Consider the following 112713-nt stretch of genomic DNA (forward strand, 5'->3'; position numbering starts at 1 on the left):
GAGGCTCTTTAATAGCGCCATCAGAATTTTTATAAGCATATATTGCCTTAATCGATATGTAATATTTTGTAGCCCTTTGTAAATATTTTAAGCAGGCGCCTCGGCTGTTCATTGCTTATCAAGTGCTAGTTCTTTTTCGTATTCGAACGGTGCTCCACGATTGGCCTGCGAACCGATCATGGCAAGCCGGCATGTGGCTTGGTATCGGCGAATTTCCCGAGCCGTTATGTTGAGTGCTGAACTCATCAGAGCCGTTGGGGCCGAACAGATGGATACAAAAACAGAAGTAGGACATGGCCCAGATTTTTCCCCGTTCGGCTGACATGTGGCTGCGTCTGGCCTTGCTCATCCTGTTCGGCGGGCTGGCTGGGCTATTCGTGGCACTCGTGGTGCTCGACCGTTCGGATTACAACAGCGGCAAGGGTTGGTTGGTACGCCAACCGGTGCCTTTCAGCCATGAGCATCACGCTGGCGCGCTGAAGATCGACTGCCGGTATTGCCATGACAGCGTCGAGACCAGCGCCGTGGCGGGGCTGCCGCCAACCGATACCTGCATGAGTTGTCATTCACAGATTTGGACGGGCGCCGAGATGCTTGCGTCGGTGCGTCAAAGCCTGGTCGAGCACCGGCCCTTGCGCTGGAACCGCGTAGCCGAGCTGCCCGATTACGTCTATTTCCAGCACAACGTCCACGTCAACGCCGGGGTCGGTTGTGAGACTTGTCACGGCCAAGTCGACACCATGCCGCTTATGTATCGAGCAGAGAGTTTCACCATGAGCTGGTGCCTGGACTGTCATCAAGATCCCGCGCCGCGCCTGCGGCCACGCGATGCGGTGACCACCATGGGGTGGAAAACCGAGCACGACCGTCGTGCTGTGGGCGAGGAAATGATCAAGGAGCACCACATCGATACCGAAAACCTGACCCACTGCTATGTCTGTCACAGGTAACCCATGGATCGCACGCCGCTCGACTACGCCGCCATCCGCCAACGTCTTGAAGGCCAGCACGGGCCGCGTTATTGGCGCAGCCTTGAACAGCTGGCTGACGAACCGGCGTTCGCCGCATTCGTCGATGCCGAATTTCCCAGCGTCGCGCCGGAGATGGACCGTCGCCGCTTCCTCCACCTGATGGGTGCTTCCATGGCGTTGGCCGGGCTAGCGGGATGTGGGCAGGAGCCAGAGCAGGGCGTGCCCTACGTCATGCAACCGGAGAAAGTAACGCCCGGAGAGGCGCGCTGGTACGCGAGCGCCGTTCCGTTTGCCGGTTACGCGCAACCGGTGCTTGGACGGACCCACGTTGGTCGGCCGACCAAGCTCGAGGGAAACCCCGACCATCCGCTCAGCCGGGGCGCCGCAACCGCCTTCACCCAGGCGGCTATTCTGCAACTGTACGATCCAGACCGCTCCCAGGCACCTCGCTACGAAGGGCACATCAGTACCTGGAATGCGTTTCAGGGTGCGGCGGTGGAGCAGGCAGCCCGTGCCGACGCAGCGCAAGGCGGTGGCTTGCATGTGCTGATGGGCGCCAATAGCTCGCCGACTCTGCAGCGTCAGTTCGCCGCGATGATCGAGCGTTGGCCGCAGGCGAGGCTGTACCGCTTCGAACCTTGGGAAGGCGAAGCCTACGCCGCCAGCGAACGAGCGCTGGGACGTCCGTTGGAAACCCACTATCGATTCGAAGATGCCGAGTGGGTGGTGAGCTTCGAGCATGACTGGCTCGGCCCCGGCCCACGTGAACTACCACAGGCGATTGCCTGGAGCGAGCGCAAGCGGCGGGCGGCACGCGGTGAGGGCGAGGCACGCTTGATCGTGGTGGAATCCTTGTCCACCGTAACCGGCGCCAAGGCGGTCAATCGGCGGCGGGTCGAACCGTCCCAACTACGCGCTTACGTGCAGGCATTGGTGGCGGCGTTTGGCGGTGGCGCTGCGACGAGCCTGCCAGCCGATGCGCAACATTGGATCGATGAGCTGGCCAGGCAACTGCAGGCGCGTCGCGGTCGTTGCCTGATCACCGCTGGCGAATTTGCGCCATTGGACGTCCAGGCCGCGGTGCATTGGCTCAATCAACGGCTCGGCAACTTCGGCAAGACCGTTCTCTATACCGAACCGGTGACCTGGCTCGAAGCCGGAGGGCAGCGCGTCTCCGGTCTGGCGGAGTTGGTGGCGGCGATGCTGGCTGGTGAGGTCGAAACCCTGCTGATGCTTGATTGCAATCCAGCGCACACGGCGCCGGGGGGGTTGACCTTCACCGACGCCTTGGAGCGGGTTCCGCAGCGTATTCATGCCGGGCTCTATTACGACGAAACGGCGGCTCTCAGTCATTGGCATCTGCCCTTGACCCACGCACTGGATGGCTGGTGCGACAGCCGCGCCGCTGATGGCGGCGTCTGCCTGACACAACCGCTGGTGCGCCCGTTCTATAGCAGCCGCACCCAGGCCGAGGTGCTGGCGCTGATGATGGGCGACCTGTCGCCAGACGCCCTGACGCTGATGCGGCAAACCTGGCAGATGCTGAATGACGATGCCTGGCGTCGGGCGCTGGAACTCGGGTTCATCCGCGACAGTGCCTTCGCATCGGTCGAGGCCAGCGCGAGCGCGCCGCGGTGGGACGCTTCAGCTACTTCCGAGGCGGTCGGCCTGAGTGTGCTGTTCCGGCCCGACCCGAGCGTCTGGGACGGGCGCTTCGCCAATCTCGGCTGGCTCCAGGAACTGCCCAAGCCGATCAGCAAGCTCACTTGGGATAACGTCATCGGCGTTTCGCCGGCGCTGGCCGAGCGGGAAGGCATCGCCAGCGGCGACCGCTTGCGCGTCACGCTCGGGCGCGACGTGGCCGAGGGACCTGCCTGGATCATGCCGGGCCAGGCCGATGATACGCTGAGTCTTTTCGGCGGCTACGGGCGTGCTCGTGCGGGACGAGTCGGCGATGGGCTTGGTTACGATGTTTCGCCGCTGCGCACGGCGGACCAACCCTGGAAGCGTGAGGGTGCGCAGCTGACCCGGCTGGCGCGCCATACCAAGCTGGCGTCGACCCAGCCGCATCACGTTCTGCACGGCAAGGAGCTGATTCGCAGTCACCCGCGCGAGGTGGCGTTCGACGAAGCCGCACCCAAGCCGGAGCAGGTCACGCTTTATCCACCACCGAAGCAGGGCGATACCGCTTGGGGCATGGTCATCGATCTGGACCAGTGCATCGGCTGCAACGCCTGCGTGGTGGCCTGTCAGGCCGAAAACAACATACCGGTGGTGGGCAAGGAACAGGTCGAGATGGGACGCAGCATGCACTGGTTGCGCGTCGATCATTATTACGGCGGCGACCCCCGCGAACCGACCTCGGCGTTCCAGCCGGTGCCCTGCATGCATTGCGACCAGGCGCCCTGCGAAGTGGGTTGCCCAGTGAACGCGACGGTGCACGGCCCGGATGGGCTGAACGAGCAGATCTACAACCGCTGCATCGGCACGCGCACCTGCTCCTCGTACTGCCCGTACAAGGTGCGTCGTTTCAATTGGTTCGACCTCACCCAGGACGATCCGCCCTCTATCCAGCATCAGCGCAACCCCAATGTCACGGTGCGTTCGCGCGGGGTCATGGAGAAATGCACCTATTGCGTGCAGCGCATCAGCGAAGCACGGATTACCGCCCGTATCGAAGACCGCGAGATCGCCGATGGTGAGGTGAAAACAGCTTGTCAGCAGACCTGTCCGACCCAGGCGATCGTCTTCGGCAACCTTCAGGACCCGAACGCAGAGGTCAACCGCGAACGCCACACCAGACGACACTACGCGTTGCTCGAAGAACTCAATACCCGGCCCAAGACCACCTATCTGGGCCTGGTCGAGGAGCCGGCAGCCCTGCCGGGCGATGCCGAGCCCCTGGAGTTGCGCTCGGCCAAGGGGGAACGTGATGCCTGAGGCGCCGCATTTCCTGCCGCAAGGGATGCCGCTTGGCGCGGTGTCGGAGCGGGTGCTCGACCTGCCGACCGACTTCAACCGCTACCGGCGGGCCTGGTGGCTGCTGTTCACTCTCAGCTGCCTGCTGCTGGGTGTGTTCGTTGTCGCCGCGGCGGTGGCGTTGTGGAGAGGCGTTGGTGTCTGGGGCAACAACATCCCGGTGAACTGGGGCTTCGCCATTCTCAATTACATGTGGTGGCTCGGCATCGGCCACGCCGGCACGTTCATCTCGGCTTTGCTGCTGTTGCTCAACCGCCCGTGGCGCAACTCGCTCAACCGCCTCGCCGAGTTGATGACGCTGATGGCCGTGGTCTGCGCCGGGGTCTATCCGATCCTGCACCTGGGACGGCCCTGGCTGTTCTACTGGACCGCGCCATACCCCAACACCATGGAGCTCTGGCCACAGTTCAAGAGCCCGACGGCCTGGGACTTTTTCGCGGTGCTGGGTTACCTCGGCGTGTCGCTGCTGTTCTTGTATGTCGGCTCCATCCCTGATTTCGCCTCGGCGCGTGATCGCGCCACCAAGCGGCACTATCAGTATTTCTACGGGCTGCTCGCGCTCGGCTGGCGGGGCGCGGCTTCGCACTGGAGCCACTGGCGCCGCACCTACCGATTCATCGCATTGCTGGCGGTACCGCTGGTGTTTTCGGTGTCCAGTGGCTACTCGTTCCTGCTCGATTTGGCGCCTGAAACGGGCTGGCACTCGACCGTCTTTCCGCCGTATTTCGTCGCCGGTGCGGTGTTCTCCGGTTTCGCCATGGTTATCGTCATCGCGCTCGGATTGCGGCGGTTCTTCGGTTGGCACGAGCTGATCACTGACAGCCACCTGGAAAAGCTCGGGCTGCTGTTGCTGGCGACCAGCTGGATGACCAGCTACGGCTATTTCGCCGAACCCTTCATCGCGTTTTATTCGGGCAAGGAGCACGAAATCCTGGTGACCATGAACCGCATCGCCGGGCCCACGGCCTGGAGTTTCTGGACGGCAATCTTCTTCAATCTGGTGGTGACACAGGCGCTCTGGTGGCCGGCGGTGCGGCGCAACGGTCGGGCCATGTTGATCATCGCCCTGGGCGTGCTGGTGGGCATGTGGTGCGAGCGCTACATGCTGATCATCCAGCCGCCGACGCGTGATTACCTGGTCTCTAGCTGGCAGGCCTACAGCCCGTCGTTCTGGGATTGGGCGCTGTTCATCGGCACCTTCGGCCTGTTCATGGTGCCGTTCTCGCTGTTCATGCGCTTCCTGCCGATGATCTCGACCTTCGAGCTCAAGGAGGTGCTGCATCGCTACCGGGGAGGCGCCAATGAGTAAGCGCCATTACGGCCTGCTGGCTGATTTCGCTCATCCCGATGCGATGCTCGATACCGCGCGCGCTGCCCGGGCGGCGGGCTATCGGCGAATAGAGGCCTACAGCCCGTTTCCGGTGGAAGGGATAGAAGAATTGCTCGAGCACCGCAGCAATCGCCCTTACGGGTTTGGCGTGGTCGGGGCGCTGGTGGGTATCGTCATCGGCCTGGGCATGCAGATCTACGCCAACCTAAGCTATCCGATGGAGATCGGCGGAAGGCCACTGATCGCGTTGCAAAGCTTCAGCATCGTGACCTTTCTGCTGATGGTCAGCTTCGCGACGATATTCGCCGTGTTCGGCCTGCTCTGGTTGTGCCGGTTGCCCTTGCTCTGGCACCCGCTGCATGAGGCGAGCGCGTTCGGGCGGGCTACCGATGATCGCTTTCTGCTCTGTATCCGCGCTGATGATCCGCTGTACGACCAGACCGGCACAGCAGTCTGGCTGGCCGAACGCGCAATGTCAGTGACAGAGGTGCCGGCATGATTCGCTGGCTGTTGCTCTGTGCGCTGCTGTTGGGCCTTGTCGGTTGTGATGACATGGCTCAGCAGCCGCGTGCCGATGCGCAGGAGCCCAGCAGGTTCTTTCCGGACGGTGAGGTCAACCAGGTGCCGCCTGCCGGCACCGTTGCCCGTGGGGATCTCACTTGGGAAGCCGTATTGGCCGAGCGGCCAGCGCTGACGGTGGAACTCATGCAGCGTGGTCGGGAGCGCTTCGAGATTTACTGCTCGCCTTGCCACGGGGTAGCGGGCGACGGCAATGGCACCGTGGTCAATCGCGGATTTCCCCGGCCGCCGGATGTTGCCGAGCCCAGGCTCATCGCGGCGCCCGACCGGCATTTCATGGACGTCATCGCCCATGGCTACGGCCAGATGTACAGCTATGCCGCACGCGTGCTGCCCGCCGATCGCTGGGCCATCGTCGGCTATATCCGCGCCTTGCAATTCAGCCGTCGCGCCGAGGTTGGCGGCCTGCCTGAAATCGACCGCGACACGCTGGAGCGCCTGCCATGAGCGCTCGTAGAGTGGCATTTGTCGGCGTCGGACTCGGCGTGCTCGGGTTGTTGGCGTGCCTGCTACTGACCAGTCGCGAGGCGGTGGCGGCGAGCCTGGCCAGTCTGCTGGGCCTGGCCGGCATTCCGTTGGGTGGGTTGTGTCTGGGCTTGAGCGTGGCGCTGGTCAGTGGCAATGCGCGGGACCAGTTATGGCCATGGACGCTGTTCAGTGCGCGTGCCTTGCCAATGCTGGCGTTGATCGCGCTCCCGGTGCTGGCGGGAGCCGGTGCGCTCTACGAATGGGTGGGCACCGACGAAGGCGGCTTCCGTGGTTTCTGGCTTGCCTGGACGAGCTTTGCGGTGCGCGCAGTGCTGTATCTGGCGGCGTGGTGGGCCTTGGCGAAATGGGTGCTACCGCTAAGCCTCAATCGGCCCGCAGCGGCCGGTCTGGGCTTGATCGCTCTGGTATTGACCACATCGCTGGCCGCGGTGGACTGGGCGATGTCGCTCGACCCGCATTTCACATCCAGCCTGTTTGGCATGGTCTGGTTCGGTCGGCTGATGCTCACTGGCATCGCCTTCTGCTGCTTGCTGGTGCTCAGTCGTGGCCGCGATCGGTCGGGCCGCGATCGGCCGGGCGTGCTGCGCGGCATGCTGGCCGCCGCGGCATTGGCGTGGCTCTACCTGCATTTCATGCAGTACCTGGTGATCTGGTACGGCAACCTACCTGAGGAAATTCGCTGGTATCAGCACCGCACCGAGGGTGTCTGGTTGTGGCTGACCTGGCTGTTGGGCGCCGGTCAGTCGCTGGTTTTCATCACGTTGCTCTGGCCGTTCTCACAGCGCCGCCCGGCATTGACGGCGCTGGCCGCAACGACACTGGTGCTGGGGTTGGTCGAAGGTGTCTGGTTGAGCTTGCCGGAATTGAAGGCAATGCAACCCGTGGTTCTGGGGTTGGCGCTGGTCTGCGCCTGGATGGCTGGCGTCGGGCTGCTGGCTCTGGCCTTACTGCCGGGAGGAATGATGCCGAGGAGAACGCCATGAGTGTGCCGGTGGATCCGGTTTCGAAAGAAGACGGCTTCGAGCATCACGACGCCAACGTCAAAGTTCTACTGATCATCGGTTTCGGCATTTTCGCCGCCTTGCTGGTGGCGGGCATCGGGGTGGCTGGCTTGCTCTGGTGGTACGACCTGCAGCCGGACAAGCCGGTCACCGCGCTTGAGAGACGCACGGAGAAACCGCCCAAGCCGCGGTTGGAGAACGACCCGCGGGCAGGCGGTAACGAGGTCGTGGTGGCGGGGCGCGAATTGATCGAGCACTACGGCTGGGTCGATCGTGAGGCCGGGCTGGCGCGTATCCCGGTGGATCGCGGCATTGTGCTGTTGGCCCAACGTGGCTGGCCTTCACGTGCAGAGCCCGAACCGGGTGAAAAAATGCCGCCTCGTGAGCAACAAGCCAGGGGGAGGGCGCAGCAGTGATGCATCGATCTCTGTACCCGGACGGGGCGACGACGAACGGGTGGCACCCATCTTACGGATCTTCTGTGTGTATGCGCCTGCCTTGGCGCAAAGCCCCCGAACCATGGCGGCCGACTCAACACCCCCAGGCCACGACTCGCTTTCCACGCTACCTTGCCACCCTGTTTCTGACTGTCCTCGTCCTGCAGTACGGTGGGCCAGTGATGGCCGACGCACCGTTCGATCCCTTCGCCGCGGCTGGCATCGAACAAAAGCCCGGCGCGCAGGTGCCGTTGAAGCTGCGCTTTACCAATGTGAACGGCGACCACGTCACCCTCGACGAGCTATTCGGGGCGCGCCCGGTGATACTCGCGCCGGTCTACTATCGTTGCCCGAACGTCTGCGGCGCGCAGCTTTCGAGCCTGTTCAACCTGTTGTCGGCGTTGTCCTTCGAGCTTGGCAAAGACTACGAGGTGATCGCCTTCAGTATCGACCCGCGCGAAACCCCGCAGGATGCGGAGGCCGAGCGCGCCAAGTTGCGCAAACGTTGGCCGCAGCTGGTGGATTCGCCGCACGTGCACTTTCTCAGCGAGGTCGCCCCGGCGACTCGTCCAGAGCCGAACCCTTCACATCCGGCTGCTGGTGCCGCGCTGGCCGAGGCGCTCGGCTTCACCTACAGCTGGGATCCGGAGATCGGCGAGTTCGCCCATGCTTCGGCGATCGCCACGCTAAGCGCTGAAGGGAAACTGGTGCGCTGGCTGTACGGCCTCGGCTATCAACCGGATGACATGCGCCTGGCGCTGACTGACGCCGGGGAAGGAAAGATAGGCTCGCTGGGCGACCAGCTGCTGCTGCTCTGTTATCACTACAACCCACGCACTGGTGGCTACGACAACCTGGTCATCGGTGCGCTGCAGGTCGGTGGCATCGGCACCACTCTGCTGCTGGGCGGCTTCATCGGAGTCACCCTCTGGCGCGAGCGTCGCAAGTCGAAGGCTGACGCATGAACGAAGCCTTCGTCCGCTTCTGGCCGCAAACGGCCTCAAACTACGCCGGGAATGTCGACTGGCTGGTCTTCGCCTTCACCGGAATGATGATGTTCTTCGTGGTGCCGGTGTTCGTCCTGCTGGTGCTGTTCTCGTTCCGCTATCGCAAGGGCACACAGGTGCCGCGGGATCATCGCCCCCGCGGCAGCATGAAAGTCGAGATGACCTGGATCGCCTTGCCCTTCGTCGGCGCCATGGTCATCTACCTGGTGTCGGCCAAGCTCTACTACGAGGTGCGCACGCCACCGCCGGACGCCATGGAAATCCAGGTGGTCGGCAAGCAGTGGATGTGGAAGTTCCAGCACCCCGGCGGCCAGCGCGAGATCAATACGCTGCACGTGCCGGTCGACCAGCCGATCAAGCTCAACATGATCTCCCAGGACGTCATCCACAGCCTGTATTTTCCGGCCCTGCGGGTGAAGCAGGACCTGCTGCCCGGCCGCTACACCCAGCTCTGGTTCAAAGCAACCAAGACCGGACGCTTCCAGGCCTACTGCGCCGAGTATTGCGGCACCGACCATTCTCGGATGCTGGCGGATCTGGTGATCTTGCCTGCGCAGGAATACGCGGCGTGGCTGGAACAGGCCGGGACGTCGGAAAGCCTGGCCGATCAGGGCGGCGCGCTGTTCCGTCAGTTTGGCTGCAGCGGTTGCCATGGTGCGGCCAATGTCGCTCACGCGCCGAATCTGGTTGGCCTCTACGGCCGTCGGGTGGCGCTGCAGAACGGTGAATCGGTGCTGGCCGACGATGGCTACATTCGCGACAGCATCCTGCTGCCGAACAAGCAGGTCGTGGCCGGCTTCGAGCCCATCATGCCCAGCTTCGACAACGTGCTGGATGAGGAAGCGGTGCTGCGTCTGACCGCTTATATCAAGTCTTTAGGACACGTTGGTGAAGGAGGGCAGGATGCTGCTGACCAACCCTGAAACCAGCCTACCTCGGCACAGGAGTTCCACCCGTTGAGCCAGAAGAACCCCGCCGCGAACCAGCGCCCCAGCTACCTGGCCGACGAGCACGGCCTGCGCACCTGGTTCATGACCACCGACCACAAGCGCATCGGGATCATGTACCTGATCGCCGTCACCGCGTTCTTCTTCCTCGGCGGGCTGGCGGCCAGTGCGATCCGCATCGAGCTGATCACGCCGGAAGGCGACCTGCTGACCGCCGATGGCTACAACCGCGCCTTCACGTTGCATGGCGTGGTGATGGTGTGGTTTTTTCTGATTCCGTCGATCCCGGCGGTGTTTGGCAACTTCCTCGTCCCGATCATGATTGGCGCCAAGGACATGGCCTTTCCCAAGCTGAACCTGTTCAGCTGGTACCTGCTGGTGGGCGGCGGCGCGTTCACCCTCTTCGCGTTATTGGCCGGCGGCGTGGACACCGGCTGGACCTTCTACACGCCGCTCTCGACCATGTTCAGCAACGGCCATGTGGTGGCGGTGATCCTCGGCGTGTTCATCACCGGGTTCTCCTCGATCCTTACCGGGCTGAACATCATCGTTACCATCCACACGCTGCGCGCGCCCGGGATGACCTGGTTCCGCATGCCGCTGTTCTGCTGGTCGCTGTACGCCACCTCGGTGATCCTGGTGCTGGCCACGCCGGTGCTCGCGATCACGCTGATACTGGTCGCCGCCGAGCACCTGTTTCATATCGGCGTGTTCGACCCGACGCTGGGCGGCGATCCGCTGCTGTTCCAGCACCTGTTCTGGTTCTACAGCCACCCGGCCGTGTACATCATGATCCTGCCGGCCATGGGCGTGATGAGCGAACTGGTCACGGCGGCGGCACACAAGCGCATCTTCGGCTACAGCTTCGTGGCCTATTCGAGCCTGGCGATCGCGGTGATCGGCTTCATGGTCTGGGGGCACCACATGTTCGTCGCGGGCCAGTCGATGTACGCCAGCATGGTGTTTTCGCTGCTCAGCTTCCTGGTCGCGATCCCCTCGGCGATCAAGGTCTACAACTGGACCGCGACGCTCTACAAAAGCAACCTGACCATCAATGCGCCGTTCCTGTACGCGGTGACCTTCATCGGTCTGTTCGTGGTGGGCGGGGTGACCGGTCTGTTCCTCGCGTTGCTGGCGGCCGATGTGCACGTTCACGACACCTACTTCGTGGTCGCGCATTTCCACTACATCATGGTCGGCGCGGCGGTGGCAGGGTTCTTCGGCGCGCTGCATTTCTGGTGGCCGAAGATGACCGGGCGGATGTACTCCCAGCTGTGGGGCAAAATCGCCGCGGTAATGATCTTCCTCGGTTTCAACCTGACGTTCTTCCCGCAATTCCTGCTCGGCTACCTGGGTATGCCACGGCGATACCACAGCTACGGTGAGGATTTTCAATTCCTCCACGTGCTGTCCTCGGCGGGCGCGGCGATTCTCGCGGTGGCTTATATCCTGCCGTTCTTCTACCTGCTCTGGTCGCTGCGCTACGGGCCAATCGCCGATGACGACCCCTGGGAAGCGGCCGGGCTGGAGTGGCGAACGTCGTCGCCACCACCGACGCACAATTTCGTCGAAACACCGATCGTTGATTTCGAAGCCTACGAGTATCCGCCCGAGGCGACTCATGGCCGTTCGTAAGCGATACCTCGCCGAACAGTTCAGTACCGCCTCGCAGCAGCGCGAGGCGACCTATCTGGGCATGTGGCTGTTCCTGGCCACGGAAATCATGATGTTCGGCGCGTTGTTTCTGGTGATCAGCTACTACCGCCTACATGACCCGCGGGCCGTCGCCGAGGCGGTGCATCATCTGCACTTTGTGCTGGCCGGTTTCAACAGCGCGCTGCTGCTGACCGCCAGCCTGTGCATGAGCCTGGTGGTCAAGGCCTCGCGCCAGGACTATCACCGGCACGTGCAGCTCTGGTTGGTGCTGGCGGCCTTGCTGGGGCTGGGATTTCTCGGCCTGAAGGGCTTCGAGTACGCCTGGGAGTACCGTGAAGGGCTGCTGCCGGGCTCGCCCAACGAGTCGCCGCTGAAAAACCCGGGCTCGCGGCTTTACATGGTCATCTACCTGTACTCCACGGCGTTGCATGCGCTGCACGTGTCGATCGCCGTGGTGCTGGCGCTGGGCATGGCGGCTCGCATTCATTTCGGCCACATGAAGCTGCCCGAGCGCGCCATCACCCTGGAGATGGTCGGCCTCTACTGGCATCTGGTCGACGTCATCTGGATTCTGCTGTACCCCGCTTTGTACCTGCTCGGGAGGCCCGCATGAGTCTTCGCAACCTGTTGCTGACCTACCTCGGTCTGATTTCGCTGCTTGCCGCCAATGTGCTTCTGGCCCTATGGCTGCCAGCCTGGTCCGACTGGGCATTGCTCGGGGCGGCGGGGCAGGCGGCACTGCTGCTGTTCGGTTTCATGCAGCTGGGTCAGCACTCGGCGCTGGTGCGCTTCTTTGCGCTGGGTGCCGGGTTCTGGCTGCTGCTGATGTTCACCCTGACGCTTATCGACCTGTTGACCCGCAAGGCTGGTTTTTAGCGACGCAGATCTGGCAAGCGAACCGAGCCGGACCCTCTCGCATCTGTCGGTGCACAAGGTCTACGGACGCGGTCAGGTCGTCTACCCATGTTGAGCACGACGAAACGACATATGCATGGTCCGTAGCTCGAGAATCATCCCCAACAGGCACGGTCCCAAAAACAATGAGCTTTATGGCGATAGGGCTTGTGCCGCATGGTTCAAACCGGCCAGGCCGAGCCAGAGCTGATACGGTGCGGGCTGCTGAGTACCGCACGTCACTCCGCGAAACGATCCGGTCAGGTTGACGCTTGGCGCTTCAAGCCACCTGAGACGAGGAGGACCGAAATGGTCGATGCCAACGAGCAGCAGCCCGATTGCTTGGAAGATGTCATCAACGAGGTCATCGACCTCGGCGATGGTCAGGCAAAGGTGTCGGTTGGCGATATACAGCAAACGATCGGTCAGCGAAGTTTCGGGCTGTTTTTATTCGTTCCGGCGATTCTTGAGATTAGCCCGGTAGGCGGCATTCCCGGGTTGCCGACCCTGTTGGCGCTGATCATCGCGATGTTCGCCGTGCAGCTACTGTTCGGGCGTGATCATTTCTGGATTCCGGGTTTCATTGCCCGTCGCTCAGTGAGCGGCGACAAACTTGAAAAAGGTCTGAACAAGATAAGACCGGTGGTGCGCTGGCTGGATAAGATCAGCCGCAATCGATTGACGTGGGCGACGCGCAAAGCGTTTCTGAAAGTCATCGCGATTATCTGCCTACTGCTGACAGCTTCGGTGCCACCGCTGGAGCTATTGCCGTTCGCCAGCACCGCACCGTTTTCGGCGATCTGCCTGTTCGGCCTGGGTATCACCACGCGGGATGGAGCGGCGATCGTGGCGGGATCGGTGGTAGCGGTCGGTGCATTCGTACTGGCGGGCATGGGAATTAGCGGCTAAGCGCACGCGGCGGGTGATGGATGACTGCCGGCCTTGGCCATCGAGTAATCCAGCGAATTGACCGGTGGATCTGCTGTACTGAGCCGCGCCCGGCAATCTAGGGCTTGCCGTCAATCAGAGCGTCTTGGCTGCCAATGGCTGTACGGCCGGGCCATGGATGACCCCGCCGTTGGCCTCGAAAATCGAGCCGTGGCAAGGGCAGTCCCAGGTGCGGTCGGCGTTGTTCCAGGTCACGGTGCAGCCCATGTGCGTGCACGCTGCGGAAACGCTATGCAGCGTACCGGAATCGTCTCGCCATACGGCGATCTTCTCATCGCCACGGGTGATCACACCGCCTTCTCCATGACCTATTGCTTCCAGCTCTTCGACCTGCGACTGACTGTCGGTGCTCTGGTTGAAATCATCCGGAGAGGGCCGCGTTGGATCGTAAAGATGCTTCCATGGCCGGCGTCCAGTGATGATCTGGCGAGCGATGCCCAGCCCGGCGGCGGTGCCGTTGCTTATGCCCCAGCCATTGAAACCGGTGGCAACGAACAAACCGGGCGCTTTCTCGCTATCCGGCTCGCCGACGTACGCCATGCGGTCGGCCGTGTCGTAGTCTTCGTTGCACCAACGCCAGGCGGGTTCGCTGACCGGCAGGTTGCCTCGTGCCCAGCTTTCCAGGTCGACGAAGCGCCGGGCGACGTCGCCGTCCTGGCCAGTCTTGAAGCGCGGACCCAGGACGATCAGCAGGGGGCCTTCGGGGTCGTGACCCATGCGGATCGAATGCGTCGGCTCGTCGACCCCGATGAACATCCCCTCCAAATGTGCGTCCCCTTGTGGACGGAAGGCCATCGCTACATGGCAGCGCGGTTGGGTAGGGCTGACGAGATCGATTGGCGTCTCGACCGGCATATGCGTGGCGAGGATCACCTGTTCGGCATCGATACTTCCACCCTCGAAACCGACCTGCCAACGCCCTTTGTGCTCGAAGCTCCGCGCACGGGTTTGCTGGTGGATGCGTCCACCGCGCGCCTGCACCGCATTGGCCAGCCCCAGGAGATAACGGGTCGGGTTGAACTGCGCCTGATCCGGAAATTCCAGGGCACAGGCGGTATCGAAGGGCAGGGGAGCACGCTCCAGAAGCCTGGCGGCAAAACCCAGGCAGCGTGCTGCTTCGGCTTCCTGCTCGATGGCCGCCCGCCAATCCGAGGAGCAGGCGTAGGCAAAGGCGGACTGGTGCTGGTAGTCGCAGTCGATCTGGAGGGTCTCGACCCAGTGACGAATGCGATTTACGGCTTCGCGATTGGCGTCGGCATAACACTGTGCCAGTTCTTGGCCGAAGGTATCGATCAGGTGTCGGTAGATGAGTGCATGCTGAGTGGTGACCTTTGCGGTGGAGCGCCCAGTGACCTGAAGGCCGACCTCGCGCGCTTCGAGCACCACGACGGATTTGCCGGCTTCGCACAGGGTCATCGCCGCGCTCAGCCCGACAATGCCGGCGCCAACCACCACCACGTCGCACTCGCTGTTGCCGGTCAGGCGTGGGAAATCGCCGTGCGGTGCGCTGGCGGTCCAGCAGCAATTGGGGGTTGCGGATAAGGCTGGCATGGCTGGCTTCTCCTCGGCTGAATCGATTGATTGATCTGTCGACGTTTCTCTGCGCGACGGTGAGCACAGGCTGCTCGGCACCGCGGCCTGCCGGCTTTGTGCGCTCACGCAACGTCAGGTACTAGCCAGTAGAACGACCCGATCCGGGCAGGTTCCTGACCATCGGGCAGGACAGAACACGCGCAACCAAGACCGTTCTCCTCTCGTCGGTTTGCCGACGCAGGATCAAACGGATGCCCGGATTGCCGGTCACCTGCTCGAAACTCCGATTGAGGATGTGACCGATGAAGCTCTACTACTATGACCACTGTCCCTTCAGCGCCCGAGTGCGCATGGTATTGAGCCTGAAAGGGATCGAAGCCGAGCGTGTGGTGTTGCCAGCCGATGACGAACAGACCATCACTCAACTGATCGGTAAGCATCAGATACCGGTGCTGGTGCGTGACGATGGCACGCCCATGGCTGACAGCATGGACATCGTCAAATACCTCGACGCTTTAGATGGCCAGCCGATGATTGGTGAACCGGACACCCCTGCGCTAAGCGAGTGGCTGGAGCCGTTCGTGCCGAACCTGCAATACCTCGGCTATCCCCGCTGGACGCAGATCGGCCTTGAGGAGTTCGCCAGCCCCTCGGCCTATGAGCATTTCCGCAGCAAGAAAACCGAAACCGTCGGCGACTTCGATGAGGCGCTGGCCAACACCGAGGCCAAGGCGCGTGACGCGGATGCACAGCTAAGGCGACTGCCAGACATTGTCGATCTGACGCCGACTCATCAGCACCCATGCTGGGACGACATCACGCTATTTCCCATGCTTCGCAGCCTGAGCGTGGTGAAGGCAGTCGACTGGCCCGAAGAGGTGCGTGCCTACACCGTGACCCAAGCGCAGCGGTGCGGGCTGGACACGTTTTTCGACCGGGCACTCTGAATCGTCTTGAGATTGGATGGGCAGTACGCCACGAACGATGCCGAGTCCCAGTTTCGCCATCCCTCGTTCGACAAGCGTGAAGCCCCCATGCCAGGCTCCGCAGCCATGCTGGCCAGGCGAATCGAAACGGGCCGCCCGGCTGGGCATCGACCCGCCTGGGTCGCCTGTGTCTTGGCTAATTGCCTACGCGCTTCATGCACGCCAGGTGCCGATCGTTGACGCGGTTGGCGAACCAGGCCGTCGTCAGATTGCGAGTGATTTTCGGGCTTTCCAGCCGAATTCCAGGCAGCACCGCGCGCGGCAGCGGTTTGCCTGCACGCTTTTCGGCCAGCGCGAACACGCGTTCATACAGGCTGGTTTTCTCGAAGCCGTGGGTATCGCCGCGCTCCAGCGCGTTGCGAATTGCCGTTTCGCTCATGTCCAGCTTGCTCGCCAGCGAGCGAACCGCGCGTTCGGTCTGTCCGGCTTTGCTGCTGCCGTGAATGATCAGATCGCCATCGAGGGCCAGCTTGATGCCGCTGGCGCGGCTTACCGCGGCCTGAAAAGCAGCGTTACGGCTGGCATACCAACCGGCATTGAAGTCGGCGAAGCGGTACAGCGGCTGGGTGTAACTGGCCGGGTAATCGAGCAGGTGAGCGATGCCGAAGTACATGCCCCCACGTCGGGTGAACACTTCGTCGCGGATCGAACCCTTGCGCTCATAGGGATAGTCCCACCGGTGATCTTCGGCAAAGGCGATGCTGACCTGCATCGGGCCACCGGTCTTGACCGGGTTGAGCGTGCCGAACAACTGCTTGCCCAGCGGCATGATGCTGAGAAAGTCGTCGAAAATCGCACTCAACTGTTGTTCGGTGCGCACCGCATTCAGGCGCTCGCTATAGGTCTTGCCGTTAGGCGAGCGGACGTCCAGCGCCGCATTGACCACAAAGCGCGGAACATGCAACCGGGCGGCACGGCGGTAGATTTCTTCGCGCGCGATCTTTGCCAAGCCTGGCACGGCAGGCGTCGCCTGAAAGGTCGATTCCTGCACGGTGACGGCCAACACCGAGCAGATGTTTTCGTTGCTCGGCGGGATATCCAGCGCATCGAAGGCGGTGTAGATATCCATTGCCCAGCCTTGGCGATCCGGGATGTTGCTGGGGATCAGCCGGACGATTTTCGCCCGTACCTCATCGGGCCGGGGCGCGGGCGTTTCTGGCCGCTGAATGCCACAGCCGGCCAGGCTAAGCAGCAGAGCGCCGCCGATAATGGCTGCGGCGCGGCGGGTAAGCGGTGCTGCCGATAAGGCGTCGCCGACCGGTGAGTGTCGCTGAAAAAGTTGAAAAATCATGCCGTTCCGATCGTCGTGTACTGTGAGGCTTCGACAACGAAACGGACGAAGCTGCTGCGCAGTTTGCGTGAAAGCCTGGTGGCAATCAAAGGCACGGGAGCCGTCACTGAAACTTGCATCGCTCGTGTTGTCCGAACCCAGACGATCCCCCCATGCGCTGTGCTACCGGCGCCGCGTCTCAATCGAGCATTTATCCATGAGTGAACAACATTTCGACATTCGGCGACTTGAACGCTACGACAGCACCACAACCGAGTACCTGCTCGCGATCATTACCGATGAGGATCACGCTTCACAGGTGGAGCAGCAAGACGGGCGGATCGCCTGGCAATCGACCCTGCGCCATGATCGTCTGCATCGGCATATGGACCCGCAAACCGGCCTGGCTCGGTACCGGTTCGAGGATATACCGGAGGCAGAGGGGGGCGAATTCCAGTTGGTCAGCCTGATTGCCGAAGGCGGGCGTGGCGCGGAGTTTTCCGAACTGGTGATGTTCGGCAAACGCCTGGTCACTTTCGACGATCGCACCGGGCTGGTCTGCGAAGTCCGCGATCAAAATCAATTGGTGCCGCGCAACATTCTCATGACCGGCAGCGGTGACGAAGCCTTCAAAGGTTTCAAGAGCGAATGGGCGACACTCTGGAACGATCAACTCGTGATTGGCAGCCACGGCAAGAGGCCGGCTGAAGAGTGGGTCAAGATGCTTGATCGCAACTACGGCGTGCGCAGCGTTAACTGGGCGGATCGCTACCAGCGCATCCGTGACGCGCTCGGCGTCGGCCCCGATGGCTACGTCATCCATGAAGCGGCGGAATGGCATCCGTATCGCCGTGAGTGGCTCTTCTTCCCGCGCAAGATCTCGAACGAACCCTTCGACGAGGCGGTGGACGAGCGAGAGCGCGGCGCCAACACGCTGATCATCGCCAACGAAGACTTCAGCGAGATTCGTACGCTGAAAGTGGGCGAGCGCATCCCCGAGCGCGGCATTTCTTCGTTCAAGATCCTGCCGGGTCACCCGGAGGAGTGCATCGGGCTCAAGAGCGTGGAAATCGGCGACCGTACGGAGAGCTACCTGTTCTGCTTCAACCTCGACGGTGAAGTTCTGCAAAACGATATCTTCATTGGCGATTACAAGTGCGAGGGGCTGGAGATTCTCTGATTCGGTCCGTAGGGCGCGACGCTCTACGTCCCTGCGACGCGAGCGTTGTGCCCCTCGTGCGACCGCAATAGCGAAAGCGCTGTCGACGCCTCACTGCTCGGTCCGCTTGCCGCTGAAGGCAGTGATCGGTTTCTCCGGCTCCTTGTCCAGCCCGCCCGCGAAGCTCTTCAACCCCTCGATGATAGGCATCAGTGCCGCCCACAACTCATCGTCGTGCAGCATCTTGTAAGCGCCTGTGACGCCTGGGGCTTCGTCGTGCTTGCCGTCGGGCTTGTAGTGCCCGACGGCGTGGAAGGCCTCCTGGAAGGCGAACACTACCTTGCAGAACTGCGCCGGCTCGATGCGCGATAGTGCCATGCCCAGGATCGACAGGTTCTGCACGGCGTTGAGCGAACCTTCTTTGCTCAGGCCGTCGACCAGCACCTTGAGCAAGCGGTCGTGCGAGCCTGCCAGATCATTGGCGAAGCGCAGCACGCCACGCTGGTGCAGGGTTTCGAGCAGCGTATCGAGTTCTTCACGCGCGCTTGGGCCGATCGGCGTCGGCGGGACGTCGTAGTTCAGTCGTTGGGCCATCAGAATCTCTCCGGATGCGGGGCTTGGGCGGGCGGGGCGACGTAGTCGTCGCGGTACCACTTCACCTCGACGGGCACGCCCTCGTTCGGCGTGCGTTTGGCATGGCGGAAGCTGTTCGGCGGTAGCGGCGGTTCGCCCTTCTCGGGCAGGACCTCCAGTCTGACCGCGGTTTCCTTGTAGGCCGGCGTGTTCACGTCGGGGTCATGGTGTTCTCCGGTAAGCAGGTTGAGCCCGGGCTTGCCCTGATGGATAGGCATGAACAGCGTCTTGCCGGCGACCCGGTCGGTCACGGTGGCACGAACCTCCACCGAGCCGCGTCGCGACATCACGCGCACCCAGGTGCCGTCCTCGATGCCGCGCTCGGCAGCCAGCTCCGGACTGACCTCGACGAACCAGTTCGGCGCCTGCGACCAGATACGCGGCCCTCGGCCGGTCTGGTTGGTGCTCTGGAACTGTTCGAGCATGCGCCCGTTGTCGAGCATGATGTCGTACTCGTCATCCGCCGCTTCGGCCGGCTCCTTCCATTCCAGCGGGAACAGCACGGCCTTGCCGTCATCGGTGTGGAAGCGCTCGGTGTAGAGCAGCGGAGTGGTGCTGCCGTCGCTTTGCATCGGCCAGAACAGCGACTGCCAGCCTTCCAGCCTTTCGTAGCTGATGCCCTGGAACAGGGTGGCGATGCTGGCCGCCTCGTCCATGATCTGGCTCGGGTGGCTGTAGCCCCAGTCGTGGCCCATGCGTTTGGCCAGATCGGTGAGGATCTGCCAGTCCGGGCGGCTGTTGCCGAGCGGCGGCATTACCTGGTAGAAGCGCTGGATGCGCCGTTCGGTGTTGGTGAAGGTGCCGTCCTTTTCCACCGAGGGGCAGGCCGGCAGCACCACGTCGGCGAACTCGGCGGTGCGGCTGAGGAAGATGTCCTGCACCACCATGAAATCGAGGCTTTCGAAGCCGCTGTGCACGTTCTTGCTGTCGGCGTCGGAGAAGGCGGTTTCCTCTCCGATGATGTACATCGCCTTGACCGAGCCCTCGTCGGCACCCTGAACCATGGTGAAGTTGTCGTTGCCCTTCTCCAGCGACAGCGACTCAGGCGAAACCCCCCAGGCCTTGGCCCACTTGTTGCGGTTCTTTTCCTCGGTGACCTTCTCGTAGCCGGGGTACATGTTCTTCAGGCAGCCGAAATCGCTGGCTCCCTGCACGTTGTTGTGGCCGCGCATCGGGTAGCCGCCGGTGCCGGGCCGGCCGTAGTTGCCGGTAACCAGCAGCAGGTTAGACAGCGCCGTGCTGGTGTCCGAACCGTGGCTGTGCTGGGTGATGCCCATGGCCCAGAGCAGGCACACCGACTTGGCCTGCCCGATCAGCTCCGCAGCCTCGATCAGCTTTTCCTTGGCGATGCCGGTGACTTCGGCGGCGAAATCCATGGTGAAGGGGTCGAGCGATTTCCGGTATTCCTCGACCTGGTTGACCCGGGCGCTGAGGAATTCCTGATCGGCATAGCCGTGTTCGAACATGTAGCGCGACAGGGCCGAGGCCCAGACCAGGTCGGTGCTGGAATTGGGTCGCAAATGAATATCGGCGCGTTCGGCCATCTCGTGCTTGCGCGGATCGAACACCACCCACTGCTGCCCGCGGTGTTTCTTCTGCGCCTTGAGCTTGGAGGCGATCACCGGATGGTTCTCGGACAGGTTGCTGCCGACCATCACGATCAAGTCGGCTTTCTCCATGTCCTCAATGGTGCCGGCATCGCCGCCGTAGCCGACGGTGCGGAACAGGCCTTTGGTGGCCGGGTTCTGGCAGTAGCGCGAGGAATTGTCGACGCTGTTGGTGCCGATGATCGCGCGGGCGATTTTCTGCGTGAGATAGGCCTCCTCGTTGCTGGCCTTGCTCGAGCCGATGAAGCCGATGGCGTCCGGCCCGTGGCTGTCGCGGATCTGCATGAGCCGATGCGCGACCAGATCCAGCGCCTCGTCCCAGCTGGCTTCGCGGAACTGGCCGTTCTCGCGGATCAGCGGGGTGGTCAGGCGTTTCGGGTCGTTGACGAAGTCCCAGGCGAACTTGCCCTTGATGCAGGTGGAGATGCCGTTGGCCGGCGCATCGACCACCGGCTGCACCTTGAGGATGTGCCGGTCGCGGGTCCACATCTCGAAGGAGCAGCCCACGCCGCAGTAAGTGCACACGGTCTTGGTGCGCTTGATCTCCGGCTGGCGCCAGTGCATGTCCATTTTCGAGATGGCGGTGATCGGGCGGGCACCAATGGTTTCCTCGAGCTTCTTGACCATGTCGATCATCGGCCGCTTGATGTCCTGCGGCAGCGACGTGAACGGGCCGGCATCCGGCTGCATGGTCTTCTCCAGCAGCGCATTGCAGGGGCAAACGGTGACGCAGTGGCCGCAGCTGACGCAGCTCGACTCGTCGATCGGCTTACCGCCGTCCCAGAGCACGCGTGGGTGCTCCATGGTGAAGTCGATCGACAGCGTCTCGTTGACCTCGACGTTCTGGCAGGCCTCGACGCAGCGGCCGCAGAGAATGCACTGGTCCGGATCGTAGGTGTAGAAGGGATTGGAGTGGTCTTTCTCGTAGGGCTTGCGTTTGAACTCGTAGCGCTGGATCGGTGGATCGATCTGCGCATAGGTGTTATGCAACGTGCAGTCGCCGGTGTTGTGCTCACAGACCGTGCAATACAGCTCATGCTTGGCCACCAGCCGGTCCATTCCTTCCTCGCGGGCCGCCTTGGCCTCGGCGATCTGGCTGGTGATTTCCAGCCCGTCGCGGGCCTTCAACGTGCAGCCGCGCACCAGTTCTCCGTCGACTTGTACCCAGCAGACATCGCAGGTCTGTGGCGAGCCCAGCGCACGGTGATAACAGACGTGGGGCAGGTCAATGTCGTGCCTGGCGAGGAAATCGATCAGCGGGGTGTCGGCTTCGCCGACAAGAGGGGCGCCGTCATAGTGAATCGTGCATTCGGTCATCAGGCCTCCGGGTTATTTTATGCCGAGGCTTAGGAACAGAGGCTCGGGTAGCGCAGCTGATGCTTGAGCCTGCTCCGGTTTCCTAGCAGTGGATGGCTACTAGAGGTGACTGGTGGTCAATGTGATCGTTCAGGAACCGCGACGAGAGGCGTCTGGCGAATAGAACCAGGCATTTGCTCGACGATGGCGCCCTGCGCTGCGGTCAAGAGCGCCATTTTCGGCTAACCTGAACCTTCTCGTAGCAGCCTGTATCAGCCCCGTCATGCATCAGCCAAACACCACAGATCAGCGCCCGCTTGCTGGCTCCAGCTTCTGGCGGGACCATTCGTTGCCTTTCATCGAGTCGCGCAGCGTGGCGGACGGACGTCGCGTCTGCTATGCGCGGCACAGCCATGAGACTTTTTCCGTCGGCTTGATCGACAGCGGCACCAGTACCTACATCAATGGCGATCAACAGTGCCGCATCGATGCGGGCACGCTGGTGCTGATGAATCCAGGTGACGTGCATGCCTGCAACCCGATTCGCAATCAGCCCTGGGCGTACCGCATGCTGTATGTCGATGCCGACTGGCTGAGTGATCTGCAGGATGAACTGGGCATGGGCGGTGCGGGGTTTCGCTGCTTCGCGCCGATTCTAACGCGTGATTCGGAGCTGCAAGCCGGTTTCAGAAAGTTGCATGCGGCATTGACCGATGACCATGCCGACCATTTGCACAAGCACAGCACCGCGGTGGAGTTCTTCAGCGCCATGCATCAGCGCCTGGGGATGCAGACCACGGCGCCGGCGAGCGATCCGAAGCTTAGGCGTGCGGCCGAATTCATTGCCGACAACTACCAGCGTTCCCTCAAGCTGGAAGAAATCTGCTCGACGGCCGGTGTGTCGATATCGAGCCTGATCCGGTCGTTCAGGAAGCATTACGGAATGACGCCGCACGCCTATCTGACCAACCGTCGGGTTCAGTTCGCGCGTGCGGAGTTGCGCCGTGGCGTGCCGATCGCCGAGGTGGCGCTGGCCGCGGGCTTTGCCGACCAGGCGCATCTGCAGCGCGCCTTCAAACAGCTACTGGCGGCAACGCCTGGGCACTACCGTGGCCAGCGTCGTGCCTAGGCGGATGTATTGGACGACCGGCCTGGTGCTCGCTATCGCTTGACCTTCGACCGGCTAGAACACCAACACGTTAGAACGCCAGTAGGTAGACCGCGCAACCAATCAGCAGGGCCGCCATCACCCGGTTGAACAATCGCAGCCGCGCGGCATCGTTCAGGTAATGCCGCAGAAAGGTGCCGGCATAGGCCCAGCAGGCCAACGAGGCGTAGCAGATCACGAAGTAGATCGCCGCGAAGCGCCATACCGAAGGCAGATCACCGGCGGCCGCGAACAACCCCATTCCGGCCACCGAGGCCAGCCAGGCCTTTGGATTCAACCACTGCATCATGGCGCCGTAGAGCATCGTCGGCCGCAGCGCCGGCTTTTGGGTGTTCAGACGACCGTCGTCGCGCGCCAGCCGGTAGGCCATGTAAATCAGGAATGCGACGCCGGCCAGCCGGATGGATTCCGTCAACCAAGGCCATCGCCCCAGGACTTCGCTCAGCCCGAGACCGATCAGCAACAGCAGCAGGGTAAAGCCAATGGTGGCGCCGCTGACATGCCGCATGGCGGCACGCAGGCCGAACTGGGCGCCACTGCTCAGCGCGACGATATTGACCGGGCCGGGTGAGATGGAAGAGGCCAGCGCAAAGGCGGCCATAGAGAGGAACAGGCTCATCGAAACTCCTAGTTTCACGCAGGGATTACAGCGCGAAGATAGGAGGGGGCGTTGCGTCGGTATTGAATGAAATGCGCGTCGTAACGGTTTACCAGCGCAGCAGTCGCGGCCCCAACAGGGTGCCGATGACGGTGGGTACCAGCATGCCCAGTACGTACCAGACCGCCCAGAAGGCCACGCTCATCTCCGGGCAGTGCAGGCTGTAGGCCAGCGTCGCCATCGAGCCGGCCAACAGGCCGCTTGCCGCTCCGGCCAGGCGCAGCCGGGTCGGGGCCAGGCCTCGCATGGCCCAGAACACCGTGAAGAGCGCCGGTATTGAAAGCACGGCGATATTGACCGGACAGCTTCGCCAGGTACTGCCGAGCACCAGTGTCCAGCGACTCTCGGCCGATACGCTGAGCAGCAGACCCGCCGCCGCCAACCACACGGCACCCACCGGCAGGCCGATCGCCGCCCAACTGCCGCCAGCGCGTACGCCGGGCCGAGCCAGGCGGCTGGTCATCATCAAGGCGCCACCGAGCAGCGAAGCGGGCAGCGCCAGTTTGCCCCAGAACAGCGGCTTGGCGGCCACGTCGGCGAGGTCCGGGCGCACGCCGAAGAGCGTCAGCAATACCAGCAGAGCGAGGAACAGGCCGATCACAACGGCGAGACTGAAGCGCTTGGCGACGATCCGAGGTTCGACGGGCGGCACATTGCTGGCAAGCATTGAAATCAGGTCGTCGGTTTTCATCGGGAACCTCTAATCAGGGCGGCCAGCGCCTTCAAGCCACGGTGCACGCCGACCTTGACGGCCGATACGGACAAACCCGTCAGTGTGGCAGTCTCGTCCACTGACAGTCCCTGCAGCTTCACGTGAAGAATCGGCAAGCGCTGTTTATCCGGCAACTGTTCGAGCAGCCGGGTCAGATCGCGCTGTGCCTGCTCGGCGTGGTGATCCTCTTCGGCAAGCAGCATCGCGTCGTCGTCCAGCGGGTCGTTGAGCGCCTCGCGTCGTGCATAGGCGCGGAAATAATCCATCAGCTTGTAACGCGCAATGGCCTGCACCCAAGCGGTCAGCGGTTGGTCGGCGCGGTAGGTATGGCGCGCGTTGTGCACCGCCAGCAAGGCCTCCTGCAGCAGATCTTCGACGTCCGCCGAGTGCAATCTGCGCCTGAGAAAGCTGCGCAAATGCGCACCGAGCAACGTCAGGAACTGCCGATAACACGCCTCGTCACCCTCCAATCCCCGCAACAGCAGCGCTTGCAGGCGGATCTCGCGCGCCTTCAATGCCTCATGGTGGGTAGTTCGTTCCATCGGGTGCTCTGGTTACAAGAGAAGAGAATTTTTCGCTGCTGCGATTCGCTGGGTTCAATGACCCATCAGCTTGAGGCGTCGATACGGTAGGGCCGGCCGAAAAAAATCTCAAAAATATTTTTCCGCCCTGTAACCGTTACCCCGCACCTTACGAACTATCGATTGAGTGGCCAGCAAACCCGCTGGTCGCATCTGCGAACCGAATGGAGAACCACATGAATACTCTCGCTCTTACCGCTGCTGCCGTTGCTCTCGCATCCCTTGCCGCCGGCGCCACGGCGGCCGAAAAAACCGAAGGCGCCATGGAGAAGTGCTATGGCGTCGCGCTTGCGGGTCAGAACGATTGCAAAGCGGGCGCCGGAACAAGCTGCGCTGGCACGTCGAAAATGGATTACCAGGGCAACGCGTGGAAGAACGTTCCGGCCGGCACCTGCACCTCGATCGAGACCCCCAAGGGCATGGGCTCGTTGACGCCTATCGAATCCTGATCGCCTAGGCTGCCGATGATCATGTCAGCTCACTTGGGGGCCGGTCTCAGTCTCAAGCCCGAGTACTACGAGGCGGCGCATGCCTGCACCGCCTCCGGGCTCTGGTTCGAGGTGCACCCGGAGAACTACATGCTCAGCGGCGGCCCTCGTCTGGACTGGCTGGAAGCAGTTGGGGCGCAGCATCCGCTGTCGCTGCACGGCGTGTCGTTATCGCTGGCAGCGGATTGCCCGCCGGACGAGTCGCATCTGCAACGCCTCAAAACCTTGGCCGAACGCATTCGGCCAGCCCTTGTTTCGGAGCACCTCGCCTGGTCCGTCTGGCGAGGTCAGTACCATCCCGATCTGCTGCCGTTTCCACGCACGAACGCCGCGCTTGCGCGGATCGTCGATAACGTCCAACGCACTCAGGATGTTCTCGGCCGGCAGATCGCCGTTGAGAATCCCACCCATTACATGCGCATTGAGGGGCACGAGTGGGATGAGATTGATTTTCTCGCCGAGCTGGCCAGGTGCAGTGGTTGTGGCCTGCTGCTGGACATCAACAACGTCTATGTCAGCGCGCATAATCTCGATTTCGATGCGTTTGCCTATGTCGATCGCTTCCCGGCTCAAGCCGTGCTGGAGGTACACCTGGCCGGACATAGCCAGGATCCGCAAAGCGACTCCGGTTTACTGATCGATTCCCACGACGCACCGATCACCGGGGCGGTCTGGGCGTTGTATCAACGACTGATCGAACGAATCGGCGCGCGACCCACGCTGATCGAACGTGATGATCAACTACCGGCTTTCACCGACCTGCTGGGCGAGCGCGATTGCGCGCAGCGATTGCTGGATCAGCAGAGGAGGGTAGGATGAGCGTGTCGCTGGGACAGTTCCAGGACGCCTTCGTCGAGGCCCTGCAGGGTGTCGAACCGGTGGATTCCAACGAAGCGCATGGCGTGATCGCGGCGCTCACGGCTCAGCCAGGCTTCGCGGTCTATCGCAATACGGTCATGAAAGGCTGCGTGGATGCGCTGCGGGCCAACTTCCCAACGGTCGAGCGGCTGGTCGGTGCCGAATGGTTCGCCGCCGCGGCCGCCCACTATGTCAGGCGCTCGCCCCCAGTACTGGCGCAACTGATCGAATACGGCGTCGGCTTCGCAGACTTCCTGCAGTCCTTCGAGCCTGCACGGGAACTGCCCTATCTGGCCGGCGTGGCACGCCTCGACCGGCTTTGGATCGAAGCGTTCAGCGCGGCGGAACAGGCACCGCTGACACTGTCCGCATTCGCCGCACAGGCGCCGGAAAAACTCGCCGAACTGCACCTCAGACCAAGCGCCGCAGCACGCTGGCAGTGGTTCGCATTGCCTGTCTTCACCATCTGGCGCTGCAACCGCGAACAGCTGGACGTGCCCCGATCACTGGTCTGGCAGGGTGAAGGCGCGGTGCTGTGCCGTCGGGATGGGCGCGTTGTCTGGCAGCCGTTGGGGGCTGGCGGTTGCGCGTTTCTCGATGCGTGCGCCGCGCGATGCCGACTGGACGAAGCGTCGACCCTGGCACTGCAAGCCCAACCCGATCTGGACTTCAACGACCTGCTGGCACGCCTGTTCGAGGCCGGCGTATTTGCCGCTGACCCCAGCGGCACGACGAACAACCGAGGCGATTGATATGGACACGCCACACAGCACCTCAACCACCGCCCCATCGTATTGGCTTCAACGCTGGAATCGCGTCGCTGCCTGGCTGCAGGCCGTTGTCAGCGACTCCGCATTGTCACTGGTCGCCCGTCTGGCGATTGCCGCCGTGTTCTTCTATTCCGGCCGGACCAAAGTCAGCGGCATATTGACGATCAAACCGGGCACCTACGACCTGTTCGAGACCGAATACGCGTTGCCGCTGCTTTCGCCCCATTTGGCCGCGCACCTGGCGACCTACGCCGAGCACCTGTTTCCGCTGCTGCTGGTGCTGGGCCTGCTGGCGCGGCTATCGGCGCTGGCGCTGTTGGGCATGACGTTGGTGATTCAGGTGTTCGTCTATCCTGACGCCTGGCCCACCCATCTCACGTGGATCGGCCTGATGCTGGTGGTGATCGGTCGCGGGGCGGGCTGGTGGTCGCTGGATCGGTTGCTGGGGATTCGCTGAGCGATTCGCCAAGTGACACGGATGCGCCGCTAAACTCGACGGGTTTGTCGCAGTCCAACGGCTGTCTGCGCATTCGGAGGCATCCTGCCGACCGCGCCCCAACTCAGGAGACCCGATGGCCACTATCGAGCTGCTGATCAGCGATTGCGATGGCGTGATCGTCGACAGCGAAATCATCAGCCACCGCGTGTTGTTCGAGGCCTTGAGCCTGCATGTACCCGCTGACCGGTTGGGCGAGGCCCTGGAAGGGACCTTCGGCCTGACGGTACCGAGCATCATCGATCTCATCGAGAAGCGCTTCGACCTGCAAATGCCCGCCACCTTCGACGCCGACCTGCGTCGGCAAAGCGAGAAGGTGGTGGCCGAGGAGGTCCAGGCGATTCCGGGCGTCCGCGAAGCCTTGCTTGCCATCGATCTGCCGCTGGCGGTGGCATCCAACAGCCGTCTGCACAACGTCGAGGCGTCGCTGCGTCGCGCCGGGCTGACCGAGCGCGTCGCGGGGAACATCTTCTGTGCCGATATGGTGCCATCGCCCAAACCGGCTCCGGACGTCTATCTACTGGCTGCCGAGCGCATGGGGGTGGCGCCGGGGCACTGTCTGGTGGTCGAAGACAGCCCGACCGGTGTGCTGGCGGCGCGCACCGCCGGGATGCAGGTGATTGGTTTCACTGGCGCCAGCCACATTCCGGCCGGCCACGACCAGGCGTTGCGTGAGCTGGGGGTGTCGGCGGTCATCAGCGATATGCGGGAGCTGCCGGCAATGGTTGCTCGTTTCCTGGAGCATTGAGGGCCCGATTGCGGCTAAGGACAACAAACTTCCAATCTTGCGCAACGGCCTGGGTCTGATCTTGTCTGTACTGAAACCTACGGATTGGAGTGGCAGATGGTCGAGCGCTGGAAGTGGTTTCTCATCCGTATCAGCAAACGACCCTGGTTCAGGGCCAGCCTGTTCTCCGTCCTGGGTGTAGCGACTGCGCTGGTGGCCCTGGCGGTGGCGCCCTATATCCCCGACGACGTCCCCACCAAGATTGGCTCAGACGCGGTCGATAACATTCTCAACGTACTGGCTTCGAGCATGCTCGCGGTGACCACCTTCTCGTTGAGCATCATGGTCGCGGCCTACGGTTCGGCGACCAGCAACGTGACGCCGCGCGCCATCTCGCTGTTGGTGGAAGACCCCACTACGCAAAACACCCTGTCGACGTTCATCGGTTCGTTCATTTTCAGCCTGGTCGGCATCATCGCGCTGAGCACGGGACTTTATGGTGCGCAAGGGCGTGTGGTGTTGTTCGCGGCGACGATCATCGTGGTCGTTCTGGTTATTTATGCGCTGCTGCGCTGGATCGATCAGCTTTCAGGGCTGGGCCGAGTCGCGGAAACCACGGCCAGGGTCGAACGCGCTGCGACACGTGCACTGTGCCAGCGCATGGAACAGCCCTATCTCGGCGGACGCCCGCTTGAGGTGGACCCCAGGGGGCTACCAGGTGCGCGTCCCTTGTACGCCGAGAAGGTCGGCTTCGTGCAACACATCGACATGCCTGCGCTTGGCGAACTGACCCGGTCGGCGCACAGCTCGGTCTATATCTGCGTGCTGCCCGGCGTGTTCGTGGAGCCCACCCAGCCGATCGCCTGGTCCATCGGTATCGATGAGAAATGTGACGGCGCGCTGCGCACCGCCTTCGTCATCGGCGCGCAACGGACCTTCGAGCGCGACCCGCGTTTCGGCATGACCGTAATGGCGGAAATCGCTTCTCGCGCCTTGTCGCCAGGGATCAACGATCAGGGCACCGCCATTGACGTCATCGGCCGCGGCGTTCGCGTGCTGTCGCACCTGCGCCGGCGTGCAGCGCCCGAGAACCCGAAGTTCGAGCGGGTGTTTGCCCCGGCATTGAGCGAGGCGGACATGCTGAACGATTTCTTCACACCGATCGCCCGCGACGGCGCAGCGATCGTCGAAGTGGGGCTGTGCCTGCAACAGGCATTGGCGTCGCTGGGACGGCTTGGCGATGCCGCGACCATGGTCGCGGCGCATCGGCAGGCTGAGCTGGCGCTCAAACGTGCTGAAACGGCGTTGACATTGGCGGATGATTGGCAGCGTGTACGAAACGCTGCAGCCAATGCCGAGCTGACTGATAGCACGCTTTAGGCGGTGGTTGAGACCTAACCAGGTTGCCGATGGGTGTTAGCGGCTTCGGCCGCTGGGCCGCCTTTGCGTCATTTTTCCTCGTATTGTCTCGCTTGCATCGCCTGATTTTTTTGACGGCTTGCTAGAGCCAGTGATGTCGCGGGGCGGGCTGAATTCGGCCAAAGATTGATCTTCGCAACTGGCTGCTTTCGGCCGATTCTGTTGAAAAAGTAGCTGCTTCCCCATGCCTTCGGCAAAATTGCTCTGTCAGTGAGCGTGGGGGCGAACAGCATGATGGGACAGTTACCGGGAGGGCAGCAGCGCCTGTTTTACTCGTTCAATCTGGAAGATCACGTCCCGCCCCAACACCTCCTGCGCAGCATCGACCAATGCCTGGATCTCAGTGATCTGCGCGCCTACCTGGCGGATTTCTATAGCCCCATCGGGCGTCCCTCGATTGACCCGGAATTGATGGTGCGTATGCTCGTCGTCGGCTACTGCTATGGCATTCGTTCCGAGCGTCGATTGTGCGAAGAGGTGCACCTGAACCTTGGCTATCGCTGGTTCTGCCGGCTGAGTCTGGAAGACGAAGTACCCAATCACTCGACCTTCTCGAAGAACCGACACGGCCGTTTTCGTGACAGTGGCCTGTTCCGCTGGTTGTTCAATGAGGTGCTGCGCCGCTGCATGGCGGCTGGCCTGGTCAAAGGCGAAGGCTTCGCTGTGGACGCCAGCATCATCAAGGCCGATGCTAGCCGCCAACGTGGCATGGCGGGTAATGAAGTCGATTGGAACGATCCAAAGCTCAGCAGTCGCGCCGTGCGCGAGTACCTCGAAGCCCTTGATGAAGAGGCGCTGGCTGAGGCTCTTCCTAAGAAAATTTCGCTCACCGATCCTCAGTCCCGTTGGACAGCAGCACCAGGCGGCCCGGCCTTCTTTGCCTACTCCACGAATTACCTGATCGACACTGAGCACGGTGTGATCATGGACGTGGAAGCTACCTCGGCGCACCGTACCGCCGAAGTCGATTCGACCAGGACGATGGTCGAGCGTGTCGAAGCGCAGTTCGATCTCACACCGGAACGCCTTATCGGCGATACCGCTTATGGCATCGCCCCGATGCTGGCCTGGATGGTAGAAGAAAAGGACATCGAGCCGCATGTTCCGGTGTGGGACAAGACCGAGCGCAAGGACGACAGCCTCTCCAGTAACGACTTCCACTGGAACCAGGAAGCCAATGAATATCGCTGCCCAGCCGGCAAACCACTACGCAGTGAATGGCGCGCCTTCACCCAGAAAAGATCGCGGGTGACCAAGGCCAACACCATCATTTACCGCTCCAGCCAAACCGACTGCGCCACCTGCTCGTTGAAAGCGAAGTGCTGCCCCAACACGCCGACTCGGAAGATCGTCCGCAGCATCCATGAGGCTGCCCGCGACGTGGCTCGACGTATCGCCAAGACACCGGAATACCTAGTCTCTCGCTGCGAACGAAAGAAGGTGGAAATGCTATTCGCCCACCTCAAGCGGATAATGAAACTTGATCGCTTACGGCTGCGCGGTCTGACGGGTGCGACTGATGAATTCACCCTGGCGGCGACGGTGCAGAATCTGCGCCGCATGGCCAAGCTTTTGCCTCAAGGGCCACCATTAATGGGATAGGTACGCCTGCTGCGAGCAGAAACCCTCAAATTAACCCTCAGAGCTGAGCAATGACGCTCAGCGAAACGCCGAAAGGCAACTTGAAGTGGCTTGCAGCCACTTCGACAGCCGGTACATCCGACCGCCTGGCTGCCGCTAAACCTGCTTTTTCAACAGAATCGGCCGATAGCTGACTGTCACCGCGATCGGCAAAAGCGGCAGATGGCGGAGGCATCCTTCCCGCATCTAGCGACAATTGGCGTTACTCCTGGCGACGCGGTTTGCTGGTTTCTAGCCGATCCTTGCCAGGTAATATGCCAAACATGCGTAGGTAGTCTCTTGCAAAGTGTGAAGCACCTTCATAACCGACCTCGAACGCTGCGCTACTGGATGACCTGCCTTCAGACACGATCAAGCGCCGCGCCTCGATCAATCGTAATTGCTTCTGGAATTGCAACGGTGTGAGTGAAGTGACTGCCCTGAAATGTTGGTGAAACGAAGAGCGGCTCATACCCGCCACGGCAGCCAGCCGTTCGGCCGGCAGCGCGTTGGCGTACTCGGCTCGCAGTACCGCAACGGAGCGGGCTATGCGATGAACATGACTGTCAGGCGTGCCGAGTTGGCGTATCGCTGCGCCGTGCATACCCGTGAGTAGCCAGTAGTGGATTTCGCGCAGCAATTGCTGATGTAGCATGGCCAATGCGGCCGGACGGTCAAGCAGTTGCATCAAACGCAACGCTGTGTCGGCGACTTGCTCGTATGTTGAAGTATGTTCATGAGGTTTGACGCTTAACGCCTGCGCCTGCATTTCCAGCACCAGATCGGCGATTATGCAAAGGTCCAGATCAAGTGCGAGCGATAGATAAGGGATGCTCGCGCTCGCCTGCATGATCTGGCTGACCATTGGCTGGTTGGCAGTGATCAGCATGGAGTCGCCAGCAGCGTAATCCAGCTGCTGGTTACCAATGGAAACGCGCTTGCTGCCCTGCAGCACCAGGCACAACAGCGGCCGTGGCAGCGTATGCTCCAATGAAGTAGCCGCGGTTTTGCGAACAGCAATAAGCCCGCAAGCGGTAGATGCAACACCGTCACGTGCACACGCCCCTTCGGTATGGCGGCGAACAATTTCAAGTAGCGTCTCGGCCATACCCTGATCCTGCCATGCGGACTGAGCGACGTGAGTTGATTCTGGATGATCAGGCTAGAAAACGGATGAATCCAGCGCTCCACCCAGCCATGCCGACTCTATATTTGAAGCCTCTCGATAGGAGGTGATCATGACTGACAACACAACCCTACCAGGCCCTGTTCTATTCCCGGCTCCGTCCGCACCCGTATTGCCCCACCACGGCGTCCAGGTTAGTGGCGAACAGGGCGATGACGGTCGCAAAGCCTTCTATATTCACATTGAGGCCATCCCTGGCAGCGAGGATCAGGTCGTGCAGATGCTAAGGGACATTCTCGCCTGTGTTGAGCAGGAGCCGGCTACCGGACCTTGGTATGGCGTGCGGTACTCGCAGACGACTTTCGGCGTATTCGAAGCGTTCCCGAATCTGGCAGGAAGACAGGCCCACGTGGAAGGTGGCGGTGGAAAAATATTCAGAGACATAACGCGGATGAATTCGATACTTGCCTATCCGGCTCATGTCTATCGATTAGACATACTCATGAGCAAAGAGGTGTTCGCGCGCTGAGAGTGCTCTGCGATTGCGGGAACGCCCGTAAAGCACTCCGCATCGCGCCACGACATCTAGCATGCTGGAAATCGCACTCCCCCTAGATGGCTTAAGTAGAGTAGGCCGATCCTTCAAAAAAGTCTGTCCGCTCCTGGCCCGATAGCCGCCCTGCTTCCAACACTAATCCGTCAACACAAGAGACGCTCCCGGATAGCGATCACACAGAAACTCAACGAACGCCCGGACCTTCGGTGCAGCGAGGCGCCTGGATGTGTGTAGGACCCAGAGCGATGTTTCGGCACCGGACACGGTGCCCCACTGAACCAGTTCCCCACGCGCCAGCTGGTTCCATGCAATGGACTGCGGAATGAGCGCCGCACCGCCGCCGGCGACAGCCGCGTCGCGGATCATCAGGAATGAGGAAAACCTCAACCTCGGCACGGGCTCAATGATCAGGCGCCCCTCGTCGAGGCTCCAACTGGTTGGCTGAAAGCTCGAAAAGACAATGCCGGGTATCTGCCTGGCCGCGCCGGGCGGCGGGATCGCGATGGACGGCGCGGCCACTACGATCAGTCGGTCCTTGGCGAAGCATCGGCCAACCAGGTCGCTATCCGGGCTGGGGTTGACCCGAATGGCAACGTCGTACTGCTCCTCGACGAGATCAACCAGGCGGTCCTCCGCCAGGACCTCGATGGTGATCTCCGGGTAAGCGGCGCAGAACTCGGCGCCGATCCGCCCCATGGCGAGCTGTGAGAACAGCACCGGAGAAGCAATACGAAGATGGCCGCGGGGGATGGATAGCCCCTCGCGAGTGGCCGTCATGGCTTCCGTCACCTCTCTCATGGGCCCCTCGGTTCGGGCCATCAACATTTCGCCGGCCGCGGTGAGCTTTAGTCCACGGGCGCTGCGCTCGATCAGCCGCACACCAAGTTGATCCTCGAGATCGGCGATGCGGCGTGACAGGGTCGCCTTGGACCTACCGCTCGCGCGGCTGGCCTTTCCCAGCCCGCCGTTGGTGGCCACGAGTGCGAAGTCGACCAGTGCGTTGATGTCCATAGGTGTTCCAAATATGAGACGAGGTGTCTTCATCTTGTGATCTGCGTTTTGTATGTGCAACGGCTTATTGTCTGGTCACCACTGATCAATAAGGAGTGACCACCATGAGCACCATGCAACGCGCTTTACTCATCCGAGCTTACGGCGGCGCTGATGCCGTCGAGGTAGCGGATGTTTCCATGCCAGAAGCGGCACAGGGCGAAGTCTTGGTTCGGGTTCGCGCTGCCGGGGTGAACGGCCTCGACTGGAAAGTTCGCGAGGGCTATGTGCGGGATGCCTTTCCACTGCAATTGCCGGCTGTGCTGGGCATCGAGTTGGCAGGCGTCGTCGAGGCGGTCGGTTCCAACACTTCTCGCTTTCGTGTCGGTGACCGAGTCATGGGGCCGTTAGGCGGGCTCGGCGCTTATGCCGAGTGCGTGGCGGTCGCCGAGGCGAACCTGGCCCGCACGCCGGATACGCTGGACGACGTCCAGGCCGCGGCACTCCCGGTGGCAACCGTGGCGGCTTGGCAGAGCCTGCACCATGCGGGGCCGATCCGTCAGGGTCAGCGGATCCTGATTCATGGTGCGGCAGGTGGCGTGGGTGGCTTTGCCGTGCAGTTCGCCAAAAGGCTAGGCGCCGAGGTGTTCGCCACGGCGGCTTCGGCTCATCTCGACTATGTCCGCAGTCTCGGCGCCGACCATGTCATCGACTATCAACGTCAACGCTTCGAGGACATCGCCCAGAGCATCGATCTGATGCTCGATTACGTCGGGGGCGAAGTCCTCGATCGGTCATGGCAAGTCCTGACGGCGGACGGCGCCATCGTCGGCACCACATCGCCCGACATCCTGGCCCGCACGCCGGCAGGCCGCCGTGGCCTGTGGTTCATGAACACACCGGACGCCTCGCTTCTGGAGACTTTGGCTGCCGAGGTCGCAAGTGGCGCGCTGCAATCCCACATCAGCGAGGTCGTCAGCGTCGCCGACCTTCCTCTGGCCATCGAACGCAACCGCACCGCCTCGCGATTCGGCAAGGTCGTTGCGGACTTCTCGCGCTAACCCACCTTTACATCCCATCCAATACTGGAGATTCACATGAGCATTCTTGTTACGGGCGCCACGGGCACAATCGGTTCTCTCATCATTCAACGCCTCGCCACTGTAGGCGCGGACATCAGCGCACTGGTTCGTCAACCGGGCAAGGGCAGCTTCCCGGCAGGTGTCACCGAAGTCGTCGCAGACCTGACCGACGTGCCGTCGATGCGCGCCGCGCTTTCTTCGGTGCGAACGCTATTCCTGTTGAATGCCGTCACGCCGGACGAGGTGACGCAGGCGCTTATCACCCTCAACCTCGCGCAGGAAGCCGGCATCGAACGCGTGGTCTACCTGTCGGTGATCCATGCCGAGAAGTACACGAACGTGCCTCACTTCACCGGCAAGCACACCGTCGAGCGCATGATCGAGAGCTTCGACATACCTGCCACCATCCTGCGCCCGGCCTACTTCATGCAGAACGAGTACATGGTTCAGCAGGTCATTCAGGACTATGGCGTCTATCCGATGCCGATCGGCTCAGCGGGCGTCGCGATGATCGATACACGCGACATTGCGGATATCGCCGTCGCCGAGTTGCTCCGACGCGATAAGGCCCCCGGTGCGCTCGAGCCGGTGACGCTGGATCTTGTCGGCCCGGACGTGCTGACCGGCGCCTCTGCGGCGCAGGTCTGGAGCTCCGCTCTGGGTCGGGAGATCGCCTATGCCGGTGATGACGTGGCCGCCTTCGAAGCACAAATGGCTTCGTTCGGCCCATCCTGGATGGCCTATGACATGTGCTTGATGATGGTGGGTATCCAGAAGCACGGCATGCAAGGGGGCGAAGGGGCTGTGGAGCGTTTGCAAACCATCCTGGGACGCCGCCTGCGCAGTTACGAGGACTTCGTGCGCGAAGCCAGCGGCGCCGACTGAACGTCACTGGGCGGGCGGCGCTGACCGAGCCCGCCGATGTCGGAAAACTGAAGCGGACTTCACGTGAAGTCCGCTTCTGGCGTGACAACGGCCGTCATCGGTGCCAGCTCTGGCGTGATGGCGGGGGAAAACCTTACTTTCCCTTTACGTCCGCTTCACACGAAGCTGACCGTCAGCAGCGTAAAGTCCTGTTCAGGCTGATGGAACAGCCGGCTCCATTGGGTGGACCCGCCGCGGCCCGGTTGTTGAGTTGACAGCTGTTGCAGCCGCGGCGGTCCGCTGCTTTTTTAACCTAGACTTTGGCATCGTGCGAAAGCAGGTTGGTTTAAACATTTCGTGGGGAGACCCGTCACCGTGATCGTTCAAAAAAAATTCCTGGCTGTCGTGGCTGGCGTTGCGTTGCTGGCGCAGACGCTCGTCGCTCATGCCGAGCTGCCGGACTTCACACCGCTGGTCGAGAGCGCCTCACCGGCGGTGGTCAATATCAGCACCAAGCAGTCCACGCCGGTACGCGGCGGGCCGATGCAGATGCCTGATCTCGAGGGCATACCTCCGATGTTCCGCGACTTCTTCGAGCGCGGCATGCCGCAGCAACCGGATCGCCGGCGCCAGGCGCAGTCCCTGGGCTCCGGTTTCATCATTTCCGAGGACGGCTACATCCTGACCAACAACCACGTGGTCGCCGATGCCGATGAAATCATGGTGCGTTTGCCTGATCGTAGTGAGCAGCAGGCCAAGCTGGTAGGCGCCGATCCGCGCAGCGATGTCGCCCTGTTGAAAATCGATGGCGACGATCTGCCTATCGTGAAGATCGGTAATTCCGAGAAGTTGAAGGCGGGGGAGTGGGTCGTTGCTATCGGCTCGCCGTTCGGCTTCGATCACACAGTCACCGCTGGGGTGGTCAGCGCGACTGGGCGTAGCCTGCCGAACGAGAGCTATGTGCCCTTCATTCAAACTGATGTGGCGATCAACCCCGGTAACTCGGGCGGCCCGCTGTTCAATCTGGATGGAGAAGTGGTCGGCATCAACTCGCAGATCTTCACCCGTTCCGGTGGCTTTATGGGGCTGTCGTTCGCGATCCCGATCGATGTCGCCATGGATGTCGCCAATCAACTGCGTGAAGACGGCAAGGTCAGCCGGGGTTGGCTCGGTGTGGTCATTCAGGAAGTGAACAAGGATCTGGCCGAGTCGTTCGGTCTCGAACGTCCAGCCGGTGCGCTCGTTGCGCAGGTCATGGACGGCGGCCCGGCAGCCAAGGGCGGCCTTAAGGTTGGCGATGTCATCCTGAGCCTGAACGGCAAGTCCATCGACATGTCCGGCGATCTGCCGCACCTGGTTGGCGCGATGAAGCCGGGCAGCACGGCCAAGCTCGAAGTGGTCCGTGGGGGCGACCGCAAGACGGTGACACTGGAGATCGGGGCACTGCCCGAAGATGGCGATCTTCTGGCGTCAGCCGGCGGCCCGGGCGGCGCCACGAGCAGCGATAATCGCCTGGGTGTATCCGTGACCGAGCTGACCGATGCGCAGCGTCAGGCGCTCGAAATCAGCGGGGGAGTGGTCATCAGGGAGGTCAGCCAGGGCCCTGCAGCGATGATCGGCCTGCGCCCGGGAGATGTCATCACGCATCTCAACAACCAGGCGATCGACTCGGTTAAAACCTTCAGCAAGGTAGTCAAGGCGTTGCCGAAGAACCGCTCCGTGTCGATGCGTGTCCTGCGGGACGGACGGGCGAGCTTCATTACCTTCAGGCTCCCCGACTAACCCGAACCAGTTGCTCTGCCTATGAGGCCCGCTTAACGCGGGCCTTTTGCTGTCCAGAGATTGCTTAGTCGACGACGAACAGCTTGGCGCCGACCGCGGTGGATGAGCGGTGCGCTTCGGCGTTGTCGGCAACCTGATAGCTCATGCCAGGTTTGAGGATGAAAGTGCGGCCATCGTCCAGCTCGGTATGCAGCTCGCCTTCGAGACAGAACAGGATATGGCCTTTGCTGCACCAGTGATCGGCGAGATAGCCCGCGCTGTATTCGACTATCCGAACGCGGATGTCGCCAAAATGGCAGGTGCGCCAGAGCGCGCTGCCGGTTTCGCCCGGATGTTCGCTGGGTTGAACCAGTGACCAGTCGGTAGTGCCGAAGGGGATGGCGTTCAATTGCACGAGCTCGTTCCTTTTTAAGTGTCCCGGTTTTCCGGGTTGCAACCCTGCGGCTTGTATACGCGCTGGGTGGAGGCGGGATTGTCGGCAAGTTTCTCGACGGGCCTGCGTGGACGAGCGACCAACTCACCGCCGCAGTTGGGGCAGACGAAGCCGAGTTTGGACTGGGCGCACGTCGTGCAGAAGGTGCATTCGAAGGAGCAAATCACTGCCTCGGCAGATTCTGGCGGCAAATTGGTATCGCAACATTCGCAGCCGGGCCGGAGTTCCAGCATGTCAGTTTCCTTTTTGGATGGTCTATCAAATGCCGTGCGCGTACCGGGTGGGGCGGTTAATGCGTGGACCGCCTGGCGCGAATCTATTGGAGTTTACGGATCGCTGCCACGAATCGCTTAAGCTAAAGCATTCATTCGACACAGCACCGCTTTGTTCCCGCAACGTCGGACACCTTGAGCACTGTCGACGTCGCACTGTTTGTGCATATCACGATATTCATGCCTCTGGCCGAGGCATCAGGGGTAACGCTATTTTGAGTCACGCAAGTGAAGCGAAACCGGCCCGCTCGGTACCGTTGCGCAGTCGTCTGCTGACCATCGCGCTTGCCGGAATCCTGCCTTTGGCATTGGTCGCCGGCCTGGGGCTGGTATCGATCGTCAGCGAGCAGAAGCAAATAGCCAAGCAACGCAGTCTCGAGGTAACGCGCCTGGCCGCTACGGCTATCGAGATCGAGCTGGTGCGCTCGATGAACCTGTTGCAGGCACTGTCGCAGTCGCCCTTGCTCGACGAAGGCGACGTCGAAAGCTTTGCCGAGATGGTTCTGCGTGTACTACCGACGGTTCCCAGCTGGCATTCGCTGCTGATCATCACGCCGGAGGGTGAGGTCGTTCGGCGCGTTTCGTCGCATAACTCCCCGGAGTCGAAGGTGATAGCCGAGCCTGGCAGCTTCGTTGAAATGCTTGGCACGGGAGAGCCTCAGATCGGCAACATGGCGCAAGGGCCTGGTGGCGCGTGGGGCATTCCTTTGCGCGTACCGGTACATGATGGCGCAACTATCCGCTACATCCTGACGACAGTGCTCGAACCCGGCGCCATCGCAGACGTCATCAACAATCGGCGGTTGCCGAAGGGCTGGGTGACCACTGTGCTGGATGCCAGTGGTTCACGAATCGCCCGGTCTCAACGGCATATTGAGACGCTGGGGCTGCCCGCTTCTCCGACCCTGGCGAAGTTGCTGCAGGAAGATAAGGCAGAAGAAGGCATGGGTATGACCATGACTGTGGAAGGCCTGCCCGTTTTCACGGCGTTTGTGCGGTTGTCTCCCTCGGGATGGGTGGTGGCGACCGGGGTTTCCACCGACGAGGTTCAAGCCGGCGCCGTCAGGGCCTTCACGTTCTACGGCGGTGGGCTGCTGCTCTCGTTGTTGTTTGCGGTCGCTGCGGCGTTGTTCGCGACGCGGCGGATCAATGTCCCGATGCGTCAGTTGCGGCGGGCGGCCCAAGCCATCGGTCGAGGTCAGTCGGTGCACCAGGCACCGGAGAGCGAGATCGAGGAAGTGCGCGAGGTGGGGCGGGCGCTAGCCGCCGCAGCGCAGGCGCGCCAGGCGAGCGAAGCCGAGCGTGACAGCATGTTGGCGCGGCTGGAGCTGGCTCAGCAGGACCTCACCGAGCAGGTCAGCGATCTGGAATCGCTACAGGCGCTCAGCAATCAGTTGCTGCAATTGCCGACGCTGGACGATCAACTGCAGGCGATTGTCGAGGTGCTGTGCGAGTTGCATGGTGCCGAGCATGGCCTGCTGACCACCCGGGAGGGGAATTCCTCGTTGCGCGTTCAGGCTTCGAAAGGCTTTTCGGCGTCCTCGCTGTTGCAATTGAACAACCTTTCGCTTGAGGGCAGCGTAGACGGTGCGGCCGTCCTGGAAGGCCGTCGAGTGACCGTCGCGAATGCCGAAGCCGATCCGCGTTTTGCCGCGCTCGTCCCACTCGCCCGTGCCGAGGGGTTCCGCTCGGTGCATGCCACGCCTATCAGGCACAGCGATGGCAGCGTTCTCGGTGTGTTGACCGTGCAACTCATGGACAGTCGTTTGCCCACGGAGCGCGAGATACGCCTGGCCGATCTCGCGGCGGGTCTCGCGGCCGTCTTCATCGATCGAGCACGAGCCCAGACCAAGGCCGGCATGTTCGAGCAGCGTCTACGGATTGCATTGGATTCGTCCTCGGTGCCGTTCAGCATTCTTTCCACGCTGTACGATTCGACGGGACAGGTGACGGACTTCGTGTTGGCCTTCATCAACCCGACGGGGGCCGCCTTTCTGCGCGGATCGGTGACGGAACTGACCGGCCGTGTTTTGAGCGAAGTGCTGGGCCCCAACGCCAATTCTCGGGTTATGGAAACGCTGGTGGCGGTGGCTACTTATAAACAACCGCATGATCTGGAGCTGCGCAGTACGGCGTTCGGCGGCGATCGCTGGGTACGTCTGGTGGCGACGCCGTACGAGCAGAGCATCGCCGTCTGGTTCGCTGACGTGACGGAAGCCAAGCACCAGGAACAGGCCATCCTGGAGGCTGACCGGCGCAAGGATGAGTTCCTCGCGACGCTGGCTCACGAACTGCGTAATCCGCTCGCACCGATACGTCTGGCTGCGGGCCTTTTCGGTTCACCCGGCGCGTCCGAAGCGCAGAAGCTGCGCAGCCAACAGATCATCGAGCGGCAGGTTCGGCACATGGCGTTGCTATTGGACGACCTGTTCGACATTTCCCGTATCACCCTCGGCAAGCTGGTGCTGCGCAAGGAGTCGCTGGATCTTGGAGCGGTCATCGAGGCAGCCGTCGAAACCGCTCGCGCCAAGATCGAGGCAAAACAGCACGAGTTGATCGTGGAGTTGCCGGCGCAACCGATCATGCTGGAGGCCGACCCGCTTCGACTCGAGCAGATACTCGTCAACTTGCTCAACAACGCGGCCAAGTTCACCGCGCAGGGTGGGCGGATTCGTATCAGCGCCACACTGATGGGTGGGACGGCCATGATTTCGGTGGCCGACAACGGCCTGGGCATCGCTCGTGAACACCTCAAGCTGATTTTCGAACGCTTCGCCCAGGTGCCCACAAACCGGACGCAGGTCAACACGGGTCTGGGCATCGGGCTGGCACTGGCCAAGGGGCTGGCCAATCTTCATGGCGGCGATATCCGCGTCAGCAGCGCAGGGCTGGGGCAGGGCGCGGAGTTCAGGTTGACTCTGCCGGCCCTCGCGGTATTGCCGAGCGACGGGCAGCGTGCCGAGCCGGGCAAGGCGGCGATCCATGCGCGGCGGGTCCTCGTCGCGGATGACAACCGGGATATCGCCGAAACCATGGCTGAGGTCCTTCGGCTGGAAGGCCATGAGGTGCATCTGGCCTTCGACGGCAACGAGGCATTTGAGCGCTATCAGCAACTCAAGCCGGAAGTGGTGCTGCTGGACATCGGCATGCCCGGCCTGCGTGGCGATGAGGTGGCACGGATGATTCGTTCGCAGCCCTCGACGTTTTGCGTTCGACTGGTGGCGATTACCGGCTGGGGGCAGCCGAGCGACAAGGAAAAAGCGTTGGACGCCGGATTCGACGTGCACATGACCAAACCCGTCGATATCGATCGGTTGATTTCCATCGTGGGAGCTTGAAGCCGTACGTAGCCCAGTTTCCGCGGCCTGCCCGTGCGGGAGACACATACGCGACAGGCCCTTGAGGAGCATTTCGCGCTGTGGGTGAGATGGATTTACGGCTCCATCAGTGGGCCTGAAAAAAAAAGCGGGTGCCGTGCGCCGAAATTTCTGGCACCTTTGCCATCTGATTTGTAGCGGCCAGAGCGACGTGGAGCGCGCTGGTGCGCAATGAAGTGGTATCGGGAGAGACTGCAGCGGCAACGCCGTCGCAGCGCCGAAGGAGCAACCGCCCCGGAAACTCTCAGGCAAAAGGACCGATACCACCGCTTTGAACTCTGAAGAGTCGACGGGCAGTCGTCGCCCGTTGCACCGAAGGAGCAAACGAACGCCGCTACACAATGGCTGTTCGTGAAACTCTCAGGTCCAGAACAGAGGGGGCGCTCGATCTGCAATAGCGGACGAGCTCTAACCCCGACGTTCTGGAGCCTCAAAATGAAAACGATCGCTGTCATTGGTGGCGGTATTACCGGCATCACTACCGCCTATGCGCTGGCCAAACGCGGTTTCGCCGTTACCCTGTTCGAAAAGCATCGCTACGCGGCGATGGAAACCTCCTTCGCCAACGGCGGCCAGCTCTCCGCGTCGAACGCAGAGGTGTGGACGCATTGGTCGACCATCCTCAAGGGCATCAAGTGGATGCTCAAGAGCGACGCGCCTCTGCTGGTCAATCCCAAGCCCAGCTGGCACAAGCTGTCCTGGTTCGCCGAGTTCATCGGTGCCATTCCGCAATACCGTCAGAACACCATCGAAACCGCACGTTTGGCCATCGCCGCGCGTGAGCACCTGTTCGCCTGGGCCGAGGAAGAGGGCATCGACTTCGACCTGAAGAAGGCCGGCATCCTGCACATCTACCGCGACAAGGCCGGCTTCGACCACGCGGGCAAGGTATCCACATTGTTAGCCCAGGGTGGCCTGCCGCGCCGCAGCGTGACGCCGGACGAGATGCGAGCCATCGAACCGACGCTTGCAGGGCAATACTACGGTGGCTATTACACCGAGTGCGATTCCACCGGCGACATTCACTTATTCACCAACGGCCTCGCCGCAGCGGCCAGCCGCCTAGGCGTCGAGTGCCGGTATGGCCAGGATGTGAAGGGCGTGGCGACAGATGGCAGGCAGGCCAGCGTCATTCTCGGCACGCCAGGAGGCGACGAAACCCTGCAGTTCGATGGCATGGTGATCTGCGCCGGTACAGCCAGCCGTGCCTTGGCCACTCAGTTGGGCGATCGGGTGAACATCTATCCGGTCAAGGGCTATTCGATAACCGTCAACCTCAATGACGAGGCCAGCCGTGCTGCCGCGCCGACCGTGAGCCTGTTGGACGATGAAACCAAGCTGGTCACCAGCCGCCTCGGCGACAACCGCCTCCGAGTGGCCGGCACCGCCGAGTTCAACGGCTACAACCGTGACATCCGCGCTGATCGGATTCGCCCCCTGGTGGATTGGGTCGCCGAGTGCTTCCCCGGCGTCAGCACCCAGAGCGTGGTGCCCTGGGCGGGGCTGCGTCCGATGATGCCGAACATGATGCCCAAGGTCGGCCGCGGCAGCTCGGCCTGCGTGTTCTACAACACCGGCCATGGGCACCTCGGCTGGACCCTGAGCGCAATAACCGCGGACATGATCGGCGATGTGGTGAGCCAGTCGCTGGGCTCGGCTACCTCGATGACCGGCTCGCGTCCGGAGGCTGCGCTGGCGTGACCAGCATTGACGACTGCGGCAACGCCGCGGTCGTCAATCGTCGCGAGTCAGTACCTCCAGCAGCTCGATTTCGAACAGCAGGTTGGAGTTCGGCTTGATGTGCTCGCCGATCTGACGTTCGCCGTAAGCGAGGTGGGCGGGGACGAAGAGTTTGCGTTTGCCACCCACCTTCATGCCCATGAGTCCGATGTCCCAGCCCTTGATTACCCGCCCGGTGCCGATCACGCACTGGAATGGCTTGCCACGTGCGTAGCTGGAGTCGAAAGTGGTGCCGTCTTCCAGCTGGCCGCGGTACTCAGTGGTGATCAGGGCACCCTTTACCACTTCCTTGCCGTCGCCGACTTGAAGGTCCTCGATCTGCAGTTCGTCGTTCATCTGTTTTTCTCGTTGGATGATCCGGGCTAGACCAGCACCTGGCGGGTGCTGGCGATAAGCTGGTGCACCTGTTTTTCCACTTTGGCCGCAGTGGCCTGTTCCGGGCCGCGGCCACGGGGGCAGGGCAGGCTCGCGGTGGTGCCGAACAGCCGGCAGATCAGCGGACGCTCGGCATAGGCTTCGCAGCCGTTGGGGCCTAGGTGTACGCAGTTCCAGTGCGCCAGGGCGGCGTCGTGCTCGGCGTCGCTGCGGTGAGGCAGTCGCGCCATTTCTTCGGAAGATGCCGTCACCGGTCCACAGCAGTCGTGGCAGCCGGGTTCGCAGGCGAAGCCTGGGATTTTTCGGCGCAGCTGGTCGATCTTGTGGTTGGTGCAGCTCATCAGGGGGCGCCTGTTTCGGGGCGCGAATAGTACTCGGCCAAACGGGATAATTCTCCTCCGCGCCGGCCTTTTTCACGGCGAGGGCGTATCGATGATGTCGTTCCAGTCAGGATGCTTGCTCACATAGTCGGCGACGAAACCGCATACCGGCACGACGCGCTTGCCGCGTCGACGGGCATCGTCGAGCGATTCGTGGATCAGCCTGCTGCCCATTCCTTGCCCGGCGAGGCTCGGGTCCACTTCAGTGTGAGTGAACACTTGGCGCGGGCCTTCCTCACGGTACTCGGCGAAACCGAGGTCCTGGCCATTGACGTTCAGCACGTAGCGGTGCGCATTCTCGTCGTGTCGTACTGTTGCGTCGTTCATCGAAATGTTCCTTCCGTAGGGAAATCAGGCCCGGCCTGTATAGCAACCGGGCAGGGTGTAGCCGCTACAGCGAGTCGACCAGCTTTCGTCCCATCTCGCAGCCGCGCTCGAGCGCTTCGTCGAAACTGCGGTAGTGCTGCGTCTGATCGACGCTTACCGGAACGACGATTTCACGGTCTTTCACCACTTCCGCGCCCACGGCCCAGAGCGTCTCGCCGTAAGTTTCATACTCGTACCCAGTAATGTGCACGATCACCTCGTGATCGCGGTAGACCAGCCGGTGGCTGTGAGGGATCTGGTGATCGCTGCCGCTGGGGATGTGCGCGGGCGTGTCGAAGTAGGGCTGTTCGGCGTCCGGTTTGACGGCCTTGCTCATCGCTGGACCTCCTTGGGTTGTCTGGATTGGGCCGAGGCAGCGGCGCATCGTTCCCGACGGTGGCGATGCGCGCGATGAACGTGAACCTGCCAGCGCACAGCTCACCGGCCCGCTATCGGCGCCACCAAACCTAGACTGAAGTACAGCCTTTACCACCTGCAAGTCGCATGGTGTCGGCGCTGTCGCTGGCTAGCATGGGGCGTAACGACAAGCCCAGAGGCACCCATGACTCGAAGCGTCAGCCTCCTTCCGTGCGTACGTACGCTTGTGTTGTTCTGCGTCCTGGTCGTCAGTCCGATGCTCTACGCTCAGGCGCCAGATGAGCAGGGCCTGGAGACCGAGATCAGACAGTTGTTTCCCAGGGCGACGCGCATCGAGCCGAAGCAGGAGAACCCGCCGGTTTACCGTGCGTATCAGCTCGACGAGCTGCTCGGTTACGCCTTCGAGTCCACTGATTACTCCAATCTGCAGGGTTTTTCCGGCAAGCCGATACGGCTGCTGATCGGCATGGACCCGCAGGGTGTATTGGCTGGCATCAAGGTGCTGGAACATCATGAGCCGGTATTTCTGCACGGGCTTGGCGAGCAGTCCTTGTTCGACTTCGTCGAGCAATATCGGCAGAAATCGATCAGTAGGCCCATCGTCGTGGGCAATCGTGAACGGACCACAGCTGACAGCGACTCGGTGACCCGCATCGACGGGGTCAGCAAGGCGACGGTCTCGGTGGTGATCCTCAACGAAACCGTTCTGCTTTCCGCCTTGAACGTCGCACGGCAGCTGCTCGATGGGTTCGTCAGTGGCCCGCTGGCCACCGCCAAACCAGACGTATATCAACCGCTCGGCTGGAACGAGCTGCTGGAGCGGGGCTTCGTCCAGCACTGGACGCTGAGCGACGACGAGGTCGAGGAGGCCATAGGCCATTCGCTTGACGGCTATCAGGACCTCGAGGCGGACGCCGAAGACGAACCTTTCAGCGACCTGTATTTCGCCTATCTGAATGCGCCGAGTATCGGCCGTAACCTGCTGGGCGAGACGAGATTCCAACGGCTTAGGGAGGAGCTGCTACCCAACGAGCAGGCGCTGCTGGTGATGTCATCCGGCATGTATCGCCACGTGCCGGACGACTTCGTGCCGGCTACCGCACCGGATCGGCTGGTGCTGATGCAGAACGATCATGCGATCGAACTGCATGACATGAACTTCAACAATGGAGCGGTCCTCGACGCGTTGAACGTGCCGGTGGAGGCGAGCGAAGCGCACATATTCCGTATCAAGGCCCACAGCGCGTTCAATCCGGTCGAGCCGGCCAGTCTGCGGCTCAACGTCAAATTGCGGCGCAACCACCTGATGGAAACCAACGCCCATTTCAGCCGAGCGTTTCGGCTCGATCCCGCACTGTTCGACATCCAGCAGGCGCAGGTCGCTGCCGAGCCGGTTCCGGTCTGGTTGCGCATGTGGCATGAACGCTGGTGGCAGGTCGGCTTGGTGGGACTGTCGTTGCTGGTGTTGACCGCCGTGTTCATTTGGCAGCACCGCATCAGCCGCCACAGCAAGGGCTTTCATCTCTTCCGTGCGGGTTTTCTATTGTTCACCCTGGTTTTTATCGGGCTCTACGCCCAGGGCCAGCTGTCGGTGGTAAACATCTTTACGCTGCTTCTAGCGTTGCGACAGGATTTCGATATCCGGGTGTTTTTGATGGACCCGGTGATCTTCATGCTCTGGAGCTTCACTTTCGTCAGCCTGTTCATCTGGGGGCGCGGTGTGTTCTGCGGTTGGCTGTGTCCGTTCGGTGCGCTGCAGGAGATGCTCGGCTGGGTCGCCAAGCGTCTGCGCATCCGTCAGTGGAAAATATCGGATCGCAATCATCAGCGCCTGCAATGGTTGAAGTACCTGATCCTGATCGGCTTGGTGCCGACAGCGTTCTACTCGCTGACGCTGGCCGAGCGGCTCGCCGAGGTGGAGCCTTTCAAGACCAGCATCACGCTGTTCTTCGTGCGCTCATGGCCGTTCGTGCTCTATGCGGTGATTCTGCTCGGCCTCGGGCTGTTCGTGCACAAGTTCTACTGTCGTTACGTCTGCCCGTTGGGGGCTGGGTTGGCGATGCTCGGCAAGTTCCACCTGTTCGCCTGGCTCACCCGCATCGATGCTTGCGGCAAGCCGTGCCAACACTGCAAGAACCACTGCGAGATCGGCGCCATCAAACGCGATGGCCGCATCGACTATGACGAATGCATCCAGTGCCTGGAATGCATCGTCATACTCAACAACGAGGATCAATGCGTGGCGACCGTCAGTGCGCGCAAGAGGGCCGAAAAGGCCGGGCGCCGCGGTCACGACGGTCTGATCGTAACCGACGCCATGGCTCCGAGGCCGCTACCGGCACCCTGAGGATCAACGATCTGGCCGTATCGGAGCGGCTGATCGTAAACGCCACCTGACCGGCCGGTTCTGCAACGCTGCACAGCGGTTCTGCGCACATGGCTATTGTTCCTTTGCCTGAGTTCGTTAGGATCGGCCGATTCCGTGCGCCGGACCGGATCGGCGCGCCTGACCCTTTGCTCCGAAGAGGACTCCATGGCTGAACGTGAAATCGTCGTTGTCGGTGCGGTGCGCACCCCGATCGGCTCCTTTGGTGGCGCGCTGAAGGATGTCGATCTGATCACCTTGGCAACCACAGTCTGCCGCGGCGTGCTTGAACGCTCCGGTACGCCCGCCGATGCCGTGGGCCACGTGGTGATGGGGAATGTGATACCCACCGAGCCTCGAGACGGCTACCTGGCACGGGTCGCCGCGGTGGACGCGGGCATTCCGCTGGAAACCCCGGCCTTCAACGTCAACCGCCTGTGCGGCTCCGGCCTACAGGCGGTGATCTCGGCGGCGCAGTCCATCCTGCTCGGCGATACCGACGTGGCCATCGGTGGCGGCGCGGAGAGCATGAGCCGCGGTCCATTCATCCTGCCGGACATGCGCTGGGGCGCACGCCTAGGCGACAGCCAGGCGATCGACTACATGAACACCCTGTTGCACGATCCCTGGGGCAAGTTTCACATGGGTGTGACTGCGGAGAACGTCGCTGAGCGCTACGGCATTAGCCGCGAGCAGCAGGATGCGCTCGCGCTGGAAAGCCAACAGCGCGCTGTTCGCGCAGTGGAGCAGGGCCATTTCCGCGAGCAGATCGTCCCGGTGACCGTCGCGACCCGCAAGGGGACCATCCAGTTCGAGGTCGACGAACACATCCGCGCCGATCTCACCGCCGAGCGCCTCGCGGCGCTGAAGCCGGTCTTCAAGAAAGAAAACGGTACCGTGACCGCTGGTAATGCGTCGGGGCTGAACGATGGCGCTGCGGCGCTGGTGCTGGCTGAGGCCGGGCGGGCTAAAGCGCTGGGCTTGGTGCCAATAGCGCGACTGGTCGGCTACTCCCATGCCGGGGTCGACCCGGCTTACATGGGGATCGGCCCGGTGCCGGCGGTGCGCAAGGTGCTGGAGCGCACCGGCATCAGCCTCGAGCAGGTCGATGTCATCGAAGCCAACGAAGCCTTTGCCGCCCAGGCCTGCGCCGTAATGCAGGAGCTCGGGCTGGACCCGGCGCGGGTCAATCCCAATGGCTCCGGTATTTCCCTCGGGCACCCGGTGGGCGCGACCGGTGCGATTATCAGCGTCAAGGCCATCCATGAGCTGCAGCGCATACAGGGCCGCTATGCGTTAGTGACCATGTGTATCGGCGGCGGGCAGGGCATCGCAGCGGTTTTCGAGCGTTGCTGATAGCGGCTGCGCTCGCGTTCGTCGGGCATAGCCGTTTCGATTGAAGATTCTGCCGAAATGGCCGACAAGCTTTGGCGAGGGTGATATCTACGCCAAGAGACCGGCTTTCCCACAGGACTATTCATGAACAACGCATCCGCCACCGACGCCTTATCGCTTCTGCTGTTCACGCTTCGCAGCGGCAAGCAGATGGCGATCAACCTGTTGAAGGTCAGCGAGATCATTCCGACGCCGTCGCTGACCCGGTTGCCAGAGTCGCACCCTCATGTCAGAGGCGTCGCCACGTTGCGCGGCCAGCCGTTGTCGGTCATCGATCTGAGCCTGGCCATCGGCATGGCGCCCTTGCAGGATCCCAAAGGCGGTTGCCTGATCGTCACCGAAATCAGTCGTTCGAAGCAGGGATTGCATGTGCAGGCGGTGGTCAAGATCGTGCACATCCAATCATCGAAGATCCTGCCGCCGCCCTACGGCGCGCGAAACAATTCCTTCATTACCGGTACCGCTGAAGTGGACGGCGAACTGATCCAGATCCTCGACGTGGAAAAGGTCATCCACAACATTGCGCCGGTTCCCGGCGAGGCGGACATTTCCCATCTCGATGATCAGGATGCCCAACTGTTGACCGAAACGCGCGCCCTGATCGTCGACGACAGCCAGGTGGCGATCCACATGTCGGTGTCGGCGCTGACGAAGATGGGCGTTACCTGCCATTCGGTACGCAGCGCTCGCGAGGCCTTCGAGAAGCTCGACAGCCTGAAGGACAGCTACGAAGCGATCAATGTGGTGGTGTCGGATATCGAGATGCCGGAAATGGACGGTTATTCATTCACCCAGGCGCTGCGCAAGCATCCGGATTACGCGTCCATTTACGTCCTGCTGCATACCTCTCTCGACAGCACCATCAGCACCGATAAGGCCAAGGCCGCCGGCGCCAATGACATCCTCACCAAGTTCTCGCCGCCGGAAATGGCCAAGTGCATGCTGCGCGCGGCGCGGGTGATTCATCTCGGTGAGGACACCTCGGTCGCTTGAGAACCTGGTTGGTAGCGGCGGTGGCTTCCGGATCGGCCACCTCCGCCTAGGCTCGGTCAGGCGCCGTACTTGCCGAACGCCGCGTCACGCGTGTTGACGTACAGCGCGTACAACGAATGGCTGCTGGCCATGAACAGCCGGTTGCCCTTGCTGCCGCCGAAGCAGAGATTGGCGCAGCGCTCCGGCAGCCTGATCTTCCCGATCGCCTTTCCCTGTGGATTGAAGATCATCACGCCATCCAGATCGGCGGTCACGGCTTCCGGTGAGCCCGAGCTGCCCCAGCCGCACCACAGGTTGCCATCCTCGTCGCACTTGATGCCATCCAACGCGCCGAAGGCAGGCGCCTCGATGTGCTTGCGACGTTCGCCCAGCGTGCCGTCCGCGTTGACCGGGTAGGCCCAGACCAGCCGATTGGGCTTTGCCCGGCCTTCGACGACATACAGCGTCTTCTGGTCGGGCGAGAAGCACAGTCCGTTGGGGCCGGCGATCGAGTCGATCACGCGGGTCACGGCACCGGTTTCGCCATCGATGCGATAGACGGCATCCGGCAGCTCGGTTTGAATCTTGTGTCCCTCGTAGAAGTTGCTGGTCTGGAAAGGCGGGTCGGTGAACCAGATCGATCCGTCTTGCTTGACCGCGAGATCGTTCGGTGAATTGAAACGTTTGCCTTCGAACTGATCGGCCAGCACCGTGATGCTGCCGTCCGGCTCGGTGCGTGTGACGCGACGGCCCTGGTCATTGGTGGTCGAGCCTTCGCAGGCCAGCAGCCGTCCTTGCAGATCGCGGCTCAGGCCGTTGGAATGATTCGAGGGCTGGCGATAGATGTCGAACGAACCGGTGATCTCATCCCAGCGCATGATGCGATTTTCCGGAATGTCGCTGACCAGCAGGTAACGGCCATCGCCGACCCAGACCGGGCCCTCGGCCCAGCGCATGCCGCTGGCGATCTTCTCGACGCTGGCGTTGAACAACCGATATTTGGTGAAACTCTCATCGAGGATTTCGACGAGTTCATCCGGGTAGCGCTGGGTCAATGGTTCGGCCAAGGCGAGCCGGGGCAGGCCCAGGCTGCCCATCGAGGCGATTCCAGCCGACACCATCAGCGAGTTTTTCAGGAAGGCTCGGCGGGCATTGCGTGGGTCGTTGGCGGAATCGTCATTCGTTGTGGTCATGGCGTGCGTCCTACGTGAAGTTTTTATGGGCGAGCGAGCCCGTTCCACCGGGATAGGCGGTCAGGCGATACGCGAGGGGTCAGCGATTCAGTCGAGGCGGGCTATGTGCGTGGCGCAACAACGGCAGAACGCGCTTGGCGGTCGGGCGTGGAGAAGGGGGCATGCGACTATCCATTGTTATTGTAGGGTGATGTTGTCGTACAACCTCGATGAGTATTGTTAGGGTATGACCGCTTGTCAAAGCCTATTCTTGCTGACGAACGAAGATCTTTAACACCTTCTGTATCTTGTTCGACGTCGTATGAGCTGGTTCGACTCGTTTGTCGCCTTCGCTTGGACGTTGCCACGTAGAATGGGCGCCCCGAAAGAATAAGGACGGCGGACGGTGAATCTGCAACAGGGCTTTGTCCTGACCCGACACTGGCGCGACACGGCGGCCGGTACCGAGGTGGAGTTCTGGCTGGCCACCGATACCGGCCCGCGTCGTCTGCGCGTGCCTTACCAACCGTCGGTTGCCTTCATTCCGGCGGCACAGCAGCGCAAGGTTGAAATCCTGCTCAAGGGCGAGCGCGACGTCGAGCTGCGTCCGCTGAGCCTGACCGACTTCCGCCATCGGCCGGTGGTCGGGTTGTATTGCAAACAGCACCGCCAGTTGATGAATCTCGACAAGCGTCTGCGCGGGGCGGGGCTTGACGTCTACGAGGGGGACATCCGACCGCCGGAGCGTTATCTGATGGAGCGGTTTATCACCGCACCGGTCAGCTTTGCCGGCCGGCCGGATACGCAAGGCGTTCTCGTCGAGGCGCAGATCAAGCCGGCACCGGATTATCGGCCACCACTCAGGCTGGTCTCGTTGGATATCGAAACCACCATGCGCGGCGAGCTGTACTCCATTGCCCTGGAGGGCTGCGGCCAGCGCCAGGTCTATATGCTCGGCCCGGCCAACGGCGATGCCAGTACGGTGGATTTCCAGCTGGAATATTGCGACAGCCGCAAGCAGTTGATCGAGTGCTTGAACAATTGGCTGGCGCGGCACGATCCGGATGTGATCATCGGCTGGAATCTGGTGCAGTTCGATCTGCGTGTACTGCGCGAACAGGCCCAGCGCTATCAGGTGCCGCTGCGTTTGGGGCGCGGCGGTGAGGAGATGGCCTGGCGCGAACACGGCAGCCGCAGCAATCATTTCTTCGCAGCAGCGGCGGGGCGGCTGATCATCGATGGCATCGAGGCGCTGCGTTCGGCGACTTGGAGTTTCCCCTCGTTCAGCCTGGAGAACGTCGCGCAGACGTTGCTCGGCGAGGGCAAGGCGATCGATACGCCTTATCAGCGCATGGACGAGATCAACCGTATGTTCGCCGAGGACAAGCCGGCGCTGGCGCGTTACAACCTCAAGGATTGCGAACTGGTCACGCGGATCTTCGACAAGACCGAGCTGCTGACTTTTCTGCTCGAGCGCGCCACGGTCACTGGCTTGCCCGCCGATCGCATGGGTGGCTCGGTGGCCGCGTTCGAGCATCTTTACATCCCGCTGATGCATCGCCAGGGCTTCGTTGCGCCCAACCTCGGTGAGCGGCCACCGGAAGCCAGTCCCGGTGGCTTCGTGATGAACTCCCAGCCGGGCCTGTACGAATCGGTGCTGGTGCTGGATTACAAGAGCCTGTATCCATCGATCATCCGCACCTTTCTCATCGATCCGGTGGGGCTGGTCGAAGGCATGCGCAATCCTGACGACAGCAACTCGGTACCGGGCTTTCGCGGTGCCCGTTTCTCACGCGACCGGCATTGCCTGCCGGCCATCGTTGAGCGTGTCTGGGAAGGGCGCGAAGCTGCCAAGCGCGAGGGCAACAAGCCCTTGTCCCAGGCGCTGAAGATCATCATGAATGCCTTCTACGGCGTGCTCGGCTCCAGCGGTTGCCGGTTCTTCGACCCGCGCCTGGCCTCATCCATCACCCTGCGCGGGCACGAAATCATGCGCCGCACCCGCGAGCTGATCGAAGCTGAAGGCTACAGCGTGATCTATGGCGACACCGACTCCACCTTCGTCTGGCTCAAGCAGGCACACAGCGACGAGGATGCGGCGCGCATCGGCCGGCAACTGGTGCAGCAGATCAATGGGTGGTGGCGCGAGCATCTTCAGCGTGAGTACGGCCTGCAAAGTGCGCTGGAGCTGCAGTTCGAAAGCCACTTCAAGCGCTTCCTGATGCCGACCATTCGCGGCGCCGAAGAAGGCAGCAAAAAACGCTATGCCGGCCTGGTCACCCGCCCGGACGGCAGCGACGGGCTGGTGTTCAAGGGCTTGGAAACGGTGCGTACCGACTGGTCGCCCCTGGCCCAGCAGTTCCAGCAGGAGCTGTACCGGCGCATCTTCAACCGCGAACCCTATCAGGACTACGTGCGCGACTATGTACGCCGCACCCTGAACGGTGAGCTGGACGAGTTGCTGATCTTGCGCAAGCGATTGCGCCGGCGCCTGGATGACTATGAACGCAACGTCCCGCCACATGTACGCGCCGCACGGATTGCCGATGACTACAACCTGCAGCAGGGCCGTCAGCGGCAATACCAGAATGGTGGCTGGATCAGCTATCTGATTACCGTGGGCGGCCCGGAGCCTCTGGAAGTGCGGCGCGCGGCAATCGATTACGACCACTACGTGACACGCCAGCTGCAGCCCATCGCCGATGCCATTCTGCCTTTCGTCGGCGACAGCTTCAGTGGTTTGATCGACGAGCAGCTCGGGCTGTTCTGATTAGCTGACTCTAGCCACCCGATCGGTCGGAGCGAGGCGCGCTGTAGCGCTCGGCGAGGCGTCCGACGGGCACGCCGCAGGCGAACTGCAGCGCCAGCAGGCGATTGCGCAGCGAGCGTCGCCACCAGCCGTCGCGCTGCCAACGGCGTGTATCGACGCGGACGCCGTCATTCATCCGTACGAACCGGCCATTTCGGCGCAAGCATTTCACCAGTTCGACCTCCTCGAACAGCGGCCAAGGGCTGTGCTGGCCGCAGCGCTGATAGGCCTCCGCCGTTACGAACAACCCCTGGTCGCCGTAGGGCACGCCGAAGTGAGTGCGCAACGTGATCAGGCGCTCGAGCAGCGCGCCCTGCCAGCCGGTTCGGCCGGCAAAGCGAAACTTGAAATAGCCTCCCACCGCACCGTCGGCGATCGCCGTCAGCATCGAGGGCAACGGGTTGCCGTGTAGCTGGGCGTCGGCATGCAGGAACCACAGCACTGGATACCGCGCATGGCTGGCGCCCAAGCGAAGCTGCGTACCGCGGCAGGGCGCGGTCGGCAGCCAGGATGCGCCATGGCGCGCGCAGAGCAATCGGCACGCCTCGCTGCTGGCGCCATCCACGACGATGATTTCGCCATTCACCTCGGTCGTTTGGAAAAGCGGGACGAGGCTGCTCAGCAGTTGCGTCAGCGCCTGCTCGTCGCGCCAGCATGGAATGATCACGCTGATTGCGCTCTGCTCAGGCATCGTGACGAGTCCCAAGTGCTTCGAGCACCGCGCGTAGGCCTCGACGCGATGGGCGCCTGTCTTCGCGCAACGCCGCGGCAAGGGGCAGCAGGTCTTGCTCATGGTCGATATCAAAGGACTCGCCCGCAATGACGACCTCATGACCTGCCCGTCGGCACAACTGCTCGAGCGCATGGCCGAGTCGATCAGTGCTCCAGGGCAGGCGGGAAAGATCTGGCCAGGGGCGATTGGAGGCCATCAGTACGACGCCGCCATCACGGGCGGCGAACAGCACGGTGTCGACCCGCTGCAGCAGCTGGGCGACGTACAGGTAGTCGGCGGGGCGCAGGGCAGGGCAGTCGCTGCCGATGAAGATCAGCTTGCGCTGGCCTTGGTCGCGTAGCGTGCGGTCCAGTTCGTTCAGGCGCTCGCCGAGATTGCCGTCTGGCTGCGCCATGCAGAGCACCCCTCCAGCCAGCGATCGCGCCCAGCTCAGATGTTGCTCGTGGTCCGGTGCGATCGCCCCCGGGCCGGGCCATTGCTGAAGGTCCTCCAGTGCACAGGCGAGCAGTGCCTGAGCGATGGACAGCGCGGCATTCTGCCCGAGTGTCGCTGCCAGTCGCTGCTTGGCGTGGCCCTGTGCAGGTCTTTTACAGAGCAGGACCAGGCAGGGCATGGCAGGATCTGAGGTCAAATCGGTTTCCCCTGGAAGCAAAGGCAGAACCTTGCGCGTGCGTTGACTACGCTGATGAAACGGTTGCCGATTGCGAGCGATCTACGCGTCGGCTTCCTTGAGACGTCTTGAAGGTTGAAACATTGTCATGCGTGACACTTTACCGCTGCTCGATGCGTTGCGCTTTCCGCCGATCCGACGCAGTCGTCTGGAGGCATTGCAGGTCAATCTGACCTACCGTTGCAACCAACGCTGTCTGCACTGCCACGTCAACGCAGGGCCGACGCGCAAGGAGGCGATGACCGACGAGAGCCTGGCCCTGCTGCATCGGGTGATCGAGGCGCACCCGGTGCAGACACTCGACCTGACTGGCGGCGCGCCGGAGATGCACCCACGCTTTCGCGAGATCGTTCGGCATGCCCGCCGCGAAGGGCTGCGGGTGATCGATCGCTGCAACCTGACCATTCTGAGCGAGCCGGGTCATGAGGATCTGGCCGAGTTCCTTGCTGAACAAGGGGTTGAAGTGACGGCATCACTGCCGTGTTACTCGCAGGAAAACGTCGATAAGCAGCGCGGCGATGGGGTGTTCGAGGCGAGTATTGCCGGGCTGCGTCAGCTCAACGCGTTGGGCTATGGAAAAGAGGGCCGTGGGCTGGTGCTCAACCTCGTCTATAACCCGCAGGGGCCGTCGTTGCCGCCGCCACAGGCGCAGCTGGAAACCGACTACAAAGCGCATCTGGCCGAGGATTTCGGCATCCGCTTCAATCACTTGCTGACCATCACCAATCAACCGATCGCGCGCTTCGGCAGTACCTTGGTGAGCAGGGGGCAGTTCAATGACTACATGCAACTCCTGCGCGACAGCTATCGGCCTGAAAATCTCGGCGCGGTGATGTGCCGCAACCTGGTGAGCGTCGATTGGCAGGGCTACCTGTACGACTGTGATTTCAATCAGATGCTCAACCTGCCGATGTCGCTTCCCGAGCTCATCAGCCGGGACCGCGCGCACCTGCGCGATTTGCTGACGCCCTTGAGGCTGGACGGTAACTCCATCGTCACGCGTGATCACTGCTACGCCTGTACCGCTGGACAGGGATCGAGCTGCGGTGGCGCTCTAAAAAGCTGATTACCCCCTTGCGTCGCCTCGAGTCGATCGAGCAAACCATTCGACCGGCCATTCTCTGATGACCTTGCACTATTCCCGTTCTGTTGTGCGTCTATCGTCAAGTTCGGAATTAATGCTATCCGCATGCGTAGTTAAACGTTGAGATTATTCATATATGGAGTAATCTGTGTCCTGTGGCAATAACCAGGCGGAGCGGAAATGAAACTCGAACAGGCGGTCAGCAAGCCAGACACTGCTTCGCCCGAGGCAGGGCGAGTCGCGCTGACGTTCTTCTTCAACCTCATGCGGTTATGGAACTGCAGCGCCGAGCAGCAGCGGATATTGCTTGGCTCGGTGGGTAATACGACTTACTTCAAGTACAAGAAACTTCCTGAAGTTCGTCTGCCGCGCGATACGCTGGAGCGTATTTCCTACCTGATGGGTATTCACAAGGCGCTGCGTATCCTTTTCAGCAATCAGGCGGAGCGGGCATATGAGTGGGTGCACAAGCCCAATGATGCCGCGCCGTTCAATGGCGTGAGCGCGCTCGATTACATGCTCGGTGGGCAGGTGGTCGATCTGGCCGATGTACGTCGCTATCTCGACTGGGTGCGGGGCTGATGCAGGAAATCCTGCCGGCCTGGCGGCGAGCGTATCGCATCATCAACAGCTCGTTCCCGCCACTGGACGTGTTCGAGGACACGCTCAGCCCGGATGACCTGGAGATCGCCTTCGCGCTGGAAGCCATGACCAACGATCGGCTGCGCGAGGAACTGGGCGCCCTGCAGCGCGTCGCGCCGGGTGACCGTGTCAGCGGGCCGGGTTCGACTGCGGTGATGGCGGCCTTTACCCATATCGGCAATGCCAGCCGCTTCAGCGACGGCAGCTACGGTGTCTATTACTGTGCCAGTTCGTTGGATGCCGCCATCGCCGAGACCAAATTCCATCAAGAGCGTTTTCTGGCAGCCACCCGCGAGGCGAACGTCGAAATCACCATGCGCGCGTACGTCAACAAGGTCGTCAAACCGCTGATCGACGTGCGCGACATGCCCGAGCTGCACCAACCCGATCCGGCCGCCTATGGCAATAGTCAGGCATTCGCCCGTGAGCAACGGGACGGCAAGACCTGGGGTTTGCTCTATCGAAGTGTGCGGTTGGAAGGGCACGAATGCGTCGCGGCCTTTCGTCCGCGGGCGGTCTCGTTGCCGGTGCAGGGGCCACATCTGCGCTACGTGTGGGATGCCCGGTCGGGCGCGATCACTCACATTCTCAAGATGAGCGAGGTATTGGTGTGAACGTCCAGGGCTGCGTTCTTGAGCCTGATCAAGTCCCTGCAAAGGACGCCTGGCTAGTCTGAAGGCTCGATTGAGATCAAGACGAGGCCCCTGAGATGGCCAAGAAATTCCCGATGAATCCTCCGCATCCCGAGCGCATCTGCTGGGGATGCGATCGATATTGTCCAGCGGATTCGCTTGCCTGCGGCAACGGCGCAGGTCGTACTCAGCATCCTGCGGAGATGATGGGTGACGACTGGTACCTGTACGGCGATTGGGGGTTCGATTTGATTGCCACCGACAAGCCGGACGAGAAAAAAGCTTAAGCCTCCGGCCTGCAACTTCTAGCTAGATATTTTTCCTAGGAAATAGCGGGTCCACCGAACCGCAGGTACACTTCGCCGCCTTTTGGCCAAGGCAGGTCGAACAACCGTTCGGCACCTGCTTCAATTGCAAACTTCAGAAAATCTCCAAGCGAACGATGAACTGGTGCGGCGGCCACGTTGCGGGTTCACCGTGGCCTCTTCGTGGGGCTGTCCGGGCGGAGCGCCGCTCGTCTCGGATCCAGACCGAACATTCGCAGCCCACGCAGGAACCTGACCATGCTAGTTGGTAGCTATAACGACGTCCTGGTGTTTTTCTCGTTCGTCGTCGCTGTGCTTGCCTCCTATACCGCGCTCGACATGGCGGGACGGGTCGCGACTGCCGAAGGTCGTGCGGCGCGCCTGTGGTGGGCCGGTGGCGCCTTCTCTATGGGCCTGGGAATCTGGTCGATGCACTTCATCGGCATGCTGGCGTTCAGTCTGCCGATTCCGCTCGGCTACGATCCGCTGATCACTGCCGGCTCGCTCGTGATTGCCATTGCTGCCTCTGCCGTTGCGCTGTGGCTGGTATGTCAGCGTGAGCTGCCCTGGTCCCGTATCGGGGTGGGGGCGTTGTTGATCGGTGCCGGAATTACCGCAATGCATTACAGCGGGATGGCGGCGCTGCGCATGCAGCCAGGCATTGACTATCACACGGGTTGGTTCATTGCCTCGGTTGCCATTGCCGTGCTCGCCTCGGCAGCCGCTTTGTGGCTGGCGTTTCGCCTGCGCGGCAATCTGGCCCACCTGAAACTCTGGCGTACATTGGCCGCCCTGGTGATGGGGCTCGCGATCACCGGCATGCATTACACCGGCATGGCAGCGGCGCGCTTTCCCGAAGGTAGCTTTTGCGGGGCTTCCATCACGGGTGTGGAAACCCATTGGCTGGCGCTGTTGGTGATCGTGCTGACCTTGGCCGTGCTGGCCATCACGCTGATCGTCTCGATTCTGGATAGCCGAATGCAATCGCGTACATCGTTGCTGGCGACTTCATTGGAGAAGGCCAACAGCGAGCTGGTCCAGCTGGCATTGCATGACAACCTCACCCGCTTACCCAACCGACTCCTGCTGGAGGATCGCCTGAGTCAGGCGTTGGAGATCGCCAAGCGCGAGCGCTCCTGCTTTGCCGTGATGTTCATGGATCTGGACGGCTTCAAGGCCGTAAACGATGCCTATGGACACCATATCGGTGATGAGCTGCTGGTTAGCGTCACTGAACGGTTGCGTTCGTGCATTCGCGCCCAGGACACACTCGCACGCCTTGGCGGAGATGAGTTCGTGTTGCTGGCGGTCGTTACAAGCCCGGATGATGCAGCGACACTGGCCGACAAGCTGGTGCAGCGCATCGACGAACCTTTTGAGCTGTCGCGCTACGAGCTCCGTGTCTCGCTCAGCGTCGGCATTGCGATATACCCCAATGATGGCGAGGGCACCCGTGATCTGCTGCTGCACGCCGACGCCGCCATGTACCACACCAAAAGCGCCGGCCGGAACGGCTACAGCTTCTTCGAACCTTCAATGAACGCCAACGCCGCGGAGCATTTGCAGCTATTGCATGACTTGCGGCTGGCCGAAGCGCGCGGTGAGTTACGCCTGCATTATCAGCCGAAGTTCGAGGCACCCGCCGGTCCCGTACGTGGCTTCGAGGCATTGTTGCGGTGGCAGCATCCGAAACGTGGCCTGCTCAGCCCTGATGCGTTTCTGCCGCTGGCTGAGAAAACCGGTCTGATCATCCCGATGGGAAAATGGGTGCTGGAGGAGGCGTGCCGACAGTTGTGCGAGTGGCATCTACAAGGCTTCAGCCAGTGGACGATCGCGGTCAACCTTTCAGCGGTGCAGTTCGACCAGCCGGATCTGCCGGGTATGGTGGCCGAGATTCTCGATCGCTATGCCATTCCGGCGGTCCAGCTGACGCTCGAAATCACCGAAACCGTTGCCATGCGTAATCCGGAAGTGACCATCGAGACGTTGGAGAAACTCACGAATCTTGGCGTCAAGGCCTCCATCGACGATTTTGGAACGGGCTATTCGAGTCTGCTCTACCTGAAGCGGTTACCCGCCAGCGAGCTGAAGATCGACCGCGCATTCGTCAAGGAAATGAGCGTTGGCAACGAAGATTCGGTCATCGTCTCGGCGATCGTTGCACTGGCCAAAGCGTTGGGTCTAGAGATAGTCGCCGAAGGTGTGGAAACACCTGAACAGCAGGCGTTCCTCACAGATCTCGGTTGTGAAACGCTCCAGGGCTTTCTGCTTGATCGACCGATGACTGCGGCACAGGTACTTGAGCGCGCCGAGCGCGCGCGGGTCGAGCCGGCCTGCACTCTCGCCGGGTAAGCAGGGGTTAACCGCACCGGCGACTCTTCAGCTTGCTCAGAACCAGCGGTCGTTGCGCTTGCGGCCGCGTGTCATCACCGGAATGATCAGCCCGGCCAGCAAGCCTGCGCCGGCGATGCTGCCGCCATAGACCATGTAACGCATCAGTACCTGATTGTTTTCGTCGCCGAGACGCGCCTGGGCATCGCGCAGATCCGATTCGGTTGCGGTGAGCGCGGTATCCAGCGCCTGGCGGCGCGCTTCTAGTTCATCAATCAGCGCCTTGCGGGAGTCGAGTGTCTCCTGCATGCCCTGTACCCGGGTCTTCCAGCTGTCGTCTATGGTGCGCAGCTCTTCGCTGAGCTCGGCAACCTTCTGCTCCAGCTCAGGCAAGCGCTCCGCCTGGCCGGGCATCTCTTGCAGATCAGCGCTGCGGATCCACACTCGGTCGCCATTTGCGCCACGAACCTGACTGTAATCGCCTTGGGTATCGAGCAATTCGACCTTCTCGCCGGACGTGAGCGAGCCAACGATGCGATAGCCGTCGGTTGGGCCGCTGCGTACGTAAGTGGTCAGGCTGTCGCTGACCCAGCGTTCATTGGTCGCTTGCTGCGCATGGGCCGGCACGATGACGGCCAGCAGGGTACCGAACAGGCTGCCACGCAACGCGCGGCGCTGCGTGGCAGATCCCGAAACACGGGTGAGAAGGGCGAGAAGATGACGGGATATGGACATGGTGGTCTTCGCGTTGACAAAAGAATGATGGCCCCGATGAACGGGCCGAAACAAAAGCGGATCCGGAGCTGGCACTGTGCCGTCAGCTTGCCGCTACGGGCGGCAGCTGGCTGGTCGGATGTGCTGATGGGTGAGCGGGAGGATGCGTTCTCTCCGGTTGAGCCTAGGCCCCACATGGTCCTGCAGACAGGACTGACAGCAGGGAGCGCTGTAGGTTCACTGAATGTTCATCATTTCATGCTAGGTCGAGCTCGTTCCGGCCAACGCTGGCCGTGCTCAGGGACGACGTTACAGCACTTCCACCGGGTGGGCCCGGATCAGAAGCTGTTCCTGGCGGAACCGGGCTTCCAGCGAGGTCCGGTAGTTGGTCCACCAGATACGGTCGAGTTCGCTGATCATGACTTCGTAGATGACCAGATCGTCGCGCACCGCTCGGCTGTCATCATCGCGCCACAGGCCGTTCGCGGGCGCACGGGCATAGGCGGTGAGCCCGCCGAACTGCTCCACCAGCTCGTTCCTCACCTCGGCGAAAAGGGCCTTGGGCAGCGCTTGTCCGTCATTGTCATAAAGGGGAAGCAGCAACTGGGTCAGGTACATGCCGCAGCTCCGATGGGCGGTGGGCTTTGTTGATCCGACCACGGGCAGGCGCCGCCGGCACTATTGCATGGAGCATGTACGGATCAACGGTACGATCAGAGACGGCGCTGATGGGCGGAGACGAATTCAGCGACGCATGCAGACTCCAAGCTATACAACGAATTGCGGGAGGTAGCTCAAGATGGAATCACCGAACCCCACGGTAGCGGCCTTGCAGAAGGCTCAGGACATCACTTCACGCTGGTCGGATGGGGAGCTGGGCGCCGAGGAAGCGCAGCAGGCACTCAAGGCTGTGTTTGACCAGTGGCAGCCTGGCAATCGGGCGTCAGAGACTGAGCAGGTAGCCGAAGTGGCGTTGACGGCATCGCGAATTGCCTTCCAGGACTGGCTGCAACGCGGTGAGAACTGCGAGGAACTGGTCACCCAGCTGCGCTGGATTCTCGACCCTTCGAAAGATGGCATCACCGATCCTGCGCTCAACGTCTACGCGCCGCAGCGCCCCGAGTGAGATCGCCCGCGGTGGGGCGGCAGCCTTCAACGCACCAGCAGTACGACCAGGGCAATGGCTAACGCCAGCGATACCCCTTTCCAGAACAGTACCGGGTTGCGCTCCATTAGCGGCGGCCGGGCCTTGTTGAGAAAGGCCTTGTTGGGGTGGCGCAACTCGAAGACGAATTCCGATAGATCCTCGTAGCGTTTGTACGGATCAGGATGCAGTGCCTTGCGCAGCACATCGTCGATCCAGGCCGGCACCTCGCGGTCGTGCTCGCGGATCGAGCTGTAGCTGAGCTTGTTCTGCGCGGCGCGGGTGCGGCACTGCGCGACCTGAAAGCCATACGGTAGCTTGCCGGTCAGCATCTGATAGGTGATGACGGCCAGCGAGAACATATCCGAGCGAGGCGTGCCGCTCTCGCCAAGGAAATATTCCGGCGCCGTGTACTGAGCGGTGCCGAGCAACTCGCTGCGTTCGGTTGGCGAGGCGATCTCCATGATGCCGGCAACTCGGGTGGAGCCGAAATCGATGATTTTCACCGTGCCGGTCGCGTCGATCATGACGTTCTCGGGGCGCAGGTCCTGATGCAGCATTTCCAGCCGGTGAAAGGCGCGCAGGCCCTTGGCGATCTGCTCGATGATGCCGCGCACCGTCTCCAGGTCCGGCTGCGGATGGTCGATCATCCACTGCGTAAGGGTCTGGCCATCGATGAACTCGCTGACGCTGTAGAGAAAGTTGCGCTTACGCATCTGCCGGCACGGCTGGGCCACATGTGCGCTGTTGATTCGTCGCGCGACCCACTCCTCGGTGAGGAAGCGTTCGAGATAGGCCACATCTTGTTGAAGCTCCATCGACGGCGTCTTGATGATCACCGGCGTGTCGTTGTCGTCGTCGGTCGCCAGATAGACGTGGCTGCGGCTGCTGGCGTGCACCTCGCGAACGATGGTGTAGCCATCGAACCGCGCCCGTGCCTCGAGCATGGGCGGGAAGGGCAGTTCGGTGAGGTGCTGGTAGAGCTCGTCCGGGGCCTGAATCGGAAGCTGCTCGATGCGCAGGATCTGCACCGTGAGGTTGTCGTCGCTGCCGCGTTGCAGCGCTTCGTTGACGATCTCCCTCGCGGCGGCGTCCAGATCGGCTGCATGTCGTGCGATGGTCTCGCTCATGAACTGCGCGCTGGCAAACTCGTATACCCCATCAGTGGCCAGGATGAAGGTATCGCCGAGTTCCACCCGTTCGGCGCGGTAGTCGATTTCCAGCTGCGGATGAATACCCAGGGCCCGACTCAGGTAGCTTTTTTCTTCGGATAGCCAGAGACGATGGTCGTTGGTGAGCTGTTCTAGCGTCTTGCCCTGAACGCGATAGATGCGCGAGTCGCCGGCGTGGAAGATGTGCGCGGTGGTCGATTTGATTACCAGTGCGCTGAAGGTGCAGACGTAGCCGCGGTCCTTGTCGTAGCGATACTGGCTCTGCTGACTTTGCGCATGCAGCCAGGAGTTGGTCGCCATCAACACCCGCTGCGCAGAGGTTTTGACTGACCAGGCGTCGGAGGTGCAGTAGTAGTCGGCGAAGAATCCGGTAACGGCCGATTCGCTGGCGATATGGCTGACGGTGCTGCTGCTGATGCCATCGGCGATGGCGAGGGCGATGCCCTTGCTGCTCAGCTGCGGTTCTTTGGGAATATAGGCACCGTGGAAATCCTGATTACTTTCCTTGGGACCCTTGTCGGTGTGTTGGCCCACCGAAACCGTGAGTTGTGCGGTCATGAAATGCAGCGAACCCAGGGAGGGCCGGGGTTCGCTGGGCTACTCAACGCAGGGCGCGCTTGGGTGCGGTTTTGATGTGAGTGGTGTAGAGCGTCAGACCCGTGAATGCCAGGCCGCCGACAAGGTTACCCAACGCGGTGGGGATTTCGTTCCAGATCATGTAATCCATCACCGAAAAGTCACCGCCCAGGATCATGGCCGAAGGGAACAGGAACATGTTCACCACCGAATGCTCGAAGCCCATATAGAAGAACAGCATGATCGGCATCCACATGGCGATGGCCTTGCCGCTGACCGTCGTGGAGATCATTGCGCCGACCACACCCATCGACACCATCCAGTTGCACAACATGCCGCGCAGAAAGATGGTCGTCCAGCCCGCTGCGCCGAATTCGGCATAGCCCAAGGTGCGTGCTTCGCCGATATGGGAGATTTTCTCGCCCACTGCGCCGGGGTCGGTTGAGAAACCCATGGTGAAGACGAAGGCCATCATCACGGCCACCGTCAGCGCGCCGGCGAAGTTGCCGAGGAATACCAGCCCCCAGTTGCGCAGCACACCATTGACCGTCACGCCCGGGCGTTTGTCGAGCAGCGCCAGGGGCGTCAACACGAACACGCCGGTCAGCAGGTCGAAGCCCATCAGATACAGCATGACGAAACCGACCGGGAAGAGCATGGCGCCTACCAGCGGCGAGCCCGTCTGCACCGTGATGGTGATGGCGAAGACCGCCGCGAGGGCGAGGATCGCGCCGGCCATGAAGGCCCGAATCAAGGTGTCCCGGGTAGACATGTAAATCTTGGATTCACCGGCGTCGACCATTTTGGTGACGAATTCCGAAGGGATGATGTAGGACATATTCGATTCTCTGTATTGGCGATCCGGTCCCGACTGAGGTCGGGTTTCTCTTTTCGTGGGCCTGGGCGGTGCTGGCGTACCGCACAGAAGGCCCGCTGCGGTAAGGCTCAGGCTGCGGCGATTTCCACCGCTTCACCGTTCAGGCGCACCGGCCAAACCTGCAGGCGCTGCTCGGGATATTCCAGGCAGGTGCCGTCCTGCAGCCGGAAGTGCTGCTTGTACAGCGGCGAGGCGATAACCAGATCGCCCTTGAGCTGCCCGACGATGCCGCGGCCGATGACATTGGCGCCGGACTTTGGGTCCTTGTTGGCGATGGCGAACACCTGCTCGCCGGCCTCGGTCTCGGGAAGGTGGAAGAGGGCGACCTGCTCGCCGTCGAGCCAGGCAACCACACCGGAATTGGCCACCAGATCGCGGCGGCTACACAGGGCGCGCCAACTGGCGGGTTGAACGGAATCGACACGTACGGCGTTGGACTGGCTCATCAGAGCACCTCCTCGGTTACGGGAATCAGGTGAAGTTCGTGTGCGTGTACCGGTCGGCGCTGGCCGCGTTCCTTGACGAAGTGGATGTCCGGGTCACCGCGCTGGTCGTTGACGAAGGTGCGGAAGCGCTTGAGCTTTTCCGGGTCCTTGATGGCGTTGGCCCACTCGCATTCGTAGCGATCGACCACCAGCTGCATCTGCGCTTCGAGCTCGGTAGCGAGACTCAGGCTGTCGTTGATGATGACTTCCTTGAGGTAGTCGAGACCGCCTTCGAGGGATTCGCGCCACACCGAGGTGCGTTGTAGCTTGTCCGCGGTGCGGATATAGAACATCAGGAAGCGGTCGATGTAGCGCACCAGGGTCTCGTCATCGAGGTCTGTTGCGAACAGCTCAGCGTGGCGCGGACGCATGCCGCCGTTGCCAGCGACGTAGAGGTTCCAGCCGTTCTCGGTGGCGATCACGCCGATGTCCTTGCTCTGCGCCTCGGCGCATTCGCGGGTACAGCCAGAAACGCCAAATTTAATCTTGTGTGGCGAACGCAAACCCTTGTAGCGATCCTCCAGGCGCAGCGCCATGCCGACGCTGTCCTGTACGCCGTAGCGGCACCAGGTGCTGCCGACGCAGGATTTCACCGTGCGCAGCGACTTGCCGTAGGCGTGCCCGGTCTCGAAACCGGCCTCGATCAGCTCGCCCCAAATGTCTGGCAGCTCATGCAGCTGAGCGCCGAACAGGTCGATGCGTTGGCCGCCGGTGATTTTGGTGTAGAGGTCGTATTTCTTGGCCACCGCACCGAGGGCGATCAGCTTGTCTGGGGTGATTTCACCACCGGCGATGCGCGGTACCACGGAGTAGGTGCCGTTCTTCTGCATGTTCGCCATGAAGGTGTCGTTGGTGTCCTGCAGCGGAATCAGCCCGGGGTCGGTGATCGGCTGGTTCCAGCAGGAGGCGAGGATCGAGCCCACCGCCGGCTTGCAGATATCGCAGCCGGTGTGACCGCGGCCGTGCTTGGCCAGCAGCTCCTCGAAACTGATGATGCCCTCGACCCGGACGATGCCGTACAGCTCCTGACGGGTGTGGGCGAAGTGTTCGCACAAGCTTTTGTCGACTTCCATGCCACGGGCGGTCAGCTCGTGCTCAAACACTTGCTTGAGTAGGGCCGAGCACCCACCGCAGCCGGTGCCGGCCTTGGTCGCGGCTTTCAGCTCGCCAAGATCGGTGATCCCGGCGTCCACCTGGCAGCACACTGCGCCCTTGGTGACGTTGTGGCAGGAGCAGATGGTTGCGGTGTCCGGCAGGGCATCGGCGCCCAGCGTCGGTGCGCCATCGGACAGGGGTAGGATCAGGCTGGACGGATCGGCCGGCAGCTTGATGCCGTTCTGTGCGTACTGCAGCAAGGTGTCGTAATAACTGTTGTCGCCGATCAGCACGGCGCCGATGACGCGCTTGCCATCTTCAGACAGCACCAGGCGGCGGTAACTGGCGTTGGCTTCGTCGATGAAGCGATAGCTCTTGGCGCCTGGCGTGGCAGCGTGGGCATCGCCGATGGAGCCGACATCGACACCGAGCAGCTTGAGCTTGGTCGACATGTCCGCACCGCTGAAGAGCTGGTGCGGCTCGCCGCAGAGCAGGGCGGCCAGGTTGCGCGCCATGGTGTAGCCCGGTGCGACCAGACCGAAGACCATGCCGTTCCAGGAGGCACACTCACCGATGGCATAGATAGAGGGATCGCTGGTGCGGTAGTCAGCATCGATCACCACACCGCCGCGCGGTGCGATTTCCAGTTCGGCACTGCGGCCGAGCGCGTCCTGCGGGCGGATGCCGGCGGAGAACACGATCAAGTCGGTTTCCAGGTATTCGCCGTCCTGGAAGTTCATGCGGTAGGCGTATTCCTCGCCGATGACGATTTCCTGCGTGGCGCGGGACAGGTGCACGCCGACGCCCAGCGCCTCGATACGGGCCTTGAGCGCCTTGCCGCCTTCGTCATCGAGCTGTACCGGCATCAGCCGCGGGGCGAACTCGACGACATGGGCTTCGAGGCCGAGCGACTTGAGTGCGTTGGCCGCTTCCAGTCCGAGCAGGCCGCCACCGACGACCACGCCGCGCTTGGCGTTGTTGGCAGCGGCGCGAATCGAATCCAGATCGTCCAGGGTGCGGTAGACCAGGCGCGAGTGGCCTTCGGCGCCTGGAATCGGCGGCACGAACGGGTAGGAGCCGGTCGCCAGGATCAGTTTGTCGTAGGGCTGGTGACCTTCGCGGGTGATCACTTCCTTGCGCTCGCGGTCGATCTCCAACACCTGCACGCCGAGGTGCATGTGTACGCCGTGGGCCGCGTAGTAATCGGCTTCGCACATGGCCAGCGATTCGGCGTCGCGGCCACCGAAATACTCGGAGAGATGAACTCGGTCGTACGCCCGCTGGCGTTCTTCGCCGTAGACATGGATGTGGTACTGGCCAAGGGCGCCGCGCTCGACCAGCTGCTCGACGCAGTGATGCCCCACCATGCCATTGCCGATGACCACCAGCGTTTCACTCTTGATCGGGGTGACGATTGCGTTCATGACCGGTTCCTCCGTCGAAGCCCTGTTCGGCGTCGTCGTACAAAAACAAAAAGGCGCCTGGAGCTGTCGGGCAGCTCCAGGCGCCTTTGCCTGGTATTCAAGAATTGTGAGGTGATGGTTCGAGCGGCGTTGCTCGTAGCACCCGTCCCGTGCCGTTCGCGGCTGATGGTCTTCGTTGACCGGCGGGATGCGCTGCCGAATCGTTCGGCAGGCGATACCTGTCCCATAGCAGGTTGCGTGCCAGCGGTGTGTAGCGGGTAGTGCGCCGGGGCTGACTGCCGTATTTGGTGGGCTGGAGCTCACCCTACATACCGGACTTATTTGTCCACGCGAACCACAAGGGTGCGGTACTCGTAACCCGCTCCCTTTTTTGGGGCGATTCGTCTGCCGTCGCCCATCTGAAAACGACTGGTGCAACCGAGCGGAGCCGAACCTTGCGTGGCGGGCTCGGTCAGTACGACGTCCAAACCTCGGCACGGTTAACCTTGCCGCCTGCCTCAATCACTGATGAATCGCGGAGATCACTTGAACAAGGTCGTCGAACATCCTTTGTTGCTGGGCATGATGCGCCTGATGCAATACCCCGAACTGGCGCAGCCTCAGGCGCTGCTCGGCTTCCTGGAACGCTGCGTGGAACGCGGCGTAACCGCTTTCGACCATGCCGACATCTATGGTGCGGGAGAATGCGAGGCGCATTTCGGTGCCGCTTTGAAATTGCGCCCTGCCTTGCGCGAGCAGATCCAGTTGATCGGCAAGGCCGACATCGTGCCGGCTGCGCAGGACCGGTCGCGCTGGCAGGTCAAGCATTACAACACCCAGGCGGACTATCTCACCCAGGCGGTGGAGGGCTCGCTGAAGCGGCTGGGCGTGGAACGCCTGGATGGCTTTCTGCTACATCGCCCAGACCCCTTGCTGCGGGTCGACGAGGTTGCCCGGGCGCTGGACGATCTGGTCGGCAGCGGCAAGATCGGCTGGCTTGGCGTATCCAACGCCGAACTCCTGCACTGCCAGATACTGGCCCGCGAGCTGCCCCTGCGCTGTAACCAGATCGAGCTGTCATTGCAGGCGCAGTCGGCGGCGTGGGATGGGCGGCTGCACGCCATGGAAAGCGAAGGGTTGCATGTGCTGGCCTGGTCACCGATGGGAGGTGGACGTTTCGGCCCTCAATTGCAGCAGGCGCTCGAAGAGGTTGGCGCGGCGCTGGGCGTCACAGCCAATCAGGTCGCCCTGGCCTGGCTGCGTAAACTGCCAGGCAAGCCAGTGCCGATCCTCGGTAGCCTGCGCTGGGAGCGCATCGAGGAGGCCTTGCAGGGAGCCGATCTGCAGCTGGATACGCCTACATGGTTCCATCTCGCCCAGGCGGCACGTGGACACGGGGTGGCCTAGTACGACAGCTTGAGGCCAGTTGCATCGCGTAATTGAGTGGTCTAGCGTCAGCTAGCCGGCTCCGCCGGATGGAGACACTGCTCATGGGAATCTCGAAGCCGCTGGTCGTGGCGCTGGCCGCTGCGATCTCCACCGCTGCGATGGCCGGCAGCAACACCCTGGTGGGTTGGGCGATGATGCCTGCCGACACCTTCTCTGACGGTCCGACATCGGCTCAGATGGCCAACGCCAACCCCTACGGCACCTTCGTGCCCCCGTATGAGAATCGTCAGCCTGTGCAGGGTTTTTCCGCCGTGCTGCCGGGTGCGGATGAAAACAGCTTCATATTCATGACCGACAACGGCTTCGGTGGTCAGACAAACTCTGCAGATACGCTGTTGCGGCTTTATAGCGTGCGGCCTGATTTCCGCTCGGCCAAGGGCGGGAGCGGGAATGTCAGTGCGAGCGATTATCTCAGCGGTGCGCCACTGGCTCGCTTCACTCACGCGTCGCGCCTCACTCTGAACGACATCAACCAGAAGCTCGAGCTGCCGATACAGGCCGATTACCGCTTTTATTACAACGACGACTCCAGGCCACGCGTTGACAGTGCAATCGAGTTCGGCCGCTTGCTGACAGGCGCTGACCTGGACATCGAATCGGTGCGCCGTGACAAGAATTGCGCGATGTGGTTTGGCGACGAGTTCGGACCCTACCTGATCAAGACCGATGCGTCGGGCACCGTCACCCGCAGCGCCATCTCACTGCCAGGCGTCTACGCGCCGCAGCATGTCGATGTGGTGGCTGGAAGCGCAACCGCGAACCTGGAAGGCTCAGGCGGTTTCGAAGGCATGGCGATCAATCCGATTGGGGACCGACTGTACGCGTTGCTGGAGAAGACCGTCAGCGGTGATGCAACCGGTACCTTGCGCATCAACGAGTTCGACATCAATCAGGAGCGTTACACCGGTAAGGTGTTGCTCTACCGGCTGCAAGAGCCCGAACTCGCCATCGGCGAAATGACTGCGATCGACGAGACACGCTTTTTGGTTATCGAGCGCAATGGCGCGACGGCCACTAACGGCACTCCATTCAAGAAGATCTACCTGATCGACATCCGCGGTGTCGCCAGTGGCGCGGAAGTGCCCAAGACAGAGGTGGTCGACCTCATGCGGCTGGCCGACCCCGATGACCTGAACGGCGACGGCAAACGCACCTTCACGTTCCCCTACGCGACCATCGAGAGCTTGTTACCACTCGATTCGCGCACCTTGTTGGTCGTCAACGACAACAATTTTCCTTACGGAGGAGGGCGGGCCTTGAATGCGGACGTAACCGAGTTCCTGAAAATCCGCCTGGCTAATCAGATTCCCGGCGTGCGTCCGCCGCCCACGGGGCAGGCCAGAGATGCACGCCGCTGCGATGCGTCGACAGGCCTGAGCACGGGCTGATCCGCTTGGGGTGCAGATGAGCGCTTTGCTGAAAACAAGCGACGCTCCACGCCAGCCTGTCCGGCATAGGGTGGTTTTAGCCTGCCACAATAAAGCACAACGACAGGCCTATCAGGCCTCGCCCACCTGCACCACCAACTTTCCGAAGTTCTTGCCTTCGAGCAGGCCGATAAATGCCTCGGGTGCGTTTTCCAATCCCTGCACAATCTGCTCGCGATACTTGATCTTGCCTTCGGCATACCAGGCGCTCATGTCCCGGGCAAATTCGCTGTAGCGATGGCCGTAGTCGTTGAAGATGATGAAGCCCTGCATGCGCATGCGTTTCTTCAGGATGGTTTCGAGCAGCAGCGGCAGGCGATCCGGTCCATCTGGCAGCTGGGTGCTGTTGTATTGCGAGACCACCCCGCAGACCGGTACCCGTGCGCTGGTATTGAGCAGCGGCAACACCGCATCGAAGACTTTGCCACCGACATTCTCGAAATACACGTCGATACCGTTCGGGCAGCGTTCGGCCAACTGCTGCGGGAAATCGTCCGCGCGGTGGTCGATACAAGCGTCGAAGCCAAGCGTCTCGACCGCATGCCGGCACTTCTCGGGCCCGCCCGCGATGCCGACAACCCTGCAGCCCTTCAATTTGCCGATCTGGCCGACAGTAGCGCCAACGGGGCCTGTGGCTGCGGCAACCACCAGCGTCTCCCCGGCCTTCGGTTGGCCGATATCGAGCAGGCCCATGTACGCGGTGAAGCCCGGCATGCCCAGCACACCCAAGGCATGGGAGGGATGTTGCATTTCCCGGTCGAGCTTGAGCAGGCCTTCACCGCTGGACACGGCGTAGTCCTGCCAGCCGTTGCCGCTAAGCACCCAGTCACCTTCGCGATAATCCGCATGGCGGGATTCGACGACCCGACTGACCGTGCCGCCGACCATGACATCACCTACTTCCACGGGCGCGGCGTAGGACGGCCCGGCGCTCATGCGTCCGCGCATGTAAGGGTCCAGGGACAGGTAAACAGTGCGCAGCAGCAACTGGCCGTCCTCGGGTTTAGGGGCTGGAGCGGTTTCCAGGCGGAAGTTATCGGGCGTCGGTGCGCCGTTGGGACGGGAGGCGAGGTGAACGCGACGGTTATGTTGCGGATTCTGGGTCATCGAGGTGTCTCCAACGTCTGGGCAACGTATAGCCGAAATGAAGTTGATGGAGGGAGCAGCCTGTGCCGATGTTCAGCGGGCGGGTGTATCTAACGCTGTGTTCACCAGGGACGCTTGGATCGTTTGCCGTCGCCAGGCTGCCCAGCATCTGAACAGGGCGGGCCAGCCGAGTTCGAGAAGCTTTGGCGACGGGCGCGCATTGCCGCTACCGGTGCGGCTTAGCCAGGCAAGTACGGCGTTTGGGCCCCTTTCGAAACGGCTGAAACGGTCGCTCTTTGCGCGTGTCAATAGGTCACGTTCGATTTTTGCTTCATTTCGTTGCGGGGCACTGAACCTCATTCGCGTTCCTCGGTCCGAGCTGAGCGCTGTGCTCAAACGCCAGACCGGAATGACACCTGCCTCTCGATCATGGATCAAGCGACTTATGGATCAGATATACGCCGTCGTATTGTCGTACAAGCGTAAAGGCTTGCTTAAGCGTTGCCTGGATGGCATCAGTGCTCAGACCCGGCCATGCGACGCCATCATCGTCGTCGACAACGCCAGCCATGACGGAACTGAGGAGATGCTGCTCGACTCAGGAATTGCAAATCTCAAGGTATACGTGCTGTCGCGCAATACCGGTGCCTCGGGGGGGTTCAGTGCCGGGTTTCGCATCGCCTATCAGCAAGGAGCCGATTTTGTCTGGATGATGGATGATGACGTCATCCCCGAACCGGATGCTCTGGAAAAGCTGGTAGAGGCTAATGAGCGGCTCCGGGAGCGTGAAAAGCCATGCTCATTCCTCATTTCAACGGCTCATACCGACGAGGGGCTGCTGACTAATGTTCCCCGCATCGATGAACGTACCAATGCGATTGATTATGAAAATTGGCCGGCACTGCTCGACATCGGGGTGATCCCCGTACGTCCGGCTACTTTCGTTTCGATCCTCGTGCCTCGGGCGTCGTTGCAACAGCATGGCCTGCCTATCGCACCCATGTTCATGTGGGGCGACGATACCGAATTCACTTTGCGCATCAGCCAGGAGGTACCGGGTTATCTGGTGGCGGCGAGCAGGGTGCTGCATGTGCGGCGGGTCAGCGGTGCCATCGATATCCTCCGGGAAACGGATCCGAAGCGGGTTGCGTTGCATCGGCATCTGGTGCGCAACGAACTCTTCGTGGCGCGTAAATACTTTCGCAAGCGCCGTATCCTGGGCTTGCTGTTCTCACGCATGGGGCAAGTCCTGCAGATGCTGCGGCGCCGTCAATTTACCAAGGCCAGGATTGTTGTGAATGGCCTGCTTGAAAGCGTGCGCTTTTCGCCAGAGCCAGAAGCGGCCGACGCACCGGTGGAGGCGCTGGGTGTAAGCGTGCGCGAACTGATCCCAAAGTTGTCGAGTGCTGTTCTGAAGGCAGCTGACCCTTCACAGGCTCCGGTCGATGCGCCAACCGCTGTAGCAAGTGAGCTTACAGTGACGCAGGAAACCATGGGCTCGGCGCTTGCACCTCAACCCAAGTCGAACATGCGTGTCCTGGTGTGTGGCGCCGGAGGCCAGGTGGGCAGCTGTCTGGTCAATCAAGCTGCCAGCTTTGGGCTGGAGGCCATCGGGCTGACGCATCAGGATCTCGATATAACCCTTCCTGCGCAGATCAATCGGGCGATCGAACAGTACCAGCCGGCGCTCATCATCAACGCGGCGGCCTATACCAACCTCGATCATGCCGAAGCCGAGGTCGCTCATGCCGAAGCGGTGAACAGCGAAGGTGCAGCCAATCTGGCTCAGGCCGCCAAGCACTTCGGGATTCCATTGTTCCACCTCTCCAGCGAGTACGTTTTCTCGGGCGAAGCCTCGGTGCCTTATCGGGAATCCGACCCGGCAGTGCCGATCTGCGTCTATGGCGAAACGCGTCGGGCAGGGGAGATCGCCATCAGCGAGACATTGGACCGATACCTGATCTTGCGCACCAGCTGGATCTACGGTGAGCACGGCAACAACTTCGTCAAGACCATGCTGAGTTTGGGCCGCAAGACCGACGAAATTTCAGTCGTCAGTGACCAGATCGGCTGCCCGACCCGCTCACGCAGTGTTGCGCGGGTGCTGATCGAGTTGGCGCTGCGCTACTGCCGCGACGGCGATCTCGAATGGGGGCTTTATCATTACAGCGGCACGTCGCCCTGTTCGTGGGCTGAGTTCGCTGTCGAGATTTTCCGGGAAGCCGAGCGGGTTGGCTTGATCGACAAGGCGCCCAAGGTGCTGCCGGTGACCAGCGGGAGCCTGCCGCGCGCTGCGGCCAGACCGGCCTGGTCGGTGCTCGATTGCAGTCGGATCGAAAGTACCTTTGGCATCAAGCCCAAGCCGTGGCGCGACGAGCTGCGCCATGTGATCAGGCAGATGAACGACGTTCCGTCCGCGCCCTTCGGGCCGGCACCCAGCCGTGTACCGTTCAGAGCCTATCCACAGATTGGCGGTGAAGGGCCTAGCCTGGCCCGATTTGCGATTGCGCAAGGAGCAGGCCAACGCTGAACCGTTCAGGGTGAAAACTTTTTCCGAATGTAACGGTCTGAGCTACACGTTTAGCGAATGGAATTCCGTGATGACCGATTCAGCTGTTCGACGCGTAGGTGTTTCAGGTACAGGGATGATCTCGCACTGTTTCGTTCGGCTGATCATGCAGCACTATAAGGACCTGCACGTCAGCCGGGTCCTGACCCGCAGAAGTATCGGCACGTTAGGCGATTTCCCCTTGCCGGAAACATTGACGAATTCCATTGACGAACTCATTGCTCACTCGGACATCATCGTCGAGTGCACTGGGGACGTATTCTTCGGGACGGAAGTGATCGAGCGGGCATTCGAAGCCGGATTGCCGGTCGTTACCGTCAATGCTGAACTCCAGGTCACCACTGGGTCCTATCTGGCCGGCAAGGGTTTGTTGACCGAAGCCGAAGGCGACCAGCCCGGGTCATTGGCCGCGTTACGCGAGGAGGCCCTGCAAATGGGCTTTCAGCCGCTCGTATACGGCAACATGAAGGGCTACCTGAACCACGACCCGAGCCGCGAAGAAATGGTCTACTGGTCCAAGCGGCAGGGCATCAGCATCGAGCAGACCACCTCCTTCACCGATGGCACCAAAGTGCAGATCGAGCAGGTGGTGGTCGGCAATGGTTTCGGCGCGACCATTACTCGACGTGGCCTGGAAGGCCTGGCTTCTACCGATCTGAACCGCAGCGGCAATATCCTTGGGCTGATCGCTGATGGCATCGGCCAACCCATCGTCGATTACCTTCTGCCAAGCGGCTACCCGGCTGGCGGGGTCTTTCTGGTCTGCCGTCACGACCAGGAGCAAGCCCCGGCGATCGAGTACTTCAAACTGGGTCCCGGCCCGTATTACGTGCTGACACGCCCGTTTCATCTGTGCTCACTCGAGGTCGGAAAGACAGTGCGCCGTGTTCTGGCCGGCGGCGGCGTGCTACTGAACAACTCCACTGAGCCCACCCTAGGTGTTGCGGCCATCGCTAAGCGCGATATGTGGGCGGGCGACATGATCAGCCGGGGTATTGGCGGCTTCGATGTGCGCGGCGAAGCGGTGCGGCTCGCCGATGAACTCGACCATGTGCCCATCGGTCTGCTGCGCAACACCGTGCTCAAACGGGCCGTCGAGCAAGGGCAATTGATCACCTTCGACGATATCGAGATACAGCCCAGCCGCGCCCTGGACCTCGTTTTCCAACAGCGTCAGAAAGTGATGGAGCGGGGCCAGTTGCGCAGCCAGCCGGATGGGATCGTTCAGCAGGTTCAGGAACAATGAACAAGCTTCAAGACGAGGCGGAAATCTGGGCAGACGGCTACAGCTTCGTCGAGTTCCAGCGAACCGGGACCGGTCTGGTCCCGTATCACCATGAGTCCCGTCCCTTATCTTCGACGCCGCCAGTCTCGGTGCCGATGCCTTTGCCAGAGGCCAAGTCGGGGCGTGGTTGGACGCCCTGGGTCCTTCTTGCGTGAATGGGGAGGCGGTTCACGTTAACCGATTGAATCATGCCGGTCGGGACTGATTGCCAAATGTAGCGGTTGCACCCATTTCGCTGACCGCAGTGAAAAGGTTTCGCGCTATGCGAACGACCGCACCGCCAAAGCTAGCGGCTTCGTACTGGGCATCCTGCTCGTTTTGAAACACTGCCAGCACGCTGCCGTAGGAGTAAACGACTCCCCACTGGCCAGCGTCTTCTGTGTCCATTTTCGTCATGTCCATGATGTCTTCCTTAGAAATGTTACGAGGTGTGACGGAATCACGGCGCATAGATAGCATGCCGTCAAAAGATCGACAATTGCCGTTCGGCGGCAGGGCTAAAGGAGGTCGGCTTTAGCGCTCAGAAATGCAAATAAGCCGACAAGCTGCCTGTGCCGACCCTGACTGGCGCCTCATCGAAATGAGCGAATCCCGTGGCGCCCCAGTGCCGTATCAAGTACTTCTGCGCGGCTCCCCTGGATGCGTTTCATGCCCCATCGGCGTGGTGTTGGGCAGCGTCACTTCAGGCTCTGCGAAGTCGGGGCTGTGCACTTCCGAATCGAGGGGCATGTGGCTGTACCGCTGCTTATCCGTCACGTTCTGATGCCGTGTCCGTTGCTCGACCTCGGTCAGGATGCGCTTGGCCTCGCAGCGTCCGCTGATCCCGCGCGCCAATGCCATGCCGCCCATTGCCAGCTGCAGCAGGCCGCTTATGCCTCCGCGGCGCAGGCCTTTGCCCAACAGCACTAGCCCGCCAGCGACTGACGCGCTGCGTTCCCAGCCATGCACATTCTGGGGAGTGGCCTTGTCGAAAAGTCGATTCATGATGGTTCCTTATGTGGCTTGTCGTTGTCATAAGGTTTGGCATCGTCGTGCGGCAACTCGTTCTCAGCAGTGGATGAGTGGCGTGATCGTCGGCGCTGTGGTGACCACACCGATAAAGGCTTGACAGTCGAGCATGGCTACCGCAGATTGCGCTAAACGTAATCTGATTACGCGAAAATAAGAATGGCGTTCACAATAGCGCGCCCCAACATGCAGTCGTGGCAAAGAATATGGATGCACACACCTACTACCGTACCCCTTCGCCTCGTCGGCTCCGGAGCGCTTGGGCGTCCAGAGAGATGAATGGCCTCACGGTTCCGGCTATTCAGTGCTGTCACGCTGATGAGCATAAGCAGTCGCGCCGTTTCACCTTGACCCGGCAGAGCAGGGTGGTGGCGCCGCGATCCGCTGATTTCTATCCGATGATCAGCGAAGCCCCAGTGAGTCGCTGAATGAAAATCCTTGGCTTCCGCCTCACGCTTGGCGACCACCTCGGTCGCAGCGTTCGGGGCATTTCCTGTGCACCACCGGCCTGACGCTTTCGCGTCGACCCTCTCATGCACAGTTAATCAAGGAGCCAAATCATGGCCGACCTGTTTGAAAACCCAATGGGCCTCATGGGCTTCGAGTTCATCGAATTCGCCTCGCCCACCCCGAACGTCATCGAACCGGTGCTGGAGAGCATGGGTTTCTCCCATGTCGCTAATCACCGCTCGAAAGATGTGGCGCTGTACCGTCAGGGCGAAATCAACGCCATCGTCAACCGCGAGCCCAAGGGCGTCGCGGCGTATTTCGCCGCCGAGCACGGCCCGTCGGTGTGTGGCATGGCGTTTCGTGTGAAAGATGCGCAGAAGGCCTATACCCGTGCGCTGGAGCTGGGTGCTCAGGCCATCGAGCTGCCTACCGGCCCGATGGAACTGCGTTTGCCTGCGATCAAGGGCATCGGCGGTGCGCCGCTGTACCTGATAGACCGCTTCGGCGAAGGTAGCTCGATCTATGACATCGATTTTGTCTTCCTCGAAGGTGTCGATCGTCACCCTGTGGGTGCCGGGCTGAAAATCATCGATCACCTGACCCACAACGTGTACCGCGGTCGCATGGCCTACTGGGCGGACTTCTACGAGAAGTTGTTCAACTTCCGTGAGATTCGCTACTTCGACATCAAGGGCGAGTACACCGGCCTCACTTCCAAGGCTATGACCGCGCCGGACGGCATGATCCGTATCCCGCTCAACGAGGAGTCGTCGAAGGGGGCGGGGCAGATCGAGGAGTTCCTCATGCAGTTCAACGGTGAAGGCATCCAGCACGTCGCCTTCCTCACCGACGACCTGATCCAGACCTGGGACAAGCTGAAGGCCAGTGGCACGGTTTTCATGACTGCACCGCCGGAAACCTACTATGAGATGCTCGAAGGGCGGCTGCCCAACCACGGCGAACCGGTGGAAGCGCTAAAGTCCCGCGGCATCCTGCTCGATGGCGCCTCCGAGAACGTCGAACAGCGGTTGCTGCTGCAGATCTTCTCCGGCACCTTGCTGGGGCCGGTGTTCTTCGAATTTATCCAGCGCAAGGGCGACAGTGGCTTCGGCGAAGGCAACTTCAAGGCGCTGTTCGAATCCATCGAGCGTGATCAGATTCAGCGTGGCGTTTTAAGTACCACCGACTGATCGATAGACGGCAGCCGGGCATGATCGGCTGCCGCTATCTCGAAGCAATCCCGCGTTTCCTACGACCCCAGCGATGCCAAATGCGGTTGCCCGGCATCGCTGCATCGCGCGAACATCTGCCATCTTCGACCGACTGGGCGTCCTTACATGCCCAGGGCCGTTTAGCCTGCGGCGTCCACCAGCACCAGTTCGGCGTCCTCATGGGCGGTGACCCTGATGAGCGTCTCGCCGTGGATAGCGGCGCCATCGCGCGTCTCCAGCGCCACGCCGTTGATTTCCACCTTGCCCTTGGCCGGCACTAGATAACCGTAGCGGTCAGCATCGGCGAAGCGGTACTCGATCGTCTCACCGGCCTTCAGAGTTGCGCCTAGCACCCGCGCATCGGCGCGGATCGGCAGCGCATCCTCGTCACCTTTCAGTCCGCTGGCCAAGGCCACGAACTGGCCGGAACGGTCATCCTTGGGAAACGGTTTGGAACCCCAGGCTGGCGGCTCGCCACGGCGGTCGGGGATGATCCAGATTTGAAAGATCTGCGTGACATCCGATTCGAGGTTGTACTCGGAATGGCGAATACCGGTGCCGGCACTCATTACCTGTACGTCACCTGCCACGGTGCGACCCTTGTTGCCGAGGTTGTCCTCATGGGTGATCGCTCCTTCACGCACATAGGTAATGATTTCCATGTCGGCGTGGGGATGTGGTGGAAAGCCAGTGTTGGCAGCGATGGTGTCATCGTTCCAGACCCGCAGTGCTCCCCAGTGCACGCGCTCCGGATCATGGTACTCGGCGAACGAAAAATGATGCTTGGCATCGAGCCAACCGTGATGGGCGCCACCAAGGGTATTAAAAGGGCGATGTTCGATCATGCTGTTTCTCCAGGTCGATTCGTTTTCGATGGAGCCACTATAGGCAGCAGGAACAATCTTTAGAATGGAATGGATGGAATAAGATACTTTCCATTTATTAGATTAATATCAGGCGCCTGCTAAGTAACCGCGAGGAAGTCAGGAATGGTCATGATCGAATTAATTCGAGGCGTGTTATGAAGAGGCTACCGGATCTCGAAGCCTGGGCGATCTTCGCCAAGGTGGCCGAAACGGGTTCCTTCGCCCGGACCGCAGCCGAGCTGGGCCTGTCGCAAGCCACCATTTCCAAGGCCATCACGCGACTGGAAGCGCGCATGAAAACCATGCTCTTCCACCGGACCTCACGGCGGATGTCGCTGACCGAAAGCGGGCATGCCGCGCTGGAGCGCGCCGCTCGCATCCTGGCCGAGGGCGAGGCGGTGGAGGCCGAGGTAACCGAGCAATCAACCAGCCTGCGCGGGCCCATCCGGATTGCGGCACCGATGTCGTTCGGTGTTTCGCACCTCGCGCCGCTCCTGCCGGAATTCATGGCGCGTCATCCCGACGTGGTGCTCGACGTCAGTTTCAGCGACGAGATGGTCGATCTGGTTGCCCAAGGGGTCGATCTGGCACTGCGGATTTCGACCCTGGCCGATTCCAGCTTGTTGGCCAGGCGCTTGTGCGCCGTGCGCGTCCTGCTGGTTGGCTCACCGGCCTATTTCGAGCGCCATGGGCGTCCCGGCCACCCACGCGATCTGACCGGACATCGCATATTGCAGTACAGCTACTCTCGCGGTGGCAACAACTGGCGGTTTCGCCATAAACGGCATGGAGAGTTCGCCCAGGCGCTGTCCGCGTCGCTGTTGGCCAACAATGCCGAGGCGTTGGCACCGGCATTGCGATCGGGACTGGGGATGGCGCTGCAACCGGAGTTTCTGGCTTGGAAAGACTTGCAATCGGGAGCGCTGGAGACGGCGATGGACGATTGGCAAGTCGAGTCGATCGCGCTGCACATCGTGACCCCGCCAGGGCGCAGCCGTCCGGCTCGCGTGCAAGCGTTGATCGAATACCTGGCCGAACGCTTCGCCGCCGCGCCGTGGGCGCAGGCCGATGGGGGCTGACGTGATCGCCCAGGCCGCCCTTGTTATTCGCTGCCACCGCTTGGGATTCGCCGCGACTGTGGACTTGCCCAACCAGCCTAAAGGCGTAGCATGACGGGTAGCATATGAATCATCGAGGCACTGATGCGATATTCCGAAGATCACAAAGCCCAGACCCGCCAACGCATCGTCGAAGAGGCCGCACGGCGTTTTCGTCGCGACGGTGTGCACGCCACCGGCCTGCAGACATTGATGAAAGCGCTGGACTTGACGCACGGTGGGTTTTACGCCCATTTCAAATCCAAGGATGAGCTGGTCGAGGAGGCACTGCGTTATTGCGCGAGTGAGCTCGACGAAATCACCACCAGCAGCCTCTCAGGCGACCAACCGCTGGCCACGTTCATTCGTCATTACCTGTCGAAAGGCCACCGCGCCACCCCGGCGCAGGGCTGCCCGTTTCCCACTCTGTCGGCCGAGCTGGGCCAGCGTGGTCAGGCCAGCCCGGTCACCGACGAGTCGGTGAGCAACCGATTGGCGCAGATTGGCGCCCACCTTGAAGATGACCAGCACGCGGCGATGGTGCTCAGCGCCCTGGTAGGCGCGTTGATGTTGTCGCGCAGTGTGGTCGATCCGCAATTGTCCGACCGCTTGCTCGAGGACACCCGCGCCAGCCTGCTGAAGCTGACTGGCGCGGATATACCGCAGTCCTAGGCATTCGCTCTGTCGCGCGGTGCCGGCTGGTTACGCGAGAGATTCGGCCCCAACGCCGCGCGTGCCGCTAGCAGGCGGTTCCAGTCCTCGGCGTCCGGCTACGACGGCAGGGTGACTGTCTCGCCCAGGTCGAACCCGCACAAGGCGGAGTTCACCATCGCTTCCACTTCCATCACCATCTGCGCCGGCACGTGGTCGAGGCCGCCTCCGCTGCGCTCCCATATTTCGGTGCTGGAAGCGCCGGTGATCAGTGCCGTTTCGTGGGTGTAGGCGATGTGCATGGAATGTCTCTAGAGATTTGCCGAATCAGTCGGCATGGGCATGGCGCTGTCAGCAGCATGAGGATGGGGGGCGTGGTGTGGTGGTGATAGCGGCCGTGGCATGGGGCTTTCCTCGATAGATGGATGCAGCGTGCTTTACATGATGGTTATCATGTGTTTTATATGTTGACCATAATTTAATAAGGCTTGCAACCGCCCATCTGTCGAGGACTCGCCATGAACTATGCAGAACGTGAAGAACGTCTGGCCACCTGGCTGGATGCAGAGAACGCTGCTCGCGCCCAATTGGGAACGCTCGGTACCGTGCCGCTCGCTGAGGCCGCCGCGATGACGCCTCATGCATTCTTCGATGCCATTGGTCGGGGTGAACTGCCGCGGCCGCCGATGGGCGAGCTGATGGGCTTCGTACCGGTGGACTGGGCGTCAGGCTATTTCCTGTTCCAGGGCACCCCGGACGAGCGCCATTACAACCCGTTGGGAAGCGTGCATGGCGGCTACGCAGCGACGCTTCTGGACTCCTGCATGGGCTGCGCGGTGCATACCCGACTCCAGGCAGGGCAGGGCTATACGACGACTGACCTACGGATCACTTACATCCGTGCACTGCGCGCCGGTGTCGGGCCCGTGCGCGCGGAGGGCAGGGTGGTGCATGTAGGCCGATCGACCGCTGTCGCCGAGGGGCGTCTGTACGACGTGGAGGACCGCCTCTATGCCATCGGCTCGACTAGTTGCCTGATTCTTGATCTGAGCGCCCGCGGCTAAGCCGTTGGAGGTGCCGCTCCTAGGGGCGAGCCCGCAGGACAGTACGCAGGCCGTCATCTGCATAGCCTGATGGTGTGTCGACCATTTGAAAGCGAGGTATGAAATGAGTAGTGGAAATTCAGTCCGTATCGTAGTGACGGGCACAGGTGTCGTCGGGCCCCTGGGATGTGGAACGGAGGCGGTATGGACCCGTCTGTTGGCAGGGCAGTCAGGCATCCGTCCGTTGCCTGGCGATATATCGGAGGGCACCGGTTGTGCCATCGCGGGTCAGGTACCGACCTTGGCCGAGGACAGCGAGGCGGGCTACGACCCAGATCGCCACATCTCTGCCAAAGATCGCAAGAAGATGGATCGTTTCATCGAGTTTGCGCTCGTGGCCGCACACGAAGCGCTTGACCAGGCAGGTTGGCACCCCACCGACGAGGCAAGACGCGAGCGAACCGCCACCATTATCTCATCGGGCGTGGGTGGTTTCGATGCGATCGCCGAGGCGGTGCGCACCACGGACCAACGCGGACCTCGTCGGCTCTCGCCATTCACCGCACCTTCCTTTCTCGCCAACATGGCGGCCGGCCACGTGTCCATCCAGCATGGTTTCAAGGGGCCGCTCGGCGCGCCGGTAACCGCCTGCGCAGCAGGGGTGCAAGCCATCGGCGATGCCGCCCGGATGATCCGCAGCGGCGAAGCGGACATTGCGGTGTGCGGCGGGACCGAGGCTGCCATTCACCGCGTCACGCTCGGCAGCTTTGCGTCGGCGCGTGCGCTGTCCACTGGTTTCAATGACCGCCCGCAGCAAGCGTCGCGCCCGTTCGATCGTGATCGCGAGGGCTTCGTTATGGCTGAGGGCGCTGGCCTGCTGGTAATCGAGTCATTGGAACATGCGCTGGCACGCGGCGCGCAGCCTCTGGCGGAACTGGTCGGTTACGGCACCAGCGCCGATGCCTATCACCTGACGGCCGGCCTTGAGGATGGCAGCGGCGCCCGACGCGCGATGGAGCAGGCGCTGCGGCAGGCCGGTATTGCTCCCGGCGAGGTGCAGCACATCAACGCCCATGCGACGTCTACCCAGGTGGGCGATCGGGGCGAGCTAGGCGCCATTCGATCGTTGTTCGGGACAGGGTCGGGCGCAGCGATTACCTCGACCAAATCCAGTACCGGCCATTTGCTCGGCGCCGCCGGTGGAATCGAAGCCATTTTCACGGTGCTGGCGCTACGCGATCAGATCGTCCCGCCCACGCTGAACCTCATCAACCCCGACGAGGCCGCCGACGGCCTGGATCTAGTTGGCCTGACGGCGCGAAGAATGCCGATCGAGTACGCCTTGTCGAACGGGTTCGGGTTCGGCGGCGTCAATGCCAGCGCGCTGTTCCGTCGTTGGGATTCTTCCAGGTGAATTCTTTGGCCCAGACTGTGCCCGCTCCCGATCGATCGCAACAGGCCCGGTTGGCCAAGCGGCGAGAGATGATCCAGGCGGCGAGCGATACCTTCACCGCGCTCGGCTACGAGCTTTCCAGCATGGCTTTAATCGCTGAAGCCGCGGGCGTGACGAAGGGAACCTTGTATGCGTGTTTCGGCAGCAAGGCCGAGCTGTTTCGAACCGTCGTACATGACGGATTGAATGAACTCCCCGACGCGGTATCGGTGAATGCTCCCGATGGGCAGTTACGCATGCAGCTGAACGCAATTGCGCAAGCGCTGGTTCGGCACGCCACCCATCCGGCTTCGCTGACGGTTGCGCGCATTCTTTCGCAGTCTGCGTGCATTCCACCCAAACAGTGGCGGCGCCGCCACCGCCCGTACCGCTTGCAGCTTGAAAAGGTATTGTCCCGCTGCACAGGTTGTAGCGATCCTGCGCAAGCGGCCTCGCAATTCCTGCTATTGGCCGTTGGCAGCCTCGACTCGAATACCGTCATGCCGACAAGCGAATCCCGTGTCGCCGCCGCCGTGGATCTCTTCGTCCGAGCATATGGCGACCTCGATCTGCGTAGCTGCTAGCTCGCTGGAGCGGAACACACGGCTCACACCCCTTTGGTCGACGGCAGCAGAATCGTCAGAATTCCGAGCAGTGGCAGGTAGGAACACAGCCGATACACGTATTCGATGCCGTGGACATCTGCCAGATGCCCGAGCAGTGCCGCGCCGATACCGCCAAAACCGAACATCAGCCCGAAGAAGACGCCGGCGATCATGCCGACGTTGCCCGGCACCAGTTCCTGGGCGAAGACCACGATGGCAGAGAACGCCGAGGCCAGTACGAAGCCGATAATCATGCTCAGCGCCCCGGTCCAGAACAGATCGACGTAGGGCAGCGCCAAAGTGAAAGGGGCGACGCCAAGAATCGAAAACCAGATCACTTTCTTGCGGCCGATCCTGTCTCCGATGGGGCCACCGAAGAAGGTGCCAGCGGCGACGGCACCGAGGAACAGGAACAGGTAAAGCTGAGAATTGGCGATGGACAGATCGAACTTCTCAATCAAGTAAAAGGTGAAATAGCTGGTAAAGCTGGCCATGTAGAAATATTTGGAGAACACCAGCAGCGCCAGCACCACCAGCGCAAAGGTCACTCTCCTCCTGGAAAGCCCATGGGTCGCTTTGCCCCCCTGCTTGAGCTTGAACAGATTCAAGTGATTTCGATACCAGCGGCTGAGCCCGTAGAGCACCAGGATGGCGAACACCGCGAACAGGCCGAACCAGGCAACGCTGCCTTGCCCGTACGGAATGACGATGGCTGCGGCGAGCAGCGGGCCGAAGGCACTGCCGGCATTGCCACCGACCTGAAAGGTCGACTGTGCGAGGCCATAACGACCACCCGAGGCCAGACGTGCCACGCGCGATGTTTCCGGGTGGAAGGTCGAGGAGCCGATGCCTATTAGCGCCGAGGCGATCAGGATCGCAGGGAAGGTGCCCACAACGGCGAGCATGACGATGCCGAGCAGCGTACAGACCATGCCCGCTGGCAGCAGCCAGGGCTTGGGATGGCGGTCGGTGTGGTAGCCGACCCAAGGCTGCAACAAGGACGCGGTGAGCTGAAAGGTCAGTGTAATCAGCCCTACCTGGGTAAAGGTAAGGCCGTAGTTGGCCTTGAGTATGGGATAGATCGAGGGAAGCACGGCCTGAATCAGGTCGTTGATCAGATGCGCCAAGGCGCAAGCACCGATCACGCGCATGACCAGGGGACTGGCTTGGCTGGCTACCGAGGCGGTCGCCGAGGGAGTAATGCTGCTGGACATCGCAAATCATCCGCACAGGGAAGGGAACATTAGGGTGAGTGTCCGACCAGGCCATACAGCAAGGCGTCGGCATTCGCGGCTCGGCAGCCGTTAAAATCAGGCGCCGTATGGATCGCGGATCGCGTTCTCCTTTCAGTGTTGCTGTCTGGCCACGGGACCTGGCGCTATCCTAGGTTTCCAATAAATTGTCTGTCTCGCTTGATATGGGCGAGAGCTCTCGCAAAAAGGGAATTATGCCCAAGCCGTTGAAAGAATTATTGGCTGCGGTGGACGAAGTGCCCTGGCCAGTCATTAGCAGCGCCACCGATTATCCGGAAGGCTGGTTTATCGAACCCCACTCACACGCCAAGCACCAACTGATCTACGCCATCGAAGGCGTGATGGTTGTGCATTCCGCAGTGAGCCAGTGGACCGTACCGCCCAGCCGGGGTATTTGGATGCCGAGCGGGCAGATACATTCGATTCGCTGCGTTGGCTCGGTGAAGATGCGTAGCGTTTTTGTGCGGCCTGATCTGTTTCGTGAACTGCCGAATGAAACCCGAGCCGTAAGCATCTCCGCGCTTCTGAGCGAGCTGATCAAGCGCTCGGTCGCGATAACGGCACCCTACGAGGATGACTCGCGCGAGGCGAGGCTCATGCGATTGATCCTCGATGAACTCACCCTGTTGCCGACTTTGCCTCTGCAATTGCCCCAGCCGGTCGACCGACGGATCAAAATGATCTGTTCGGCCCTGCAATCTGACCCGAGTGATGGTTCAACGCTGTCGACGTGGAGCGACCGGCTGAATCTCGACGAGAAGACGATCCAGCGGCTCTTTCGCAAGGAAACCGGCATGACGTTCGGTCGGTGGCGCCAGCAAGCGCGGCTGCTGTTGGCGCTTGAGCGCATCGCCGTAGGCGAGAAAATCATCGACGTGGCAGGCGCGTTGGGTTACGACAGTCCTAGCGCGTTCGCCACCATGTTCAAAAAACAGTTCGGGACGACGCCAAGTCACTTCTTCAAATGAGCGCCAGCTTAAAGTTCTGGCGGCTTCACATACGCTATTGGTGTTGGGACGGACTGTTTGGAGAATAGCGGCGATGTCTGGCGAGGGATGGATGGCAATCGAGATTAGAACTGCCAACGAAGATGATGCTGAAGGCATAAGCGAAGTCATCATCGCAGCCCTGAGAACCACCAACGCCAAGGATTATGCTCAGGCTGTAATCGAGCAGGTCGAGAAAAGTTTTTCGCCGAACGCTGTCGCAGCGTTGATATCCAAGCGCATGGTTTTTGTCGCACTAGAAGCGGGCAAAGTTATTGGGACTGCCAGCCTCGATGGCCAAGTTGTCAGGACCGTATTTGTCCAGCCGTCCTCGCACGGACAAGGTATTGGCAGCCAACTCATGAGCACCCTCGAGCAAACAGCGAGGGGCCTGGGGATCGAAGTCTTGCGAGTTCCATCTTCGATTACAGCAGAACGCTTCTATAAAAAGCTTGGCTACTCTGTTGTACGCGAGGCCTTTCACGGCGAGGAGCGAACCATCGTAATGGAGCGTTACTTGATGAATTCTGATTTTGCTTAAATGCGGGTTAAGCTCGTCGCTGCCAAGAGCTGCGGGTTATCAAGGTTTATTGGTGTAGTGAGAGCGAGGCTGTCGGAACATGCGAGTCCAGTAGCAGAACAAGACCAATAACAAAGATGATTTTCGCGATCGTTTGATCGTTTGATCGCCTGGCCTCTGTTGCGCGAACTATAGAATGCCAGGGCATCGCCCGGAACACGCCGGATATATGAATGCATCCGCGCTGACGATAGGATCGTAAAAGCTTTTTCTTACTGGTTGTGGGGACTTGTCCATACGTCTTGTTAGCTTTTGTTGAGCTCACTCCAGAGTTTCAGTGCGTCACTGAAAGGCAAAATAACATCGGCATATACCCAGCAGGAAAAAGAAAGAACAATGCAGGCCCAGCCAATGGATACACATTTTTTATGAGTGAACTTGGAAAAACCCTCACTTGATGAAATTTGTGATGAGCTTATTCTCAGTAAGTAAATAAATAAAAACAATAATGCCGGTATGAACAAGGCTGCTAAGTATTTCGTGTTCCCCTCAATTCCGAGATACAACACCATTCCTAAAAATATTGAGCTTGTGCCGAGCATAAAAATAATGGGCTTATTCGTGAGCCACTTTAGTTTAGGTATAAACGGAAGGGCGGCAAAAATGAATTCTCTTTTCTCCGGCTCTAAGTCAAATTTAAGCAAATAGAACTGTATGCCAAAAACAAGGAACATTGGGACGCAACCCCCTATTAGGGTTTCAAGCCACCAGCCCTCTATCGAGACTAATTCTTTAGCAAACGGATCTAGCTCTTTATATTTAGTAAAGTAATCTCCATCAATTAGGAGATCGATAAGCCAATAGCCGAAAAGGGTGAATGCAAGTATTACTAATATTGCTGTGGCCCGAAATTTATGTTTAATAATGGTCTTCAGCGTGCTTGCTATTTTTTTAATCATTGGTTCCATGTTACAAAGATCTCGATTTTTGAAAAACCAATTATAATTAGACGACCAATTGTCATCCACTAGGACGATGGTTATCCCGCGCCTGTTGTTGAAGGGTGAAGGGTGAAGGGTGAAGGGTGAAGGGTGAAGTGGGTGCCCATAAAGATTAGCTTGCTCTGCTTGCACATCGTCGACCGATCAAGTCGGCCGTCCCTTTCAGCTCTGTTCTATTTTATGGAAGCTAATCATCTAAATTTAACGGCTATTTAGTTAAGAGGCTCCCGTGCATCATTTCCTCATTGCGGCTCACCAAGGTGGTGGCCCACTCAGAGGAATACGACATGACCCATTCAATCGCAGGCTCCAGCACCACCCACAACGCCACTGCCGCTTCCGCTTCGACGGCACTCGCCGGACGCGTTCTGCTGAGCGCCATCTTCATTCTGTCGGGGCTCTCGAAAGTCAGCGCGCCTGCCGGAATGATCGGTTATATCGAATCCGTCGGCTTGCCGTTCCCGGCGCTGGCTCTCACGCTTGCCATTCTGATCGAACTGGTTGGCGGCATCGCCCTGGTGCTCGGGTATCGGACTCGACTGGTAGCTGCGGGTCTCGCATTGTTCAGCGTGGTGACCGCGCTGGCGTTCCATCACCAGCTAGGTGATCAGAATCAGTTCATTCACTTCTTCAAAAACCTCGCCATGGCGGGTGGGCTGTTGCAAGTGGTGGCGTTCGGTGGCGGTCGTTTCAGTCTGGACGCGCGCCGCGGTTGATCTCACCGGTTGCTCGCTGGCTGAAGTCCTCCCCCCTGTCGAGACGAGAGTAGGGGAGGATCAACGCCGAGCGAGTGCCCCAGCCCAGGTCGACGGCCCGGTGCGCGAGCGCTGGAGTCGACGCCAGACAAAGAGCGCGACCACACAAGAGCCTGGTTATTGCCAGGCTCTTGTGCGCGCAACGGTCCGACAATCAGGCAGATGCGCTTCGATCGGCCACCGGCACGCTATCGAAACGTTGCCAGACGACTCGGAGCAGTAAGACATAGCCGATACGCGACACACCTGTAGCGCTATGCATCCATTGGTTAAATCGGACGCGACAAATTTTCGGACGTGTCGATTTCACAGACGCCCGTACGACTAGACCAGCAGTTATCGAAATTGCGGTATCTAAACCGACGGAGCTGACCATGATCAAACTGTACGGAACACCCCCGACCCGCGCGTTGCGCGTTATCTGGTTACTCAACGAGCTAGGCCTGGACTACGAGATGCTCCCGGTGGGCATCCTTGAAGGTGAAAACCGACAATCGGAATTTCTGGCGCTCAACCCCGCCGCCAAAGTCCCGGTGCTGGTCGACGGAAGCCTCGTGGTAACCGAGTCGGCCGCGATTCAGCTTTATCTGGCTGAGAAATATCCCCAGGCGGGTTTCATCCCGGAGTCGGTAGAGGATCGGGCCCAGATGTATCGCTGGATTTTCTTTCTGATGACTGAGATCGAGCAGCCCCTGTGGCGCATCGTGCGTCACACTTTCCTGTACCCGGAAGAGAAACGGTTGCCTCAGGATATCGAGCTGGCGAAGCAGGAATGCTTGGAGATGGTGGCGGTGCTCGAGCGACACATGCGGGACCGCGCATTCTTGGTTGCCGACCGGATCAGCGTGGCCGACTTCAACGCCGCTTATACGCTGGACTGGGCGAACGAGGAGAAGATGCTCGAGGGCGCGCCTCGGCTGAAAGCGTACCTGCAGTCGATGTACGCCCGGCCCAAGGCACCGCCAACCATTGCAGAGGCATTCGCGGCGCTTGAAAGCCAGGCCGTTACCGGCGATGCGATGGTGGCCGGGTAGATCCGCGGTTGGCGCTATTTCTAGTCTGTTACTAGCGTTGTCTATCGGCAGCTTCGAGGCGAGCGCGGGGGGGATAAGCAGTACCCTGCCGCGGCTTCACGAACTCATCTATCAGCCAAGCATGGAGACCCAACATGATCAGCAAAAACACCGTTTGCCTCTGGTATGACGGCACCGCACTGGAGGCCGCAACCTTCTACGCCGAAACCTTCCCGGACAGCGCGGTGCGCGCCGTCCATCGCGCGCCAGGCGACTTTCCGTCGGGCAAGCAGGGCGATGTGCTCACTGTCGAGTTCACGGTGATGGGCATTCCTTGCCTCGGGCTTAACGGGGGGCCGGCGTTCAAACACAACGAGGCGTTCTCGTTCCAGGTTGCAACCGACGACCAGGCCGAGACGGACCGCTTATGGAATGCGATTGTCAGTAACGGCGGCGAAGAAAGCGCATGCGGGTGGTGCAAGGACAAATGGGGCCTGTCCTGGCAAATAACGCCACGCGTATTGACGGCCGCCTATACCAGCCCTGATCAAGCAGCGGCCAAGCGCGCGTTCGAAGCAATGATGGGCATGCAAAAGATCGACATTGCTGCGATCGAAGCGGCGTTGAAGGGTTGATCGGCATTTAGCATCGAGTGCCGTCAAGGTTTCACCCATTGGCTGCAGATACTGCTTCTGCAGCTGCGGGGGCCGTTGAGAGGAGCAGGCGTGTTTACCGCGTTGCGTTACGACAGCGGTGCACCCCGCTCCCAGCGCTTTGACTACTTCAAGCTATCCTCTGAAGCTGCTGGCACGTACACCTTCATTAGCGCCGTTACTGAGCAACAAGCCGTTTCGACAGTTCACCTCGGAAAACTCGGGCATGGAATGCCCATGCCCTTGAAAGGGAAGGAAGCGGACGGCGCCTGGTCTAGTGCGCTGGATGGTCGCCGATGAACTTGCTGAGGAACTGCCTTGTGCGTTCGTGTTGCGGCGCGCTAAGCAACTGCCTGGCGTCGCCTTGTTCGACGATGACTCCGTCATCGATGAAGATCGCCCTATCGGCCACGTCACGGGCGAAGCTCATCTCGTGGGTGACAATGACCATGGTGCGTTTTTCTTCGGCCAAGCCGCGAATGGTGGCGAGCACTTCGCCGACCAGCTCCGGGTCGAGCGCCGAGGTCGGTTCATCAAACAGAATCACGTCCGGCTGCATGGCCAGTGCACGGGCAATCGCCACGCGCTGCTGCTGGCCGCCGGAGAGACGCTTGGGGTAAGCGTCTTCCTTGCCGGCCAGGCCGACCTTGGCCAGCAAAGCGCGGCCGCGTTCGAGCGCTTGGGCGCGCGGCTCCTTCTTTACCTGCACCGGCCCTTCGATGACATTCTCAAGGGCGGTGCGATGGGGGAACAGGTTGAAGTTCTGGAACACGAAACCGACGTGCTGGCGCAGCTGGCGAATCAGCCGTTGCTGCGCCTTGAGCGGTTTATCGGCGTCGATGTGGATCTCACCGACGCTGATCTGCCCGCCGCTGGGTTGCTCCAGCAGATTGAGGCAGCGCAGCAGGGTGGTCTTGCCCGAACCGCTGGGGCCGATGATCGCCAGCACTTCACCGGGAGCTATGTCGAGGTCGATGCCCTTGAGGACGTCCTGGCCGTTGAAAGATTTTTTCAGGTTACGCACGGTAATCATCAGGCGTCCTGCTCGTGGCGGTTGACCCGGTCTTCCAGGCGACCCTGGAAGTACGCCAGCACGCTGGCCAGCAACCAGTAGATCAGCGCGGCGGCCAGGTACATGGTGAAAATCTCGAAAGTGCGAGCAGTGATCAGCTGCGCCTGGCGGAACAGCTCTGGCACCTGGATGGTGGCGGCCAGGGCGGTGTCTTTGACCAGCGAGATGAAGCTGTTGCCCAGAGGCGGCAGGGCGGTGCGTGCGGCCTGCGGCAGGATGGCCCGATACAGAGTCTGTGCGCGGCTCATGCCGATACTGGCGGCCGCTTCCCACTGGCCACGGTCGATGGAGGCGATGGCGGCGCGAAGAATCTCGGCGGTGTAGGCCGCCATGTTCAGCGAGAAACCGATCAACGCGGCCGGCAGCGGATCGAGCTGGATGCCCAGTTGCGGCATGCCGTAATAGATCATGAACAGCTGCACCAGCAGCGGCGTGCCACGGAAGAACGACACGTAGATCCGAGCCAGCCACTGCAGCGGCCAGTAGCCGTACAGTCGCAGCAGGGCCAGGCCGAAGCCCAGCAGCAGGCCGAAGAACATTCCGCCCAGGCTCAGCACCACGGTCCACCACGCGCCCTTCAGTAGGAAGGGGAGCGAGTCCAGCACCAACTGCAGGCTGTCATCGATCATTGCGTGACGTCAGCCTTGAACCACTTCTCGGAGAGCTGTTTCAGAGTGCCGTCAGCGCGCAGCTTGGCGATGGCCGCGTCGATGGCGGCGAGCAGTTGCGGGTTGCCCTTGCGCAGCGCGATGCCGGACTCCTGGCGGGAGAAGGCATCACCGGCCACGGCTAGGCGATTTCCGGTTTTTTCTACCATCTCGAAGGCCGCCAGGCGGTCGACCAGGATCACGTCGATGCGACCGACGTTGAGGTCCTGGAACTTGGTCGGGTCATCATCGTAGGTGCGGATATCGGCTTGTGGCACGTTCTCTTTGAGCCATTGCTCGTAGTTGGTGCCGAGGCCGACGCCGACCTTCTTACTAGCCAGGTCAGCGGGATTCTTGATGCTGTCGGCATCAGCCTTACGGGTGAGTGCCTGGATGCCGGAGACGGTGTAGGGCGTGGAAAAATCGTACTTCTGTTTGCGTTCCTCGGAGATGGTCACCTGGTTGATCACCACGTCCAGGCGCTTGGATTCCAAAGCGGCGAGTATGCCGTCCCACTTGGTCGGCTGGAACTCGGCCTTGACTCCCAACTCCTTGGCCAGCGCCTTGGCGAAGTCGACCTCGAAGCCGGTCAACTGGCCGCTTTCGTCCTGATAGTTGAAGGGCGGGTAGGTGCCTTCCAGTCCAACCTTGAGGGTGCCGTTGGCCTTTACCTCATCCAGCAGATCGGCGGCGAACACCGGGGAGAACAGGCTGGAGCCGAGCAGAAGGCTCAGGGTGCCGAGCAGAAAACGACGACGCAGCGTTGTGAATTTCATGGTGGGCCTCGGGATGGGCAGGTGAGTGTCGGTCAACTCTAAGCGTGTAGGTTTATTCGATAAAATAATTAGAAAATATCATGTCCGCTATTTTTGGAATATGTAACGCACTACAGTGCCCATGGATGATAGCCAAATAGCGCCGGGGCACCGCCGGTATGCAGGAACAACAGCGGACCCCGGCCAGGGATGGCACCCTGGGCAATGCCGTCGAGCAGGCCGGCGAAGGCCTTGCCGGTGTATACAGGATCGAGCAGCACGCCTTCCTGTTCGGCAAGCAGGCGGATGGCGGCCAGGGTGCCGGTATTCGGCTCGCCATAGCGCGGCGCGAAATACTGGTCCCAGAGTTCGATCTGAAGCCCCGCCGGCACGTCGACACCGAGCAGATCGGCGGTGCGCTCCAACAGGCCTTCGACCTTCGGCCGCTGGGTCGCCTCCGGGCGCGATACGGTGACGCCGACCACCCGACTGCCTGGCCGTGCATGTTCCAGCGCCAAGGCCAGACCACTGTGGGTTCCGGCACTTCCGGAGGCGAGCAACACAGCAGCGAAATCCTCACCCTTGCGGTGCATCTGCTCGGCCAGCTCCAGGCCGGCACGCACATAACCCAGTGCGCCGAGCGGGTTGGAGCCGTTGATGGGCACCACGTAAGGTTTGCGTCCGGCGTTGCGCAGGCGCTCGGCGGCGGTCTCTAGCAGTTCGTCGGCGTTGTCCAGATTGGCGACAGCTTCGATCTCGCAGCCGAAAAGGTCGAGCAGCACGCGGTTGCCGTTGCTTAGGTAATTGCTCTGGGTGGTACCCAGCGGATTCTCCAGCAGCGCCAGACAACCCAGACCGAGCCTGGCCGCCAGCGCCGCGGTTTGGCGTACATGGTTGGACTGGATGGCACCGGCGGTGACCAACACTTCGGCACCTTGGGCCAGGGCATCGGCGCCTAGGTATTCGAGCTTGCGCGCCTTGTTGCCACCGAGGGCCAGCGGGGTGAGGTCGTCGCGCTTGATCCAGACATCCCGACCCAAGTGACGTGACAGACGCGGTAAATGTTCGAGAGGTGTGGCTGCGGCAACCAACTCAAGGCGAGGGAAGCGGGCGAGGGCGTCGGTGAGCATGAGAGCAGGCTTCTGCACAGAGATAAGTGATCACTGTAGAAGGCGATCCATAACTGCCGCAAGCCGATATCCGGCGGGTTGGCGCTGCATTTTTTGTCGTTGAGGGAATGTAAGGACCAAAGGATGGCCGTTGGACCGGTAGAACCTTGCCAATGCTCTTAAAGGTTCGAGGCCTGCATCAGCAAGCCCTTGTCGTGCGCGGGGTGGGGGAGGGCGAACATGCTGGGCTCTGCTGGCGAAACGTTGCGCCCGAGCTAGCTGCCAAAGTAATAGTCAAAATATAGCCTGTCCCAGTTAACAGGTCGATCGCATCCTCGCGGTACTGAAACTGGTGATGATCCGTGACCCTGCACCTACCGATGGCGGGAGTTATGAGCTCGCCCAGCGCAGCTTGCCGAAGATTCGGGCAGCTATAACGGGTCTAACCGCAGTGTTTTCCGGCAGCTCCGCTATCGTACGCCAAGGCCTTCCAGCAATCACAGCGGCTGCTACCGTTTTAAGCGAAAGGGCTATTACGCACCGCGAAAGTTCCCGGCGTGCTTTGGTAAGCATCAAACTAGTGGAGCGAGGGCATCGCACTAATATAGAAAGGTGAACTTCAGCGTCTTCGAACTCCCCGTTGCTGCTAGAGTGGCAGAATTAATTCTATACTTAGCGATTTTCTATGCGCTATCGGATTCCTTTCGCTTTCGGCGGACCGACTTTCCGGACTGTTTCATTACTCAACCGACTGATCATCGATCCTGCGATGTGGTATCAGGCGCGGCAGAGTCATGGTGAAGATCACACCGTCACTTTCGCTGGATGTAACCGATATAGTGCCCTCGTGTGCACTGACGATCTCTTTCACGACATACAAGCCGAGTCCCAAATTCTGCGTCCGCGCCGCAGCTCGCTCGCTCGCCGGTCGAATTACATAACGCTTGACGGGATCAAACAACGTACGCAGCTTGGCGGCCGGAATTAACTCGGCCTCATTTTTAACGGTATACCTGACCTCACCCGGCAATCCCGAGATAGATACCGAAATGACGCCATCTGGCTTGCCGTGCTGAACAGCATTACTAAGAAGATTGGAAAACGCTTGGGCGATACGGGCACCATCCCATGCGCCAATCAAATGGCCATCTGTCGTCAGAAGAATCTTGCGATCTGGATGAAAAGTCCTAGCTTCTTCAACGACGCTCTGACAGATATCGAGCAGGTCGACATTGTGGGGATCAATTGGTATCCCCCCGCCAAGGTGAGTTGTCGAAAAGTCCAGCAGGTCGCGCACGATTTCGTCCATCCGCTGCGAACTGTTGAAAATGCGAAGCCCAACTTTAAGCGCTTTGGATGGCAAGGTCTGGTCGAGGAGCAGCACTTGGGCACCCATGCTGATGGCGCCTAAGGGCGTCCGTACATCGTGCCCGAGGATGGCAAGGAAAAGATTCTGGGCCTCGCGCAGTATCTTTGTATAGCGCGTCATGGATTCCGTCTGGGCTTGGTCCATTGCTTCATTGAAGCGAACCATGTCCTGAATTTCACTAGGTGTGGTTACTTCAATATGTCGAGCCCACAGTCGAAGAACGCTTGAGCGCAGCGCTCGGAATTCAGCCATGACCTGGTCGCTGTTTAGACCTGCCGCCATGCGATGTGCAGCGTGATCTTCAGCGACTGTGTCTTCGGTGGCTTGTGGGGCAAGACCTCTGGATTTGGCAATGCTTTCTTGCTCTGCCTGGGGTGTATCCAGGTCCAACGCGATAACATGTAACAGCGCAGAAGCGTGGTCCCGCAACTCTACTCGGTCAGCATTGCGGAGTGGCTCCATAGTCGAGGCAAAACCCTCCCACTCCTGCAATATTTCTTCTAAATTAGATAATATAAAAACGGATAATTTCAATTAAGTTCCTGGTTGGTCCCGCGTAGGGCGCCGGCTTTCATATCGAGTAACTTTCTTATATTCATCAATAAACTTTCAACTGAAAAAGGCTTCTTGATGAAAGCATCGTAATGACCATTCTTTGCCACGTCGCACTGCATTGAGCCACTCATCAATAGAATGGGGAGTTGAGCACTAGCCGGTGCGTGCTTAACTTTCTCGCATAGCTGCATACCTGTAAGGCCAGGCATACAACAGTCAGAGATCAGCAGATCCGGCTGTAGTAACTTTATTTTGGATAACGCTTCGGTTCCGCTAAAAGCCACGCTTACCTCAAAATCAAAAGACTCCAGCAACATCGCGCAGTTCTCGGCAAATGATAAGTCATCATCCACTACTAAGATCATTATTGTCCTTAAGCAAATCCACATGCAAAACTGAGAAAACAGCTTAAATTAGAACCCGTACTAGTCAAACAAACTTTAGTCTCCGGCGATGACCAGAGCGCCGCGCGGAGACTCCGTCGAATTCGGGAATTTATCTCATCCACGTACGCGGATAAAAATGTGAGACGAGCCAGGCGAGAAATACACGCTAGGGAGAAAACTTAGCGTATGCCTTCAACGTACAGCAAATAACCTTAACTAGCCACTATTCAATTTATTTCGGCGCCTAAGGTTTTCTCGTCGAAGCAATTTACAGAATAAAAGGCGATTTTTTAGCGGGACCGTCGTGCGCAACTACCGCAATGGGATTTAGCTGGTGGTACGTAGGCAGGCTCTACTGCTACACCTGGTATTGAGCCGAGTGCCCGTCCGGTGTCAAGCACCGGCATGGCTCGGCGCCTTGCACGTGCTGGCGGCACACCACTGTCACCGGTGCCGACGAAAAACCAGAGCGTCAGAGAAGCGCCAGCTTGCGCACGCCGTACCCTCGTCGTGTCGATCTCACAACGGCCGCTTTGGGGCCGTATGCAGCCAGTCGCAAAAGGCAATCATGGCCGACTGCTGCCCTTTTATTATCCGTCGTCATGTAAACGACTCAAGGATTCCTCTCTGTTCCTATCTACCCATTGGCGTTTAAGTGCTTTCGTTTCGCCGAGAATTCTACCGGTATCTCTCGCAGGAGAAAGGCCAAATACCCGAGAGTAATCTCGGCTGAACTGCGTCGGGCTTTCATATCCGACGTCGAAGGCCGCGGCTGTAACATTTTTGCCGCTTGTCAGCATGAGCATTCGCGCCTGAAGTAAACGAACACGTTTCTGGTACTGCAATGGGCTCAGGGTCGTCACGGCTTTGAAGTGACGGTGAAAGGCCGAGACGCTCATTGCCGCTCTCTGCGCCAGGAATTCCACCCTGATGGGTTCGGCAAATTCTTGCCTAATCCACTGAATCGCAAGGTTGACCCGGGCCATGGCGGTATCCGGTGCCGCTATTTCCCGAAGCATCCAGCCATGGGGACCTTGCAGCACACGAAACAGAATCTCGCGCTCGTACGCCGGAGCGAGGGCGGCAATGGCATCGGGGTTGCCTATCAATCGCAGCATACGCACCCAGGCGTCCATCAGCTCGGGCGTAACGGCGGCCACCGAGAAAGCAGCGTCGCTCTCATAGCGCGCAGCTGGCTTTGGCAAATCCGCGAGCAGCGTGGATATCACTGTGGGATCAAGCGTAAGGCTGACCGCCAGGTAGGGTTCGCCTGATGCAGCAGGGTGCACCGAGCCCACTGCCGGCAGCTCGATTGACATGACGAAATAGGTCGCGGGGTCATATCGAAGCATGCTGTCGCCCACGGTCATGGTTTTGCTGCCCTGTAGGATCAGGTTGATCATCGGGTCGTAGACCGCTGCCAGCATGTGCTCGGGAATCGTGCCCTGGACCATGGCAACACGCGGAATGCCCGTCTCTGTGCGACGGTTTTCGGCCTTGGCGGCGAGGGCGCGCAATTCATTCAATCGATCGTTCATGCCGACCATGCTGAATGTCGGATTAGGAGCAGCGCAAGCAAAAAGCAGAAACAGGCAGGTTTGGAGTAGGAACGGCTGCGTTCGAGATGACCATGCCCCTTAGTGTGAAGGTCCATTCACCTAGCCATGGAGCACGTTATCGGCGTCATCGTCATTACCGGAGGCAGTCGAGGGATCAGGGCCGGTGCAGCGGAACACGCCGCCCGCCGCGGCATAGGGGTCATCCTCACTTACTACCACCATCCAGAGGCCGCAGAACAAGTGGTGCGAGGCATCGAACGGGCTGGCGGCAGGACTGTTGCGCTCAAGCTCGACGTGACGAATGTCGGGAGCTTCGGGACCTTTCGGGACGCGGTCTTTGCGTCGCTCCAAGAGACCTTGGGTACAAGCGCCTTACCTGGCTACATCATTTAAACGATCAGAGGTTTCCATCATGCTGGATCATATTTTTCTTTCTGTGAGCGACATCGAGCGCTCCATTCGTTTCTACGAAGCGGCATTGATGCCGCTCGATATCACTACGCGCCTGGATTACGACGGTAAGGACGGGCCGCCCGGGCATCCAGATCTGAAAGGATTTGGCGCCAACGGCCGCATGTTCTTCTGGTTGCGAAAGGGTGACATTGAAGGCCGCGCTGTACATGTCGGCTTTATGGCAAACAGCAAAGCCCAAGTTGAGGCGGCCTATGCGGCCGCGTTAGCCCACGGCGCGGTCGACGAAGGCACACCGGGCGCGCGTCTGCACTATGACCCGAATTACTTCGCTGCTAACGTCATGGACCCTGACGGGTACAGCCTGGAGTTCGTCTACAAAAACTGGCAGCACAAGCCATGAGCAACTTGATGATCTACGGCGCGACGGGCTACACCGGTCGCATGGCCGCCGAGCATGCCAAAGCGATGGGGCTGGACGTTGTTATCGCTGGACGAACGGCCGAAAAGTTGGAGTCACTTGCTGAGCAGCTTGATCTCCCGCATCGGGTGTTTGGTATGGATGCGTTGTCGGCAGACGTATTGAAAGACGTCAAGGTACTGCTGAATTTTGCAGGACCTTTCGCTCAAACGGCGCAACCCTTGATGCACGCTTGCATCAAGGCCGGGGTCGACTATCTGGATATCACGGCTGAGATCAACGTTTATCGGCTGGCGGAGCGGCTGGGAACCCAGGCTTCCGAGGCTGGGGTCATGTTACTGCCAGGGGTCGGCTGGGACGTGGTGCCGACGGATTGCCTGGCGATGCATGTCGCTCGTCGTGTGCAGAACCCGCAGGCCTTGAGAGTTGCGCTACAGGTGGCTGGCTCCATGTCACGGGGATCTGCTATGAGTGCCAGGGAGATCGTTGGTACTGGATTAATGGCGCGAGTGGATGGACAGCTTTTAGCAACACCGGATGCGCAACCGCGGCACTTCGATTTTGGCCAGGGTTTGGCATTGTGTGCCCCACTATCATTCGGTGACTTGGTCACCGGCTGGCGTTCTACTGCTATTCCGAACATTGCGATGTTTGTGCATATAACCGGCGATGCCTTTCCTGCAGGTGATCTGTCACGACTCCCGGATGGCCCAAGTATTCAAGAGCGAGATGGTCATCCTGCCCGCGCGGTGGCTGAAGTAATAGATGCTGACGGAACGATTGTTCGATCAGTAATCGAGACCCAGAACGGCTACAGCTATACACCTTTGGCAGCGGTGGAGGCTGCTCGCCGGGTGCTGCATGGTAATCGACGACCCGGCTTTGAAACCCCGGCACGAGTGTTCGGAATGGGGTTCGCCGAGACTATTGCTGGTACGACCATTACCGACTACTAGGCTGCTAAAGCGCTATGCCTGATGGCTTCCAAAGTGAGTAATTGTTAGTTGGTAAGCAACTTGTATCACGGAGACTCACTTCGCATGAGGCGTTAACATGCTGTTCATATATCTTCAGAAGTAGCTGATAAACTATCGGTGGTTGAACATTTTACCGATTTTCTGCCGGTATCGATTTGCGGGATAACGGCCTTCTCGCATCGGCGTTCGCAGAGAATGCAGTTTCCGACTTTCGTCCTGCTGCCCAAAAAGCCGGCTTTGAATACCCCATTGCTGCAAGGTCGGGAAGTCATCGTCGCAGCGCTGGCAGGAGCGCTCAGTCACCTCGATACCACTCATTCAGTTAACAATGCTAGAGCCAGCGTGGATGGCGACAAGGCGCATTTGGATGCCTTGGTGGAAGCGCAGGATGTGTCGAGGAACGATCCCTCGCGCACCTACCTCATGAAAAATCGTTATGAGGTAGAGTTAGTGAGGCAAGGTGAATCTTGCTCATTGAATGCGTCACGGCCGACAGCGTTTGGCGTGCCGGAGATATGACGGTTCTTTTCGATAGTTAGGGGGGCAAGAGGCAATTGAGCTCAGGTTCTATTTGCAGAAATCGTCTTTGTTCTTATATGAGGAGTTTTTATTTTTACTTCAGTGGTATGTCTCTTTGTATCTGGCGGATTCGGGTTTCTCTTTAGTGGGTAATCGCAGGTCTGGACTATACCCGCATAAAATATTCCATGATCAAGTTAATTGTTATGTAAGTAAAAGCTGCGGTCGGACAATTGTCGTTGGCGATATATGGATTTGCTTGCTGCCGTAGTCGAGCCGACAAAAATCGCACCCGCTTTGGCTGCGGATCACATCTGACAGGCAGCCGTGCGGTCAGCTGCTGCCGGTGGCGAGCAGCCTGAGACGGTCCAAAATAAATCGTAGGTTGGAGAGAGTGCGATTGCTGTAGCTCTCAGTCACGACGCGATAAGCTTGCTCGACAAAAAATAACTCCCAGACCGTGAATCATGAAGATCCAGCCGCTTCCCCCACTCAACAGCCTGGTGGCATTCGAAGCTGCTGCCCGCCATCTGAGCTTTACCTCGGCGGCAAGTGAACTGAACGTTACGCAAGGTGCTATCAGCCGGCAGGTTCGGCTGTTGGAAGAGTATCTGGGCAAAGGTCTGTTCGAGCGGACGACTCGCTCGATGCGCCTGACGCCGACCGGGATTCAGTACTATGAAACGGTGCGATCGGCCTTGCTCGATGTTGCCAAGGCCACAGGTGAGATCAGGCACTGGCGAGGCGCGCAGCAGGTCACGGTGGCTACCAGTACGGCAATGGCCTCGCTTTGGCTGTTGCCCAAAGTCACAGAGTTTCAGCGTGCGAACGAGGACATCGATCTTCGCATCATCGCCCATGACCACGTGAAGAGTTATTCACGTCTGGAATGCGATCTCGCGCTTTACTACTGCCGCAGCACGCCGAACGACATGTTGGTGACTCCTCTGTTCCGGGAGGAGGTGTTCCCGGTGTGCAGTCCCGAGTACTTGGCGAAGCACCCAGAGCTGCGTGATATCGATCAGTTGGCTGGATGCACCTGGCTGTGGCTCGAAGACTCGCAAAGGGATTGGATCGGCTGGAACGAGTGGTTCGAGCGACTCGGAAGCAAGCCTCCGGAGCCGAAGCGCCGGATCAATATCAACAGTTATTCGATGTTGGTCCAGTCTGCCTTGAGTGGGCAGGGGATTGCGTTGGGGTGGTTGAATCTGGTCGATAGCCATTTGCAGAGCGGCGACCTGGTGCGTCCGATCGAAGCCTCGCTGATCACGGATGCTCAGTTCTGCCTTCTCGAGCCGTTGGAACGGGGCCGTGCTCGCCCGAGCGTCAGGCTGTTCCATGCCTGGCTGATGGATCAATTGCCGGTCCATCCCTGACATCCTTCTCGCAGACATAAAAAGGGCCGCCGATTCAACATCGGCGGCCCTGGGGCAACGAGCTGCGTGGTGCGTTGGAGGCTAATTGGCCTTTTGCGCATAGACGACGGCGAGGTTAGCGCCTCCGAGCGTCAAGGCGACGGCCATGCCCTTGTCTTCTGCGGGATGGGCCTGAGGCTGGGGCGCCGGGGCTTTGGCCAACGGCCGTGAAGCCCGGTGAAGCCTTCCAGGCGCACACAGCGCATCAGAGCAACGCTCATGATCAGGATGAACACAGCGATGGGTAGACCTGCGGCGATCGACGCCATCTGGATCGTTTTCAACCCGCCTGCGTAGAGCAAGGCCATGGCGATGAGTGCCTGCAGAACGCCCTCTCGTCACGCGGGCTCTGCTGCAAACCAACCGTTCACGGTGGCGTCTCGCCACATTTCGGCTGGTCAGGTGGGCGGTGTGCTTGTGTTTTTTTGGGCCCCGCTTGCCGCGACAAAATGAACTTCGGGACTCTGGCGGCACAACTTATTTATTTTCATTGATTCATGAGTTATCGGAATCAATAAGAGAACCGCTTCTTTTTCGACTCCCTCATGAATGCAGGAAAGCCAGAAAAGTAATTCATGCAAATTTCTCACTAATTGGGCGAGAAAAAATCGTTTGTGGCAGTCGTGTGCGTTTTCCACACTCGGCGACAACGGATACGGCTTGCGTGCCTTCCGAGAATAGAAAACAAGCCCATGAGGGGAGACAAAACAATGAACAACGCCATCTCTCAACGTATCCCGATCCAGCAGCTGGAAACCGTACTCGGCCCCATCCATCAAGCGACTGGCCTGAGCAACGAGTTCTACACCGAGCAGCGCATTTTCGAATACGAGCGCGACACCCTGTTCGGCCACACTTGGGCGTGCGTCGGTTTCGCTAGCGACCTGACCAAAAACGGATCGGTCAAGCCCGTCGATTTCATGGGCCTGCCTTTGCTGCTCATGCGCAACCGTGAAGGGCTGGTGCAGGTGTTCCACAACGTGTGTAGCCACCGTGGCATGAAGCTGGTGGAGCAGGCCGGTGAAGTACAAGGCGTGATTCGTTGCCCCTATCACTCGTGGACTTACGACTTGAACGGCAGCCTGCGCGGCACGCCGCATGTCGGCGGCATCAACCAGCACAAGGACGAGCGCTTCGCCTGCGAGAAGCACGGCCTCAAGCCCATCCGCAGTGCCATCTGGATGGATATGGTATTCGTCAACCTGTCCGGTGACGCCGAGCCGCTGGAGGCGATGCTCGCTCCGTTGACTGCGCGCTGGTCGCAGTTCCTGGGCCAGGAAGGCATGTCGCTGTTGCGCAGCCGTCCCGCCCAAGACGCGACCACGCTGGATATCGCCTGCAATTGGAAACTGGCCGTCGAGAACTACTGCGAGGCCTACCACTTGCCGTGGGTCCACCCCAGCCTGAACACCTATTCCCGTCTGGAAGACCACTACAACATCCTTTTCGACGAACGCTTTGCCGGACAGGGCAGCTATGCCTACAACCTGTCCGATGTCGCCGGTACGCACTTGCCGAAATTTCCGAGTTGGCCGCAGGACCGCCTGAAAAACGCGGAGTACGTGGCGTTCTTCCCCAACGTGTTGCTGGGCATCCAGGCTGATCACGCCTTCGCCATGCAGCTAGAGCCAATCGCGCCGGGTCGCACCCTGGAGCACCTGCGTGTGTTCTACGTCGGCGACGAAGCGCTGCAGGACGAGTACGCGGGCTGCCGCAACGCCGTTCTGGAGTCCTGGAAGGTGGTATTCGCCGAGGACATCGCCTCGGTCGAAGGCATGCAGAAAGGTCGGCACTCTCCGGGTTACACCGGCGGCGTGTTCTCTCCTGAAATGGACGTCCCCACTCACCACTTCCACCAATGGGCGGCACGCGAGTTCCTCGCCGCTCAACGGTCGGTCTGAGGACAGTCACATGAATTCGTTAGCTTCCCATTGGCTCAATTACATCGACGGTGAGTGGTGCGACAGCGATAGGCACCTGACCGTGAACAACCCCGGCAACGGAGAGCCCCTGGCGACCATTGCCCAGGCCAGCATCGCCGATACCGAGCGGGCACTGGTCGCGGCTCGGCGCTGTGCGGATGACCGGGCGTTGAGCAAGGCACGCCCAGTGCAACGCGTCAGCTGGCTGCTGGCGATTGCCGATGAAATTCGCGCGGTGGCCGAAGAGGGCGCCTGGGTGCTCTGCCAGGAAAATGGCAAGAGCCTGAGCGATGCACGAGACGAGTTCATCGAAGCTGCGCGCTACTTCGAGTACTACGCCGGCATGGCCGACAAGATCGAAGGCGCCTCGATTCCATTGGGCGACGACTACATGGACTTCACGGTCTATGACCCGATGGGTGTATCCGTGCAGATCGTCCCCTGGAATTTCCCTGTCTCGATCTGCGCGCGCTCCCTGGCGCCCGCCCTCGCGGCCGGCAACGCGGTGATCGTCAAGTCGCCGGAACTGTCACCGCTGGGCATCTGCATGCTGATCGAGGCGATCAATCGGGGTGGCCTGCCGCGTGGTGCGGTTAGCTTGCTTTGCGGGCGCGGCCGTGAGATCGGCGCGCACCTCGTTTCCCACCCCTCGGTGGACCAGATCGTGTTTACCGGTTCGGTGCCGACGGGGCAGAGCATTCTGCGTGCCGCGGCGGAGCGGGCCATCCCCAGCGTCATGGAGCTGGGTGGCAAGTCGGCCGCGTTGGTGTTCGCTGATGCCGACCTGGCGCAACTGCTGAGCAGCGTGAAGAGCGGCATCTTCTTCAACGCCGGTCAGGTCTGCTCCGCGATGTCTCGTCTGCTGGTGCAGCGCGACATCTATGAAGAGGTGATCGAGTCCGTCGTTCAACTGGCCGAAGGTTTGAAGGTCGGTCTGGGACAGGATGATTCCGAGTTGACCCCCGTGATCAGCGCCGGTCAGTTGGACAGCATTCAGACCCTTTGCCAGCGCGCTGTTGCCGAGGGCGCGGTCGTCGCGACCGGCGGCGAGGCCTTCAATGATCGCGCCGGCCACTTCATGCGCCCGACCGTGTTCCGCGACGTTTCGCCGGACATGTGCATCGCGCAGGAAGAGGTCTTCGGGCCGGTGCTGGCGATCATTCCGTTCGATACCGAAGAGCAGGCAATCGAAATCGCCAACGGCACGGAGTTCGGTCTGGTCGCCGGTGTGTTCACCCAGGACCTGAGCCGGGCCATGCGTTGCGCGCGCCGGCTGAAGTCCGGCCAGGTATTCATCAACGAGTGGTATGCCGGTGGCATCGAGACGCCCTTCGGTGGGGTCGGCCTGTCCGGGTTCGGCCGTGAGAAGGGGCAAGAGGCTTTGTACAGCTACGTTCGCACCAAGAACGTGGCGATTCGCGTAGCGCAGGAGTGACCGTCATGTTCAAGACATGGTTGTGCGTTGTATGTGGCTTGATCTACGACGAGGCGAAGGGCTGGCCGCAGGACGGTATCGCGGCTGGCACACGCTGGGAAGACGTGCCCGAGGACTGGCTGTGCCCCGAATGCGGGGTGGACAAGGGCGATTTCGAGATGCTAGACGTCAGCGAGGTGGTGGCAGCCGTCAGCGAGGCGCCCGTTCCGGTGCCGCCGACGTTTGCGCAACCGCAGCAGCCCATCGTCATCATCGGCAGCGGCCATGCGGGTTACGGTCTCGCCCAGGCGCTGCGCAAGGCTGACGAGAAAGTGGAAATCATCGTCATCACCCGCGAATGCGGTCATCTGTATTCCAAGCCCGCGCTGTCGATTGGCCTGGCACAGGGCAAGAGCATCGAGACGCTCAGCGGCGAAGCACCGTTCGCCATCGAGAAACGCCTGAAGATCAGCGTGCGTTCCTTCTGTGAGGTCCAGCGTATCGACACCGCTACGAAAACGCTGCATACCAACCTGGGCGATCTGGCCTACGGGCAGCTGGTGTTGGCGAGCGGTGCGCAACCGATTCGCCTGCCGATCGACGGCAACCGGGAAGCCATCGTCAGCGTGAACAACCTCGAGGATTACAAGGCGTTTCGCAGCGCCCTGGTCGGCAAGCGGCGCATTGCGATACTCGGTGACGGCCTGATCGGCTGCGAGTTTGCCAATGACCTGGCCGCCAGTGGTTTCGAGGTCAGTGTCATCGGGCTGGGGCGCTGGCCAATGGAGCGGCTGCTGCCCCAGGAAGTCGGTGCGCAACTGCAAAACGCTTTGCAGGCGCAGGGGGTGCGATGGCATCTGCAGAACACCCTGAAGCGTGTCGATAAGACCGATGCTGGTTATCGGCTGCTCCTCGCCGATGGCATGCAGCTGGAGGCGGACATCGTGCTGTCGGCTGTTGGGCTTCGACCAAGCGTCGCCCTGGCGGAGTGCGCCGGGTTGGCGATCGGCCGCGGTATCCAGGTGGACGACCACATGCGCACCTCGCAGCCGGGCGTCTTCGCTCTGGGTGATTGTATCGAGATCGATGGGCAGTTGCTGCCGTACCTCGCGCCCATCAACCAAGGCGTGCAAGCGCTCAGCCGGACCTTGCTCGGCCAGCCGACTCAGGTCAGCTATCCGCATATGCCGATCATGGTGAAGACGCCGGCCGCGCCACTCAGCGTGCTGCCGCCTGCACCAGGCTGTGAGGGAGACTGGAAATGCACAGCCACAACCGATGGCATGAGCGCCGGCTTCTACGACACGCAGGGTCATCTGCGCGGGTTCGTACTGCTCGGCAAGGAAGCGCAAACCCAGCGCAATGCCTGGCTGCAGTCGTGCCATACCACTGATCGTGCGGTTGCCTGAGGGAATCCTGATGACTACAACAATCAACCTGCCGCACGACGACAGCACATGCGGTTGGTACGCCAACCTGCCGGAACGGGCGGCAATCAAACGGCTCGACGGTCAGCAGCGCGCCGACTACGCGGTTATAGGCGCCGGCTTCGCCGGGCTGGCGGCGGCCCGGCGGCTGGCGGTGCTCAACCCTCAGGCGCGCATCCTGCTGATTGATGCTCAGCGCGTTGGCTACGGTGCTTCGGGTCGCAACTCGGGTTTTGTGATCGATCTGCCGCACAAGTTCGCATTGGAGCATCCCGATCCGCTTCACAAGCAGCGATTGCTTGGCCTCAACCGTGCTGCGATCAGCCAGCTCGAGCAGCTGGTCAAGCAGCATCGCATCGAGTGCCAATGGTCCCACGCCGGTAAGTATCAAGGGGCGGTGGGCGAGCGAGGCCTGGCCTATCTCGAACATTTCCGGCATCTGCTCTCCGATCTCGGCGAGCCGTTTCAGGATGTCGAACGAAAAGCGCTGGCAAAGACCCTTGGGACCGATCATTACAGCGGCGCGATCTTCACGCCGGGCTGTTATCTCATGCAGCCGGCGGCGTTGGTCGCCGGGCTGGCCAACGCCTTGCCGGCAAATGTGGAATTGCTGGAAGAGTCGCCCATCAATCGGTTGGAGCGGGACGGGAAGGGGGGATGGCTGCTGCATGCGCGGCAGGGCACAGCGCACTGCAATCAACTGTTGCTGGCAACCAGCATCTTTACCCGTGAGTTCGGTTATCTGCGCAATCGCTTGCTGCCGGTGATGACCTTCGCTAGCTGGACGCGCCCGCTCACGGACGACGAAATGGTGGCCTATGGCGGGCAGCTGGACTGGGGCCTTACCCCGGCTGACCACGCTGGCACAACGGTGCGTATGACGCAGGACCGTCGGCTGATCATCCGCAACACCTACAAGCATGTGCCCAGATATGGCCGCAGCACGAGCGACGGCATGCGCGAAAAGGTCCGCGAAGCGCATCGTGCAGCGTTCCTGAAGCGCTTCCCGCAGCTGGCCGCTGTGCCCTTCAGTCATACCTGGGGCGGTGTGTACGCTATCTCGCGTAACTTCACCAACTTCTTCGGCGAGCTGGAGAAAGGGGTGTATGCCTCTGCTTGCGACAATGGGGTCGGCGCGGCATGGGGCACCATCTCCGGAACGCTCCTGGCTGACCTTGTATCCGGGGTGGAGTCCTCTCAGCTGAACGATATTCGCACGGTCACCGGGATGCCTTCGCTCAATCCTCCTGAACCGTTTCTCGGCCTGGGCGTGCGTTCGCGAATTCGCCTGGCCGCCTGGAATAGCCGGGGCGAGCTATGATCCGCCCCGCGTCGCAATCCCCCGTGTTGCACATCGATCACGAGGATCTGGCATTCACCTTGCGAGGCGGCCCGCCTGGCGCGGCCTATGTGGCGCGTGCGGTGAGCAACGAGATCTCATCGAACATGGGCATCGGCTTCGCACGTTGGGAAGGTGCAGAAGTGGCGTGGACGCTCCTCTACGATGAGGTGATTTTCGTCATAGAAGGACTTTTCGAGCTGAAGGCGAACGGCGAGGTGTATCGCGTCCGTCCCGGCCAGTTGCTATGGATTCCAGAGGGAACTGAGCTGGTTTATGGGGGGCAGGCACTGTTCGGCTACGTCGTCCACCCAGGCGACTGGAAGGCTCGTCACGGGCTCGAGTAATGTTGCAGCGATAACGTGCCGCCACTCCTTTACAGGGGCGGCGGCGCTTTTCATTTCAGCTGGAAATCAAAAACATGTTGATGCTTGCACGAAGCTTCGGTGCGCTCTATCTGGCGACGGTGCTAATGCAGTTCGGGGCTACGTTGATGATGACGTACCTGGCACTGAGCATGGCCGGCAATGGTGGCGAAGGACTCGGTGGCGGTGCGCTGATGGCGGCCAACTCGCTTGGCATGGTGCTGGGGGCGAGTATCGGTTCCCGGTTTATTCAGACCGTGGGGCACATTCGGACTTACGCGGCCTGCGCAGGCATCATTGCTGCCGTGGTGCTTTCCCACGCGTTTTTCGACAATCTCGGCATTTGGCTGCTGTTACGCTGCGTCATGGGTGCGGCCACGATGTGCCAATTGATGGTGTTGGAGAGCTGGCTGAACGAGCAGACACATAGCGAGCACCGAGGCCGGGCGCTGGCCTTGTACATGGTCGCCAGCTACGTAGGGATGGCGCTTGGGCAACTTGCCTTGACGGTCAACGGCGATCTCGGATCGCAGGTGCTGATCGTTGTCGCGATAGCCTTCTCGCTGTGCCTGGTGCCGGTCGCATTGACCCGTAGCCTGCATCCCGCTGCGGTGGAGCCCGTACCCATTTCGATCACCTTGTTCCTTCGGCGGCTTCCTCTGTCGCTCGCCACCATCCTGGTGTCCGGCATGATCAACGGCAGCTTCTTCGGCTTGTCCGCGATCTATGCAAGGAAGTTGGGCTTATCGACCGCAGAAGTAGGACAGTTCATGGCGCTGGCGATTGGCGCAGGCCTGCTGGCGCAATGGCCGCTCGGCTGGATTTCCGATCGCTTGCCGCGCGCCAGCCTCATTCGCGTCGTTGCGCTACTTTTATCCATCGCGTGCCTGCCGCTAGCGGGGATCGTCCAGTTGACACTGCCGTGGCTGCTGGTTTTCAGCGCATCGGTAGGTTTTTTTCAGTTCTGTCTTTACCCGCTCGGCGCTGCCTTGGCCAACGACAACATCGAGTCGGAGCTGCGAGTCCCGTTGGCGGGCATGGTATTGCTGACGTTCGGCGCCGGGGCCTGTCTCGGTCCGCTGATCGCCGGGGGCGTGATGCACCTGTATGGCTCGTCCTGGCTTTATGCTTATCTCGCCGTCTGCGCGGCGCTACTGGCGGTCGCGGTCAGCCAGCGAAAGGTGAAAGGTGACCATCTGCGTGAAGACGCACCGTTGCATCAGCCCGTCATGCCCAACGCCCTGGCGAGCTCGGCGATCATTGCATCCGTGGAGCAGAGCGCGGTTGCCGAGGAGGGAACTTCGTCACAAAGCCACGAGGAGGCGTCAGTCGAGCGCCCGGCGTAATGAGCTCAGTGTTCGGTCGATCGGGGCGATTGCCATTGGATACATGGGGCGGCGCATCGGTTGCTGCGCGACATGCGGCCCGCACTTATCGAATGAAACAGCCTCGAATCTGTGAGCCATTCACGGCTCGACCGGAGGTGATTCATGAGTATCGATCCGCTCGACAGACCCCATGACCAGCAGCCCGTGCCGGGGCAGGACCAGAACCCCAGTCATTCCCCTGAGCCTGATTTCATCACGGATAATCCAGACGTCCAGCCAGGTTCTGGTAATGGCACAAGGCCCACCGATCAGCCGGGAAAAGCGCCAGAGTTCGACCCGAATGAGCCGGGTCTGGGTAATCCGCTCCCTTAATCCGTTCCAGAACAGAAAACGAGCCCAGCCTTTGAGCTGGGCTTTGTTTTGCCGGAACGTTCGTGAGCCGTTCAACCATTCAGTATGGAATGATTATTCACGAATCATGAATTCAAGAAACTCAGATACGATATTGAGTTACGAATTGCATTCAATGATCTTGCCGAGCAGGTCTAGCAGTAGGTGCCGTGTCTTCGGACACTCGCATAACAAGCTCAAGCGAGAACAGCCATGAATCGCCCCAGGACTCTTTACGAAAAGCACATCGATTCCCATACGGTCTGCAACCTCGACGACCAAGGCCATGTATTGCTCTACATCGACCGCCAAGTCGCCAACGAATACACCAGCCCTCAGGCCTTCAGCGGCCTGCGGCATGCCAACCGCAAGGTTTGGCGCCCGGCAGCCACGTTGGCAGTCGTCGATCATGTCAACCCAACGAGCCCGGACCGTATCGCCACGATGCCCGATCCAGGCGGTGCGCGGCAGGTTTCCTACTTCGGGGAGAACTGTCGCGACTTCGGTATCGAGCTGTTCGATGTGCTGGACAAGCGACAGGGCATCGAACACGTCGTCGCCCCTGAACAGGGCTTCATCCTGCCCGGCATGGTGGTCGCAGCAGGGGACAGCCACACCACCACCTATGGCGCGCTGGGTGCATTTGGCTTTGGCATCGGCACGTCCGAAATCGAACACCTGCTGGCAACCCAGACGCTGGTCTACAAGCGCCTGAAAACCATGCGCGTGCACGTGCGGGGCGAGCTCGGTAACGGCCTGACGTCCAAGGACATCATCATGGCGCTGATCCGCCGCATCGGTGCGGCTGGCGCGACCGGATACGCGATCGAATTTGCCGGACCCACGATCGAAGCCTTGAGTGTCGAAGCTCGGATGACGATCTGCAACATGGCGGTCGAAGCGGGTGCGCGTGGCGCCTTCATGGCGCCGGACGAAAAGGTCTACGCCTATCTCGCGGACAAACCCCGTGCACCAGAAGGCGCGCTCTGGGAACAGGCCGTGGCGCGCTGGCGTGAGCTTTACAGCGACCCGGGTGCTGAATTCGACGCCGACATCGATCTGGATGTCGGCACGCTGGAGCCCATGGTCACCTGGGGTACGAGTCCCGATCAGGCGGCTGCCATCAGTGACCGGGTTCCGGACCCGCTGAATGAGCCCGATGCCGGCCGCCGTCAGGATATTCAGCGCGCCCTGCGTTACATGGGCCTCGAACCGGGAGAGTGCTTGTCGGATATCGAGATCAGCCACGCCTTCATCGGTTCTTGTACCAACGCGCGGATCGAGGATCTTCGCGATGCGGCGCGTGTCGTGCGTGGCCGCAAAGTGGCGGCTCACGTACGGGCCATGGTCGTTCCTGGCTCCACCCAGGTACGTGCCCAAGCCGAAGCCGAAGGGCTTGCCCAAATCTTTCTTGATGCGGGTTTCGAATGGCGCCAGTCAGGTTGCTCGATGTGCCTGGCGATGAATGACGATGTGCTGTCTCCCGGTGATCGCTGTGCGTCCAGTACCAACCGGAATTTCGAGGGCCGTCAGGGGGCAGGAGCGCGTACGCATTTGATGAGCCCTGCGATGGTCGCTGCCGCTGCGGTGTCGGGCCGTTTGACCGATGTTCGTTCGTTGTCCGAGGAGGCTTGAGATGGAACCCTTCGTTACCATTAGCGGCACGGCTGCCCCCATGTTGGCGGCCAATGTCGACACCGATGTGATCATGCCCAAGCAGTTCCTCAAGGGTATTGACCGCAACGGTCTCGATCGCGGCGTGTTCTTCGATCTGCGCTGGCTGCCGAACGGTGAGCCGAACCCGGACTTCGTGCTCAATCAGCGGCCCTGGAACGAGGCCAGTTTTCTGGTCGTCGGGCCCAATTTCGGTTGTGGCTCGAGCCGCGAACATGCGGTCTGGGGGCTCAAGCAGCTCGGCATCCGCGCATTGATCGGAACCAGCTTCGCTGGGATCTTCTTCGATAACTGTCAGCGCAATGGCCTGTTGCTGATCCAGCTGAGCGATGCGGAACTGCGTGAGGTCGGGCAACTGGTCGCCCGGCCTGAGTTCGCGACGATTCGCATCGACCTCGGCGAACAGAAGATAGTGCTTCAGGAAGGATGGTCGATCGAGTTCGCCATCGACGCGTTGCGCAAAGAAGCCCTCTTGCTCGGGCTGGACGCCATTGGCAGCACCTTGCAGCGCACCGATCAGATCAAGGCGTTCGAGATCCGGCACCTGCAGGCCAACCCCTGGCTCGCCTGATTAATGCCCTGGTCCGGCCCTGGCTTCGGCCCGGCTTGGCCCAGGGCGAACCAGCCCAGCGGGGCCTGTGAGACGTCATTCGCGTCGGCGCGTCGCACAGTACTGTGCGGATTACAGTGAAATCGCGCGGAAGTGTTCTTCTAAAAATTCCACACAGACCCTTAGCTTGGCCGAGTTGGACAGGCGCGTCGGGTAGACTGCCCAGACGTTCGCGCTCTGGCTGTAGTCCGGTAGCACCTGTACCAACTCGCCAGTTTCCAGCAGCGGCCTCACGTCCCATAACGAGCGCAGCAAAATCCCTCTACCGTGCAGCGCCCATTGCAGCACGATTTCTCCGTTGTTCGAGGACAGCGGGCCGCTGATGCGAACGCTATGCTGCTTGCCGGCACGATCCAGCGCCCAGACGCCAAATGCGTTGTTACGCTCTTTCAATACCAGACAATCGTGGCGTTGGAGGTCGTCGAGGCTTTGCGGCGTGCCGCGCCGAGCGAGGTATTCGGGTGTGGCGCAGAGAATCCGTTTGTTGGTCACCAGGCGTTTGCTGATGTGCTGCCCCGGCAGGTCGTCGCCGACGCGAATCTCAAGGTCGAACCCTTCGCCGACCAGGTCAACGACGCGGTCGAACACCTCCAGGCGGATCTCCAATTCAGGATAGCTCTCCGCCAATAAGGAAATGGCTGGCGCGACGTGGTTACGGCCGAATCCGAACGAGCTGCTGATGTGCAGCAATCCCCTCGGGGTCTGCCGTGCTTGCGAGAGTTCGTCGAACAGGTCGTCCAAATCACCCAGGATGCGCACGGCCCAGCGTTGAGCGCGTTCGCCATCCTCAGTCAAAGCGATACGGCGAGTGGTGCGGTGCAGCAGCCGCGCTTTCAGTGCGCTTTCCAGAATTTGGACGCGCTTGCTGATATAGGCGGGGGATACCCCAAGCTCATCCGCAGCCCCGGCAAAGCTCTGTTTGCGAATTACCGTGAGGAAAACCCGCAGGTCTTCCGGTAATGGCAATTGATCACGAAGTGTGTTCACGGCGCCAGGTTCCACCTATTTGTTTCACGTTTGGTGAATATAACATGGTGACAGCTGGGCTTATCAGACGAGTCCGCTCCCCTAAATCCACACACCAAACATCCAAGCTGGCCGCCTGCTCAGACCACCAACGCGCCGCGGAACCCCCTCGCGGCGTAATAAGATTGCGCGCCGTTGTGATAAACG

At 60.8% G+C, this 112713-nt stretch carries 110 protein-coding genes, 1 pseudogene and 1 riboswitch (1 of these 112 only partly in view); of the genes and pseudogenes, 70 read left to right on the top strand and 41 right to left on the bottom strand.

The window, feature by feature from the left end; all coding sequences use genetic code 11:
- The first annotated feature begins 293 nt into the window (after nt 1–293).
- The 13 genes from ACL0K2_RS00005 to ACL0K2_RS00065 all read left to right on the top strand — a co-directional run bounded on the left by ACL0K2_RS00005 (nt 294) and on the right by ACL0K2_RS00065 (nt 13199).
- Entirely contained in the window at nt 294–950 is a 657-nt protein-coding gene (locus tag ACL0K2_RS00005) for a cytochrome c3 family protein (protein WP_413043451.1), read from the top strand.
- 3 nt (nt 951–953) lie between these two features.
- Entirely contained in the window at nt 954–3911 is a 2958-nt protein-coding gene (locus ACL0K2_RS00010; protein WP_413043452.1) for a TAT-variant-translocated molybdopterin oxidoreductase, read from the top strand.
- Complete coding sequence (nrfD, locus tag ACL0K2_RS00015) at nt 3904–5259, top strand: NrfD/PsrC family molybdoenzyme membrane anchor subunit (RefSeq protein ID WP_413043453.1); 1356 nt, start codon at nt 3904–3906, stop codon at nt 5257–5259. The genes ACL0K2_RS00010 and nrfD overlap by 8 nt, the downstream gene beginning before the upstream one ends.
- Nucleotides 5252–5779 (top strand): DUF3341 domain-containing protein, encoded by a 528-nt coding sequence (locus tag ACL0K2_RS00020; protein ID WP_045161699.1) that lies wholly within the window; start codon nt 5252–5254, stop codon nt 5777–5779. Before nrfD ends, ACL0K2_RS00020 begins: the two co-directional genes overlap by 8 nt.
- On the top strand, nt 5776–6306 hold the full coding sequence (locus ACL0K2_RS00025; protein WP_413043454.1) for a c-type cytochrome: 531 nt from the start codon (nt 5776–5778) through the stop codon (nt 6304–6306). The genes ACL0K2_RS00020 and ACL0K2_RS00025 overlap by 4 nt, the downstream gene beginning before the upstream one ends.
- Entirely contained in the window at nt 6303–7331 is a 1029-nt protein-coding gene (locus ACL0K2_RS00030; RefSeq protein WP_413043455.1) for a hypothetical protein, read from the top strand. Before ACL0K2_RS00025 ends, ACL0K2_RS00030 begins: the two co-directional genes overlap by 4 nt.
- Nucleotides 7328–7765, top strand: coding sequence for a hypothetical protein (locus ACL0K2_RS00035; protein ID WP_052679287.1), 438 nt, complete (start codon nt 7328–7330; stop codon nt 7763–7765). The genes ACL0K2_RS00030 and ACL0K2_RS00035 overlap by 4 nt, the downstream gene beginning before the upstream one ends.
- A gap of 71 nt (nt 7766–7836) precedes the next feature.
- On the top strand, nt 7837–8751 hold the full coding sequence (locus ACL0K2_RS00040; RefSeq protein WP_239612111.1) for an SCO family protein: 915 nt from the start codon (nt 7837–7839) through the stop codon (nt 8749–8751).
- Nucleotides 8748–9716: a cytochrome c oxidase subunit II gene (gene coxB / locus ACL0K2_RS00045; RefSeq protein ID WP_045161703.1), complete on the top strand. Its 969-nt coding sequence runs from the start codon at nt 8748–8750 to the stop codon at nt 9714–9716. The genes ACL0K2_RS00040 and coxB overlap by 4 nt, the downstream gene beginning before the upstream one ends.
- Nucleotides 9717–9749: 33 nt before the next feature.
- Complete coding sequence (locus tag ACL0K2_RS00050) at nt 9750–11375, top strand: cytochrome c oxidase subunit I (protein ID WP_413043456.1); 1626 nt, start codon at nt 9750–9752, stop codon at nt 11373–11375.
- The gene (locus ACL0K2_RS00055; protein WP_413043457.1) at nt 11362–12009 is read left to right on the top strand and encodes a cytochrome c oxidase subunit 3; all 648 of its coding nucleotides are present in this window, start codon (nt 11362–11364) and stop codon (nt 12007–12009) included. The genes ACL0K2_RS00050 and ACL0K2_RS00055 overlap by 14 nt, the downstream gene beginning before the upstream one ends.
- Nucleotides 12006–12272, top strand: a complete 267-nt coding sequence (locus tag ACL0K2_RS00060) for a hypothetical protein (protein ID WP_045161706.1) — start codon at nt 12006–12008, stop codon at nt 12270–12272. Before ACL0K2_RS00055 ends, ACL0K2_RS00060 begins: the two co-directional genes overlap by 4 nt.
- 327 nt (nt 12273–12599) lie before the next feature.
- Nucleotides 12600–13199 (top strand): exopolysaccharide biosynthesis protein, encoded by a 600-nt coding sequence (locus ACL0K2_RS00065; RefSeq protein WP_413043458.1) that lies wholly within the window; start codon nt 12600–12602, stop codon nt 13197–13199.
- Nucleotides 13200–13313: 114 nt separating this feature from the next.
- Here ACL0K2_RS00065 and ACL0K2_RS00070 read toward each other — a convergent pair whose 3' ends face one another.
- Nucleotides 13314–14789, bottom strand: coding sequence for an FAD-dependent oxidoreductase (locus ACL0K2_RS00070; RefSeq protein WP_045161708.1), 1476 nt, complete (start codon nt 14787–14789; stop codon nt 13314–13316).
- A gap of 284 nt (nt 14790–15073) precedes the next feature.
- On the opposite strand from ACL0K2_RS00070, the gene grxB reads away from it, so the two are divergent.
- Nucleotides 15074–15718, top strand: coding sequence for a glutaredoxin 2 (gene grxB, locus ACL0K2_RS00075; protein WP_239612116.1), 645 nt, complete (start codon nt 15074–15076; stop codon nt 15716–15718).
- Nucleotides 15719–15893: 175 nt separating this feature from the next.
- Here the strand turns inward: grxB and ACL0K2_RS00080 are convergent, their stop codons facing one another.
- Nucleotides 15894–17048: a DUF1615 domain-containing protein gene (locus ACL0K2_RS00080; protein WP_413043459.1), complete on the bottom strand. Its 1155-nt coding sequence runs from the start codon at nt 17046–17048 to the stop codon at nt 15894–15896.
- Nucleotides 17049–17244: 196 nt separating this feature from the next.
- Here ACL0K2_RS00080 and ACL0K2_RS00085 point away from each other — a divergent pair, with 196 nt between their 5' ends.
- A complete protein-coding gene (locus tag ACL0K2_RS00085; protein WP_239612117.1) occupies nt 17245–18207 on the top strand; it encodes a hypothetical protein in 963 nt (320 codons plus the stop codon).
- A gap of 90 nt (nt 18208–18297) precedes the next feature.
- On the opposite strand, the gene ACL0K2_RS00090 is transcribed toward ACL0K2_RS00085, so the two are convergent.
- Together ACL0K2_RS00090 and fdhF are read right to left on the bottom strand one after the other, a co-directional pair.
- Nucleotides 18298–18780 carry a DUF1641 domain-containing protein gene (locus ACL0K2_RS00090; protein WP_045161714.1) on the bottom strand — a complete coding sequence of 161 codons (483 nt, stop codon included), beginning with the start codon at nt 18778–18780 and terminating at the stop codon, nt 18298–18300.
- Nucleotides 18780–21743: a formate dehydrogenase subunit alpha gene (gene fdhF / locus ACL0K2_RS00095; RefSeq protein ID WP_413043460.1), complete on the bottom strand. Its 2964-nt coding sequence runs from the start codon at nt 21741–21743 to the stop codon at nt 18780–18782. Before fdhF ends, ACL0K2_RS00090 begins: the two co-directional genes overlap by 1 nt.
- A gap of 262 nt (nt 21744–22005) precedes the next feature.
- Here fdhF and ACL0K2_RS00100 point away from each other — a divergent pair, with 262 nt between their 5' ends.
- The gene (locus ACL0K2_RS00100) at nt 22006–22851 is read left to right on the top strand and encodes an AraC family ligand binding domain-containing protein (protein WP_413043461.1); all 846 of its coding nucleotides are present in this window, start codon (nt 22006–22008) and stop codon (nt 22849–22851) included.
- Nucleotides 22852–22921: 70 nt separating this feature from the next.
- On the opposite strand, the gene ACL0K2_RS00105 is transcribed toward ACL0K2_RS00100, so the two are convergent.
- The 3 genes from ACL0K2_RS00105 to ACL0K2_RS00115 all read right to left on the bottom strand — a co-directional run bounded on the left by ACL0K2_RS00105 (nt 22922) and on the right by ACL0K2_RS00115 (nt 24802).
- Nucleotides 22922–23509 carry a LysE family translocator gene (locus ACL0K2_RS00105; protein ID WP_413043462.1) on the bottom strand — a complete coding sequence of 196 codons (588 nt, stop codon included), beginning with the start codon at nt 23507–23509 and terminating at the stop codon, nt 22922–22924.
- Nucleotides 23510–23597: 88 nt separating this feature from the next.
- Nucleotides 23598–24239 (bottom strand): DUF1109 domain-containing protein, encoded by a 642-nt coding sequence (locus ACL0K2_RS00110; protein WP_413043463.1) that lies wholly within the window; start codon nt 24237–24239, stop codon nt 23598–23600.
- The gene (locus ACL0K2_RS00115; protein WP_413043464.1) at nt 24236–24802 is read right to left on the bottom strand and encodes a sigma-70 family RNA polymerase sigma factor; all 567 of its coding nucleotides are present in this window, start codon (nt 24800–24802) and stop codon (nt 24236–24238) included. Before ACL0K2_RS00115 ends, ACL0K2_RS00110 begins: the two co-directional genes overlap by 4 nt.
- Nucleotides 24803–25017: 215 nt before the next feature.
- On the opposite strand from ACL0K2_RS00115, the gene ACL0K2_RS00120 reads away from it, so the two are divergent.
- From ACL0K2_RS00120 to ACL0K2_RS00150, 7 genes are all read left to right on the top strand, one after another.
- Complete coding sequence (locus ACL0K2_RS00120) at nt 25018–25290, top strand: DUF2282 domain-containing protein (RefSeq protein ID WP_045161720.1); 273 nt, start codon at nt 25018–25020, stop codon at nt 25288–25290.
- Between the two features lie 15 nt (nt 25291–25305).
- The gene (locus ACL0K2_RS00125; protein WP_413043465.1) at nt 25306–26148 is read left to right on the top strand and encodes a DUF692 domain-containing protein; all 843 of its coding nucleotides are present in this window, start codon (nt 25306–25308) and stop codon (nt 26146–26148) included.
- Complete coding sequence (locus ACL0K2_RS00130; RefSeq protein ID WP_413043466.1) at nt 26145–26939, top strand: putative DNA-binding domain-containing protein; 795 nt, start codon at nt 26145–26147, stop codon at nt 26937–26939. Before ACL0K2_RS00125 ends, ACL0K2_RS00130 begins: the two co-directional genes overlap by 4 nt.
- Nucleotide 26940: 1 nt before the next feature.
- Nucleotides 26941–27414 carry a DoxX family protein gene (locus ACL0K2_RS00135; RefSeq protein WP_239612122.1) on the top strand — a complete coding sequence of 158 codons (474 nt, stop codon included), beginning with the start codon at nt 26941–26943 and terminating at the stop codon, nt 27412–27414.
- A gap of 115 nt (nt 27415–27529) precedes the next feature.
- On the top strand, nt 27530–28201 hold the full coding sequence (locus ACL0K2_RS00140; RefSeq protein ID WP_239612123.1) for an HAD family hydrolase: 672 nt from the start codon (nt 27530–27532) through the stop codon (nt 28199–28201).
- Nucleotides 28202–28297: 96 nt separating this feature from the next.
- Nucleotides 28298–29560, top strand: a complete 1263-nt coding sequence (locus tag ACL0K2_RS00145) for a DUF2254 domain-containing protein (protein WP_413043467.1) — start codon at nt 28298–28300, stop codon at nt 29558–29560.
- A gap of 270 nt (nt 29561–29830) precedes the next feature.
- The gene (locus ACL0K2_RS00150; protein WP_413043468.1) at nt 29831–31201 is read left to right on the top strand and encodes a transposase; all 1371 of its coding nucleotides are present in this window, start codon (nt 29831–29833) and stop codon (nt 31199–31201) included.
- A gap of 241 nt (nt 31202–31442) precedes the next feature.
- Here ACL0K2_RS00150 and ACL0K2_RS00155 read toward each other — a convergent pair whose 3' ends face one another.
- Nucleotides 31443–32327, bottom strand: a complete 885-nt coding sequence (locus ACL0K2_RS00155) for an AraC family transcriptional regulator N-terminal domain-containing protein (RefSeq protein WP_413043469.1) — start codon at nt 32325–32327, stop codon at nt 31443–31445.
- Nucleotides 32328–32457: 130 nt separating this feature from the next.
- Between ACL0K2_RS00155 and ACL0K2_RS00160 the strand changes: the two genes are divergently transcribed.
- Nucleotides 32458–32874 carry a putative quinol monooxygenase gene (locus ACL0K2_RS00160; protein ID WP_413043470.1) on the top strand — a complete coding sequence of 139 codons (417 nt, stop codon included), beginning with the start codon at nt 32458–32460 and terminating at the stop codon, nt 32872–32874.
- Nucleotides 32875–33036: 162 nt separating this feature from the next.
- On the opposite strand, the gene ACL0K2_RS00165 is transcribed toward ACL0K2_RS00160, so the two are convergent.
- Nucleotides 33037–33912 carry a LysR family transcriptional regulator gene (locus tag ACL0K2_RS00165; protein WP_413043471.1) on the bottom strand — a complete coding sequence of 292 codons (876 nt, stop codon included), beginning with the start codon at nt 33910–33912 and terminating at the stop codon, nt 33037–33039.
- A gap of 104 nt (nt 33913–34016) precedes the next feature.
- Between ACL0K2_RS00165 and ACL0K2_RS00170 the strand changes: the two genes are divergently transcribed.
- The 3 genes from ACL0K2_RS00170 (at nt 34017) to ACL0K2_RS00180 (ending at nt 37619) form a co-directional block, all read left to right on the top strand.
- Nucleotides 34017–34952: an NADP-dependent oxidoreductase gene (locus tag ACL0K2_RS00170; protein ID WP_413043472.1), complete on the top strand. Its 936-nt coding sequence runs from the start codon at nt 34017–34019 to the stop codon at nt 34950–34952.
- Between the two features lie 36 nt (nt 34953–34988).
- The gene (locus tag ACL0K2_RS00175) at nt 34989–35858 is read left to right on the top strand and encodes an NmrA/HSCARG family protein (RefSeq protein WP_413043473.1); all 870 of its coding nucleotides are present in this window, start codon (nt 34989–34991) and stop codon (nt 35856–35858) included.
- Nucleotides 35859–36215: 357 nt separating this feature from the next.
- On the top strand, nt 36216–37619 hold the full coding sequence (locus ACL0K2_RS00180; RefSeq protein WP_413044510.1) for a DegQ family serine endoprotease: 1404 nt from the start codon (nt 36216–36218) through the stop codon (nt 37617–37619).
- A 64-nt stretch (nt 37620–37683) separates the two neighbouring features.
- Here the strand turns inward: ACL0K2_RS00180 and ACL0K2_RS00185 are convergent, their stop codons facing one another.
- Nucleotides 37684–38013 (bottom strand): DHCW motif cupin fold protein, encoded by a 330-nt coding sequence (locus tag ACL0K2_RS00185; RefSeq protein WP_045161784.1) that lies wholly within the window; start codon nt 38011–38013, stop codon nt 37684–37686.
- 14 nt (nt 38014–38027) lie between these two features.
- Nucleotides 38028–38285 carry a DUF1272 domain-containing protein gene (locus ACL0K2_RS00190; protein WP_239609140.1) on the bottom strand — a complete coding sequence of 86 codons (258 nt, stop codon included), beginning with the start codon at nt 38283–38285 and terminating at the stop codon, nt 38028–38030.
- Nucleotides 38286–38539: 254 nt separating this feature from the next.
- Here ACL0K2_RS00190 and ACL0K2_RS00195 point away from each other — a divergent pair, with 254 nt between their 5' ends.
- Together ACL0K2_RS00195 and ACL0K2_RS00200 are read left to right on the top strand one after the other, a co-directional pair.
- Nucleotides 38540–41662 (top strand): ATP-binding protein, encoded by a 3123-nt coding sequence (locus ACL0K2_RS00195; RefSeq protein WP_239609142.1) that lies wholly within the window; start codon nt 38540–38542, stop codon nt 41660–41662.
- 212 nt (nt 41663–41874) lie between these two features.
- Nucleotides 41875–41971: riboswitch (glycine riboswitch) on the top strand.
- 165 nt (nt 41972–42136) lie between these two features.
- On the top strand, nt 42137–43402 hold the full coding sequence (locus tag ACL0K2_RS00200; RefSeq protein ID WP_413043474.1) for a D-amino acid dehydrogenase: 1266 nt from the start codon (nt 42137–42139) through the stop codon (nt 43400–43402).
- Between the two features lie 33 nt (nt 43403–43435).
- Here ACL0K2_RS00200 and ACL0K2_RS00205 read toward each other — a convergent pair whose 3' ends face one another.
- The 4 genes from ACL0K2_RS00205 to ACL0K2_RS00220 form a co-directional block, all read right to left on the bottom strand.
- The gene (locus ACL0K2_RS00205) at nt 43436–43777 is read right to left on the bottom strand and encodes an FKBP-type peptidyl-prolyl cis-trans isomerase (protein WP_045161787.1); all 342 of its coding nucleotides are present in this window, start codon (nt 43775–43777) and stop codon (nt 43436–43438) included.
- Between the two features lie 26 nt (nt 43778–43803).
- Nucleotides 43804–44157 carry a YkgJ family cysteine cluster protein gene (locus ACL0K2_RS00210; protein WP_413043475.1) on the bottom strand — a complete coding sequence of 118 codons (354 nt, stop codon included), beginning with the start codon at nt 44155–44157 and terminating at the stop codon, nt 43804–43806.
- Nucleotides 44158–44229: 72 nt separating this feature from the next.
- Entirely contained in the window at nt 44230–44523 is a 294-nt protein-coding gene (locus tag ACL0K2_RS00215; protein WP_275589370.1) for a GNAT family N-acetyltransferase, read from the bottom strand.
- Nucleotides 44524–44587: 64 nt separating this feature from the next.
- Nucleotides 44588–44899 (bottom strand): hypothetical protein, encoded by a 312-nt coding sequence (locus ACL0K2_RS00220; RefSeq protein ID WP_413043476.1) that lies wholly within the window; start codon nt 44897–44899, stop codon nt 44588–44590.
- A 225-nt stretch (nt 44900–45124) separates the two neighbouring features.
- On the opposite strand from ACL0K2_RS00220, the gene ACL0K2_RS00225 reads away from it, so the two are divergent.
- The 3 genes from ACL0K2_RS00225 to ACL0K2_RS00235 all read left to right on the top strand — a co-directional run bounded on the left by ACL0K2_RS00225 (nt 45125) and on the right by ACL0K2_RS00235 (nt 49693).
- A complete protein-coding gene (locus ACL0K2_RS00225) occupies nt 45125–47287 on the top strand; it encodes a 4Fe-4S binding protein (protein WP_413043477.1) in 2163 nt (720 codons plus the stop codon).
- A gap of 186 nt (nt 47288–47473) precedes the next feature.
- Nucleotides 47474–48661 carry an acetyl-CoA C-acyltransferase family protein gene (locus ACL0K2_RS00230; RefSeq protein WP_045161793.1) on the top strand — a complete coding sequence of 396 codons (1188 nt, stop codon included), beginning with the start codon at nt 47474–47476 and terminating at the stop codon, nt 48659–48661.
- Nucleotides 48662–48784: 123 nt separating this feature from the next.
- Nucleotides 48785–49693, top strand: a complete 909-nt coding sequence (locus ACL0K2_RS00235) for a chemotaxis protein CheV (protein WP_413043478.1) — start codon at nt 48785–48787, stop codon at nt 49691–49693.
- A gap of 56 nt (nt 49694–49749) precedes the next feature.
- Here ACL0K2_RS00235 and ACL0K2_RS00240 read toward each other — a convergent pair whose 3' ends face one another.
- Nucleotides 49750–50865: an SMP-30/gluconolactonase/LRE family protein gene (locus ACL0K2_RS00240; protein WP_045161795.1), complete on the bottom strand. Its 1116-nt coding sequence runs from the start codon at nt 50863–50865 to the stop codon at nt 49750–49752.
- Between the two features lie 385 nt (nt 50866–51250).
- Here ACL0K2_RS00240 and ACL0K2_RS00245 point away from each other — a divergent pair, with 385 nt between their 5' ends.
- Entirely contained in the window at nt 51251–53614 is a 2364-nt protein-coding gene (locus ACL0K2_RS00245; RefSeq protein ID WP_413043479.1) for a DNA polymerase II, read from the top strand.
- A gap of 10 nt (nt 53615–53624) precedes the next feature.
- Here the strand turns inward: ACL0K2_RS00245 and ACL0K2_RS00250 are convergent, their stop codons facing one another.
- Complete coding sequence (locus ACL0K2_RS00250; RefSeq protein ID WP_045161797.1) at nt 53625–54344, bottom strand: glycosyltransferase; 720 nt, start codon at nt 54342–54344, stop codon at nt 53625–53627.
- A complete protein-coding gene (locus ACL0K2_RS00255; protein ID WP_413043480.1) occupies nt 54337–55017 on the bottom strand; it encodes a DUF2064 domain-containing protein in 681 nt (226 codons plus the stop codon). Before ACL0K2_RS00255 ends, ACL0K2_RS00250 begins: the two co-directional genes overlap by 8 nt.
- 127 nt (nt 55018–55144) lie before the next feature.
- On the opposite strand from ACL0K2_RS00255, the gene arsS reads away from it, so the two are divergent.
- From arsS to ACL0K2_RS00280, 5 genes are all read left to right on the top strand, one after another.
- Nucleotides 55145–56122 (top strand): arsenosugar biosynthesis radical SAM (seleno)protein ArsS, encoded by a 978-nt coding sequence (gene arsS / locus ACL0K2_RS00260; protein WP_413043481.1) that lies wholly within the window; start codon nt 55145–55147, stop codon nt 56120–56122.
- A gap of 198 nt (nt 56123–56320) precedes the next feature.
- Complete coding sequence (locus ACL0K2_RS00265) at nt 56321–56722, top strand: MbcA/ParS/Xre antitoxin family protein (RefSeq protein WP_045161800.1); 402 nt, start codon at nt 56321–56323, stop codon at nt 56720–56722.
- Entirely contained in the window at nt 56722–57396 is a 675-nt protein-coding gene (locus ACL0K2_RS00270; protein WP_045161802.1) for an RES family NAD+ phosphorylase, read from the top strand. The genes ACL0K2_RS00265 and ACL0K2_RS00270 overlap by 1 nt, the downstream gene beginning before the upstream one ends.
- Before the next feature lie 95 nt (nt 57397–57491).
- Complete coding sequence (locus ACL0K2_RS00275) at nt 57492–57701, top strand: DUF3079 domain-containing protein (RefSeq protein WP_239609156.1); 210 nt, start codon at nt 57492–57494, stop codon at nt 57699–57701.
- Nucleotides 57702–57977: 276 nt separating this feature from the next.
- The gene (locus ACL0K2_RS00280; RefSeq protein WP_239609157.1) at nt 57978–60071 is read left to right on the top strand and encodes a putative bifunctional diguanylate cyclase/phosphodiesterase; all 2094 of its coding nucleotides are present in this window, start codon (nt 57978–57980) and stop codon (nt 60069–60071) included.
- Nucleotides 60072–60107: 36 nt separating this feature from the next.
- Here ACL0K2_RS00280 and ACL0K2_RS00285 read toward each other — a convergent pair whose 3' ends face one another.
- Together ACL0K2_RS00285 and ACL0K2_RS00290 are read right to left on the bottom strand one after the other, a co-directional pair.
- Entirely contained in the window at nt 60108–60785 is a 678-nt protein-coding gene (locus ACL0K2_RS00285) for a TIGR04211 family SH3 domain-containing protein (protein ID WP_239609158.1), read from the bottom strand.
- Nucleotides 60786–61073: 288 nt separating this feature from the next.
- Nucleotides 61074–61382, bottom strand: coding sequence for a hypothetical protein (locus tag ACL0K2_RS00290; RefSeq protein ID WP_413043482.1), 309 nt, complete (start codon nt 61380–61382; stop codon nt 61074–61076).
- Nucleotides 61383–61563: 181 nt separating this feature from the next.
- Here ACL0K2_RS00290 and ACL0K2_RS00295 point away from each other — a divergent pair, with 181 nt between their 5' ends.
- Nucleotides 61564–61890, top strand: coding sequence for a hypothetical protein (locus tag ACL0K2_RS00295; RefSeq protein ID WP_045161807.1), 327 nt, complete (start codon nt 61564–61566; stop codon nt 61888–61890).
- Between the two features lie 26 nt (nt 61891–61916).
- Here ACL0K2_RS00295 and ACL0K2_RS00300 read toward each other — a convergent pair whose 3' ends face one another.
- The 4 genes from ACL0K2_RS00300 to nirB all read right to left on the bottom strand — a co-directional run bounded on the left by ACL0K2_RS00300 (nt 61917) and on the right by nirB (nt 67537).
- Nucleotides 61917–63638 (bottom strand): protein kinase domain-containing protein, encoded by a 1722-nt coding sequence (locus tag ACL0K2_RS00300; RefSeq protein WP_413043483.1) that lies wholly within the window; start codon nt 63636–63638, stop codon nt 61917–61919.
- Nucleotides 63639–63681: 43 nt separating this feature from the next.
- Nucleotides 63682–64494 carry a formate/nitrite transporter family protein gene (locus ACL0K2_RS00305; protein ID WP_045161810.1) on the bottom strand — a complete coding sequence of 271 codons (813 nt, stop codon included), beginning with the start codon at nt 64492–64494 and terminating at the stop codon, nt 63682–63684.
- Nucleotides 64495–64601: 107 nt separating this feature from the next.
- Complete coding sequence (gene nirD, locus ACL0K2_RS00310) at nt 64602–64979, bottom strand: nitrite reductase small subunit NirD (protein ID WP_413043484.1); 378 nt, start codon at nt 64977–64979, stop codon at nt 64602–64604.
- Nucleotides 64979–67537, bottom strand: coding sequence for a nitrite reductase large subunit NirB (nirB, locus tag ACL0K2_RS00315; RefSeq protein ID WP_413043485.1), 2559 nt, complete (start codon nt 67535–67537; stop codon nt 64979–64981). The genes nirD and nirB overlap by 1 nt, the downstream gene beginning before the upstream one ends.
- A 561-nt stretch (nt 67538–68098) precedes the next feature.
- On the opposite strand from nirB, the gene ACL0K2_RS00320 reads away from it, so the two are divergent.
- Nucleotides 68099–68923: an aldo/keto reductase gene (locus tag ACL0K2_RS00320; protein ID WP_413044405.1), complete on the top strand. Its 825-nt coding sequence runs from the start codon at nt 68099–68101 to the stop codon at nt 68921–68923.
- 83 nt (nt 68924–69006) lie between these two features.
- Nucleotides 69007–70353, top strand: coding sequence for an esterase-like activity of phytase family protein (locus tag ACL0K2_RS00325; RefSeq protein ID WP_413043486.1), 1347 nt, complete (start codon nt 69007–69009; stop codon nt 70351–70353).
- 111 nt (nt 70354–70464) lie between these two features.
- On the opposite strand, the gene ACL0K2_RS00330 is transcribed toward ACL0K2_RS00325, so the two are convergent.
- Entirely contained in the window at nt 70465–71499 is a 1035-nt protein-coding gene (locus ACL0K2_RS00330; protein WP_045161815.1) for an NADP-dependent oxidoreductase, read from the bottom strand.
- A gap of 37 nt (nt 71500–71536) precedes the next feature.
- On the opposite strand from ACL0K2_RS00330, the gene rfbD reads away from it, so the two are divergent.
- From rfbD to ACL0K2_RS00345, 3 genes are all read left to right on the top strand, one after another.
- Entirely contained in the window at nt 71537–74008 is a 2472-nt protein-coding gene (rfbD, locus tag ACL0K2_RS00335; RefSeq protein ID WP_413043487.1) for a dTDP-4-dehydrorhamnose reductase, read from the top strand.
- A 115-nt stretch (nt 74009–74123) separates the two neighbouring features.
- Nucleotides 74124–75293: an NAD(P)-dependent oxidoreductase gene (locus tag ACL0K2_RS00340; protein WP_413044407.1), complete on the top strand. Its 1170-nt coding sequence runs from the start codon at nt 74124–74126 to the stop codon at nt 75291–75293.
- A complete protein-coding gene (locus ACL0K2_RS00345; protein WP_045161817.1) occupies nt 75290–75487 on the top strand; it encodes a hypothetical protein in 198 nt (65 codons plus the stop codon). Before ACL0K2_RS00340 ends, ACL0K2_RS00345 begins: the two co-directional genes overlap by 4 nt.
- A 31-nt stretch (nt 75488–75518) precedes the next feature.
- On the opposite strand, the gene ACL0K2_RS00350 is transcribed toward ACL0K2_RS00345, so the two are convergent.
- Nucleotides 75519–75734, bottom strand: coding sequence for a hypothetical protein (locus ACL0K2_RS00350; protein WP_045161818.1), 216 nt, complete (start codon nt 75732–75734; stop codon nt 75519–75521).
- 210 nt (nt 75735–75944) lie between these two features.
- Complete coding sequence (locus ACL0K2_RS00355) at nt 75945–76319, bottom strand: YgaP-like transmembrane domain (RefSeq protein WP_045161819.1); 375 nt, start codon at nt 76317–76319, stop codon at nt 75945–75947.
- Nucleotides 76320–76900: 581 nt separating this feature from the next.
- Here ACL0K2_RS00355 and hppD point away from each other — a divergent pair.
- Nucleotides 76901–77980, top strand: a complete 1080-nt coding sequence (hppD, locus tag ACL0K2_RS00360; RefSeq protein WP_413043488.1) for a 4-hydroxyphenylpyruvate dioxygenase — start codon at nt 76901–76903, stop codon at nt 77978–77980.
- Between the two features lie 161 nt (nt 77981–78141).
- On the opposite strand, the gene ACL0K2_RS00365 is transcribed toward hppD, so the two are convergent.
- Nucleotides 78142–78846 (bottom strand): pirin family protein, encoded by a 705-nt coding sequence (locus ACL0K2_RS00365; protein WP_413043489.1) that lies wholly within the window; start codon nt 78844–78846, stop codon nt 78142–78144.
- Between the two features lie 176 nt (nt 78847–79022).
- Here ACL0K2_RS00365 and ACL0K2_RS00370 point away from each other — a divergent pair, with 176 nt between their 5' ends.
- Both ACL0K2_RS00370 and ACL0K2_RS00375 read left to right on the top strand, forming a co-directional pair.
- Entirely contained in the window at nt 79023–79946 is a 924-nt protein-coding gene (locus ACL0K2_RS00370) for a LysR family transcriptional regulator (protein WP_413043490.1), read from the top strand.
- 123 nt (nt 79947–80069) lie between these two features.
- Nucleotides 80070–80636: a TetR/AcrR family transcriptional regulator gene (locus tag ACL0K2_RS00375; RefSeq protein WP_045161824.1), complete on the top strand. Its 567-nt coding sequence runs from the start codon at nt 80070–80072 to the stop codon at nt 80634–80636.
- A 98-nt stretch (nt 80637–80734) separates the two neighbouring features.
- Here ACL0K2_RS00375 and ACL0K2_RS00380 read toward each other — a convergent pair whose 3' ends face one another.
- Nucleotides 80735–80917 carry a hypothetical protein gene (locus ACL0K2_RS00380; RefSeq protein ID WP_413043491.1) on the bottom strand — a complete coding sequence of 61 codons (183 nt, stop codon included), beginning with the start codon at nt 80915–80917 and terminating at the stop codon, nt 80735–80737.
- Nucleotides 80918–81133: 216 nt separating this feature from the next.
- On the opposite strand from ACL0K2_RS00380, the gene ACL0K2_RS00385 reads away from it, so the two are divergent.
- From ACL0K2_RS00385 to ACL0K2_RS00395, 3 genes are all read left to right on the top strand, one after another.
- Nucleotides 81134–81679: a PaaI family thioesterase gene (locus ACL0K2_RS00385; protein WP_413043492.1), complete on the top strand. Its 546-nt coding sequence runs from the start codon at nt 81134–81136 to the stop codon at nt 81677–81679.
- Nucleotides 81680–81782: 103 nt separating this feature from the next.
- Complete coding sequence (fabF, locus tag ACL0K2_RS00390; protein ID WP_413043493.1) at nt 81783–83072, top strand: beta-ketoacyl-ACP synthase II; 1290 nt, start codon at nt 81783–81785, stop codon at nt 83070–83072.
- A gap of 5 nt (nt 83073–83077) precedes the next feature.
- Nucleotides 83078–83674, top strand: coding sequence for a TetR/AcrR family transcriptional regulator (locus ACL0K2_RS00395; protein ID WP_196298649.1), 597 nt, complete (start codon nt 83078–83080; stop codon nt 83672–83674).
- 23 nt (nt 83675–83697) lie between these two features.
- On the opposite strand, the gene ACL0K2_RS00400 is transcribed toward ACL0K2_RS00395, so the two are convergent.
- Nucleotides 83698–84909, bottom strand: a complete 1212-nt coding sequence (locus ACL0K2_RS00400) for an MFS transporter (protein ID WP_413043494.1) — start codon at nt 84907–84909, stop codon at nt 83698–83700.
- A 233-nt stretch (nt 84910–85142) separates the two neighbouring features.
- On the opposite strand from ACL0K2_RS00400, the gene ACL0K2_RS00405 reads away from it, so the two are divergent.
- Nucleotides 85143–85916 carry an AraC family transcriptional regulator gene (locus tag ACL0K2_RS00405; protein ID WP_045161831.1) on the top strand — a complete coding sequence of 258 codons (774 nt, stop codon included), beginning with the start codon at nt 85143–85145 and terminating at the stop codon, nt 85914–85916.
- A gap of 91 nt (nt 85917–86007) precedes the next feature.
- Nucleotides 86008–86475, top strand: coding sequence for an N-acetyltransferase family protein (locus tag ACL0K2_RS00410; RefSeq protein WP_413043495.1), 468 nt, complete (start codon nt 86008–86010; stop codon nt 86473–86475).
- 284 nt (nt 86476–86759) lie between these two features.
- On the opposite strand, the gene ACL0K2_RS00415 is transcribed toward ACL0K2_RS00410, so the two are convergent.
- The gene (locus ACL0K2_RS00415) at nt 86760–87422 is read right to left on the bottom strand and encodes a hypothetical protein (RefSeq protein WP_413043496.1); all 663 of its coding nucleotides are present in this window, start codon (nt 87420–87422) and stop codon (nt 86760–86762) included.
- Between the two features lie 320 nt (nt 87423–87742).
- Between ACL0K2_RS00415 and ACL0K2_RS00420 the strand changes: the two genes are divergently transcribed.
- The 3 genes from ACL0K2_RS00420 to ACL0K2_RS00430 all read left to right on the top strand — a co-directional run bounded on the left by ACL0K2_RS00420 (nt 87743) and on the right by ACL0K2_RS00430 (nt 89858).
- Nucleotides 87743–88171, top strand: coding sequence for a DoxX family protein (locus ACL0K2_RS00420; RefSeq protein WP_413043497.1), 429 nt, complete (start codon nt 87743–87745; stop codon nt 88169–88171).
- Between the two features lie 413 nt (nt 88172–88584).
- Complete coding sequence (locus ACL0K2_RS00425) at nt 88585–89244, top strand: glutathione S-transferase family protein (RefSeq protein ID WP_413043498.1); 660 nt, start codon at nt 88585–88587, stop codon at nt 89242–89244.
- A gap of 134 nt (nt 89245–89378) precedes the next feature.
- Nucleotides 89379–89858, top strand: a complete 480-nt coding sequence (locus ACL0K2_RS00430; RefSeq protein ID WP_045161835.1) for a VOC family protein — start codon at nt 89379–89381, stop codon at nt 89856–89858.
- Nucleotides 89859–90150: 292 nt separating this feature from the next.
- Here the strand turns inward: ACL0K2_RS00430 and tcyN are convergent, their stop codons facing one another.
- From tcyN to ACL0K2_RS00465, 7 genes are all read right to left on the bottom strand, one after another.
- Complete coding sequence (gene tcyN / locus ACL0K2_RS00435; RefSeq protein ID WP_413043499.1) at nt 90151–90909, bottom strand: L-cystine ABC transporter ATP-binding protein TcyN; 759 nt, start codon at nt 90907–90909, stop codon at nt 90151–90153.
- A complete protein-coding gene (gene tcyL / locus ACL0K2_RS00440) occupies nt 90909–91577 on the bottom strand; it encodes a cystine ABC transporter permease (RefSeq protein ID WP_045161837.1) in 669 nt (222 codons plus the stop codon). The genes tcyN and tcyL overlap by 1 nt, the downstream gene beginning before the upstream one ends.
- Nucleotides 91574–92371: a cystine ABC transporter substrate-binding protein gene (gene tcyJ / locus ACL0K2_RS00445; RefSeq protein ID WP_045161838.1), complete on the bottom strand. Its 798-nt coding sequence runs from the start codon at nt 92369–92371 to the stop codon at nt 91574–91576. Before tcyJ ends, tcyL begins: the two co-directional genes overlap by 4 nt.
- Nucleotides 92372–92481: 110 nt before the next feature.
- Nucleotides 92482–93480 (bottom strand): D-cysteine desulfhydrase, encoded by a 999-nt coding sequence (locus ACL0K2_RS00450; protein WP_413043500.1) that lies wholly within the window; start codon nt 93478–93480, stop codon nt 92482–92484.
- Between the two features lie 718 nt (nt 93481–94198).
- The gene (locus tag ACL0K2_RS00455) at nt 94199–95362 is read right to left on the bottom strand and encodes an ATP-binding protein (protein ID WP_413043501.1); all 1164 of its coding nucleotides are present in this window, start codon (nt 95360–95362) and stop codon (nt 94199–94201) included.
- Nucleotides 95359–95748 (bottom strand): response regulator, encoded by a 390-nt coding sequence (locus ACL0K2_RS00460; RefSeq protein ID WP_413043502.1) that lies wholly within the window; start codon nt 95746–95748, stop codon nt 95359–95361. The genes ACL0K2_RS00455 and ACL0K2_RS00460 overlap by 4 nt, the downstream gene beginning before the upstream one ends.
- Nucleotides 95749–96359: 611 nt before the next feature.
- Complete coding sequence (locus ACL0K2_RS00465; RefSeq protein ID WP_413043503.1) at nt 96360–97307, bottom strand: AraC family transcriptional regulator N-terminal domain-containing protein; 948 nt, start codon at nt 97305–97307, stop codon at nt 96360–96362.
- A 126-nt stretch (nt 97308–97433) separates the two neighbouring features.
- Between ACL0K2_RS00465 and ACL0K2_RS00470 the strand changes: the two genes are divergently transcribed.
- From ACL0K2_RS00470 to ACL0K2_RS00490, 5 genes are all read left to right on the top strand, one after another.
- Entirely contained in the window at nt 97434–97721 is a 288-nt protein-coding gene (locus ACL0K2_RS00470) for an SDR family NAD(P)-dependent oxidoreductase (protein ID WP_413043504.1), read from the top strand.
- 19 nt (nt 97722–97740) lie between these two features.
- On the top strand, nt 97741–98142 hold the full coding sequence (locus ACL0K2_RS00475; protein ID WP_413043505.1) for a VOC family protein: 402 nt from the start codon (nt 97741–97743) through the stop codon (nt 98140–98142).
- Nucleotides 98139–99116: a saccharopine dehydrogenase family protein gene (locus ACL0K2_RS00480; protein WP_413043506.1), complete on the top strand. Its 978-nt coding sequence runs from the start codon at nt 98139–98141 to the stop codon at nt 99114–99116. Before ACL0K2_RS00475 ends, ACL0K2_RS00480 begins: the two co-directional genes overlap by 4 nt.
- A gap of 216 nt (nt 99117–99332) precedes the next feature.
- Nucleotides 99333–99656, top strand: a complete 324-nt coding sequence (locus tag ACL0K2_RS00485; protein ID WP_413043507.1) for a nuclear transport factor 2 family protein — start codon at nt 99333–99335, stop codon at nt 99654–99656.
- A gap of 467 nt (nt 99657–100123) precedes the next feature.
- On the top strand, nt 100124–101032 hold the full coding sequence (locus ACL0K2_RS00490) for a LysR substrate-binding domain-containing protein (protein WP_413043508.1): 909 nt from the start codon (nt 100124–100126) through the stop codon (nt 101030–101032).
- A gap of 131 nt (nt 101033–101163) precedes the next feature.
- Here the strand turns inward: ACL0K2_RS00490 and ACL0K2_RS00495 are convergent, their stop codons facing one another.
- Nucleotides 101164–101397 (bottom strand): BCCT family transporter, encoded by a 234-nt coding sequence (locus tag ACL0K2_RS00495; RefSeq protein ID WP_413044408.1) that lies wholly within the window; start codon nt 101395–101397, stop codon nt 101164–101166.
- Between the two features lie 384 nt (nt 101398–101781).
- Here ACL0K2_RS00495 and ACL0K2_RS00500 point away from each other — a divergent pair, with 384 nt between their 5' ends.
- The 10 genes and pseudogenes from ACL0K2_RS00500 to leuD all read left to right on the top strand — a co-directional run bounded on the left by ACL0K2_RS00500 (nt 101782) and on the right by leuD (nt 111501).
- Entirely contained in the window at nt 101782–102972 is a 1191-nt protein-coding gene (locus ACL0K2_RS00500; RefSeq protein ID WP_413043509.1) for an aromatic ring-hydroxylating oxygenase subunit alpha, read from the top strand.
- A gap of 10 nt (nt 102973–102982) precedes the next feature.
- Nucleotides 102983–104428: an aldehyde dehydrogenase family protein gene (locus ACL0K2_RS00505; RefSeq protein WP_413043510.1), complete on the top strand. Its 1446-nt coding sequence runs from the start codon at nt 102983–102985 to the stop codon at nt 104426–104428.
- Nucleotides 104429–104433: 5 nt separating this feature from the next.
- Nucleotides 104434–104598, top strand: a pseudogene (locus ACL0K2_RS00510) (rubredoxin); the annotation flags it as partial.
- Nucleotides 104587–105816, top strand: coding sequence for an FAD-dependent oxidoreductase (locus tag ACL0K2_RS00515; protein ID WP_413044409.1), 1230 nt, complete (start codon nt 104587–104589; stop codon nt 105814–105816). The pseudogene ACL0K2_RS00510 and the gene ACL0K2_RS00515, both read left to right, overlap by 12 nt.
- A 10-nt stretch (nt 105817–105826) precedes the next feature.
- Nucleotides 105827–107155: an NAD(P)/FAD-dependent oxidoreductase gene (locus ACL0K2_RS00520; protein WP_413043511.1), complete on the top strand. Its 1329-nt coding sequence runs from the start codon at nt 105827–105829 to the stop codon at nt 107153–107155.
- Nucleotides 107152–107520 carry an ethanolamine utilization protein EutQ gene (locus tag ACL0K2_RS00525; RefSeq protein ID WP_239609208.1) on the top strand — a complete coding sequence of 123 codons (369 nt, stop codon included), beginning with the start codon at nt 107152–107154 and terminating at the stop codon, nt 107518–107520. The genes ACL0K2_RS00520 and ACL0K2_RS00525 overlap by 4 nt, the downstream gene beginning before the upstream one ends.
- A gap of 74 nt (nt 107521–107594) precedes the next feature.
- Nucleotides 107595–108884 carry an MFS transporter gene (locus ACL0K2_RS00530; RefSeq protein WP_413043512.1) on the top strand — a complete coding sequence of 430 codons (1290 nt, stop codon included), beginning with the start codon at nt 107595–107597 and terminating at the stop codon, nt 108882–108884.
- A 144-nt stretch (nt 108885–109028) separates the two neighbouring features.
- Nucleotides 109029–109238, top strand: a complete 210-nt coding sequence (locus ACL0K2_RS00535; RefSeq protein ID WP_155397617.1) for a hypothetical protein — start codon at nt 109029–109031, stop codon at nt 109236–109238.
- Nucleotides 109239–109469: 231 nt separating this feature from the next.
- The gene (gene leuC, locus ACL0K2_RS00540; RefSeq protein WP_413043513.1) at nt 109470–110891 is read left to right on the top strand and encodes a 3-isopropylmalate dehydratase large subunit; all 1422 of its coding nucleotides are present in this window, start codon (nt 109470–109472) and stop codon (nt 110889–110891) included.
- A gap of 1 nt (nt 110892) precedes the next feature.
- Complete coding sequence (leuD, locus tag ACL0K2_RS00545) at nt 110893–111501, top strand: 3-isopropylmalate dehydratase small subunit (RefSeq protein WP_413043514.1); 609 nt, start codon at nt 110893–110895, stop codon at nt 111499–111501.
- A 111-nt stretch (nt 111502–111612) separates the two neighbouring features.
- On the opposite strand, the gene ttdR is transcribed toward leuD, so the two are convergent.
- Together ttdR and ACL0K2_RS00555 are read right to left on the bottom strand one after the other, a co-directional pair.
- Nucleotides 111613–112527, bottom strand: a complete 915-nt coding sequence (gene ttdR, locus ACL0K2_RS00550; protein ID WP_045162060.1) for an L-tartrate utilization transcriptional activator TtdR — start codon at nt 112525–112527, stop codon at nt 111613–111615.
- A gap of 119 nt (nt 112528–112646) precedes the next feature.
- On the bottom strand, nt 112647–112713 hold the final stretch of the coding sequence (locus tag ACL0K2_RS00555; RefSeq protein WP_413043515.1) for a DUF4256 domain-containing protein. It continues 479 nt past the right edge of the window; 67 of the gene's 546 nt are visible here — the last part of the coding sequence; the start codon falls outside the window, past its right edge — the gene reads right to left on this strand; it ends in the stop codon at nt 112647–112649.

This window comes from Pseudomonas sp. YJ42 (genome assembly GCF_047225135.1).
In the GTDB taxonomy this organism is placed as follows: Bacteria; Pseudomonadota; Gammaproteobacteria; order Pseudomonadales; family Pseudomonadaceae; genus Stutzerimonas; species Stutzerimonas stutzeri_E.

Bases quoted from the DNA above. Each gene is read 5' to 3' on its own strand.
- ACL0K2_RS00005 (WP_413043451.1), top strand. From the start codon at position 294: ATGGCCCAGATTTTTCCCCGTTCGGCTGACATGTGGCTGCGTCTGGCC.
- ACL0K2_RS00010 (WP_413043452.1), top strand. From the start codon at position 954: ATGGATCGCACGCCGCTCGACTACGCCGCCATCCGCCAACGTCTTGAA.
- nrfD (WP_413043453.1), top strand. From the start codon at position 3,904: ATGCCTGAGGCGCCGCATTTCCTGCCGCAAGGGATGCCGCTTGGCGCG.
- ACL0K2_RS00020 (WP_045161699.1), top strand. From the start codon at position 5,252: ATGAGTAAGCGCCATTACGGCCTGCTGGCTGATTTCGCTCATCCCGAT.
- ACL0K2_RS00025 (WP_413043454.1), top strand. From the start codon at position 5,776: ATGATTCGCTGGCTGTTGCTCTGTGCGCTGCTGTTGGGCCTTGTCGGT.
- ACL0K2_RS00030 (WP_413043455.1), top strand. From the start codon at position 6,303: ATGAGCGCTCGTAGAGTGGCATTTGTCGGCGTCGGACTCGGCGTGCTC.
- ACL0K2_RS00035 (WP_052679287.1), top strand. From the start codon at position 7,328: ATGAGTGTGCCGGTGGATCCGGTTTCGAAAGAAGACGGCTTCGAGCAT.
- ACL0K2_RS00040 (WP_239612111.1), top strand. From the start codon at position 7,837: ATGCGCCTGCCTTGGCGCAAAGCCCCCGAACCATGGCGGCCGACTCAA.
- coxB (WP_045161703.1), top strand. From the start codon at position 8,748: ATGAACGAAGCCTTCGTCCGCTTCTGGCCGCAAACGGCCTCAAACTAC.
- ACL0K2_RS00055 (WP_413043457.1), top strand. From the start codon at position 11,362: ATGGCCGTTCGTAAGCGATACCTCGCCGAACAGTTCAGTACCGCCTCG.
- ACL0K2_RS00060 (WP_045161706.1), top strand. From the start codon at position 12,006: ATGAGTCTTCGCAACCTGTTGCTGACCTACCTCGGTCTGATTTCGCTG.
- ACL0K2_RS00065 (WP_413043458.1), top strand. From the start codon at position 12,600: ATGGTCGATGCCAACGAGCAGCAGCCCGATTGCTTGGAAGATGTCATC.
- ACL0K2_RS00070 (WP_045161708.1), bottom strand. From the start codon at position 14,789: ATGCCAGCCTTATCCGCAACCCCCAATTGCTGCTGGACCGCCAGCGCA.
- grxB (WP_239612116.1), top strand. From the start codon at position 15,074: ATGAAGCTCTACTACTATGACCACTGTCCCTTCAGCGCCCGAGTGCGC.
- ACL0K2_RS00080 (WP_413043459.1), bottom strand. From the start codon at position 17,048: ATGATTTTTCAACTTTTTCAGCGACACTCACCGGTCGGCGACGCCTTA.
- ACL0K2_RS00085 (WP_239612117.1), top strand. From the start codon at position 17,245: ATGAGTGAACAACATTTCGACATTCGGCGACTTGAACGCTACGACAGC.
- ACL0K2_RS00090 (WP_045161714.1), bottom strand. From the start codon at position 18,780: ATGGCCCAACGACTGAACTACGACGTCCCGCCGACGCCGATCGGCCCA.
- fdhF (WP_413043460.1), bottom strand. From the start codon at position 21,743: ATGACCGAATGCACGATTCACTATGACGGCGCCCCTCTTGTCGGCGAA.
- ACL0K2_RS00100 (WP_413043461.1), top strand. From the start codon at position 22,006: ATGCATCAGCCAAACACCACAGATCAGCGCCCGCTTGCTGGCTCCAGC.
- ACL0K2_RS00105 (WP_413043462.1), bottom strand. From the start codon at position 23,509: ATGAGCCTGTTCCTCTCTATGGCCGCCTTTGCGCTGGCCTCTTCCATC.
- ACL0K2_RS00110 (WP_413043463.1), bottom strand. From the start codon at position 24,239: ATGAAAACCGACGACCTGATTTCAATGCTTGCCAGCAATGTGCCGCCC.
- ACL0K2_RS00115 (WP_413043464.1), bottom strand. From the start codon at position 24,802: ATGGAACGAACTACCCACCATGAGGCATTGAAGGCGCGCGAGATCCGC.
- ACL0K2_RS00120 (WP_045161720.1), top strand. From the start codon at position 25,018: ATGAATACTCTCGCTCTTACCGCTGCTGCCGTTGCTCTCGCATCCCTT.
- ACL0K2_RS00125 (WP_413043465.1), top strand. From the start codon at position 25,306: ATGATCATGTCAGCTCACTTGGGGGCCGGTCTCAGTCTCAAGCCCGAG.
- ACL0K2_RS00130 (WP_413043466.1), top strand. From the start codon at position 26,145: ATGAGCGTGTCGCTGGGACAGTTCCAGGACGCCTTCGTCGAGGCCCTG.
- ACL0K2_RS00135 (WP_239612122.1), top strand. From the start codon at position 26,941: ATGGACACGCCACACAGCACCTCAACCACCGCCCCATCGTATTGGCTT.
- ACL0K2_RS00140 (WP_239612123.1), top strand. From the start codon at position 27,530: ATGGCCACTATCGAGCTGCTGATCAGCGATTGCGATGGCGTGATCGTC.
- ACL0K2_RS00145 (WP_413043467.1), top strand. From the start codon at position 28,298: ATGGTCGAGCGCTGGAAGTGGTTTCTCATCCGTATCAGCAAACGACCC.
- ACL0K2_RS00150 (WP_413043468.1), top strand. From the start codon at position 29,831: ATGATGGGACAGTTACCGGGAGGGCAGCAGCGCCTGTTTTACTCGTTC.
- ACL0K2_RS00155 (WP_413043469.1), bottom strand. From the start codon at position 32,327: ATGGCCGAGACGCTACTTGAAATTGTTCGCCGCCATACCGAAGGGGCG.
- ACL0K2_RS00160 (WP_413043470.1), top strand. From the start codon at position 32,458: ATGACTGACAACACAACCCTACCAGGCCCTGTTCTATTCCCGGCTCCG.
- ACL0K2_RS00165 (WP_413043471.1), bottom strand. From the start codon at position 33,912: ATGGACATCAACGCACTGGTCGACTTCGCACTCGTGGCCACCAACGGC.
- ACL0K2_RS00170 (WP_413043472.1), top strand. From the start codon at position 34,017: ATGAGCACCATGCAACGCGCTTTACTCATCCGAGCTTACGGCGGCGCT.
- ACL0K2_RS00175 (WP_413043473.1), top strand. From the start codon at position 34,989: ATGAGCATTCTTGTTACGGGCGCCACGGGCACAATCGGTTCTCTCATC.
- ACL0K2_RS00190 (WP_239609140.1), bottom strand. From the start codon at position 38,285: ATGCTGGAACTCCGGCCCGGCTGCGAATGTTGCGATACCAATTTGCCG.
- ACL0K2_RS00200 (WP_413043474.1), top strand. From the start codon at position 42,137: ATGAAAACGATCGCTGTCATTGGTGGCGGTATTACCGGCATCACTACC.
- ACL0K2_RS00205 (WP_045161787.1), bottom strand. From the start codon at position 43,777: ATGAACGACGAACTGCAGATCGAGGACCTTCAAGTCGGCGACGGCAAG.
- ACL0K2_RS00210 (WP_413043475.1), bottom strand. From the start codon at position 44,157: ATGAGCTGCACCAACCACAAGATCGACCAGCTGCGCCGAAAAATCCCA.
- ACL0K2_RS00215 (WP_275589370.1), bottom strand. From the start codon at position 44,523: ATGAACGACGCAACAGTACGACACGACGAGAATGCGCACCGCTACGTG.
- ACL0K2_RS00220 (WP_413043476.1), bottom strand. From the start codon at position 44,899: ATGAGCAAGGCCGTCAAACCGGACGCCGAACAGCCCTACTTCGACACG.
- ACL0K2_RS00225 (WP_413043477.1), top strand. From the start codon at position 45,125: ATGACTCGAAGCGTCAGCCTCCTTCCGTGCGTACGTACGCTTGTGTTG.
- ACL0K2_RS00230 (WP_045161793.1), top strand. From the start codon at position 47,474: ATGGCTGAACGTGAAATCGTCGTTGTCGGTGCGGTGCGCACCCCGATC.
- ACL0K2_RS00235 (WP_413043478.1), top strand. From the start codon at position 48,785: ATGAACAACGCATCCGCCACCGACGCCTTATCGCTTCTGCTGTTCACG.
- ACL0K2_RS00240 (WP_045161795.1), bottom strand. From the start codon at position 50,865: ATGACCACAACGAATGACGATTCCGCCAACGACCCACGCAATGCCCGC.
- ACL0K2_RS00250 (WP_045161797.1), bottom strand. From the start codon at position 54,344: ATGCCTGAGCAGAGCGCAATCAGCGTGATCATTCCATGCTGGCGCGAC.
- arsS (WP_413043481.1), top strand. From the start codon at position 55,145: ATGCGTGACACTTTACCGCTGCTCGATGCGTTGCGCTTTCCGCCGATC.
- ACL0K2_RS00265 (WP_045161800.1), top strand. From the start codon at position 56,321: ATGAAACTCGAACAGGCGGTCAGCAAGCCAGACACTGCTTCGCCCGAG.
- ACL0K2_RS00270 (WP_045161802.1), top strand. From the start codon at position 56,722: ATGCAGGAAATCCTGCCGGCCTGGCGGCGAGCGTATCGCATCATCAAC.
- ACL0K2_RS00275 (WP_239609156.1), top strand. From the start codon at position 57,492: ATGGCCAAGAAATTCCCGATGAATCCTCCGCATCCCGAGCGCATCTGC.
- ACL0K2_RS00280 (WP_239609157.1), top strand. From the start codon at position 57,978: ATGCTAGTTGGTAGCTATAACGACGTCCTGGTGTTTTTCTCGTTCGTC.
- ACL0K2_RS00285 (WP_239609158.1), bottom strand. From the start codon at position 60,785: ATGTCCATATCCCGTCATCTTCTCGCCCTTCTCACCCGTGTTTCGGGA.
- ACL0K2_RS00290 (WP_413043482.1), bottom strand. From the start codon at position 61,382: ATGTACCTGACCCAGTTGCTGCTTCCCCTTTATGACAATGACGGACAA.
- ACL0K2_RS00295 (WP_045161807.1), top strand. From the start codon at position 61,564: ATGGAATCACCGAACCCCACGGTAGCGGCCTTGCAGAAGGCTCAGGAC.
- ACL0K2_RS00300 (WP_413043483.1), bottom strand. From the start codon at position 63,638: ATGACCGCACAACTCACGGTTTCGGTGGGCCAACACACCGACAAGGGT.
- ACL0K2_RS00305 (WP_045161810.1), bottom strand. From the start codon at position 64,494: ATGTCCTACATCATCCCTTCGGAATTCGTCACCAAAATGGTCGACGCC.
- nirD (WP_413043484.1), bottom strand. From the start codon at position 64,979: ATGAGCCAGTCCAACGCCGTACGTGTCGATTCCGTTCAACCCGCCAGT.
- nirB (WP_413043485.1), bottom strand. From the start codon at position 67,537: ATGAACGCAATCGTCACCCCGATCAAGAGTGAAACGCTGGTGGTCATC.
- ACL0K2_RS00320 (WP_413044405.1), top strand. From the start codon at position 68,099: ATGATGCGCCTGATGCAATACCCCGAACTGGCGCAGCCTCAGGCGCTG.
- ACL0K2_RS00325 (WP_413043486.1), top strand. From the start codon at position 69,007: ATGGGAATCTCGAAGCCGCTGGTCGTGGCGCTGGCCGCTGCGATCTCC.
- ACL0K2_RS00330 (WP_045161815.1), bottom strand. From the start codon at position 71,499: ATGACCCAGAATCCGCAACATAACCGTCGCGTTCACCTCGCCTCCCGT.
- rfbD (WP_413043487.1), top strand. From the start codon at position 71,537: ATGAAGTTGATGGAGGGAGCAGCCTGTGCCGATGTTCAGCGGGCGGGT.
- ACL0K2_RS00340 (WP_413044407.1), top strand. From the start codon at position 74,124: ATGATCTCGCACTGTTTCGTTCGGCTGATCATGCAGCACTATAAGGAC.
- ACL0K2_RS00345 (WP_045161817.1), top strand. From the start codon at position 75,290: ATGAACAAGCTTCAAGACGAGGCGGAAATCTGGGCAGACGGCTACAGC.
- ACL0K2_RS00350 (WP_045161818.1), bottom strand. From the start codon at position 75,734: ATGGACATGACGAAAATGGACACAGAAGACGCTGGCCAGTGGGGAGTC.
- hppD (WP_413043488.1), top strand. From the start codon at position 76,901: ATGGCCGACCTGTTTGAAAACCCAATGGGCCTCATGGGCTTCGAGTTC.
- ACL0K2_RS00365 (WP_413043489.1), bottom strand. From the start codon at position 78,846: ATGATCGAACATCGCCCTTTTAATACCCTTGGTGGCGCCCATCACGGT.
- ACL0K2_RS00370 (WP_413043490.1), top strand. From the start codon at position 79,023: ATGAAGAGGCTACCGGATCTCGAAGCCTGGGCGATCTTCGCCAAGGTG.
- ACL0K2_RS00375 (WP_045161824.1), top strand. From the start codon at position 80,070: ATGCGATATTCCGAAGATCACAAAGCCCAGACCCGCCAACGCATCGTC.
- ACL0K2_RS00380 (WP_413043491.1), bottom strand. From the start codon at position 80,917: ATGCACATCGCCTACACCCACGAAACGGCACTGATCACCGGCGCTTCC.
- ACL0K2_RS00385 (WP_413043492.1), top strand. From the start codon at position 81,134: ATGAACTATGCAGAACGTGAAGAACGTCTGGCCACCTGGCTGGATGCA.
- fabF (WP_413043493.1), top strand. From the start codon at position 81,783: ATGAGTAGTGGAAATTCAGTCCGTATCGTAGTGACGGGCACAGGTGTC.
- ACL0K2_RS00400 (WP_413043494.1), bottom strand. From the start codon at position 84,909: ATGTCCAGCAGCATTACTCCCTCGGCGACCGCCTCGGTAGCCAGCCAA.
- ACL0K2_RS00405 (WP_045161831.1), top strand. From the start codon at position 85,143: ATGCCCAAGCCGTTGAAAGAATTATTGGCTGCGGTGGACGAAGTGCCC.
- ACL0K2_RS00410 (WP_413043495.1), top strand. From the start codon at position 86,008: ATGGCAATCGAGATTAGAACTGCCAACGAAGATGATGCTGAAGGCATA.
- ACL0K2_RS00415 (WP_413043496.1), bottom strand. From the start codon at position 87,422: ATGGAACCAATGATTAAAAAAATAGCAAGCACGCTGAAGACCATTATT.
- ACL0K2_RS00420 (WP_413043497.1), top strand. From the start codon at position 87,743: ATGACCCATTCAATCGCAGGCTCCAGCACCACCCACAACGCCACTGCC.
- ACL0K2_RS00425 (WP_413043498.1), top strand. From the start codon at position 88,585: ATGATCAAACTGTACGGAACACCCCCGACCCGCGCGTTGCGCGTTATC.
- ACL0K2_RS00430 (WP_045161835.1), top strand. From the start codon at position 89,379: ATGATCAGCAAAAACACCGTTTGCCTCTGGTATGACGGCACCGCACTG.
- tcyN (WP_413043499.1), bottom strand. From the start codon at position 90,909: ATGATTACCGTGCGTAACCTGAAAAAATCTTTCAACGGCCAGGACGTC.
- tcyL (WP_045161837.1), bottom strand. From the start codon at position 91,577: ATGATCGATGACAGCCTGCAGTTGGTGCTGGACTCGCTCCCCTTCCTA.
- tcyJ (WP_045161838.1), bottom strand. From the start codon at position 92,371: ATGAAATTCACAACGCTGCGTCGTCGTTTTCTGCTCGGCACCCTGAGC.
- ACL0K2_RS00450 (WP_413043500.1), bottom strand. From the start codon at position 93,480: ATGCTCACCGACGCCCTCGCCCGCTTCCCTCGCCTTGAGTTGGTTGCC.
- ACL0K2_RS00460 (WP_413043502.1), bottom strand. From the start codon at position 95,748: ATGATCTTAGTAGTGGATGATGACTTATCATTTGCCGAGAACTGCGCG.
- ACL0K2_RS00465 (WP_413043503.1), bottom strand. From the start codon at position 97,307: ATGAACGATCGATTGAATGAATTGCGCGCCCTCGCCGCCAAGGCCGAA.
- ACL0K2_RS00470 (WP_413043504.1), top strand. From the start codon at position 97,434: ATGGAGCACGTTATCGGCGTCATCGTCATTACCGGAGGCAGTCGAGGG.
- ACL0K2_RS00475 (WP_413043505.1), top strand. From the start codon at position 97,741: ATGCTGGATCATATTTTTCTTTCTGTGAGCGACATCGAGCGCTCCATT.
- ACL0K2_RS00480 (WP_413043506.1), top strand. From the start codon at position 98,139: ATGAGCAACTTGATGATCTACGGCGCGACGGGCTACACCGGTCGCATG.
- ACL0K2_RS00485 (WP_413043507.1), top strand. From the start codon at position 99,333: ATGCAGTTTCCGACTTTCGTCCTGCTGCCCAAAAAGCCGGCTTTGAAT.
- ACL0K2_RS00490 (WP_413043508.1), top strand. From the start codon at position 100,124: ATGAAGATCCAGCCGCTTCCCCCACTCAACAGCCTGGTGGCATTCGAA.
- ACL0K2_RS00500 (WP_413043509.1), top strand. From the start codon at position 101,782: ATGAACAACGCCATCTCTCAACGTATCCCGATCCAGCAGCTGGAAACC.
- ACL0K2_RS00505 (WP_413043510.1), top strand. From the start codon at position 102,983: ATGAATTCGTTAGCTTCCCATTGGCTCAATTACATCGACGGTGAGTGG.
- ACL0K2_RS00515 (WP_413044409.1), top strand. From the start codon at position 104,587: ATGCTAGACGTCAGCGAGGTGGTGGCAGCCGTCAGCGAGGCGCCCGTT.
- ACL0K2_RS00520 (WP_413043511.1), top strand. From the start codon at position 105,827: ATGACTACAACAATCAACCTGCCGCACGACGACAGCACATGCGGTTGG.
- ACL0K2_RS00525 (WP_239609208.1), top strand. From the start codon at position 107,152: ATGATCCGCCCCGCGTCGCAATCCCCCGTGTTGCACATCGATCACGAG.
- ACL0K2_RS00530 (WP_413043512.1), top strand. From the start codon at position 107,595: ATGTTGATGCTTGCACGAAGCTTCGGTGCGCTCTATCTGGCGACGGTG.
- ACL0K2_RS00535 (WP_155397617.1), top strand. From the start codon at position 109,029: ATGAGTATCGATCCGCTCGACAGACCCCATGACCAGCAGCCCGTGCCG.
- leuC (WP_413043513.1), top strand. From the start codon at position 109,470: ATGAATCGCCCCAGGACTCTTTACGAAAAGCACATCGATTCCCATACG.
- leuD (WP_413043514.1), top strand. From the start codon at position 110,893: ATGGAACCCTTCGTTACCATTAGCGGCACGGCTGCCCCCATGTTGGCG.